The following is a 115343-nucleotide window of genomic DNA, read 5'->3' on the forward strand; positions in this document are numbered from 1 at the left end:
CCCTGGTAGAATTCGGCGATGAGCTGTGGGATGACCTCGCTGTCGGTGTCGGAACTGAAGCGGTGGCCCTGCGCCTCGAGCTTCTTGCGCAGGCAGGCGTAGTTATCGATAATGCCGTTGTGGACGACGGCGAACTGCTTTTTGTCGTCGGTGTGTGGGTGGGCATTTGCTTCGGAGGGGGCGCCGTGGGTGGCCCAGCGGGTGTGAGCGATACCACAGTGTTCCGTGGGCAGCCCCAGCTCTTTCACTCGGTCTTCCAGGGTGCGGACTTTGCCGACGGTGCGGATGACGTTGAGGCTCTTGTCGGCCAGACAGATGCCGGCGGAATCATAGCCGCGGTATTCCAAGCGTTTGAGGCCGTCGATGAGAATGGGGGTGGCCGTCTTCGGGCCGGTGTAGCCAACAATGCCGCACATAGGCTGTCTCCAGAGGGATATAGGGTTTGTCAGAAGAAAGGTTGCGTACGAGGCGAAGAGCGGTGAGGCGCGGCGGCCGCAGAGAGGTGGGACGGGGCTGAAAAGGCTTGAAAGCGAGGGCGGTGCGCAGCCGAAGGCGCAGCGGTTCGTACCGCCTCTGGCCAGTGACTGCGCTGAGAAAAGCCAGTACTATATCCAGGTCATGGACATTTGCAACGTTTTGCCGGTGATTTCCCGTTTTTTCTACTTAGACACGCGGGTGTTAGGCTCTTTTTAGGTGTTTTTATCCATGCACGGGCAACGACTGAGCGGATGCGGGCTGATGTGGGCGCAATGAGCCGGAGGGTCTGGGAATGCTGCCTGCGGGGGATTTTTTGTCATGGCGCGGGTGGCTGGGTTGGCGGTGGTGGTTTGCTGAAAGCTTGCGCATCGGCAAACGATTTTCTTTTCGGCTCTTATATTTGGGGTGGCGGTGGTGGTTTGCTGAAAGCTTGCGCATCGGCAAACGATTTTCTTTTCGGCTCTTATATTATGGTTTTACCTGCGCGGCGCCGATGGCGTCTGCGGCAAAGCGTTCACGCATGAGAAAGGTACCCAGGCAAATGGCAGATCAGATTACCATGACGAGTGCCGGTCTGAAAGTCGGCAACAACCCGGTCATTCCCTATATTGAAGGCGATGGTACCGGTCCGGACATTTGGCGGGCGACGGTGGCCGTGGTTGACGGCGCAGTGCAGAAGGCCTACGGCACTGAGCGCAAGATAGTCTGGAAGGAAGTGCTGGCGGGTGAAAAAGCCTTCAAGGCCACGGGCGAATGGCTGCCGCAGGCGACCATTGACGCCTTTAAGCAGGACCTGGTGGGCATCAAGGGGCCCCTGACGACGCCCATTGGCGGCGGCATCCGCAGCCTCAATGTCGCTATCCGTCAGGAATGCGACCTCTACGTCTGTTTGCGGCCCGTGCGCTATTTCACTGGTGTGCCATCGCCGGTCAAGCACCCCGAGTTGGTGGACATGGTGATTTTCCGGGAAAACACCGAAGACATCTATGCCGGGATTGAATTCGCTGCCGGGACAGATGAGGCGGCGGCGCTGGCCGCATTTATTCGCGAGCATTTTCCGAAGATGTACGGCAAGATCCGTTTTCCGGAGGATTGCGGGTTGGGCATCAAGCCGGTGTCGAAGGCCGGCACGCAGCGCTTGGTCGCTGCGGCGATTGACTACGCTATCCGCGAGGACCGCGATTCGGTCACGCTGGTGCACAAGGGCAACATCATGAAGTTCACCGAGGGGGCCTTCCGCGATTGGGGTTACGCCTGCGCTCACGAGCAGTACGGCGCGCAGCCCATTGACGGTGGCCCCTGGCACCTGCTGAAGAATCCGCGCACGGGCAAAGAGATCGTCATCAAGGACGTTCTGGCTGACGCTTTCCTGCAGCAGATCCTCACGCGGCCGGCTGAGTACAGCGTGATTGCGACCTTGAATCTGAATGGCGATTACATCTCGGACGCGCTGGCGGCCTGCGTTGGCGGCATTGGCATAGCGCCCGGCGGCAATATCAACTACCAGACGGGCACGGCGGTTTTCGAAGCGACCCACGGTACGGCGCCCAAGTATGCCAACAAGGACATGGTCAACCCCGGCAGTCTTATCCTTTCCGCCGAAATGATGCTGCGCTACCTCGGCTGGACGGAAGCGGCTGATGCCATCATTCGCGGCTTGGACCGCAGCATCGCCAACAAGACCGTGACCTACGATTTCGAACGGCTCATGCCTGGTGCCACCAAGGTCACCTGCTCGGAATTCGGTCGCCAGATCATCAAAAACATGTAATGACGGCGGCCGTCGCTCTGCCAGCCAGCAAGGGCTGCAGCCACCGGCCGGCCGGCGCGCTATGGAAAAACCAGAAGACAACAAAAACGAATTCGAGTGGGAACAGAACTTCCGGCAAAGCGATGACTTCGCCCGCAAGTACTTCCAACTCCTGCGGCGCTACGGCGACCTCCCTGACGGCGAAGACCTCATCACCAACAAGCTCGTCAAGATCTTCGGCGAAGAATTTGTCGACGCGATGTACAACTATGACGATTATTTTTCGGACATGGACTTGTCGCCGCTGGACAATCCCGAGCTGGATTTGAGCGATATTGAGGACGGTATCGACGGGCAGTCTGGCGATGACGCCCCCGAAACGCCGGTGGAAGATGACTTTGACAAGGATCTCGCCGGCCGGCCGGGCATGGAGAACATCGACCGTCATTGCCACGAGCTGATTGTGACGCTGACGCAGACGGCCATGGGCTGGTGCAATCTCTACTCGTGTCTGCTGACCAAGGAGCACCGGGGCAATGGCCTGCGGGTGATGTTCTTCGTCAGCCGGGCACTGGCGAATATCAGCGTCAGCCTGGAGGAAATGATCCGCTGGGAAGTCAGTGCGGCGCTGGCGCGGGCCAAGCGCTGCCTGGACAATGTCAACCAGGCCATCGGCCTGATCCATGACATGAAGGAAAACAACCCGACGATACAAGAGGTCATGTCGACCATTCAGACGCAGTTGATCAAATGCGCCGACGACCTTGGCGAGTATATCCGCGAATGCCGAGCGCTGGGCAAGGACGACATGCCCTTCTGAGCGCCGTGATTTCGGCGCGATGGCCTGTACGGCAGCAGTTCTGATGACAGCGACCAGTGACGAGCATGCGAACACACCAATCCACAGCAGAGGCCGCGTTGGCGGTCAGCGCCGACGGCGCGGTCGTACTGAGCCTTGCCGGCGAATGGCAGCTAGGGCGGCCGCGGCCGGCGGTCAGCCAGCTGGCCTGGCCGGAGGTAGCCCCGCGGCTGCGTCTGGACTGTCAGGCACTCCGCCAGTGGGACAGCAGCATCCTTCTCTACCTGCGGCCGCTATGGGAAGAATGTCAGCGTCGCGGTATTGCCATTGATCTTGACGACTTGCCGCCGGGGTTGCGGCGACTCCTGGTGCTGGCCACGGCGGTGACGGCTCCGCTGGAACGGGACGACCTGGCTGAGGACGGTTTTGTCGGCCGGGTGGGTGAGGGCAGCAGGCAGGTGCTGGTTGCGGCCTTGCAGGTCTGTACTTTTGTCGGCGAGTTGTGTGTGGCGGTGCTGAAGTTGCTGGTGGGTCGGGCGCGCATGCGACTGGGCGACCTGATCACGGAGAGTGCCAAGGCGGGCTATCAGGCCCTGTTCATCGTGTCGCTGATCGGCTATCTCATCGGCCTGATTCTGGCCTTTATCGGCGCCATTCCGCTGAAGTGGTTCGGGGCGCAGATATACACGGCGAGTTTGATTGGCATCGGCATGCTGCGCCTAATGGCGGCGGTGATGGTCGGCGTGGTGATGGCTGGGCGCACGGCGGCGTCCTTCGCGGCCGAGTTGGGCACCATGCAGACCAACGAAGAGATTGACGCCCTGCGCTGCATGGGCGTGCCACCGATGGAATTCCTCGTCCTGCCGCGGTTTCTGGCGATGACGCTGATGATGCCGTTGCTCTGTGTCTATGGCGACATTCTCAGCCTGGCCGGCGGCCTTACGGTCGGCGTGTTCTATCTGGGTTTCGGAACGGTGGAATTCTGGGAGCAGCTGGTGCTGACCACCCGCCTGGAAGATCTCTATGTGGGCGTGTTCACGAGTTGGATATTCGGGATGCTGTTGGGCATCTGTGGCTGCTACCAAGGCATGAATTGCGGGCGGGACTCCGCCGCCGTTGGCCGCGCGACTACCGCCGCCGTGGTGAGCAGCATCGTCTGCATGGTCATTGCCACCGCCCTCATTACCGTGCTGACCGTGCTGTGGAAGATATAACGGGGGAGGGCGCAAGCATGGCAGATAATACGACCAGCAACCGCAACAGCCCGCCGCCGCCTATCGAGGTCCGCGATTTGACCATGGCCTATGGCGAGCGGGTGATTGTTCGCGACATGAACTTCGTGGTGCCGGCCGGCGAGATTTTCATTGTTATGGGTGGCAGCGGCTGTGGCAAAACCACGCTTCTGCGCCATCTGATTGGCTTGATGGCGCCGGCGAAAGGCCGGGTTTTTCGCGACGGCGTCGACTTCTGGGCGCTGTCCGGCGCCGAGCAGGATCGCATGAAGCGCCGTTCGGGGATACTATTCCAAGGCGGTGCGCTGTGGAGTGCCATGACGCTGGCGGAGAACATCGCCTTGCCACTGCGTGAGTTCACTCGATATCGCGAGAAGGAGATACGCGAGATTTGCGAATTGAAGCTGTCGCTGGTCGGCCTGGCAGGTTTTGGCGATTACTACCCGGCGGCCATCAGCGGCGGCATGCGCAAGCGCGCGAGCCTGGCGCGGGCGATGGCCCTTGATCCCGAAGTGCTCTTTTTCGACGAGCCATCGGCCGGCCTGGACCCGGTCAGCGCCCGCCGTCTGGACGAGCTGATCCTCGCCTTGCGCGAAAGCCTCGGCGCGACCGTCGTGGTCATTACCCACGACCTTGCCAGTATCTTCGCCATCGGCGGCATGGCGATTTTCTTGGACAGCGGCAGCAAGAGCATCGCCGCCCGCGGCCGCCCACGGGAGCTCCTGGACCAGGGCAGCAATCCGGCGCTGATCGATTTTCTCACTCGCGGCGAGCGCCACACCAAGCTGCCCGCATTGCGTGCTGACGGCTCAAGCAAGATATGATCTAATCTAAAAATAGGTAATATGCGAAATCTTGTGATAAACACTTGTATTTGCGCCAATGTGACCAAAACTCTTCTTTTGCGAAAGGCTTTTTGACAATAGACTCCTTATCAGGTGTTTATGCATGAATTTGCCCCTACGGCGCTGAGAAAGGCTTCAGAACTACTGTGTCAAGCCTCTCTTTTCATCACAAAACTTCGCACATTAACAAACAATAAATGGTGGACACCATGGCAAAAAAAATCAGTTCGACGATGATCGGCGTCTTCGTGCTTTGCGCGTTGACGATCTTCATCTGGATACTCTTCATGCTTGGCGGCAAGAGTCTCTTTTTGCGTTCGGCGACCTACCACCTGTACTTTGACAAGTCAGTCAAGGGGTTGAATTTGGGCGCGCCGGTGATGTTCCGCGGCGTGCGCATTGGCGAGGTGACCGACATTAGGCTGCTGCCCTACAGCCGCGAAGGGGATGACCTGGTAAGCTGGCCCATCCAGGTCACCGTCGAACTGGCCACCAATACCCTCGATGTCGAGCAGGATGACGCCGTCGCGGCGGACGACTCGCCGCTCGCCCAGGCCTGGGCGAAGGCGATCCGCGCCAGTCGGGCCGAAGACCGCATGAACGAGTGGTTCCGGCGGCTCGTCAGCGACTACGGCATGCGCGCACAGCTGCAGTCACTGAGCCTGCTCACCGGGCAGCTCTACATCGAATTGAATTTCTTCGAAGATTCGGTCGTCAGCGATCAGGTATTGGCCGACCTCGACCGGCATATCCTGCCAACTCGGGTGTCGGCTTTCGAGCGTTTCTTCATGAGCTTGAGCAAGAAGGAATTCGGCGAGCAGATGGACTCCATGCAGCTGGCGCTGGCCATCGTCAGCGACTTCATCAAACGCGGCGATGCCGAGAAAGTGCTCAAAAATGTCGTGGAGATATCCGAGAACACCCGGAAGCTGACCTCGTCCATGAATCTCTTTCTGTTGCCGGCCATCGGCACGCTGTCGGGAGTGCTGGAGAAGGCTGATCGGACGATCACGGGGGTCGAAGCGCGCCTGCCGCAGCTGTTTGATGGCGCGGATGCGAGCATGACTACCTGGAATACCACGCTGTTGCGTTTGAGCGGCAAGCTTGAGGCCGTGATGGACGACACGCAGCTGCTGGTGCAGCATCTTGATCGCACGGTCACGCTGGAAGAGGGGCCGGCCGCCGAGCTGGTGACGAAGCTCAGCGGCACCCTTGATGGCCTGGATCAGGCGCTGACCGACGTTAGCGAGCTCTCGCAGACGCTGCAGCAGCGGGCCGCGCCGAACTCACCGGCCCTGCTGGATCTGCAGGGCGCTCTGCAAGAGGTCACCCGTGCCGCGCAGTCCTTGCGCTCCTTGACCGACATGCTCAAACGCCAGCCGGAAGCACTGCTGCGCGGGAAATAAGCCTGTATACAGTGGTAGATACGACCGAACAACTTCACAATCGAGGTCCAACGATGAAAATGCTGCCCCTCTTGCTGTTTGTGGCATCCGCGCTTTTCTTTGGCTGCATGCGTTCGGCGCCGACGCGTTATTACTTGCTGTCGGCAGCGAAGGAGCTCCAGCCCCTGCCGGCCACGCCAGGAACGCCGCCATCGCCCGTGGTCCTGCGGCAGCTACGCCTGCCGGAGTACCTCGACCGCTCGGAAATCGTCCGCCGCCGGCCTGTCAATGAGCTGTGCATCACCGACAATCATCTCTGGGGCGAAAAGCTCAGCGTAGCGACGGCGACGGCCCTGGAGCGCAATCTCGCCCGGCTGCTGGGTGACGAGGTACTGCTCATTGACCGCCAGCATCGTGCGTCAGGAGGCTGCCGTAGTCTCATTGTGGTTTTTCATCAGTTCGATGCCGATGCCGATGGCATATTTAACGCCGACGGCTATTGCTATCTGGAGACGCCCAATAGCCCCGAACTGTCCCAGCTGCTGCGTTTTGCCTACAGCCAGCCGCTGGCGGACGACAGCGTCGGCACCCTGGTTGGCGCCTACAACGCCGCGCTGGTCGATATTGCTGGGCAGATCGCCGTGGCGTTGATGGCAACACCGTAAGGAAGGGCAGGGTACCTGTGCGTGGCTCCCGTGGCTAATGCTGAGCTGTTCTCAACGGCAGTCTTTAGTAGCCGTTCACAAGTTACGGTTACACCTTTCAACGCCAACGCTCTTTGCTGATATGCCTCGCCACCGGCTACTATGTCACTTGCCGCGAAGCGGCAGAAGCGCTGAAAGCGTGCGCCGCCCTGGAAAAAACGCCAATTACGACAGTGTTCCTCGGCCCATTCGGCACCAGTCGGCGCAGCTGACTGGTGCCGAATGGGCAATGGGACCTCATTCTTTTTGTTTGCTTTGTCGCCCCACTTCATGGTGACTGGGTATAGCTGTAAAGGTATTTATCGAACAGCCCCTTAACGTCCTTCTGGCGGCAGTGGTGGCCGTTGAAATTCGCAGGGTACGGCGGTCTGGCAGAGGCCGCAGCCGATGGGTAGGTCCATCCAGCCATAGCGTTCGAGGCGGCCGGGGCTGATGTGCTCAATGGCGTATTTGAGGCACTTGCCTTTGTCGCGGTCAACGAAGTCCGGGCCGATGGCATGGGCCGGGCAGCGGCGGGCGCAGGCGCCGCATTTGCTGCACCAGGCGAAAGGGGCGTCGCCATACGGTCGTGGATCGGGTTCCAGCGCCAGATCGGTGACGACGCTGCCCAGTCGGTGGGCGATGCCCCGCTCGGTGATTAGGCCGGCGGAGAGCCCGAACGTGCCCATGCCGGCGACAAAGGCTACGTGCCGCTCCGACCAGTTGCTCGCCAGGCGCTTGACCGCGTCGGGATAACTCATGTGCGAATGCGGCGCCATGGCGACGCAGCCCATTTCTTCCAGATAGCGGCAGAACTGCTTGCGCATGGCCTCGTTGGCGACTTCGCCGTAGGAACGCGCCCGCGCCCAGTCGAGGCTGGGGCGCTGGCGTTCGTGGCGATTGCTTTCCCGGGCCGTGCGCGTTTTGGGCATGCACCAGCTGATCACCGTTCGCGCCGTCGCATTTGGCGCGACCTGTGTCAGTGCCTCCTGGGGCGTCCAGTGAAAGGGCCCGATGACCTCGTGGAAACGCTCGAACCACGGGTCGGCGGCCGCGGCGAAGCGCACGGTGGGTTCGTCAAAAAATTCATTGGCGCCGACGGCGTAATGCAGGCGGCAAAGTTGCAGACGGATGTCTTCCTTATTCGGTGTCATGGCAATGTCCTCCCTGATGATGGCTGGGTCGTGTGACGGGAACAGCCTAGTCTAGTCCGTCGCCGGGTATTTGCCAGAACGTCGCGAACGCTTTTCTCGAGCGGCCGGTAATCAGTCAGTGATTGATAATGGATGTCAGCCGCCGACGTCACCCCCAGATAAGCAAGTGAGTTCCATTGCGCCTTTGGCCCCAGTCAGCTTCGCCGACTGGGACCAAAGGCGCCGAGGAATACGGACCAATATGGCGCGCTACCCAGGGCGGCGCGCGCCTTCGGCGCTGCTTGCCCTGGGCTGGTATGTTTCGCGCTTTCAGCGCTTTTGCCGCTCCGCGGCCAGGGATGACGGGCGCGCTAGGTTCCGCCTTCGGCGCTGCTTGCCCTGGGCTGGTATGTTTCGCGCTTTCAGCGCTTCTGCCGCTCCACGGCCAGGGATGACGGGCGCGCTAGGTTCCGCCTTCGGCGTCGCTTGCCCTGGGCTGGTATGTTTCGCGCTTTCAGCGCTTCTGCCGCTCCGCGGCCAGGGATGACGGGCGCGCTAGGTTCCGCCTTCGGCGTCGCTTGCCCTGGGCTGGTATGTTTCGCGCTTTCAGCGCTCAAAAGCCGCCGGGACGGCGGCGCTCCCAGGAGTCCCCGGCGTCCGTCAAGCAAATTGTCCCTGGTGTTTTTCCCACCGGGGTGGTTCCTTGCCGATGTCGTCTCGCGGCCGTGGAGTGGGCGTCTCGCCCACTCCGACAAGACGGCTCATTAAACCGTCGTCGTCATCCAGGCCGACCGTACCCGACCCGTCTCCCCCGACGCACGAGCCGTGCGCACAGCGGCTGGAAGCCGCTGCTACTCTGGGCCCGCTGTGACTCCGCTGCCGCAAAGGTCGCGGAAATCAAGGTCGGATGGCTGGGCGGCGGCGGGCCGTGGGTTTCCTGCAAATTGTCCCAGCGAAGCGCCGGGGTGTACACTGACCGATTACCGTGCCGGGTAATCGGTCACCCATTGATAACAGCCGTGCCACCGCAAAGAGGTGTTTTTGTCTCACGCGAAGCCGCGAAGCCGCGATGAAGACAAAGGCAAAGAAGATGGCGGCATGTCTTGCCGCTTTGCGGCAATCCACGCCGCCGCTTCAAGCCGCAACGGACACAAGGGCGCCATCCTCACCGTGCCTATTGCCGTCGATTGCTGTCGATTGCTGTCGATTGCTGTCGATTGCTGTCGATTGCTGTCGATTGCTGTCGATTGCTGTCGATTGCTGTCGATTGCTGTCGATTGCTGTCGATTGCTGTCGATTGCCGTCGATTGCTGTCGATTGCCGTCGATTGCCAAGAAGCCCCACCGGTTCCAGGCGTGCCCTCGAACTGGCTGTTATCAATGGGTGACCGATTACCGTGCCGGCGGCTGAAAATATCGTTGGGCATACCAAATGTGCAAAATGTTCTTATATTACCCCCTGCGCGGTTGCCTGCGGGTGTTCGTGCGTTTATTCACTCTCTTGTTGAAACCAGCGGTGACGCAGACTCGATATAAGGACTGACAGGCATGATCAGCTATGATTTCACGGGGCAGACGGCGGTAGTCACAGGCGGCACTCGCGGCATTGGTGCGGCCATCAGCATGGCACTGCTCAAAGCCGGAGCGAACGTGGTGGCAGTGTATGGTGGCAATCGCGAGGCCGCCGAGGCCTTTGCGGCTCAGTCGGGCGATGCGGCCGACCGACTGCAGCTGGCTTGCTGCGATGTGGCCGACTACGCGCAAGCCGAGGCGTTTTTCGCCAATTTTGATCAGGGGCACGACCGTCTGGATATTTTGGTGAACAGCGCCGGTATTCGCCAGGACGGCGTGGTGGCCATGCTGCCAGAGGATGCCTGGCGCAAAGTCATTGACGTGAATCTGACGGGTACTTACGTGATGAGCAAGCTGGCGGTACAGCGGATGCTGCGGAACCGCTATGGGCGCATCATCGGCATTACCTCGCCCTCGGGGCGTATCGGTTTCGAGGGCCAGGCCAACTATGCGGCGTCCAAGGCGGGGCAGGTCGCTTTCATCAAGTCGTTGAGCAAGGAAGTAGCCAAACGCAAAATCACGGCCAACTGCGTGTCGCCAGGCTTTATCGATACGGACTTTATTGCCGCGTTGTCGCCGGAACAGCTGGCGGCCTACAAGGCGATGGTGCCGCAGAAGCGCTTCGGCCGTGCCGAGGAGATTGCCAACGCGGTGTTGTTTTTGGCCAGTGAGGAATCCGAGTACATCACGGGCACGGTTCTGGAGGTTGCCGGTGGACTGTGATGTCGCGGCGGCGCTGCCAGCACCGGCCGCCGCCGGTGTTTTTTTGACGCGATAGTGAGCAACGCGTGAGTAGACTGGTTGCGTAACTGGCTGGAGGGCCGATGAAGGTCCCACAAAAACAACGACGTGGTTCTGGCTGGCTGCTGCCGCTGTTGCTGGTATGTGCCCTGTTGCTGGGCCTGCGCATGATGCTGCGACTGGCAAGGGACAACGCGCACGCCGGCCGGGAAGATACACCGGAAATCAGCGCCCGGCCGCCCAGCGCGGCACCCGCGCTTGGCCGCGCCACGCTGCCGGTGGCCGGCTCCGAACGCGATTTAGCCGCTGCGTTTAGGCCAGCCGCCGGTTCTGCCAATACCTCCGGCACTGTATCGGCCAGCCGCAATGGCACCGGCCGTGGTCACCACGGGCTGTTTCAGGTCACTGAAATACGACCGGACTGCACGCTGTTCAGTTTTGTTGCCGAGGCCTATGACCTCAGCGAGGTCGAACGCAACGACGGCCGTTTTTCTCGGGTTCGCAGTGCGACGGGCTGGCCCCTGGCGCTGCGTGGCAAGCCCGAACTGCCGGTGTATCGGGTGGACTTGCTGTTGCCAGAGCTGGGCGATTACGAGCTGCAGCTGCTTGCCAGCGAGTATGTGGACATTCCCTGCCTGCCGCCCGTGCCGTCTTGCGGGATGCTGCTGCGGTCAGCTGCGCCGTTCGAGTGCGCGCCGGACCCCGCAGTGTATGGCGGCGCGGCGCCTTTTCCGGCGCAGGTCCTGACGGAAGTGCAGACCTACCGGCTGCGTGGTGCGGCGGGCTTGGCGGCGCGGGTCGCGCCTTTCCAGTATCTACCTGCTGCGGGGGTGTTGCGCGTATATACCCGCTTGGACATGGCCTTGCGCTGCGCCGGGAGCCGCGCGGAAGACTATCCCGTGCTCAGTGACGAGTCGCTATACGCACAGCTGCAGAGCGACGCGTTCATCAATGCCGGACTGCTGCGGACGGCGCCGGCGCCGGCGCCGGCGAGCGTCGGGACGATTCTAATGTTGTGTCCCGATGCGTGGACGGACGCCTTGGTGGATTTTGTGACGTGGAAGGAACGGGTGGGCTACCGGGTGTTGGTGTCAGGCTATCCGACTGACACGGGTGCGGGCGCTGCGGCGATCAAAGCCTATGTTCAGAGCGCGTACGAGAACGAGACTGTCAGTCACGTCCTGCTCTGCGGCGACGAGAAAGACCTGCCGCCGTACGAGCGGTCCACGCATGTCAGTAATCCCGAGGCGTATCCTCCCACCACGGACATTCCCTACGCGTGGGTCGATGGCGACGATGTCTACGCCGACCTGTTTTTGTCCCGATTATCTGCCACCAGCGGCGCTGAACTCGGGCGGATATTGACAAAACTCCGCCGCTACGAAGAGCAGGCGCCCCTGGTCGACGAGCATGCGGGGCGAGCACTGTTTATGGCCAGCGACGCCAGTGGTAGCGAGGGCATTTCCGAGGGAAAAAAGGACTGGGCCTTTCTGAATGAATTTCGCCAGACCTTGCTTTCTGCTGGTTGCATCAGCGCCGACAGCCCGACTCTGTACGATCCGGGGGCAAGCGCCAGCACGCTCATTACGCACCTTAACGACGGCGTGGGCCTGCTGTATTACCTCGGGCACGGGCAGAATACGTCTTTTTCGACGACGGGTTTCAGCAGCGCGCAGGCCAAGGCGCTGAGCAATGGTATGGCGCTGCCGTTTATTGTGTCGCCGGTATGTAACAATGGCAATTTTGCCTATACCAGCGACTGTCTGGCCGAGGCGTTTTTCAAGGCCACGGATGGCGGCGGCGAGCGGCACGGCGCGGCTGCGGTTATCGCCTCGACCAGCGAGACCTACTGGAATCCACCGATCTACCTGCTGCAGGAAATCACCGATCGCGCCGTTGCCGCTATGAGTGCGGAGCGGCTGCAGAGCATGGGCGCCTACAGCTGGGCAGGCATCTTTGCGGGCGTTGATTATGCGGCTGCCAGTAGCATTCCCGGTGAATTCGAAGGCGTTGACGCCCCTGCCGAATATTTTGCCAAGCAGATGCATGTCTTTGGCGACGCCTCGCAGGTGGCACGTCTGCGGCAGCTGGTGCCCATGACGGTGTCCCACGCCGTCGCGGTCGCCGCCGATGGCGCCGAGCTGCTGACCGTGTCCGTGACGGTCGCCGGTAACGCCGCGGCCCTGGCTGGCGCGGCAGTGTGCGTGCAGGCGACCGACGGTGTGCGACTGGCAGCTGGTCGGACCAATGCCGAGGGTATCGTTACCTTGCGGATAGACGGCGAGTACAATACCGTGAGCCTGTCGGTGCTGGACGCAGCCGCTCCCTTCTACCTCAGCGACATCAGCCTGGGGCCGATGCTGCTGACGCCACAGGTGCAACTCCCCAGCGGCTGGCCGGCGACAGTCGCGCTTGCGCTTAGTTCTGGCGCGGCCGAGTGGTCGCTGGCGTCGGGGGCTCTCCCGGAGGGCATTGCTCTGAATGCTGATGGTGTGCTCAGTGGTACGGCCGTTGGTCTTGGCCACTACGAGGTGCAGGTACATAGCATACCGCAGACTGCGCCCGGCCTGGCGCGTGATTTCGCGCTAAGCATTGACGTCGTGGCCCCAGAGGAGGCGCAGGGCGAGATGGTGGAGTTCTTTGTCGGACGGGACTACGACCTGCCGTTGTCACTCCCGCCGCAGTATGCGCAAGCAGCCTATCGTTGTGTGGGCGTCGCCGGCACGGCGCCGGCCGGCCTGACGTTGCTGGACGACGGGCGCTGCGTTGGTCAGCCAGCCGCAGCGGGCGTCACCGAAGCGCGCTGTTTGTACCACGCCGCCGAGCTTGGCTACCTCGCCGTTGCCTACCGACTCGTGACTTACGCCGAACCGGATGCGGATGCTGATGGCCTGCTCAGTCACCAGGAGCTACTGCAGTTTCTTTATGACTGGCATGACGCCGGCGGTCTGCCCGCCAGTCGGGACGCCGTGATCGGCCAGTGGGCCAACAACGGCGTCGAGGAGGGCGGTACCTCCCGTCGCACGGACGTGCCCGCTGTTGCGCCGGTGGACGACATACCCGTCGGGACGGCGACGCCCTGGCGCGTCGGCGTGCAATACCGCAGCGCGGAGGAGCTCCAGGCATTGTACGCGCAGGGGCTGGACATCACGTCCATCCAGAACGGCGTGGTCTGGCTGGAGTTGAGCGAGGAACAATGGCAGCAACTACAGCAGGACGACCTCGTCCTCGTCGCCAGCGAGTACCTCCCGGCACAGCGGCGCAGCGTCAACCCGCTGTACTTGAGCGACACGGCGATAAACGAGCGGCTGCTGGCCCTGGCCGCCCAGAATTGGACCATTTGCCGGCCGGACTACGTCGGGCAATCCACGCAAGGACGGGACATGCTCGCGCTGCGTATTGGCGCGCTTCAAGGCGATACCGCAGTCCCGGAGTTGCTGCTGACCGGCGCCATACATGGCGATGAGCGGCCCGGAGCCATGCTGGCTTTGGGTTTCGCCGAATATCTGCTGGCGGCCCATGCCGGCGGCGATGAACGGGTGCGCTCCCTGCTGGATAAGGTCGCCATCTGGGTCATGCCAATGGTCAACCCAGACGGCGTGGCCGCCGTGACCCGGCAAAATGCCAAGAACATCGATCTCAACCGGAATTTTCCCGACGGCATTGTGATACCTGGCCTGGGCACTTACGCGGCGGCATCGCCGCTGTATCAAGCCGGCCGGCAGCTGGAGACGCGGGCCTTGATGCGCTGGTGCGCCTCGCGGCGCTTCTCCGCGGCGTTGCATATGCACACCGGCGCACGACTGGTGTGCTATCCCTACGGCAACAACGCGGCGGGGATTGTGACGAATTACTACTCGGCTACGCCCGATGACACGCTGTTCCGGAGCTTGGCCAGGAATTACGCCACGACCAATACGGCGATGGCCAAAAGCGACGTCATCAATAGCTCCGAGTGGTACCGCTGTGATGGCGAATTCGCCGATTGGCAGTACCGTTATCTGGGCACGCTGGCCATGACCGTCGAATTGATGGGGCCGGATAAGGAAAGTACCAGTGCCGCCCACCTGGAGCGCTTGTGGCAGGAGAACCGCGAAGCGCTGCTGGGCTGGGCGGAGCAGGCCCTTGCCGGCGTCGCCGGACAGATCCGCGACCGCGCCAGCGGGCGGCCAGTGCCACATGCGCAGATACGTATCAGTGGTACGCAGGACACCTTTGGTGACTGCCAGGGGCGCTTCCACCGCACGTTGTCGCCCGGGACGTGGCAGCTGACCATATCGGCGCCGGGATATGCCGACACTGTCCACTCCGTTTCAATAGCGGCAGGTGCGACCGTGCAACTTGACGTGGCTATGGACTTGGTTGCGGGCTGTTGGCTGGAGCCGCAGTTTGGCCGCTCGCGTTACGTGCCGGCTTACGAAAACACCCTCGGCTGGCAGTTGCAGGTCAGGACGGCCGACGCTACGCCGGACGCCTGGATAGTTTCCTGCGCGCTGCCTTCCGGTTGGGCATTGGGCCTGGCCGATGACGGTACGGGCGCCGCTGCCCGGCGCTGGGACGATGTTGCCACGCGTTCGTGGCTGTTCCTGCGCGAAGATGGCCCAGAAGGTGCTCTCGCAGCTCTGTCGTTGCGCGGGGTGGATAACCCGTCCGCCGATGGCGTGCTTGGATTTTCCCTGCGCTGGCATGGTTTCGAGCAGGCGTTGCCGTCCCGCCACTGGCTCAGCGCCGAACCGAAAACGGCCGTACTAGCGCTGCGGCCCGGCTGGAATTTTCTCGGCCTGCCGTTGTATTCGCGGGTGACAGCGTCCATTCCCGAGGCGATCGGGCAGCTTTGGCGCTGGACGCCCGCTGGCTATCGCTTGAGCAGCCTTGCCGATCTGCCGGCTTTCAGTGCCGCGTGGGCCTTCGTGGTTGACAACGGTCAGGACTTGCACTGGGCACTGTCGGGTTGGCAGGCGCCGGACGGCCAGCTGGCCTATCCAGCCGGTTGGACGGCCCTTGGCAGTGACTGGTCGCGGCCCGTACCGCGGAATCCGGCCGGCGGCGCGCAGTGGGTCACGGGCTATCAGAACGATGGGGCTACTTCCATGCGTCTTGACCAGCTCCGCCCCGGCCGGGGCTGTTGGTTCTTCAGTGGCGTGCCAGGGCAGTGGAACCTGCATGAATGACGCCGTCGGGCGGGGCGCTAATCCGTAGCGAACGTGGATCGCTTTGAGGCAAAGAGGTGAAATGCCCGCTAATCGGTCAGCCATTGATAATTGAGTCATAGAGCAACAGGCGGCCCAAGGCGCGCCCCTGTCACAACCGTGGTGCGGGCTTTTAGCCCGCGCCGTCGCCAGATGTCAGCAGGCGGAGCCTGGCGCGCGCCAGGCATCCCAGGCCGCGAAGCGGCAGAAGCGCTGAAAGCGCGAAGCATACCAGCCCAGGGCAAGCGGCGCCGAAGGCGCGCGCCGCCCTGGGTAGCGCGCCATATTGGTCCGTGTTCCACAGCCTCTTTGGCTTCAGTCGGCGAAGCTGACTGGAGCCAAAGAGGCAATGGAACTCACTTGCTTACCTGGGGTTGACGTCGGCGGCATGCCGTGCGTCCATTCTCAATGGCTGATCGATTGCCGAATGTGTTTTTTCTTTGGCCCCGACACTTGCTTTTTGAATAGGGCTATGGGTATATTAGGCCCTTTGAAATCCACGGGGTGGTCATGTACCATCAGGAAGGCGTGGATGCAGTTTTTATGTCACTGCAGACAGGGGCCGCATTACGGCGAGGCTTCGTCGTGACTAGGCGTAAATGGGTGTAACTCGTAACCATAAAGGCATGATATGATGGGCACAAATCGTATCGGAGTGGCGTTTCGTTGTTTGGTCGTGGCTGCGTGTATGACAAGCTTGGCAGCGTGGGCCCAGGACGAAAGGGAAGAACTTGATGTCAACAGCTTCTTTGTCAAAGGCGAGTTGTACATCTGGAACCGCATTTCGGACGTCTTTGACGTCCTGCGCTGCGGTATCGGTGGCGGGCCGGGCATCGGCGCGGAAGTGGCGTTGACGGAATACGGCCAGCTCGGCGCCTACACCGCCAACGTCAAAGGCGTGGATTTTCCCCATTTCATCCCACCGCTGTGGCTTATCCAGTTCTACGAAAAGGAACCGATTCTCAACAAGCATGAAGGCCGCTACGCCACGGTGGCCTACGGACCGGAGCGCAAAGTGAGCAGCGAGTCCGACGACGGCGCTTATTTTCCCCGTGATCGTTGGGATTTCCGCGCGCAGTTGCATCTGGCGCTGGTTCATGTCTATGCCAGCGTCAAAGGCGCCGAAGTTGGCGATTTTGTCGCCGGCATAGTCGGCTGGGATCCCTCGGATGACGACATGAAGCTCGATCCCATCGCGGTGCGGCGGCCGGTGGATCAGCTTGGGCGTGGCCTCAGCAACGTTCTCTTTGGTGTTTTTGAAGTGCCCGCGAATATCATGCGTGTCACCGAATCAGAAGGCGACCTCCCGGGCGTAACCAAGGGCGTGGGTCTGGGGCTCTGGCGTTTCCTCTGCCGCGAGGCGGTTGGCGTCGTCGAAGTGGTCACCTTCCCCTTCGGCTGGGAGCCGATCATTGCTCCTGAATACATCTGGCAGAAGAATCAGGACTCCACTTGGCGGGTCTATCGGCCGTCTTTCCATAAGCGCTACTGAGCCGTGCTGCTGATGGTTGCTTAGTTTTTCTGAAGCCCGCGACAAGTCCTTGTTGCGGGCTTCTGTTTACCGGCAGGCGCCGGAGCCGTTCCGCCCGAACCTACGAGGAGTTGTTATGTTGGATAGCGTTGAACTCATCACTGCCTTGATGGCCTGCCGGCCCGAGAGCACCGCCATTACGCGCGTGAATCAGGCACAGGAGTTGATGCATGAGCGTCTGACCGCCGCAGGCCTGCATTGCACCATGGAGCTCGTCGGCGAACGGAAGGTGCTTTACGCCGCGACCAAGCCCGGCAAATGCCAGGATGTGCTGCTCAATGCCCATCTCGATGTGGTGCCGGCAGATGACGCCATGTTCACGCCGCGGGTGGAAGGCGGCAATCTCTACGGCCGTGGTTCCGTCGACTGCTTCGGCAACGCCGTGTGCATCGCCAAAGTGCTCTGCGCACTCAAGGGCCGCGCCAGCGTCGGTGCCATATTCACGGCCGACGAGGAGATCGGCGGCGAGACGACGGCGGCGATGGTCGCCAGGGGCTACGTGGCCCGTAAAGTCGCGCTGGTGCTGGATTCGGGGGCCTACACGCTGACCATCGCTCAGAAGGGCAATTTCGCCGTGCGTCTGCTGGCCCGGGGCCGCGCCGGCCATTCATCGCGGCCATGGGATTACGACAACGCGATTGACAAGTTGATTGACGGCTACCTGCGCATTCGGCAGGCCTGGCCGTCAGTCAGCAAGGACGACAACTGGCACAACACCATGGCGGTCTGCAAAATCCAGGGCGGCCATGCCAATAACCAGATTCCCGATATGGCCGAGATGACCATCAATTTCCGCTTTATTGCCGATGCCGATTACGACGCGATCATCGCGATGGCCCGCGAGTTGAGCGGCCTGGAGGTCGAGCCCGGGCATTGCAGTATGCCGCTGTATTCGGACGAAAAGAGCCCGGCGTTGCAGAGCCTCCTGGCCGTGATGCAGCGGGCATTTCCCGAGCGCAAGGTCGGCTTGGGCAAGATGTGCGGGGCGACGGACGCGCGGCATATGAAGGGCATGGGCGTGCCCGTGGGCGTGATCGGCGTTCGCGGCGGCGGCGCACACAGCGTGGACGAGTTTGTCGACCTGGCGAATCTTGAGCAGTACGTCGCCTTGCTGGTGGAATACATCCGCGGGCTGTAAGGAGTCGTTCATTAATTACGTTTACACTTTTCAACGCAGACGTTTTTTGCCGAAATGCCTTGCCACCGGTCACTATTTTCCTCGCCGCGAAGCGGCAGACGCGCTGAAAGCGCGAAACATACCAGCCCAGGGCAAGCACGCTGAAAGCGTGCGCCGCCCTGGGTATAACGGCGATAATGTTCGTGTTCCTCGGCCCCTTTGGCCCCAGTCGGCGAAGCTGACAGGGGCCAAAGGGGCAATGGAACTCACTTTTCTTGCTTGCACTATCGCCCCTTGGCAGGCTGCTTTCGCGAGGATGGACGCCTTCAGCGGGCGCGGGTATAGTTGTAAATGTTATTATCGAACAGCTCCTAAGTGCTGTCGGGCGATAGCAAGGAACAGGCAAAAGCAGGAGAACGGGCATGTTGCCGACAGTTGATTTTTGTGGAATGAGTCTAACGCGGATGTTGATTGGTGCGAATCCCTTTGGCGGTTTCAGCCACCAGAGTGCGGAACGCTCGGAAGGCATGAAGCGCTATCACACGCCGGAGCGCATTCTGGAGACTTGGGAGCGCGCCTGGCAGGCGGGCATCAATGCCTTTGTCACCAACAACGAAACGCCACATGTGGTGCAGTCAGTGGAGCGCTACCGGGCCGCCGGGGGGCCGATGCAGTGGCTGGCGCAGGTGTCCTTCCGCACGATCGGCAGCATGGAAAAGGCGATAGACCAGGTCGTGGCTGGGGGCTGCCGCGCACTCTACGTTCATGGTGCCTTGACTGACGCGTTGTATGAAAAGCAGGACGCGGCGACCTTACGCGCCTGGGTCAGTTACGCGCAGAGCAAGGGCCTGCCGGTCGGCGTGGCGGCGCACGCCGTCGAGGCCCACTATTGGGTGCATGAGCTCGACCTGGTGGACTTCCATGTCGTGCCCTTCTTCAACTGCGGCAGCGTCCACACGACGGGCGGCGACCGTTTCCGGCTGGAGGACGTGTTTCGGGCGACGGAGCTCATTCGCTTTTTGCCCAAGCCCTGCATCGCCTACAAGATACTCGGTGCCGGCCGGCTTGACGCGGCCATGGGCATTGAGTACGCACTCCGGCATATCAAGCCGGGCGATGTCATCAATGTCGGTATCAATCGCCAGGATCGCGACGACATGGTCGAGTTCGATGTCGCGCTGGTGGAACGGGTGCTCAAAGAGCTGCCCGCCTGAGATTGTGGACTGGCCCCGAGCAGAGTTTGCATGCTTGAATGACAATTAAAATGAGGTATGACAAATGAAAAATTGGCTGTTGTTGTTGGCGGCTGTTGGCAGCATGAGCTGGGCGGAGACTTGGCGCTTTGGCAATGAGGTGCTGGATGTAAGCGTCGATGCCGTCAGTGGGCGCTACGAGGTCGTCGACAAGCGGCTCGGCCGCCGGTGGGAGCAGGGCGGCGATCTGCCGGCACCACGCGTGCCCCTGCAGCTGGTGAAAATGACGAGCGGGGACGAGCTCGCCCAGGCGCCAAAACAGAGCATCAAGCACACGATGCTCGGCGACGCTCGGCATGTCAGTGACGCTGCCGACTGCTCGGCCGAATTCCAGCTGGGCTGGACGGCAGACACATTTTTCCTGGACATTGTCGTGCGCGATGATGTCTTCCAGCCGGCCGGAGGCAATGCCGACTGGTGGCAGGCCGACTCCGTCGAATTCTGGCTGGGCAAGGCGCAGTACGCGCTCTATCCCCAGCCGGGCGCGGCCAAGCTGGTGCGGCGGGACAAAACGGTGGTCGCCGAGGCGACGGTCGCGGCGGCGGTGGTCACCGGCGGTTATAGCGTCAAGCTGGCCGTGCCTTTGACGGCGCTGGGCATCAGCGCCGGTGGTGACAAGGCGACAACCGTGATGTTTTCCCTGGGCGTCAACGACGCCGATGACGACCAAGGACGCCAGGGCCAAATTTACTACCCAGAGGGCTGGCAGCATGGCAAGGTCGAGAGTTACCAGCCGTTGGTGTTGGTGGCGACGGCAGCAACCACTGCCGCTGGCGCGGTTGCGCCCGAGGCGAAGGACGCCTTCCAGAACGTCACGCGGTTGAGCGACGGAAATGGCATCGAGTACCTCTGGGAGCAGTTTGGCCAGCCGGCGGTGCGGGTGCGCAGCGAAGTCATCGGCGATACGCCGGAACTGCGGCTGAGCGTCACCGCCTTGGACGGGACGGCTGAGTTCAAGGGCGAGTATCCGGACATTGTCGGTTTCAAGGTCCCTGGCGAGCATGGCGGCATGGCCACGGCGGACAACAGCACCGGCCATCTTTATCCGCTACATGAAGAGCCTTTCATGCGTTCGCGTCTGAGCACGGCGAACGATCTGCCTTTCATCGGCATGGTCGACAGGGTCGCCGGCTATGGCTATGGCCTCTTTGTTGACAGCTGTGAGGACGGCATGCTGGTGATGCACAAGATGGCCGATGGCGAGGCGACCACGCGGGTACCGCAGGTCCGCTGGCTGCCGACCATGCAGACCTTCGGCAAAGACAGCCGCGTGTACTGTTTTTATTTTGTCGCCGAGGGCAGCTATGTCGCCGTGGCCAAGGCCTGGCGGGCCCGTGCCGCGGCTAAGGGCTATATCGTTACCCTGAAGGAGAAAGCCCGGCATAATCCCAATGTCTTCAAGCTCATGGGCGCAGCGGATATCTGGGGCGGCAACTACCTCGCTTTTGCGCGTAGCGCCAAGGCGCAGGGCATTGACAAGTTGCTCATCAATGGGGCATGCCCACCGGCGGATATGGCTGAGATGTCCCGCATGGGCTTCCTCCCCGGTCGCTATGACATCTACACGGACCTGTGGGAGGACAGCGAAAACATCGACCACCGCAGCGCGCCATTGCCAGAGCACGCCGTCAAGCGTGCCAATGGCGAGCCGATGACGGCCTGGGCGACCTTTGACAAATCGAAGGTATCGTTGAAACGCTGTACGGCGTTAATGCTTGACGCCGCCAAGAAGGTCGTTCCGGCCGACCTCGCCAAATATCCCTACGAAGCGCGGTTTCTGGACGTGACCACGGCGGAGGGACTCTATGAATGCTATGATCCGGAACACCCCATGACGCGTAGTGACAAGCGCCGTTACAGCGAAGGCATGTGTGCGTATTTCGGCAATTGGGGCGAGGGCAACTTGAATCTGGTTGCCGGCGGTGAGCATGGCAGGTGGTGGTGCGCCAAGAACCTCCATTATATCGAGGGCATGCAATCTGGCAGCCACTCCTACTATTCCTGGCCGGCTGGCTATCTCAAGCGCCCCAAGAACAAGGAGCATGACCCGAGCAATCCCGACAAGCCGACCACGCGTTTCAAGCTTTACGAGAAGTACGGCGTCGGGCCCTACTACCGCATACCGCTGTGGGACTTGGTCTTCCATGACTGCATCGTCACGACTTGGTACTGGGGCGACGCAACGGATTTTCTGATTGAGGCCGCGCCGGAAGTGACGCCGCGCAAGGACCTGCTTAATATCCTCTATGTGAGCATCCCGACCTTCTGGATTCGGGAGGGCACCTGGACCCACGATCGCTCGTCCTTCCTGCGCAGCTACTTCCATACCAGCAAACTGCATGAGGCCGTCGGCATGGAAGAGATGCTCTCCCATGAGTTCGTCAGTGACGACCATTGTGTGCAGAAGACGGTCTTCGGCGACGGCACCGAAATCGTGGTCAACTTCGCCGCCGATGTCCGCGAGGTCACGGTGAAAGGCCGCTCCTACGCGTTGCCGCAGGAGGGCTTTGCCGTGGATGGCCCGAATATCCGTCAGAGCATGGTCTGGCGCGACAATCACTACTGCTCGGAAGTGCAGACCGACGACTTCTATTTTGCCTGTAAGGCCGTCGATCCGCTGCCGCGTATGGACGGCACGAGCGGCGTGGTCAGCATGGTCACGGTCAAAGCCACCGGCAAGAACCTCCTGCGGGTCAGCGCCAGTGGCGCCGGCGAAGTGGTCATTCCCGAGTCCTTCCTGAAGGGCTGGTCCTGGCGCTCGACGCTGGTGTACGCGCTCAATGACGACAATCAGCGCCAGGCGCAGGTCGCGTGGGAACGCCGCGACCAGCAGCTGGTCCTCCCCGGCGCCGGCAACTACGAAGTACTCTGCGGTGCCCCAGCCAAACAGCCGGACTACCGCTTGGAACTCGTCAGCGCGACGATGAGCACCAACGGCAGCGACCTCGACTGCGTGCTGCGCCTCAGCAACAGCGGTCGCGCCGGCATGTTTGCGACGGTGACGATCGCGGCGGATTCGCCGGATGTGGCTGGGCAGCTGGCGTCCAAGTCGCTGTGGTGGCTGCGCCCTGGCAGCAGCCGCGAGCTGAGCATCGCGGTGCCGGTGGCGACTCTCGCCGGTCAGCACCTGTTTTATGCCAAGATCAGCGGTCGCAACGGCGAGGACCTGCGTCTGGCGGACAATGCGCACAGCTGGCTGCAGGACATTCCGCTTGACCAGGCGCAGTGGCCGGTGGTCAAGGCCATTGAATTGCCGGGCACGCCCCACGCCGCCGAGCTTGAGCCGGTGAGTATGGCCATCGACTTTGCCGACGCGCTGCCCGCCGACGGCAGTTTGTCCGCGGCGAGCGTGCGCGTGCTGCAGTTGCAGGCGGATGGCAGCTACCGCACGCTGCCCTTTGCACAGTTCGATCCCGGGACCAATTATGACGGCAAGGAGAATGTGCGCGGTATGCTGAGCTTCTCCTACGACGCGCCGGCGGGGGTTGCGCAGCAGTTCAAGGTCGTCGGCAAAGACGCCGCGTCGCCGATGCGCAAGGGCGGTGGGCCGGTGTATGTGCCGGGCGATGCGATGGGCAGCGGTGAGTACCGCGGCGAGACCTACACGGCGGCATTCCGCGATGGCCAGATCATGGACCTCATGCCCGGACGGCGCTATGGCGGTGGACCGGACTTCCTGACGTCGCTGCTGGTGTCGTCGGCGGCAACGGGCTGGTCAAGCGAGGAACAGGCCACGCTCAACCGCGTGGACGTGCTCCGCAATGGCCCGGCCTGCTGCGTGATCGTGGTCAATAAGACTCTGCGCAATGGTGCGACCTACACCAAGACCTACACGCTCCTGCCGGGACGCTTCTACGTCGATGCCGAACTCGATAAAACCGCCGGTGGCCTATACAGCCGCGGCTTCTACACCCTGCCGGCAAGCTACCTCGACGACAAGGGCAACCGCGTGGAAATGGACGGCAGCCACGGCGATGGCGCCGGCATCGCCGGCAAAAACAGCAAGCCGCAGTGGTTCGCCCTGCGCGGCAAAGGCTGGGCCCACAGCTGCGTGGCGGTCACCCCCTTTGACAACATCTCCTTCTGGGATGGCGGTGCGCCGAGCTACGGCCAGCTGGGCTTCAGTAGCGGCCGTATTGATGGGATGCGCTTCGCATATTTTGTGTACGGCGAGCAGTCCGACTTCGGCTTCGCCGAGCGGGACTACCAGCGCATCCTCCCCGAACGCAAGAAATAAGCGCGGACACCGTCGAGAACAGTCGAATTTTTAGGGGCGGACCTGCGTGTCCGCCCCTCTCTTTTCCGCACGCGAAGACGCGAAGGCGCGAAGAAGGCAAATACCAGAAAGAATGGCGGCCTGTCTTGCCGCTGCGCGGCAATTCACGCCGCCGGCAGGAAGACGCGAGGGCGGGGCGGTCAGGCGTGCCAGCGTCAGGCCATAAGGCCGTCGATAGCAGTCGGATCAGTCGGATCAGTCGGATCAGTCGGATGACCCGACCGATCAGCGGTCTGCTTCGTGGTCTGCGGGTCGGCGTTTCGCGTTACTTCCCGTCGGGTCCGATGGGGTTAATTTCGGCGTGGTCGAAGCGCACGAGCGTTTTCCATTCGTGGCCATCGAGGCGCATTTCCTTGACGAACCAGAGGCCGTTGGCGTGTTTTTTGGCGCCTTTGAGTTCGAGTTTTCGCCAGGGGTTGTCTTCGCCGTGGTGGTACCACCATGCTTCCATGGGGAAGCCGTGTTGGGCGCTGAACCAGACCTGCACCGTGTCTGTGCTCTTCGGGTCGGCCAGTTTCATCACCCGGCATTCGCGGAGGCGGCTGCTTTGGCGCGGCAGTTCTGCGACGAAGTCCCAGTAGATGAAGGCAAAAGTGAGGTCGGCGGGGACGACGCCGAAGGAGAAGAGCCCCGGGGCCTGTTCTTCCTTGGGCAGGTCCAGCATGGTGCTGGTCTTGTCATCCTGGCCGTGTTTTTGTTCGAAGCCGTAGACATTGACGTCGTTGAGCACGACTTGCGCGTGCATGGACTCGGGTGTGAAGGTGATGCGGACGCGGATGATGCCTTTGACGCTGGTGCTGTCGCCGGTCTTGTGGGTGATGCTGCCGGTGATTTCGCCCCAGGCGTCGGTACGTAGCGGCCGGCGGACTTCGCGGAGGAATTCCTCCGCGCTGAGGGATTCCATGGATTGCTGCTGGTCTGTCGCCGGCTGGTCGGCCAGGGTGACGTTTTGGCCGCCGGTGGCCAGAAGAATGACTGCGAGTGCGCTGGCGATGCGGTAAAAGCGTGTCATTCTTCTTCGATTCCCTGCGGGTAGTAACCCATGTCGTTGGTGAGGATCAGCTGGTCGAACATGATGCCGTCTTCGCGATTGAGCAGCGTGAAGGTGTGTTCGCCGGCACTGAGTTTATAGATGCGGTCGGCTTCGAGCCAATGCCAGGTGCGGTAGGTACCGTCGTTGCCCACGGTGATGGAGCGTTCTTCATCGTTGAGCCTGACGTTGATGGTATTGCCGCAGGAGCCGTCCCACCACACGCGCAGCCAGAGCTTGCAGTTCATGTCGCTGGGAAGAGTCACTTTGAAGACCGCACCGCCGTGCTCCATGGCGGGCTCCTGATCCGGGGGCGGCGTGCCCTTGCCGTCGAGGATGCGCAACGCGGTCTGTTTGGCGGCCTGGGAGTCAGAGACTTTTTCGAAAGGCGGCGTGAAGGTCGTGGCGTCGCCGGCATCAATCACTTTGAAGAAGATTTTTTGTTGCACGCTGGTGGCTGCGTTGCCGGCCGTCGTTGTCTGTGAGTCTGCGGCGTCATGTCGGCGCTGCTGGGCGACTGCGGAGCCGCCGCTGGGGCTGTGCATGAGCGGGTCGTCGACCTTGGGCTGGAAAGCGACGGCGCCAACGAGCACGGCCAGGAAGAGGCCAGCCAGGACCATGCGCGACAGCGGGAAGAGATTGATCAGGGACATGCCCTCTTTTTCGTTGTGATGAACCGCGCTGGCGATGGCCAGGGCCAGCACCCAACCCAGGCCGCGGGTGAGGGGGTCACTGATGAACATGCCCGGAATAAACACCATCAGCGCCATGCTGCCGCCGATGGCCAGGGTGTTCTGGCGCCGCGACATGAAGTGCCGCCGCAGGCCGGTCACGCAGGTCATCAACAGGAAGAAGAGGAAAAAGCCCGCTGCCGGGTAGCCGACCGTGCCGGCGAGGATTCCCCAGGACGCCTGGGTGTCGGTGTCGATGTCGTTGTAGCTCGGATTCGGGTAGCTGCCATAGCAGCGACCGATGCAGTCCTGATAACGCGAGGAACCCACGCCGGTCAGCGGTTTGCGCGTTGCCAGATTGATCGCGGCAAGGGCGTCGAGATGGCGGGTTTTGAGCTCGCCGGCGTAGCGGTCGTCGACCTTGGTGGGCGAGAGGGTCTGCAGGATGGTCTCGCGCTGACTCGCCGGGGCGATGGTCAGCAGCGACAGCAGCAGCGCGCCAATAGCCAGGAGGTTGAGCGTGACCACGCGGCGCTCCGTGAAGAACGCGCCGATGAGCAGTACCACGCAGGTGATGACGAGCATCTGGCCGTGGGGTATGAGATTGAGACAAATCATGGTCATGATCAGCGCGAAGAGCCAGCGGATGGCGCTGGGGCGGCGGCCCAGCCACTGGGGCTGTCCCCAGGCCAAAACGGCCGCGAAGAAGAAGCTCATGGCCATGCGGCTGCGGAAGAACGCCGTGAAGGCGCCGCCAAAGCCCCAGGGCAGGGCGATGATGTCCGCGGGCGCCAGGATGGCCCCGTAGCCGTAGTTGAGGGCCTGGGTGAGCGCCATGCCGATGTTGAGAACGATGGCGATCGTCGCCGCAAATTTGGTCATGCGCCGCAGGTATTCGAGCATGAAGCTCAGTAGCAACAGGCCGCAGAAAAGTTGCTGGACGAGCTGGGCGAGCTCAATGGCACCACCGATGCCCGGCTGACTGAAGATGTTCGGAACGATGATCAAGGCCAGGGCAAGAATGGCCCCGATGGGGTAGTACACCGACAGGCGCTTGCGCAGCAGGTGCCAGGCCATGCCGATGAAGGCCGCCGCGAAACCAACGTCAGCCAAGGCGAGCCGGCCGCCGGCGACGGGCAGTTTGACCTGGTTGAACATAAGTACCAGCGCCAGACCGCAAAGCACGCCAAGCCAGCAGGGCGTCCCCTTCTCGTTGACGCAGGTACTGCGTTTGCGGCGGAGAGGCGGCAGTTTGGCGCGCGTGTCTTCCGGAAAGGATTCGCTTGCGGGTGCCTTGCTCTCCTCGGGAGCCCGGAGTGGCGCCGGGGTATCAGCAATTAGGTCCTGCTGCTCATTGTTTTCGGGCGCGGGAGAGTCTTGTGCGGAAGCGTGGTCACTACGCCGTAGTTGTTCATGGGCGGTCTCTTTTACCGGCGCCATGTTCGTTAGGTCGTCAGCCATGGGGATAGTTATCCTATGGGGTAAATGCTCAGGGAAGGCGGCAAAAAGCGTAGATACAAGTTAGTTATTCAATGACGCCTGTCAACCACGTTTTATTTGCCTCGCGGGGGCGAATGGGGAGGCATTGGACTTGCGGGTAGGAAACTGATGGACAAGATGGACAAGATGGACAAGATGGACGTGGCCGCTGGTGTCCATCAAGTCCATCTTGTCCATCATGTCCATAGATGTGGCCCTGGATAGCGGCCATACGCGGTGTTTGGCTCAGTTCAGCGTTCTTTGATAACGCCCAGGGTCATAAGGCAGTAGCAGGTGCTCAGTTCGGGGATACTTTCCATCCAGCGGCCGCTGAGGTCGTTGCTCCAGGAGCCGTCGGCCTTCTGGCGTTTGGCGAGGGCGGCGACGAGATCCTGGCGCCACGGGTGCTTTTGGCCGTCGGCGCCGGTGAGGTCAGCATCGGCGAAGAGGGTGAGGGCCTTGCCGAAAGTGTGGTAGTAGTAGTAGAGACCGCTGTCGCCGATGCCGGGATTTTCGTCGAGGGTGTAATTTTTGCCGATCCAGGCGAAAGCGGCTTGGACGCGCGCGTCATTTTTATCGACCTTGGCGTAGATGAGGCTTTTGAGGCCGGAGTAGGTCATGCTGCCGTAGGCGCGCAGGGACTGCGGTTTGGCGTCGGTTTGCAGTGCATCGCTGGGGCAGTAGATGAAGCCGCCACGGTCGTTGTCGGGAGCGCTTTTGACCCAGGCGCTCTGATTGGTATCGGCGAGGTTTTGGCAGAGGGTGAGGAAGGAGCGGGCTTTGTCCCAGGCGAGATCGGCTTTCTTGGCGGCTTGCGGGTCGTTGTTAAAGGGCTCGCGATCGAGGTGGTCGCTGAGGTAGAGCGCTTCGAGAGCCCAGGCGGTGTTGTTGAGATCGGCGCGGTGTTTGCGGCCGTAGCCGTGGCCGGCGGCGGGGGTCTGCTGGCCGGCGGCGACATCGGCGACATCGGCGCTGCCTTCGGGGTACACGTCAGCGCTGAGGAGGTACGCGCGGGCTTTTTTGATGATGGGCAGGTCCTGGGGGCGATTGAAGCGCAAGAGGCCGATGAGGCAGATTGAGGTGTTGTAGACCGGGTAGCTGCGGCGGTCGCGGGGGTCGGAGATACTGCCGTCGGCCTGGGCGTTGCTGGCGATGAAATCCAGCGCGCGGTCGATCTTGGCCTTGACGTCGTCCTGACCGTACTGCGGCGCGTCGGCAATGCCCAGGCAGGCCAAGGCGCTGATGGCCGGGTGTTCCATCCAGGCACCGCTGGGGAGCTGTTTGCTGAGCAAGAATTCGGCACCGCGTTGCTGCAGCGCGCTGATGCGCTGGCCGAGATCGCCGGCGGCGGGCGCGGCGTCCTGGGCGATGAGGGCTGTGGCGATGAGGGCGAGGGCGAAGACGGCAAACAGACGACAGCTTTTTTTCACGACGGTTCTCCACGAGTGTTGGTGATGGACTGACAGCGCTGCCGGCCATTCGGCCGGCGATGCTGTATAGTGGTTGCTATTTCATTCAGCACGATTGATGCCAGGAAGGCGCCGGGCGGCAACGGGGCAATTCGTCGCGAGTGCTGCCCCGTGCCGGTGCGCTGCGGGCGCGTCGTGTCGCATTTACGTGCGGTCAGAGCCCGGTTGGTTCATTGATGAAGATGCATGGGACGGGCAAGGTCTGCTGCAAGCGTTCCTGTAGGGCCATGACGCCGGCGCATTCGGTGGCGTAATGGCCGGCGCTGATCACGTTGACGCCGAGTTCGCGGGCGGCATGAACGTACTGGTGCAGCATCTCGCCGGTGACGAGGGTGTCGATGCCCAGGGACGGGCAGAGTTCAATGGCGTCGGCGCCGCTGCCGGAGACCACGCCGACGCAGTGGGCGAGGCCATTGGTCGCCGGCGCGGGAAAGAGCCGGCAAGCGCAATCGGGCAGGGACTGTGCCAGCGTCGCGGCCAGGTCACTCAGCGGCGTTGGCCCAGCGAGCTGGCCGTATCGGCCGATCATGAGCTGCTTGCAGGGGTGGAAGGGGCGGATCGGCGCGAGACCGAGGATGGCCGCCAGCCGGGCATTGTTGCCGATGACGGGGTGGGCGTCCAGAGGCAGGTGGCAGGCATAGAGCGAGAGCTGGTGCGCGAAGAGCGTCTGCACCCGGCGGGCGTCCATTGCCGTCAGGTATTTCATGCCGCCGCCCCAGCTGATGCCGTGGTGGACGACCAGGAGATCGGCCCGCGCGGCCACCGCCGCGGCGATGGTCGCCTGCGCAGCATCGACGGCGAAGGCGATGCGCGACACGGACTGGCCGGCCTCGACCTGCAGGCCATTGTTGGAGTAGTCGTCGGTGGCCAGGCCGGCAAAAATGGCGTCAAGGGCGTTGCGGACGTCGCTGAGGGGGACCATAGTCGTTACCTCCTTGTGGGTGGTTTGGCGTTGCTGGGGGGAACATCATGCCTTGGTAATCGGTCAGCCATTGCTTCTGTGTGGTCCCCAGCATAAGCGAAATCCGTTTTGCGCGCGCGTCCTTATGGGATGCGCCGATGGGCGTCACTATCGTACAGCAGATATGAGTCCGTTGCGCGCGCGTCCTTATGGGATGTGCCGAGGGCGTCGCTATCGTACAGCAGATCAGAGTCCGTTGCGCGCGCGTCCTTATGGGATGTGCCGAGGGCGTCGCTATCGTACAGCAGATCAGAGTCCGTTTCGCGCGCGCGTCCTTATGGGATGGGGGCCCCCTTCGGTGGGGGGGCTGATTTCATGAACCGCAGGAAAAATAGCCAGAAAATCGCTCATTGACAAGCCAAAAAATCACCGAATGACAGCAAATTGTGGATCAGGATGATTTCAGCTGTCTTGTCCCTGTGATTTGGGAATTCTTCGTTGTGAGTTCCGGCGAACCGATCTTGTCGCTGGGATGCCCGCTTTGCCGCCGCTGTGAGTGACAATCCACCTTAGGAGTCGTCCATTGATTACGTTTACACTTTTCAACCTTAGGAGTCGTCCATTGATTACGTTTACACTTTTCAACCTTAGGAGTCGTCCATTGATTACGTTTACACTTTTCAACCTTATTCCAATCAAAAATCAAATTGACCCAATTAATCTTGGCTGCCTGGTTTTCTTGCTGTATGGTAAGTGTGGTGTCTCTTTCCACCACACAAAACATGGAGCATACAATGAGAAAACCCGGGCCTCGCGTTATCATTACAGAAACCGAATTGACAAAGGCTAAACAAATCATTGATAATTTGCCATATCGTGATGACCTTCTCGTTGCCTTCGCCGTTGTGCTGACATCTCAGGGTAAGCTTGACCAAGCGAATGTCGGTGAAGTTTTGGGGGTATCCCAATCTACCGTCAAACGAATGATCAAGAATTTCAAACAGAAAAGTTCCGCAGACGAAGAAATCAATGCCCCGGCTTGGGGTGGTGACAGGCGATCGGTTTTGACCTGGGAAGAGGAGAATGAAGTCCTCGATCAGATGACCCCTGAAGCAATTCAAGGACATGTCGTGACAGTCGGCGACATCCAAAGTGCCTTGGAAACCAAAGCTGGCCGTAAAATGAGTCAACAAACTGTCTACAATATTCTTTATCGTCACAGGTGGCATAAAGTGGTTCCAGACAAAGCGCACCCCAAAAATGACCCTGAAAAACTTGAGGAATTCAAAAAAAAACGTTTCCTGAAGCGATACACATGGCAACCATCCAGTCCAAATTGGAGGGAAAAAATCTTCGCATAATGTTCCAGGACGAGGCTCGCTTTGGAAGATTACCGGTGATTCGTGCAGCGTGGGTTCCCTCTGGCGTCCGGCCATTAGTAGTAGCAGCTATTGAACGACAATTTAAATACATATACAGCGCCATAAGCCCGTTTGATGGGGACATTGACTGGAGTGTGACGGACATGATGAATACTGAAAACATGATTTTGTTTCTACAGCAAATTAGTCGCAAGTACCCTGATGATTACTTGTTAATGGTAGTCGATGGAGCCAGTTCGCATCGTTCAAAAGAGATGGAAATCCCAGCAAACGTCCATTTGCTACAGTTGCCTCCCTATTGCCCAGAGTTGAACCCTGTTGAACACCTTTGGGATTACACTCGCGAAAAGGCCTGCGCTAATCGTTACTTTGAAAATCTGAATGATGTGGTGGAAAAAGTTGAACACGAACTGGGCAAACTGGCACAGGGAACATTGACAATGGTCAATAAAGTGTCCCAAATGTTTTGCTGGCCTTGGATGATTAGTGCAATTTGATTTTTAATTGGAATTAGGAGTCGTCCATAGATTACGTTTACACTTTTCAACGCAAACGCTCTTTACCGAAATGCCTCGCCACCGGTCAGTGTACACCCCGGCGCTTCGCTGGGACAATTTGCAGGAAACCCACGGCCCGCCGCCGCCCAGCCATCCGACCTTGATTTCCGCCGACCTTTGCGGCAGCGTGTTTCATAGGAGTATTTCCCTCGCCGCGAAGCGGCAGACGCGCTGAAAGCGCGAAACATACCAGCCCAGGGCAAGCACGCTGAAAGCGTGCGCCGCCCTGGGTATAACGGCTACCATGTTCGTGTTCCGTTGCCCCTTTGGCCCCAGTCGGCGAAGCTGACTGGGGCCAAAGGGGCAACGGAACTCACTTTTCTTGCTTGCACTATCGCACCCTTGCAGGCTGCTTTCGCGAGGGTGGACGCCTTCAGCGGGCCTGTGTATAGATGCAAATGTCATTATCGAACGGCCCCTTAGTCATGTGCCACTCGGTGGGCGGTGGGCGGTGCTGGCGATAACGGCGTATCACTTGGCTGACCGATTCATGCCTTGGGCGTTTTGTGGGGCCGTTGCTGCAGCAGCGACAGCAACATCAGGTACGAGGCGAGGAAGAGGAAGAAGCCCAGGAGAATGAAGACCTGCCGAGCCTGGCCGCAGTCCAGCAACGGCCCGAGCACCAGTGGGTTGAGGATGCAGCCCAGCGAGCCGAAGGCGATGGTGATGCCGGCAGCCGTGCCGCTGTTGGCCAGATTCCGCGATGCGGCCATACTGACAATCAGCGGCCAAGTGCCTGCAAAGGCCAGGCCAAGCACGAAAAACAGCGCGAAACTGACTTGCCACGAACTGATGAAGATCTGTGCGAGGACGCAGAGGCTGGCACAGAACAGCAGCGGCGCGATGACCAGTTCGTAGGCCTGGCGCTGCGGAATGAAGGCGCAGATGACACGGCCGATGATCACGGCGGTCCAGAAGGCGCCCAGGCCGTAGATGGCCATGTTTTCGGGCGCCTGGAGAGTGTTGCGCAGGTAGATGTTGAGGAAGGTCGCGATGCCCATCTCGCAAAAGACGTAGAGGAAGATGCAAAGTGATGGAATGGCGACGCTGGGGAGGACGTTGCGGGTGCGCGACCAGTTGCCGTGCTGCTCGCTGCCCTGGCTGCTGGGCGGCAAGGTGAATGCGCAGCTGACCAAACCGAGGAGCAGCGCGCTCAAGCCGGTGGCCGCAAAGAACCAGCGCCAGGACACGCCCAGCGGCAAGAGCCAGCCCATGACCACCGGCGTGCCGATGGCGCCGACGCAGTAGGCCGCCTGGGAGATGTTCATGGCGAATTTGCTGTGGTTGGGATGCAGGTCGGTCAGAATGGCCGAGCCGGTGGCTTCGAGGATGCCACCGCCCATGCCGAGGACGACCGCGCCGAGGTAGATCACGGGTATGCTCGGGGCGAGGGCCCAGCCGGCGCCGCCCAGCGCGGTCAGCGCGCAGCCGACAAGCAACACGGTCTTCTTGCCCAGGCGGTCCGACAGCACGCCGCCCATAAGACAGGCCAGGAAGAAGCCGCTGAATTGCACGGACGCCACGGCCGCAAAGCGCTCCGGGCTGACGCCGAAGGTCTCGCTGACCCGCATGAGTGAGGCAAAAACCACGTTGGACGTGCAGGCGAAGAGGACCATCGCGGCGAGAACGGCGTTGGTGGCCAGAGCATGGGGGTAGAGGCGCATGATAGTGCTGGGTCCTTGGGGAGGAGGAGATGGGGATGGGTGAGAAGGCGTTGCCTGCCTGGTAAAGTGGCGCCGCCAGGGTGGGGGGCGGGCCGCTCAGCGTACGGTGAGCAGCAGCGGGAAAGGCGCCTTGCGAACCAGCGCGGCCTGCAGGAGCTCCTGCAGGTCCTGAGCGAGGACTAGGCGATCCCGGCGTTTGCTGGTGCTGAAAGCCGATTCAAGAAATGACTTGCAGCCCGTGAAGATGGCGTGACTCGGCGCGTCGGCGCAATTCGGTAACTGGGCCTGGAGCTCGCCCCGCATGATCGCGAGCAACTCCAGCGCCGCACTGCAAAGCGGCCTGGCGGTGCTCAGCAGCGACAACTCGGACAGCCAGGCGCCGTCCTGCGCGGCACAGGCCGAAGCGATGTCCACCGCCACGCGCACGCGGGGGAAGATGGTCGAGAGCGGCAGCGGCCGCAACGCCGCGCTGTCCATGAACGCGCCGGTCGCCGGGCTGACCCGGGCACGCCAGGCGGCGCTGTCTGCAAGGACGGCAGCGGGCCCTTGGCTGGCCGCGTCGGCAGCTTGCGTCGGGCCGCGATGGATGACATGGATGGCCAGTTCGCAGATGAAGCGGTCGCTGACCAGGCTGAAGGCGTGCTGCCGCAAAATGTCGGCGCATTGACTGCTGATGGCCTGCAGTTGCGCGTCGGCGAGCGGGAAACTACGGCGCAGGAGCGCGCTGATGCGCTCGGGCGAGCATGGCTGCATATTCTCGCGATAATGGCTTAGCGGGTCGATGTCGCGGATGCGGCTGAATTCGCTGGCGACATCGTTGTAGCCGGCGGCGCCGAGGACGGTGCAGACCAGCTTGTCCACTGCAGTGCTAGCCATGGGGCAGTGTTGCTCGTCATTGGCGCTGCGGATGCGCTCTTCGACGGTGAGGGCGATGTGCTCGGCCAGCCAGTCTTCGGTGACACCGACGGTCCGGAAGGCCTGGCGGAGATCCCGGCGGAGCTGGTCAGCGTCGAAGGACTGCTTGCGGCCCTGGGCGTCCATGACCAGTAAATTGGTTGATGCGAGCTGTATCATGATGGTCGTCAGGGCTTGTCCGGATCAGTGGGGGCTGCGGCGGCGGCGGCGGCCGTTGCGTCGTTGTCGCTGGTCGGGCTGGTTGCCGGGGCCGGGCCAGTTGCGGTTGCGGTAGCCGGCGCTGTGGCGGTGCCGGGATTTTTGGCGGACAGTTTTTGCACTTCGTTGATGAAGGCATCGGCGTCCTGGAAGCGGCGGTATACGGAGGCGAAGCGGACGTAGGCGACTTCGTCGAGTTGCTTGAGCTTGTTCATGACCAGCTCGCCGATGTATTGGGAGTCGACTTCGCCCTGGGGATTGAGGGTAATGACGTTGATGATGTCGGCGACGGCCTGGTCGATGGCTTCTTGGCTGACGGGGCGTTTCCAGCAGGCCAGGCGGATGCCGTCCTGCAATTTTTCCGGCTTGAAGTCTTCGCGGCGGCCGTCGCGTTTGACGACGAAGATATCGGCGGGGATGACGGTTTCGTAGGTGGTGAAGCGGTGGTTGCAGCTCAGGCATTGCCGGCGGCGGCGGATGGTATCGCCCTCGCGGGAGATTCTGGTCTCAATGACCTTGTCGTCGGTATTGGCGCATTTGGGGCAGCGCATAGTGGTGACTTTCTAGTGCCCGGTTGGGGCGTCTCTGGCGATGCTGCTTAGAGGATGTCTCTCATGACGCGTTCAATGCCGCCGGCGCGGCCGTTGTCATCGATGGTGACGACGGCGCCGTTGAGGCGGATGCCTTTGTCATTGACCGTGAAACGGCTGGGCATGCCGGTGCGGAAACGCGAGATGACCGGTGCGATGTCTCGCCCGAGGACGGATTCGCGGGCGCCGACCATGCCGAGGTCGCACTGGAAGGCCGTGCCGCCCGGGAGTATCTGCTGATCGGCGGTGGGCACGTGTGTGTGGGTGCCCACGACGGCGCTGACCTTGCCGTCCAGAAAACGCGCCATGGCGATCTTTTCGCTGGTGGCTTCCGCATGGAAGTCTACGACGATGATGGGCGTTTCCTTGCGCATCTCGGGCACGATGCGTTCAGCGGCCTCGAAGGGGCAGTTGGCGCTGGCGGCCATGAAAGTCCGCCCCAGCAGACAGAGCACGCCGACCTTCTTGTCGTCAACACTGCTGAAGACGCCGTAGCCGCGCCCGGGCTGGCAATCGGCCATGTTGGCCGGTCGCAGGACATTGGGGAATTTTTTGATCTCCTCCACGAAGTCCTTCTGGTCCCAGATGTGGTCGCCGGAGGTGAACACGTCCACGCCGCTGTTGCTCAATTCGAGGAGGCACTGGCGGGTGAAGCCGCCGCCGCCGGCCATGTTCTCGCCATTGGCGACGCAGAATTGGCAGCTGTACTCACGGAGGAGCTTGGGGACGAGGAGGTTGACGGTGTTACGCCCGCCTTTGCCAACAATGTCGCCCACGAAAAGTATGCGCATGCAGGAGTCCTTTGCAGTCATGAACCGCCGTGTTGCACGCCAAAAAAGAAGGAGATGGCATAGGCGGCAACGACGGTAAAATTAAGCTTAAAATATAGTTTCCGAAGACGCTCCTGCAATTCCCGGCGGTATATTGTTTTTTTCGCGGACGAAGCGGACGTTGGTTGCGCTTTCAGTACCCAAAGTTACCGCAGACCGTTGTTGGTCGTACGGACCTTGTGTAATGTGGCGCCCTCCGGGCGCTGGTCTTTTTGTTCTTTCTGGCCCTGGGTTGCGGCGCCCTCCGGGCGCCTCACCCAGGGTTATGCATGGTGCGGCCCTCTGGGCCGAATCTGGTGGATCGGACGGATCGTCTGTCTTTTGTCGCGGACGGATCGGACGGATCGGACGGATCTTCTGTCTTTTGTCGCGGACGGATCGGACGGATCGGACGGATCGGACGGATCGTCGACTTGATCGGTCTGATCGGTCTGATCGGTCTGATCATTGCAGTTGTTTTACGAGTAAAGGGGTGTGCTATGCCGCCGGCGGCGACGAGTTATGTATGTACGATTGATGCCGCGCAGGCGGTGGCTCTGCAGGGGCTGATGGCTGATCGCGGGTGGGTGTTTGACGACATGCCCTATGCGCGCTGGCGCGGTCGCCTGGGTAAGACGACGGTGGTCGCTTATCAGTCCGGCAAACTGACGGTGCAGGGTCGCGAAACGGCCGAATTCGTGCAGTTCCTCCTGGAACCCGAAATTCTGCACGAGGCCCGTTTTGGCTATGAAACCGTTCTCGCCGAAGTGGAAAGCCCCGAGCAATTTGGGCCCCACGCCGGCATTGACGAAAGCGGTAAGGGCGATTACTTCGGACCGCTGGTGGTCGCTTGCGCCTACACCGACGAGGCCAGCGCCAAGACGCTACTGCAGGCCGGCGTCGCTGACTCGAAAACCATCAAGAGCGACAAGAAAATCGCAGTGCTGGCCGACCTCATTCGCCGTGAGTGCGCCGACCGCTTCAGCGTGGTGGCCATTGGCCCGGAGACCTACAACCGCATGTACGCGTCTTTCGGCAACCTTAACCGCCTCTTGGCCTGGGGCCATGCGCGCGCTCTGGAAAATCTGCTGGAGAAGGTGCCGGACTGCCCGCGCGCCCTCGCGGACCAGTTCGCCGCCAACGAAAACACGGTGTTGCGCGCGCTGGGCGAACGTGGCAAGCGCCTCCGCCTGGAACAGCGACCGCGCGCGGAAGCGGACGTGGCTGTTGCGGCGGCGTCAATCCTCGCTCGCGCGGAATTCGTGCGCCGGCTGGCCCAGCTGGGCGATGGCGTCGGCGTGGAATTGCCCAAGGGCGCCAGTGCGGCCGTGCTGGCGTGCGCCAAGGCCATCGCCGCCAAGGGCGGGCGGGATGCCCTGGCCAAAGTCGCAAAAATGCACTTCAAGACTACCCTCGAGGCACTGCCGCCGTTGTAAGGTCGCTCGCCGGCGCTTATTCGTCGAGTTCCTTGATGGAGGGTCGGCGGCGGTTGACTTCATCGACCTCGGCTTTGGTAGAGCGGCGGAGGCTGAGGTTGTCGAATTTATAGACGCCGAGTGGCCAGAACGCGTAGGGCTTGATCCAGATGCGTTCGGGGCGGAAGCGGGCCATGCTGGGCAGTTTGAAGCCGAGCTCGAAGTGCCGCCAGGAGTTGGGCTTGACCACGCGGCAGGTCAGCGTGTGGCGGTAGACCATGAGGTAGTCGCCCTCGCGGGATGGCCGGTGGTTCTTGTCGGGCCCGAACATTTCGCCATAGGCGGGGCCGCCCTCGTGAGGGACGTGGAAGTAGGACGACGCCTTGCCGGCCTCGTCGGCCTTCACGCTCGTGAAGCCGCGGATGAAGATCATCGGCGCGAAAAGTTCGGTGGATTTTGCCGGCGCCCAGACGTCGGCGCTGAGGACGAAATACTGGTCGTCGGGCTTGATCTCAATGGGTGCCGAGAAGGCCCAGACGCCTTCGTGGGCACCGACGGTCTCATACTGATTCTTCTTGCTGGTGTTGCCGCGGCCCTTGAACTCCTCTTCGGCAGTGAGGTACTTCTTCTTGTCCACTTGGAGGACGCTGGTATCGAAGACCAGACAGCGTCCGGGATTGCCCTCATTGCCCCAGCTGCTCATCATGCCATCGACGGCGCTCCAGCCCTTGGGCGACTTGCCGCCGCCGTCTTCGAGGTCGCCGTTGACAATGAGATTCTTGCTGGCCTTGGCCTTCTGCTGCGGCTCGCCGCGGCGCGGCGCCTTGTCACCGCGTTTCTGCTGCGCGGGCGCCGCGATGGCGGTTAAGAGGGCGGCGATGACGGCGGCGATGGCGATGATTCTGCGCATGGTGTGCCTCCCTGGCGAGCTGGCCGTGTGGCGGATCAGAATTGTTCGAGGAGGAATTCGACGTCTTCGGGGCTGAGATCGTGGATGGCGGTCGGCGCGCCGCCGAGGAGGCGGTGGAAGGTCTCGCGCTTGCTGTCCTGCAGACTGAGAATTTTTTCTTCGATGGTATGCCTAGTGACCAGTTTGATGGCGGTGACGGTGCGGTTTTGGCCGATGCGGTGGGTGCGGTCGGTGGCCTGGTCTTCCACCATCGGGTTCCACCACAGATCGTAGTGGATGACGGTGTCGGCGCCAGTGAGATTGAGGCCGACGCCGCCGGCCTTGAGGCTCAGCAGGAACACCGGGATGTCGCTGTTCTGGTTGAAATGATCCACGCGCTGCTGGCGGTCCTTGGTGTTGCCGTCCATGTACTCGTAGGGAATGCGGGCCTTCTTCAGCCAGTCGGGGAAGAGCCCGAGGACGCTGGTGAACTGGCTGAACAGCAGAATGCGGTGGCCGCTGTCAATGGCTTCGAGAATTACTTCCTTGGCCAGCTCAAATTTCACCGACGGCATGTCGTCGGGACTGCCCGAGAGGTATTCCTGCGGGAGCAGTGCCGGGTGGCAGCATGCCTGGCGCAGGCGCAGGAGCGTCGCCAGCACGTCGAAGCGGTGTTCCTGCCAGCCCTCGCGCTTGGCCAGTTCGAGGAGCTTGCGGCCGGCGAGCAGCAGATTGTCATAGAGCTGGCGTTGGTCGTTGCCCAGTTCGCAGTAGAGGATCTGTTCCAGTTTGGCGGGCAGCTCTGCGCAGACTTCGTGCTTGGTGCGCCGGAGGATGAAGGGCCGGATTTGGCTGGCGAGTTGGTCGGCCAATTCACCGCGCTGGTCGCCACCCTGCTTCTTCTCGTAGAGCTGCCGGAAATCACGGTGGGTTCCCAGGTAGCCCGGCAGCAGAAAGTCAAAGAGCGACCAGAGGTCCGATGGCGAATTTTCGACGGGCGTGCCGGTGAGCACGAGACGGTGGTCGGCCTTGAGTTCTTTGCAGGCGTGGGCGTTGGCGGTGCGTGGGTTCTTGATGTGCTGTGCTTCGTCGAGGACGACGTAGTCGAATTCCATGCTTTCGTATTCGAAGGAATCGCGGCGCAGGAGCGCGTAGGAGGTGATGATGAGGTCGTACTGGTCGAGGTCCAGGAAGACTTTAGCGCGCTCGGTGCCGCGGATGATGACGCTGCGCAGTTCTGGCGTGAAGCGTTGCGCCTCGGCGAGCCAGTTGTCCAGCAGACTGGTGGGGCAGACGACCAGCGACGGCTTGTTGCTCAGCTCCATGACCTTGCGCGACATGATGGCGGCCAGCGCCTGGATGGTCTTGCCCAGGCCCATTTCGTCAGCCAAGATGCCGTGGAAACCGCAGGATTCGAGGACGGATAGCCAGCGGATGCCCTCGCGCTGGTAGTCGCGCAGGCGCACCCGCAGCGCGGCGGGCAGGGGGCGTTCGGGCTCGGTTTCCGGGTGCTGCAGCTTGTCCCGCAGGGAATGCCAGTTGGGGCGGGGGCCGGCCCAGAAGGGCGCGACTTCGTCGGCCAGGGCCAACGCGTGGCAGCGGGCGAAGTGGAAGGCGTTGTCGTCCCGCGAACTGGCGCGTTTGCTCATGGCCCGTAGGACCTGGAAGAGCTCCAAGGACAGCTTGACGATGGCGCCGTTAGGCAGACGGATGAAATCCTCGTCGCGGTGAATGGCCTCCAGCGCGAGCTGGAAGGGAATGGGCGTCCCGTCGGCGGCCTTGAGGTTGCAGGTGGTGGAGAACCACGAATCGCCCTCGTCCACCGCCTGGATGTCCATGCGCGCTTCGGAACAGGCGGCGAGGTTGGTGCGCACCTGCGGCGTCCAGAAAATGAGCCAGTGCGACGGCAGTTTTTTGGTGGTTTCCTGCATGAATGTCCAAATGGCGTGGCTGTCCATCAAGCGGAGGCGATGCCAGCTGCTGTCGCTGTGGACGAAGCCGGCCGCGAGGATGAACGCCTGGGCCTCGTCCTCCCGCTCGCTGTCGCGGCGGACGAAGCGGTTGCCGCCAACACTGATGACGGGCTCGCCGCCGACTTCAACGCGCTTGCCGCCGTAGTCGAATTGCAGATCGCCGACGAGGCCATCGCTTTCCCAGTCGAGGGTGAGGACGGGACGGACGCGGCCGATGTCGACGCCGAGTTGGGTCGAGATCCGCGACAGGGTGATTTTGCCCGGGAACTGCCGTTGTTCGCATAGCAGGGTGAGGCAGGACAACTCGGTGGCGCTGAGCTGCAGTGGCTGGCCTTCCAGGAAGAGCCGCAGCCAGTTGTAGGGGAGGATGCCCGGGAACCACCAGTACTCGGAGTCGCGGCCGACCCAGAAGCCCGCCCGGCCGGTAATGAAGGACAGGCGGTCGGGCGGCACGGCGCCGCGCTCGGGCACGATGATCCGCGGCACCACGGTCGCGTTGTCGCCCTCGGGCGTGACATTGAAATGGATCTGCAGCGGCGCTAGATGGACCTGGACGATGCCCGCTGGCGTGCTCAGGATGTTCGACCCGCGCAGGCAGTGGAAGAGGTCCGCTAGGGCGTAGCAGTCCAGACTGAGATCGCGCAGCGAAAATTCCGCGTACTGCAGCAGAAACTGCATGACATGCTGCATCTGTGGATCAAAATCCGCCAGGGTCATGCCTGCCGATGCCTGGCCGTTTTCGATCAGCCGTTTGATGTTGCCTTGCGCGTAGGTCTTGCCATTGTACTGAATTTCGCCGCGGATGACCACGCGCTGGCTGGGAATCTCCAAATTCGGCAATTCGTCCGGACAACTCAAGACGAGCCTCGCGGCTGGCGTTGTGCTGCGCAGATAGCCGCGCAGCGCGTCCATCGTCAGCGAATTGAAGCCGCCACGCAAGGCCGCGACATCGCCATATTGCGGTGGCGTGGGTCCGGGCGCCGGCGCGCCGCCCTGCGTCGTGCCGGCGGTGCCGGCGCTTCCCGGCGTTGGCAGGGCGGCGAGCATTTCGGGATTTTCCTGGGCGACGTGGAGCAGCGCGGCGATGATGTGCGGGCAGTAGTGCCGTTGGGCGGAGCAGGTGCAACGGCAGCTCAACTGGCGGTTGCGCAGGGCTAGCGATACGCGTTCGAAGGTGCCGCGGTCGTTCGCCAGGCGGACGTCGATGTTGCGTGGCGCAAAATGGGCGTCAAGGATGCCGCCCTGCAGGAAGAGCGCCCGGCCGGACTCCCAGATGGCTGGCGTCGTCTGGGCGGCAATGTGTTTTTGCAATTCGTCACTAGGCATGGCGTATTCTGGCAATAGGGTGGAAAAGGCAATTTGTCAGTATAATCCCCGGGGGGTGTTTTACAATGGCGCACGACCGCTTGGCGCGGGGCGCGGGGGGGAAGGAATGCATCCGCAGATTCCGCAGATTAACGCAGATTATTTTTGCGGGTGGGGGGCTTGGTAGTCCGGGGGGCTGCGCGGTACCGGCGGCTCTATGGACGCTATGGACAGTATGGACGCTATGGACAAAATTCGGTGTTACTGACCGATTACTGCCGACCGTTGGCGTGGCCGTCACGCCGTTGAAATAGCGACGAGCGGGCATATACTAATAGTTTGTTTTTACCGTCCCCCGCCGGAGGAAGATGCCGCTCACAACAACAGGACAAAAGCATGCCCAGTGATGCCAAAATGCGCCAGGAAATCATTCGTCTGCTGCGCGCCGACAACGGCGGTGGCCTGCGCAAGACGACACTGCGGCAACAGCTGGGGCAAATGGACGAAACACAGTTCCGCAAGGTGACCAAGGCCATGCTCGCCGACGGCACGATGCTCGCCGGACGCGGTGGGCGCCTGGCTCTGCCAAAAGAGCCCGGGCCCCCGGCCGTCAAACGCGGCGGGCAAACGGCGGGCGCGCAGGGCGCGGCCACAAGCGGCCAGAAACGCGGCGGGCAAACGGCGGGCGCGCAGGGCGCGGCCCCAAGCGGCCAGAAACGCGGCGCGAAGTCGTCCCCTGCGCAGGGCGCGGCCCCAAGCGGTCGCCACCAACGCGGCGGATCGCCAGCCTCGGCGAAGAAGGACGAGGTGCTGGTTGCGGGCGTCATTCAGATGACCACCAAGGGCTTTGGCTTTGTCAATCAGGACGGCGACGACAACAAGGACATCTTCATCCCCGCCGGGCGCAATCAGAGTGCGTTCAGCGGCGATCGCGTGATGGTGCGCATTACGGCCAACGACGACGCGCGTGGGCCGGTTGGCGAAGTCGCCAAGGTTCTTGAGCGTGGCCACGAGGAGATTGTCGGCTGCTTCGGTGTGACGGACGACGGTTACGGGGTGCGGCCCCTGCGGCGCGAGCTGCCGGCATTCATCCCGCTGATCGCCGGCGATGGCGATGCGGCGTTGGCCAACGGCGTGCAGCCGGGCGACTGGGTGTTGGTCGAGCTGCTGCATCACGACAGCGACTCCAGCAAGGCCCAGGCGAAGCTGCTGCGCCGTCTGCAGAAGAGCGGCACGGTTTCCGGCGACCTCGTGGCTATCATGAGCGAATATGATCTGCCCAAGCCCTACACGGCGGCCTACGAAAACGCCGCGCTGGCGCAGGAGCCCCTGCCGGTTGCGCGCGAAGACTGCACCAAGCTGGCCACGGTCACCGTCGACCCCCTCGATGCGCGGGATTTTGACGACGCGCTGTCGCTGACGCCCACGGCGGAGCCCGGCGTAGTCACAGTCGGCGTCCATATCGCCGACGTGGCTTGTCTTATTCCCATGGACGAGAAGCTCGATCTGGCGGCGCGCAGCCGCGGCTTCACGGCCTATCTGCCAGGCAAGACCCTGCCCATGCTACCGAGTTCGCTGGCGACCGACCGTTGCAGTCTGCGCGAGAACGAAGACCGCCTGGCGCACACGGTGTTTATTGATATCGAGACGACGACAGGCGTGGTGCGGTCCTACCGCCGGGCGCATACGCTCATCCGCGTTCGCCAGCGCCTGGCCTACGAAGAAGTCGAACGCGTGCTGGAAAGCAAGAAGCACGACGTGAGCCTGAAGCCCGGCGTGGAGAAGCTCCTGCGCGAACTCTCGGCCTGCGCTGAGAAGATGCGCCAGAAACGCCAGGAAGAAGAGCTGTTCCTGCCTCTGGCCGTGCCGGAAATGCGCGTGATCTGCGCGGGCAAACCGCCGCGGGTGGTCGGCATCCAGAAGAGCGAAGGCAGCCCCTCGCATGAGATGATTGAGGAATTCATGCTGGCGGCCAATGTCTGCGTCGCCCACGAGATGCTCAAGCGCAAAATCCCGGGTGTCTATCGCAATCATGCCGCGCCGGAGCCCGAGATCCTCGAGGGCTTCGCCGCCCAGGCCGGCGTGATGCTGCACCGCAAGGCGCCGAAACTGCGCAAGCGCCCCGGGTTGGTCAAATTCCTCCGCGATCTGGGCGCCGGGGCATCGGCGAGCATGCTGAGCTTCTCGCTGCTGCGGATACTGCCGCGCGCGGAGTACGGCGTCGAAAGCCAGGGCCATTTTGGCCTGGGCAAGGACCTGTACTGCCATTTCACCAGCCCCATCCGGCGCTACACGGACCTGCTGGTGCATCAGCAGCTGCTGGCGCTGGACCAGGGACGGTCGCCGCGGCCGGGCACGATGCTGACCGATTACGTCGCCCGCTGCAACGCCCTGGAAGCCAATGTGGACCAGGCCTGCTACGCGCTGGCGGACCGCCTGAAGGTGCGCTATCTGCTTGACCAGCAGGAGGGCAACGCGGCGCTGCCCATCACCGGCCTGGTCAGTCGCGTGACGGCGGCGGGCCTGAATATCTATCTGCCGGATCTCGGCCTCATGGGCTTTGTGCCCGTGCGCAGCCTGGGCGCCGGCCCCTGGCAGTTCGTGGCTGAACGCTACGCGCTGGAGAACCGCCGCAGCAGCAAGCGCTACCGCTGCGGCGACGAGCTGTCGCTACGCATCAAGGACGCCGATGTCGTCCGCGGTGAACTGGAATTGGCGCCGGTCGGCCATTGAGGCGCGTCCTGGCGTCGGGTGTTAGAACATATTGCAGACAACCAAGCAAGGAGTAACAGAACGTGTTGACGTTGGTATTGTCGTTTTTGACGGGTGTGATTTTTTGGTTCTCGCTGAATGCGGCCTGGCCGGACCATCCGGTGTGGAACAGCGTGCTGGGCGTGCTGGGCTTCATCGGCGTGGCCATACTGGTCAATTTGCTGATGCGAAAACGGCTGGAAGCCATCTTCAATGATGTGCAGAAGAGCATCATGGACACGCAGGAGCGGCTGAAACGCAAGGTCACCATGCTGCAGAACAAGATGCAGGGCGGGCCGAAACTTCAGGCCATGGTGGAAAAAGAGCAGGCCGAGTCCATCCGCGAGGCCATTAAGATCCTGGACCGCGTGGACCCGCTCAAGAAATGGAACGTGCTGGCCATCAGACAGGCCAATACTCTGCGCGGGCAGCTGCTGTTCCAGATCAAGGACTTCGCGGCGGCCGATCCTTTTCTGGACAAGGCGCTGGTGCTCGATCCGCTCACTCTGGCCATGCAGATGACCCGCTGGTACAAGCGCGGCAAGATGGACGAGGTCACCAAGGCTTTCAAGAAGGGCATCAAGCGCTTCAAGGACGACAAGGCGACGCTGATTTACGCCCTCTACGCGTGGATTCTGGTGGCCGAAGGGCGCCAGGATGAGGCCGTGGTCGTGCTGGACGAGGGCAAGACCAAGACCGAAAACGAGACGCTGAAGCAGAACTGGGAACACCTGGTGAACAACCGCGTCAAGCGCTTCAGCAACGCCGGTCTCGGCGAGCAATGGTACGCGCTCTACCTGGAACAACCCAAAGCCCAACAGGTCAGAATGCAGGCGCCTTTCGGTGGTGGCCCTGGCATGGGCGGCCGGCGCTTCCGCTGAGGGCCCATAACTGGTTTGTCTGGACGGCCGGAGCCTGGGTCCGGCCGCCTTTATTTTATCCGTGGCTAAGCGAAGAATGGATCATCGGAAAGGACTGAGATGCTCAAACCGATTGTCGAAGCTCATCGCGGCTATAGCGCGCGGTATCCGGAAAACACCCTCTGCGCTTTTCGGCAGGCCATCGCCGTGGGTGCGCCGTCCATCGAACTCGATGTGCACGCCAGTGCCGACTGCGAGATCGTCGTCATGCACGACGGCACCGTCGATCGTACCAGCAACGGCAAGGGTGCCATCGCGCAAATGACGCTCGCCGAACTCAAAAAACTCGATGTCGGCGCCTGGAAAGGCCCGGAATTTGCCGGCGAACGGATACCGACTCTGGCCGAGACCCTCGCGCTCACCGACGCGAGTAATGTAGCTTTCAACGTCGAAATCAAGACCTTTGCGTCCGCCAAGGCCGTGGAGAAACTGGTCGCGCTGCTGCACGAGCATGCGCCGCGCGGCGGCAGCCACGTGGTGTCGTCCTTCGACGTCAATGCCCTCCTGCAGGTCCGCGCCGTAGACCCGGCCGTGCCGCTGTGCATACTTGGCAACGCCGATAAAATTCTCCATCAGGCCGAGGAAATGGACTTTCCGTGGATCCACAGCCATTTTGCGACGGTCAATGGCGATGTCGTCGCCGCGGCACACGCGCAGGGCCGCCGCGTCATGATCTGGACGATGGACAAACCCGCGCTCTTCCAGCACTATGTGCGCCTGGGCGTGGATAAGGTCTGCACCAACTGCGCCGCCGAAATGCTCGCGGCGCAATGACGCCGCCCACCGGGGCGGCTTACATGAGTACAACGAGGACTTCCAGAAGGGGAGGATATGACTATGGCTGATGAACAACAAGACAAATTCATTGTCCCGGAGGTCATTGACGCCAAGCCCGAGAAGGGCGACTATGGCCTGGTGCTGGTGTCGAAGGAACTACCGCAGCGCCTGCTGCTGCTTACCGAACTCAATAAGCCGATTTTTCCTGGCATGATGTTTCCGCTCGTCTTCGAAAATGGCAAGGAGGCCGATACGTTGCGCGCGGCCAACAAGGGCGAGCGCGTGGTGGGCTTTGTGTTGTCCCATGCTGACGACGACAACAAGGGCAGCGGTAGCCGCAAACGCCTGTCGCGCATCGGCACCGCCGCGCGGCTCCTGCGCTTCGAAGAAATGCCCGACGGCCATGTGCAGGCGCTCTGCCAAGGCCAGCGCCGCTTCGAACTGCTCAGCGTCCATAACAAGGACGGCATGCTCGAGGCCGAGGTGGTGTACCCGCAGGACGTCCTCGAAGAATCCGCGGATGTGAAGGCGCTGTGTCTGTCCATCATGAACACCATCCGCGAACTGATCCGGCACAACCCGCTGTTCTCCGAAGAGATGAAGATGCTGCTCAGCCGTGCGGACTGGAGCGAGCCCGGGCGCCTGGCGGACTTCTCGGTGTCCATCACGGCGTCCACTCGCGACGAGATGCAGGATGTCCTCGAATGCTTGAACGTCAAGGAGCGGCTGGAAAAAGTGCTGTTCCTCATGCGCAAGGAACTCGATCTCAATGAGCTGAAGGAGAAAATCACTCACCAGATCGAGGAGAAGATATCCAAGCAGCAGCGCGAATTCTTCCTCCGCGAGCAGCTCAAGGCCATCAAGCAGGAGCTCGGCCTGGAGAAGGACGACAAGGAAGAGGAGATGGACCGCTACCGCGAACGGCTGGAGGCCATCACGCCCCATGTCAGCCCCGAGGTGGTGAAGCGGATCCAGGAAGAGCTTGACAAGCTCAATATCCTCAGCAATCAGTCGCCGGAATACGCGGTGACGCGCACCTACTTGGACTGGCTTACCGAGCTGCCTTGGGAAGTGACCACCGAAGACAAGCTCGATGTGCCGCGCGCCAGGGATGTCCTCAACCGCGACCACTACGGCCTGGAAGACGTGAAGAAGCGCATCCTGGAATTCATCGGCGTGGCGAAGCTGAAGGGCTCCGTCGATGGGTCGATCATCTGCCTGGTGGGCCCGCCCGGCGTGGGCAAGACGTCGCTGGGGCGGAGCATCGCCGAGGCGCTCGGGCGCAAATTCTTCCGCTTCTCGCTGGGTGGCATGCGTGACGAAGCCGAGATCAAGGGCCATCGGCGGACCTACATCGGCGCGCTGCCGGGCAAGGTCATCGAGGCGATCAAGATCAGCGGCTCCAAGAATCCGGTGATCATGCTTGACGAGATCGACAAGCTTGGCGCGTCCTTCCAGGGCGACCCGGCGTCGGCCTTGCTGGAAGTGCTCGATCCCGAGCAGAACAACAGCTTCCGCGACCACTATCTGGACGTGCCCTTTGATTTGTCGAAGGTCCTTTTCGTGGCCACGGCGAACGTGCAGGAGACCATCCCGGCGCCGCTGCTGGACCGCATGGAGCTGATTAATCTCTCTGGCTACATCACCGATGAGAAGCTGAATATCGGCAAGCGTCATCTGGTGCCGAAGCTGCTCCCGCGCAATGGCCTGACCAAGAAAGACCTGTCCTTTACCGACAGTGCGCTGCGTGCCATTATCTTGGGCTACGCCCGCGAAGCCGGCGTGCGCGCCTTCGAAAAGGCCCTTGGCGGCTGCATGCGCAAGGTTGCCGCCGGTCTGGCCGAAGGCACTATCAGCGGCAAAATCAGCATCACGCCCAAGAACCTCAACGACTTCCTCGGCAAGCCGCGTTTTGAAGACGACCCGCTCATGCGCCGCAGCCGCTACGGCGTGGCCATGGGACTGGCCTGGACGGCCCTCGGCGGCGCCACGCTGTATATCGAGGCGCTCGCCGTGCCCGGCAACAGCGGTCTCAAACTCACCGGGCAGCTCGGCGATGTCATGAAGGAATCCACCCAGATCGCCTGTTCCATGGTGGACGCAAACGCCGCCGCCTTCGGCGTGGGTAGTAAGTTCTTCAAGGACCATCTGCTGCATGTGCACGTGCCGGCCGGCGCCACGCCCAAAGACGGCCCCTCGGCGGGCATTACCATGGCGTCCGCAATTATATCGCTGGCGCGCAAGCAGACACTGCCGGCGCACTGGGCCATGACCGGCGAACTCACCCTCACCGGCCGGGTCCTCCCCGTCGGCGGCATCAAGGAGAAGATGATCGCGGCCCGCCGCTCCGGCGTCAAGGACGTCATTCTCCCCAAGGCCAACGAAAAGGACTTCAGCGAAATCCCCGAACGCGTGCGCGAAGGCCTCGCCGTGCATTACGTCGAGGACTACAAGGAAGTCTTCGCACTCCTCTTCAAGAAATAACCCGATGATCGGAAACGCCATGTCTGTAGCAGACCGGAAAGTCGTCGCCCGCAATAACCGCGCCGCCGGCAGTAGTGCGTCCACTCGGGAGGACGCGCTATGAGCACCCGGAAAGTTGTCGCCCTCGATATCGGCGGGGTCTGCCTGCAGGTGCATTTCAAACGCACGCTGGACTTCTTCGGCGTCACGGCCGGCGAACTCGGTGATCTACCGGACGCTTTCCGCCCCGCATTCCACGAGTGGGAATGCGGCCGCCTCGCCGAAGAGGACTTCGTCGCTATGATCTGCCAGGTCAGCGGCCGGCAATTCAGCGTCGACGATGTGCGCCACGGCTGGAATCTGATGATCGGCGAGGACATCCCCGGCGCCGCCGACTGGGTACGCGATCTTCAGGCCGCCGGCTACCACACGGTATTCTTCTCCAATACGTCCCGTTGGCACATGGCCGAAGTGCGCCGCAAGCTGTCCTTTGCCGACATCGTCCCCGATGGTCTCTACAGCTTCGACGCCGGCTATGAAAAGCCCCACCCGGCTATCTACCAGGCCTTCGCACAGCGTTTCGGACGCCCCGTCGCCTACTTCGATGACCGCACCGATAATGTCGCCGGCGGCGTCCGCGCCGGCTGGCCGTCTTTCCAGTTCACCAGCGTCCAACAGGCGCGCAGCGCTTTCACCATCAAACGGATGAATGCGTCCACAGATTTCGCAGATTAACGCAGATTATTTTTTGAGAGTGGCCGTTTGCCAGTCCATGGTCAGCTCTCGTCTGGCGGCCGTCACCCTTAGGGCGTCCGCAACGAGTCCAAGGCGTCATGGCGTCCTCAGCGAGTCCACGGCGTCAGAGCGTCATTCCCTGGCGTCCATTGCGTCCCCGTGGTCCAATCCATGGGATCATGCCTCATGAGTCTGTGAGTCCTCGCCGCCGCCCCAGCCGCGCGCCGCCGCGAAGCGGCAGAAGCGCTGAAAGCGCGAAGCATACCAGCCCAGGGCAAGCACGCTGAAAGCGTGCGCCGCCCTGGGGACAACGGCGACTACGTTCGTGTTCCTCGGCCCCTTTGGCCCCAGTCGGCGAAGCTGACTGGGGCCAAAGGGGCAATGGAACTCACTTGCTTATCTGGGATTGACATCAGCGGCATGTCAGGCCGCCATTCTCAATGGCTGACTGGTTACCTCTACGTATCTTTGCTGGCCCATTCCCTCTTGACACCATGGCCATGGCGCAATATGTTTCACGCCATGAAACAAATCATTTCACGCCATGAAACGATTGCGAGGTAAGCATGAGCGACTCCGAATATCTGCCGAGATGGTTGCAGGGTCAGCTGGACCTGGCTTTGCGGACAATGCCGGTGGTGGTCCTTACGGGCGCGCGGCAAACTGGCAAAACGACGCTGGTCCAGCGCCTGCAACCGCTGCGGCGTTATCTGACGCTTGACGACCTGGACGTGCTGGACCAGGCCCAGCGCGCACCTGACTCGCTGCTGGTCAATCCGCCCCTGACCTTGGACGAGGCGCAACGCGCCCCCGATCTCCTGCTGGCGATTAAGAGGTACGTTGACAAGACGCGCCGGCCCGGCGATTTTCTGTTGACGGGATCGGCGCAATTTCCACTGCTGCGGGGTGTGGCTGACTCGCTGGCTGGCCGGGCCGTCTATCTTGATTTGTCGTCGTTCTGTCCTTTGGAATGGCAGGGGGGAGTGGCAGGTCTGTTCGATAGTCTGTTTGCCGTCAACCCCGATTATGCGCCATGGGACGCGCCGAAGGCGCACGATGCCTGGCGACAGTGGGTCTTGCGCGGTGGTTTCGCACCGGCGTTGCGCTGTCCCACAGACGACATGCGCGGACTCTGGTTCGGCGGTTACGTCAAAACCTATCTGGAGCGCGATCTGCGCGACTTGAGTAACATCGAGAGTCTGCCCGACTTCCAGCGACTGATGCAGATCGCGGCGCAACGCACGGGTCGTCTGCTCAATCAGGCGGAAATCGCCCGCGATGCGGGGATTGCCCACGTCACCTGCCACCGCTACCTGAACCTGCTGGAAACGGGTTGCCAGATCGAACGCGTGCAATCCTTTACCGCCAATCCCACCGTCGCCTTGGTGAAAAGTCCCAAGCTCTTCTGGCGCGACAGTGGCGTGGCCTGCTGGTTATGCGGGATATATGATCTTGCCGCCTTGGCGAAGCGCAACGATCTCGGCTTCTGGCTGGAACAAGCGGTATTTCAGACCCTCCACGCCTGGCGCGCTATTGACCCTTTCCGCCGCCGCTTGAGCTTCTGGCGAACCCGAGGGGGCGCAGAGGTGGACTTTGTCCTGGAGCAGGATCAACACGTGGTCGCCCTCGAAGTCAAAGCCAGCAGCAGAATTGGCCTGGGCGATGTCACCAGCCTGCGCCAGTTTATCGAAGCGCAAGCGCACCGGGCGGCGTCCGTCCGTGGCATCGCCTTGTACGGCGGCGATGACGTCCGCTTCTTTGGCGCCGACATCGTGGCGCTGCCCTACGGCGCACTTTTCCCCGCGCTGGTACCACCAGACGACACCAACGCCTGAAACGCGACATAATGCCGCCAAACGGGATTTTTTTATCCACAGATGCCGCAGATTACCGCAAATTTTTGGGGAGGTGATTTTTTGTGGTAATCGAAGCCCAAGACGCCAAGGCAAGTCCAACGCGACAGTGGCTCCGCAGCAAGTCAAGAGGTCAAGGCGTCCGCAGCGAGTCCAAAGAGGTCAAGGCGTCCGCAGCGAGTCCAAAGAGGTCAAGGCGTCATTCCCTGGCGTCCATCGCGTCCCCCTGGTCCAATCCATGGGATCATGCCTCATGAGTCCGTGAGTCCTCGCCCCAGCCGCCGCATGTCGCCGCGAAGCGGCAGAAGCGCCAACGGCGCGACCTAAGACAGCCCAGGGCAAGCGCCCGCAGGGCGCGCCGCCCTGGGTAAGGCCCCCACCCGAAACGGAGCCCTGTAAGGGCGGCCTCAACCCGTCCTCGCTCACTCCTCCCCATCGCGTTTTTGCCTCATGCCTGCGGGCATAGCCCGATAAGTTTTTCGGTCCAGTCGGCCAAGGGCAGCGGGCAGCTTAGAAGCCCGTCATTCTGCTGCAGGTTGTTCATGGAGTAGCGAATGCGATGCGTCGGCTGATATTTCTGAGCATATACCGAGAGGCTCTTGCCCGAAATCCGCCGTTCGGATTTCACCTCCATCGGAATAATCTCGGTCGGGAACTGCAGGATAAAATCCACTTCCGCCCGCCCGTCGCTACTCCAATAATACGGCGCGTCATTGCCCTGCGACCGCAGCGACTGCAATACCGCATTTTCGGCCAACGCGCCACGGAATTCCGTGTAGCCCGAACTCTCCCCGAGGATGATTTCTGGCGATACGCGGGCCAATCTGCGGAGGAGGCCGCAATCGCCGGCATAGACCTTGAACGCCGAGACGTCCTTGTATGCGCTTAACGGCATGCCTGGCTTGCTGATGTTGAATACCCGCTGGATCATTCCCGCTTCCTCAAGCCATAGCAGGCCATCTTCGTATTCCCTGGCACGGGCGCCGTCGCGAACGACTTTGTACAGGAACTTGCGATTTTCCTTGGCCAGTTGCGACGGCAGCGAATGCCATAACGCGTGGATGCGTGGGATTTGCCCCGCCGCCGCGTACTTGGCGAAATCCAGCTCATATAAGTCCAGGATATCCTGCAGGATTTTGTCCACTTGGCTCATGCCTTGATTCTCGATCAGTGCCATTACCGCTTCGGGCATCCCACCGCAGACCAAGTAACGCTTGTATTCCAGCGCCAGCTTGTTGAAGATGATTTCTGGCAGCGGCGTGATTCCATCAAGGTCGTTGATATAGTGCCAGGTCCGTTCATCGACGGTGTGTAGAAATTCCCTGAAGGAGACGGGGTGCATGGTCAAGACCGTCACTTTCCCGACCGGCACTTGCATTTTGTGTTGCTTGACGGCGACGCCAAGGAGTGAGCCGGCGGCGATGACGTGATACTCCGGCGCGTTCTCACAGAAGTATTTGAGGCTGTTGAGGGCTGCTTCACAAGCCTGTATCTCATCGAGCACAATCAGCGTGCGCCCCGCCTCAAGCGGCACGTCGACATAGAGCGCCAGCTCCTGCAAAAGTCGCTTGATGTCCCTCGTGCGCGAAAAGACCTGGCTGAGCTCCGGTGTTTCGTCAAAGTCAAACTTCGCCAGATAGTCGAAGTGCTCCTTGGCAAATTGCTCCATTACCCAGGTCTTGCCAATCTGACGCGCGCCCCTGAGCAGCACTGGCTTGCGAACCGACGCCGTCCGCCAGGCCGCTAAGGTCGCCATGATGTCGCGGTATATCATTGTTTTAACTCCATTACACAAGTTTTGCGCGGAATATGTGAGAATATACACATTTTCCGCACGTAATGTGTGAAATGTAGCCCCGCTCACACCAAGCGCAAATAACATCATCCTCAAAGTAACGCGGCATCGTAACCGGTCACCCATTGATAATCAGCCGTGCCGCCAATATGTGTTGTTGTCTCACGCGAAGCCGCGAAGCCGCGAATTTCCCTCACGCGAAGCCGCAAAGAAGCCAAGCTCGGGGCTGCGCCCCGAGCTTGGGCAAGTAAGAAGGAAGGTAACGTTGAGGGAGGCAGAAGCTGAGGGATGCCGTGGTAGGAGTCCAAGGCGTCATGGCGTCCGCAGCGAGTCCAAAGAGGTCAAGGCGTCATTCCTTGGCGTCCATTGCGTCCCCCTGGTCCAATCCATGGGATCATGCCTCATGAGTCTGTGAGTCCTCGCCGCCGCCGCAGCGCGCCACCGCGAAGCGGCAGCAGCGCCAACGGCGCGACCTAAGACAGCCCAGGGCAAGCGCCCGTCAGGGCGCGCCGCCCTGGGTAAGGTCCCCACCGAAACGGAGCCCTGTGAGGGCGGCCTAAAAAAACACCGCAGTGGGCGCAAACGACAAGACGGTGAAGACGTTACAATGGGTTCCATTGCCTGTTTGGCTGCAGTCAGCTGCGCCGACTGCGGCCAAAGAGGCCGAGGAACACGAACACATGTGGCGCTCTACCCAGGGCGACGCTCCGCCTTCGGCGTCGCTTGCCCTGGGCTGGTATGTTTCGCGCTTTCAGCGCTTAAATGCCAACGGGATGATAGGTTTGCCGCCAGCCGGACAAAATGCCGCGGGACCAACGGGTATCAATGACGGACCGATTAGCCGCCAATCTGTCGGGACGCATGGCTGCGCGTCCCTGGCGAGTGCGGCATACCATCGCCGCGAAGCGGCAGAAGCGCTTTCAGCGCTTAAATGCCAACGGGATGATAGGTTTGCCGCCAGTTGGAAAAAATGCCGCGGGAATAACGGCTGGCATGGCGGGCAGGAATATGGCTTCATGGCTAAAAAAATGTGTTTTGGGCGAGGAGAAAATGGTTTGTTGGGGTACCTTATGCAATCGGGTTAGGGGGCTCCCCCTCCCTATGGGGTGATAACATGATTGGAGAGACACATGAGCATTGAACGGCTGCTTGCCTGGGATAAAGAGTCCGTTAACCACATGGGCGCATTCCTCGGTGATCAAATTAGGAACTGCGACAGCATCGATATCCTGACTGGATATTTCTATGCAAATGGCCTGGAGGCGATTACTGAGGCCATCTCCGAGCATCGGGATAAGAAGCTGACGTTGCGGATTTTGGTCGGCATGGATGCGGACATAAGTACCCGTGGGCTGGTTTACGCTTTATATAGTAGAGAACATAAACAGTTCCCCACAGAGCTAATAAAGGATACCCTGCAGAAAATTGAAGCGCAGCTTACCGAGGCGGACGAGAACTACCAATTACCCTATGATGTGTCGAAGATTGAAATTTGTGTCCGAAGGACCAAAGAGAAAAATCATTCCAAGGTCTATCTGCTGGGGGGAAAATCATTTACTTGCGGCAGCAGCAATTTGACTAAGGACGGCCTGAGCAGGCGACATGAATGCAACGTCCATGTGAAGGACCAGGCGCTTACTCGCGAGGTGCAGGATAAATTCGAGGAGCTATGGGCGTCATCACTGCCCATTGACGTTTTTACCGACCAGACCGGTGATGGCGAAGGAACCGGCCCGTCCGAAGACAGCAAAGACACGACAAGGCCATGGACTGTTTTCGATGCCTACATGAAAATCATGCACGAGTACCTGAAGGGAAAGGAGCCGGAGGCAGAGCTTAGCGAGAAAATAAAGAGCATCGTCACCCAGGCGACGTATTTTGACAAAGACGGCAATGAGCAGCCGTTCACATCGTATTATTACCAGACCAAAGGGGTTGCTGATGCGTACAAGATCCTTCAGCAATATGGCGGTGTGATCATCGCGGATGTCGTCGGTTTGGGCAAAACCGTCATGGCTTCGGCGTTGGCCAGCATGCTCGACGGACCGGGTATGATTATTGCTCCAGCACATTTGCTGAAGGGTGAGGACTCCTGGGAAACTTACCTCGGGCGCAAGAATGGCAACGATACGAGCAAGCCTCTTGGATTTGCCCTCACGCCAAAAGGTTGGTCTGCCCATTCCATGGACGAAAGCAAGCTGACCGACCTTCGTGAATTTAAGGCAGCAAGGACCCTGATCATTGACGAGGCGCATAATTTCCGCAATCCGAATACTGCTCTCTATGATGGTATGTCGGCTGCGCTCAACCAATCACCGAAGAACATCATCTTTTTGTCAGCGACCCCATTTAACAACTCACCGAAAGACTTGGAGTCACTGGTGAAGCTGTTCCCTGCTGAAAGAATCCAAAGTGTCCGTGACACGCTCACCAACCACGTTGGAAAGTATGAAAAGGAACTTATAGAATGGAAAAGCCTCCGGGCAGATAAAATCGCACAGCTAAAAAAGCAGGAGACCATTTCGGACGAGATGCTAAAAGACTTAGAGAATTCTGCAGACAAGCTCCAGGCTTTGGGACGCGAAATTAAAAATGTTGTCATGCCCTTGATCATGCGACGCAATAGAATTGACCTGAAGGAGACACCAGAATTCTGGGCAGATATTGCGGGCAAGATGCCGGTAGAGATGCCCCCCGTCAATTTCAGCGTACGTCTGGATGACAGTCAGATTGATTTTTACAATGCCATTCTGCAAAAATACTTTGGGGGCGAATGCCAGTTTGCTGGAACGATATATCATCCACATGATTACACAGAGAGTAAAGGCGACAGAGACTCAGAGCGGCAGAACAATTTGCGTGATATGATTCGCCGCATTGTGGTCGCCCGCTGGGAGAGTTCCCCATACGCGTTCCAAAAAACCTTGGACAAGCTGATTCAGAATCATCGAACCGCCTTGGAGTATTTGGACAAATACGGCGTGTTGATCGGCAATGCGTCAATGATCAAGCAGCTCAAGAGAAAAAAGAATATCACTGAGGGCGAAATCGAGGAGCTGGGTGATAGCGACAGCATTGAAAGCAATACCAGTACCTTAACTTGGGAACAATTATGTGACATGCTGCAAAAGCCCGGAGTAGAGACCATCTACGTTACTGCCGGGATATCCTTAGCCCATCGCGAACAAATTGATAGACTGACTCAAACCGACAAACAGAAAAAACCAACGTTAGTTCTTAACGGCAAATTTCTAAGTGACCTTAAGGATGACGCGGCGCTTCTCGAACAAATTAGACGTGAATTTAAGCCCGCTGATTATTGTGGCGTGGAAAAAGATAAGAAACTTGCCAAAATGCTCGAGGTAGTTGCAGCGATACAAGAAAATGACGATACCTTTTCTAAGATGATCCGAGAGCAAGCTTTCCCAGAAAACCTGAAACTTGACGACACCCAGGAAACGACCAGTGCTGCGAATAATCCCCGCAAGGTCATCATTTTCACTTCCTATGCTGACACGGCTGAATACATTGCCAGTGCGCTAGATCAACAGGGGCGGTGTAGGGACAAGTATCTTTTCTTTGTCGGCTCAACCGATGCAGCCAGGAAAGCCTCACGAGAGGCGATACGTGCCGCTTTCAAGCATGACGAAATGGACGCTCTGAGCACAGACAAAATGATTCTGGTCTGTACGGATGTCCTTTCAGAGGGCGTCAATCTGAACCAGGCACGGGTCGTGATCAATTATGACCTGACTTACAATCCCGTCCGTGTTATCCAGCGTGTCGGCCGTATCAACCGCATTCGCGGTAAGGCCTTTGATAAAATATTCAAGGTTAACTTTTTCCCGACTGACAAAGGTGAGCAGGAAACTCACGTCAGAGATTATGCCGTCCATAAAATGCAGATGATTCACGAAATCATGGGCATGGATGCGCAAATGATATCGCTGGACGAAACGCCCGGAAAGACCCAGCTTGTCCATGCTGGAAGCAGCTGCGAAGCCGATAACGATGAGACAAAAATACGCACGCTTTTTGAGTATGGACTGTTGCTTGAATGTGGGGCTAATCCTCAAACAAGAAAAGAATACCAAGCTGCAATAAATCAATGGCCTGAATTCCAGGGAATAGTAAGTGCAAATCAGCAAGGGATGTACCTGTTTTTGAACAAATTTGGAATTCCGGTGCATTACATTGGTCTGTCTGACAAAGATGACAATAATCATTACAGCCCAAAAAACTGTTATCAGGCATTGCAGGAAATGCTTGGCATGGCTGATGACAAAGATATGAATCAAAAGAAACTTTTTGACACCCGGACATTATTACCCATGAAACCTTTTCTTGATTCTTACGAAGGTATATTGCAAGGGTACACTAATCAAAATATTACACGTGCTCTGACAGAGCAAGAAAAAAAGTATGGTCGTCTATTTGCGGAGAATGAGGATCAATTAGATGCCTTATTCCCAGGCAATTCCGGCATCAAAAAAAAGATTCTGGATTATTTTATCAATCACTCACCAAAATTTGTTAAGCAGATGATTAAAGATATCAAAGATGGTAATAAGCAGTCAATTCTTGACTCTCTGCCAAAAGACTTTGAAACGAAACAGGCACAAAAATATGAAATTACTTTTGTAGCCACCCTGGTTTCTCCTATCACTGCACAAGAGGTTAAATCATGAGCAACGACTTAGACATTTCAATTTACACCTCCTTTCAAGCAAAACCCAGCCAGAAAGATCGTGCATTTGCAGGATTGAACGATTTTCTCTCAGAAAAATGTCGTGATTTTTTACCATATAATGATCAACTGCAAGCATTTAACAAAGATAATAAATATGGTTTTGCATATCTCAATAAAATTGGCTGCATGCCATTGGATAGTGACAAGGCCTTTTATGTATACTATGTCCGTATAAATGGAGATTTAAACGAACGATCATGTCGACGAAATCAGTACGAATTTGCAAAGGAAATCATAGGTTTATCCAAAATTTTTCAATGGAATGCATGGATGGTAAACAAGGGCAAAGAATGGACAATCTCGAAATATGCCTTGTTTATTTTCGCGGATGAACATAACCGCTTCCGCTTCAGTTTGGTGGAAGTCCTGAATCCTAACGAGGAGGCGCCTAAACGCTATCGGCGTTACACGTTCTTTGTGGACCCGGCGCAGACTAACCGCACCTTCAAAGAGCGCATGGCCAAGCCGTGGACGTCATTCGAGGACCTCAAAGACGCATTCTCGGTGGAGAGACTGAGCAAGGAATTCTTTGACAAGTACAAGGAGATCTATCTGAAATTTGTCGCGGCGGCGAATGACGAACCGACTACGCCTGGACATTTTAAAACTGCATTCCCTGAAAATAGTGATAAGGCCATTCGCGACTATGTCAAGAAAATGATGGGGCGTTTGGTTTTTCTGCAGTTCTTACAGAAAAAGGGCTGGCTGGGAGTGAAGGAAGGCGACGCATGGGGCACTGGAGATAAACAGTATCTACTCCATCTCTTTCACTCAAAGCCTGAAAATAATCGAGGAAATTTTCTTGAAGAGGTTCTTGAAAAACTTTTTTTTGAAACCTTGAATATTGATCGTTCAGCCAGTGGCGATTTGGCAGATGATGTATTGTCTTCTGACTATGACTACGCCATCCGCATTCCGTATCTAAATGGTGGTCTTTTTGACAAGGACGAAGCAGATAAACTCACGATTAAGTTTGTCAGTGCTGCCAGGCTGTATCAGGAATTGTTTGACACATTTGAACGCTTCAACTTCACCGTCGATGAAAATGCTTCCGATGACGCAGACATTGGCGTTGACCCGGAAATGCTTGGGCATATCTTTGAAAATCTGTTGGAGGACAATAAGGACAAGGGCGCATTTTATACTCCAAAGGAAATTGTTGAGTATATGTGCCAAGAGTCCTTGATTGCCTATTTGGGTGATACACCGGCCATTCGTCAGCTCGTTCAGAATCAGGACGCTGCTGAGATTGCTGCGGTTGACAAACCCGCGTTGCTGGAAAAACTACGGAGCGTGAAGATATGCGATCCCGCCATTGGTTCGGGCGCTTTCCCAATGGGCCTGTTGAATCTTCTGCTCAATGTGCGTTCCGCGCTTGAAGACATGGAGGACACGTCTGCGGCGCGCGTCAAGGCCAAACAGGATATTATCCTCAACAACATTTACGGCGTTGATATTGAGGCCGGCGCCATAGACATCGCTCGACTGCGCTTTTGGCTGTCCATTGTCGTCGACGCCCAAGCGCCAATACCCCTGCCATACTTTGACTATAAATTCATGCAGGGAAATAGCCTGCTTGAGTCTTTTATGGGCGTCGATTTGAGCAGGATTGATCCTATTAGTGGCAATTATCGGCCCATGGAATACTCCAATGTTGCAAATCCCACTATGGTCGCGGAAGGCAGTGCCACCAAACAGCAAATATTAGACATTTACGATGAAGGAACTACTGTCTGCAGTATTGTTTTTGATATACGGCAATACTATTCTGAAGCTCATGCCGATAAACGGGAAAAACTTCGCGAAGACATTCACCAGAAGGTACTTACTTTTATTAATAAATCGGTCGACAACAAATTCGATATAACAGCAAGTAAACGAGAAGAGATTAAACGTATAGCAGCAGAGGTAAAACTGGGAAATGCACCCTTTACACTTTGGCATCTTTATTTCGCCGACGTGTTTGCAAAAGGCGGCTTTGATATCGTGATTGGGAATCCACCGTACGTATCAACAAAAGGGCGTGATCTCAACGATAATGCGAATTTAGAAGATGCGTATGGCTTTGCTGATGACCTCTATTCTCACTTCGTTTTTCTGGGCTATAATTTGTTAAACGACAATGGCATTCAGACCATGATTACCTCAGATACATATTTCACCACACTGACCAAGAAAAGGCTCCGCGAAAAAATACTGAAAAACACCCTTTTGCAACTTGTGCATTGGGGGCATGATATATTCGAAACTGCAATGGTTTCTACAGCTACTTTCATTTCGCAAAAAAAGCCCCCGGCAAAAAATGATACCCTGAAAATTATTGATGTCAAAGGAAGAAAAGCGCTGTCTGATGCTTCGGTTTTTACTTTAAAGCAAGATATTTTCAACTCCTCAATCAATGGAGCTTTTTTTGTCCCACATAAACTGAATTGCACTATTAATGACAAATTTTTAAAAAAACATGCTGCTTTGCTTGCTGAATGGTGGGATAAAATAGTAACAAGTCAAAAAACCGTTTCAAACTCGAATGATCTTGTTTCATATCGTAAAAATCTTAAAACAGGTAATTGTACTCTTTTAGGCATGGTTTCAGACGGTGGAGTGGGATTACAAACCGGCGACAACGGCCGTTTTGTCGGTGTTTTGTCAACATCAAAAATTGCAAAGCGGATACGTCTATCACGGGTAAAAAAACTGCAAGAATTTAACAAAAAATACCATGCCAGTTTTTCGCTTTCGGACTCTGAAGAAGAAATTTGGAGGCTGTTTGATGGCATTAAGAACAACTATGGCCGCAGGGCATTCGGTAAAGGGTATTTATATCGAATCGTTCCCGATCATTTAATCGCGGATGTACATTCACTAACTGAGAAGGAAAAAGAAAACGGAATTACGTCAGAGCGATCTTTTGTCCCCTATGACAAAGGCGACAAAGACGGCAATCGTTGGTACCTTGAAACGCCTTACGTTATCGACTGGAGTGAAAAAACCGTCTCCTTTTTAAAAACTAACTCTGGAAAAAAGGGCGCAGGAATGCCAGTCGTTCGAAATCCCCAATTTTTCTTCAAAGAGGGTTTTTGTTATAGCGACATAAAAACATTTTTCATACAGTGCCGTGCAAAAGGTATCTCAGTTCATGACGTTGCTAGCATGTCATTTTTTCCTGTTTGTGAAAAATTCCCCTATTATTATCTGATTACTTTAATCAATTCCCATATGACCGCGACTTTGATTTATAGCTTTCTAAATAACACGCCACATTTTCAAATTAATGATTGTCGCATGCTACCGATCATTGTCCCGTCAGAAGAACAGCTTGGTAAGTGCAAAGAACTTTTTAATTCTGCAATTGCCATCCAGAAAGATTATTTTGCCAAGCGCTTGGATAGGACAATGCGTGATGACAAATTGCGAGCCGTCCAAGATAAGGTTGACGCCTTTGTATACGGACTGTACGGCATAGAAACAACGGACTTCCTGAACCACACTAACAAGGTGTATTCGATCAAATCCGACAGCCTTGCCGCCAATCAGAATATTAGCGATAATATCGAAGATGAAGACGAAGACGAAGACCAAGTCGACGCCGCCGACGATTTCCGCAATTGAGTCCCCGCCATGTCCTTATTGATTACTCACAAGCACGGCAAGTTATTGCGTGATCAGCTCTTAGAGCTCTGCAGTCAGAGTTCCGAGATCAAGGTCTTGGTAGGCTTTTTCTATTTTTCGGGGATCAGGGCCTTGTATCAGGCCTTGACGGCCAGTCCCCAGGTCAGGTTGCGGATATTGGTTGGTACCGAGATAGAGATGGTGATGGACCGGGTGGTCGAGTGCATCTTGACCGAGCAGGACGACTTTGGCAATGAGCTGAGCTACTCCGACAATGAGCTACGCGGGCGTTATCTGGCCAGTTTGCGCAAAATGGCCAATGCGCCGGAGTTTGACAAGGAGAGTTTCCATAGCCGCCTGGGCTATTTCATTGAAATGCTGCAGGCCGATCGCCTGGTGATCCGCAAAACCCGTGGAGAAAACCGCGAAAAGCTGTTTTTGTTTGATTTGAGCGGCGATGACGGCCTTCTCAAGCAGTACTCCTGGGTGACTGGCAGCAGCAACTTCACGATGCCCGGGCTGACAACGGAGAGCGACATCGACATCCGTATCAGCGACGAGGGCGGCGAGGACGTCAACGAAGTCTTTGAGGAGCTTTGGCGCAACTCGGTGACGCTGACTGAAGACCCGCCGACCAAGCAGGCGATACTGGACATCTTTGCCAACGAGTCCATGCTGGCGGCGGTGACGCCATTTGAGGCGTATATTCTGGCCCTGCAGAGCTACCTCGATTTGCAGACCCAGGTCAATGCCCCGGAGCGCCTGTGGGCGCTGCTGGAGCGCGCGGGCTATCGCCGTTACCGCTATCAGATGGATGCCGTGCGACAGGCGCTGACCATCATCCGGGAATACCACGGCGTGTTGCTGGCGGACGTCGTCGGTCTGGGCAAGAGCGTGATTGCCAGCCTGCTGGCGCGCGGCCTCGGCAAGCGCGGCATCATCATTGCGCCGCCCGGGCTGATCGGCGAAGCCGGCAAGGCCAAGGGCGGCTGGCGGGACTACAAAAAGGAATTCCACCTCGATGGCTTTGAGATCTTCTCCTGCGGCAAGCTGGATGCGGCGCTGGAATACGTCAATACCGACGGCGACTGCGAGGTGGTGATTGTCGATGAAGCACATCGCTTCAAGAATCAGGACACCCAGGATTACGAGACTCTGAGCAACATCTGTCGCGGGCGGCTGGTCATCCTGCTCACGGCGACGCCGTTCAACAACCGCCCGGCTGATATCTTCTCGTTGCTGAAGCTGTTCATCGTCCCCAACCGCTCCATGATCACCCTGGACAACCACCTGGCCAGCCGCTTTGATACTTATGACCGGCTGTTCCGCCTGCTCAGCGATGTCCAGAAATTCCACCGTAGCAAAGACCCGGCAAAAGTCGTCAAGGCCCAAAAAGCCTACATGCAGCTCTGCAAGATATTCCTGGGCAACATGCCGGACACAGAGGGCGACTTTGACCTCGGGTTGGTACACACGTGGTCAAAGCGGATGTCGCAGGAAATCAGGCACATACTGGAGCCGGTGATCATCCGTCGGAACCGCATTGACCTGCGCAATGACCCGGACTACAAAGACGAGGTCAAGGAACTCTCCGACATGATGCCGCCCGTGGAGCAATTCTTCGAGCTGAGCCCGGAGCAGTCGGCCTTCTACGACCAGGTCATCAATGAAATATTCTGCGAGGACGGCCAGTTCAAGGGGGCGATCTACCGGCCCTTCGCCTACGAACAGAAGCCCGCACAAGAACTCGATGCGGAAGGCAACCGCGAATTGATGCTGCAGACCAACTTGTATGACTTCATGCGCCGCCTGCTTGTCCGCCGCTTTGAGAGCTCCTTCGGTGCCTTTGCTCAGAGCCTGGAGAATTTTCTGACAGTGCATAACAAAGCGCTGACGTTTATCGAGAAGAGCAACAAGTTCATTCTGGATCGCAAGCTGCTGGAACGCATTTACTCGGCGGACGAAGAGGTCATTGCCGAAGCCTTGGGCAACTACGAGACCATGCTGGAAACCCAGGTGATGCCCAAAAACAACAAAGTCTACCTGGTGAACAAATTTGCCCAGAAGGATCAGTTTCTGGCGGACATCCGTTCTGACATCGACTTGTTTGTCATGCTCATTGAGCGGGTCGGGAAATTGTCCCTGGCCACACATGATCCCAAGGCCGCCTGCCTGGCCCGTACGTTGCTGACGGTCGTCAATGGCGTCCACCACGATTTGCCGCCTGCAGACGGCGAGCCCGTGCGGAAAGTCATTGTCTTCTCCGAATACATTGATACCATTCGGCACTTGACCAAGTACCTGGCGGACAAATTGCCGGGCAGATGCATTTCTGTGCAGGGCAATGTGTCGGCGGGCCAGGCCGACGATATCGAAAAGAATTTTGACGCGGCCTACAAGGGCCGCCAAGAAAATACCTGCCAGGTCTTGCTGACGACGGACAAGATGTCAGAAGGGCATAACCTGAATCGTGCTGGGCTGGTAATCAACTACGACATTCCCTGGAATCCTACGCGCGTCATCCAGCGGGTGGGCCGCATCAACCGCATCGGCAAGAAGGTCTTCCAGAAGCTCTCTATCTTCAATTTCTTCCCGACGGAACAAGGCGCCGACATCGCCAAAAGCCGGGAAATCGCCGCGGCCAAGATGTTTATGATCCACAACTCCATCGGTGAGGACGCGCAGATCTTCGACATTGACGAAACGCCGGCCGCGTCCAGTCTTTACCAGAAGTTGCAGCAGAATCCAGAAGATAGCGAGCACGAGAGTTTTCTGACCAGCGTCAAACGGGAACTCGACCAGGTACGCCGTGAGCACCCGGAGCTGTTCGCGCGAGTTCAGCATCTACCGCCGCGCATCAAAACCGCCCGGGCGGCGGACAAGGAGTCCCTGATCCTTTTCAAACGCAAGGGACTGGGTTTATTCAGCCTGTACGTGGAGGACGAAAAGGAGCTGAAGACGACGTCCATGCCAGTGGAAGACGCCTTGAAGATGCTAAAATGCCCATTTGACGAACCACGCCTGGAGCTGGGGCCGAATTTCTGGAAGGCCTATGCCGCCGCCGGCAGCTACCAGCAGGAGTTTCTGCAAGGATCAGGCGGTGGCATGTCCATTGAGGTGCGTGCGCGCAATAACGTCATCTATGGGATGAGCAGGTGTGAGCGGGAAAACAAATTTGAGCTGCTCGCATTCCTGCAAACGCTGCTGAAGGATATTCGCCTATACGGCTCGCTGCCCGATTACACCCTGCGCAAATTGGCTACCTATGACCTGGCCAAGAAGGGCGATAAGCTGCCACAATTCCTGGAAACGGTCGCCGCACTCCGGGAAACACTCGGGGCAGACTACCTCGAAAATCTTAAAAGGCGGATATTCTACCGCAAAAGCGATATCATCATCGCCGAGGAAATGCACCCATGACTGTTGCCTGCCACAAAGCTGCTGACGCTGAGCCGAAACGGGATAGGTGGGGGAGCGCGAGGGGGAGGAAAGGGCCATCGGCCCTTTCCTCCCCCTCGCAAAACCCAACTATGCTTTTCGGATGAATTCCGTCTTTTCACCTTCTGAGGGTGACGATAGTGCAGCCGGCGCCGCCAGGGTCGGCGTTATCTTTACCGAGGCGGAAGGCGGTGACGGCGGGTTGGGTACGGAGCCAGGTGTGGATGCCATTGCGGAGGCGGCCGGTGCCGAAGCCGTGGACGACGCGGATTTGGTCGAGACGGGCCATGAGCGAGCGGTTGAGGAAGTTTTCGAGCTGATCGATGGCCTCTTCGACGCGTTGGCCGACGAGGTTGATTTCGCTGGGGGTGTTGCCGCTGACGCGTGGCTGGGTGACCTTGACGACGGGGGCGGCGGGTGGTGAGTCGGCTTCGCGGGGGCTTTCGAGGTCGGCGGTCCGCATAGTGAAGGTGACGCCATTGACATCGAGGGCGACCTTGGCGCCGTCGTCGAAGAAGCCCTCGATGACGCCGTGGGTGTGCAGTTTTTCGATCCAGACCTTTTTGCCGGGAGCGAGCTGGCGTTTGGGGAGAGGTCGGGCGGGGGGCTGTTCGCTGCTGATTTGGAGACCGCGTTGGAGGCGCTGGGCCTTGTCGCTGAGGGCTTGGCGCAAGGCGTCGGTATCGGGTGGCGGTGGCGTCTTGGCGGTGGTGGTTTGTGCTCGTTTGGCCTGTTCGCGGAGCGAGCGGACGAGATTTTCCATTTCGCGGCGGGTATTATCAACGAGCGCGCTGGCCTGTTGGTGGGCGTCGTGGAGGAGGCGTTTGCGTTCCTTGCGGAGGTCATCGAGTTCGGCTTTGAGGGCATCGCGTTTTTGCGTGAGGTCTTCCTGGGCGTCCTTGATTTTTTCGGCGTGGGAGGAGATTTTGCGCTGATCGGCCTCCATGCGTGAGAGCACATCTTCGAGACGCAGGTGGTCATGTGAGAGCATATCTTCGGCGGCTTTGAGGACGGCCGGGGGCAGACCGAGACGGCGGGCAATGAGGAGGGCGTGGCTGGCGCCGGGTCGGCCGACGTCCAAGCGGTATTCGGGTTTGAGGGTATTGACATCGAAGCGGACGGCGCCGTTGATCATGTCGGCGTGACTGTGGACGAAGTTTTTGACCAGCCCGAGGTGGGTGGTGGCGATGGTGAGGGCCTGACAGCGGGCGAGTTCGCCGAGGATGCCGCAGGCGATGGCGCCGCCTTCGACGGGGTCGGTGCCGGAGCCGAGTTCGTCGAGCAGGATCAGCGAGCGGCCCTGCTTGGCGGTATTGAGGATGCCGCTGATATTGTTGATGTGGGCGCTGAAGGTGCTCAGACTGGCCTCAATGGACTGCTCGTCGCCGATATCGGCCAGGACCTGGTCGAAGACGGTGAAAAGACTGTCCGGCCCGGCGGGCACGGGAAAGCCGCTTTGGGCCGCGAGCACCAGCAGGCCGATGGTCTTGAGAGCGACGGTCTTGCCGCCGGTGTTCGAGCCGGTGATGGCGAGGATTTTTTTGCCGCGGGGGAGCTCGAAGTCGAGCGGCACCACGCTGCTTTCGCGCTGTTCCTTGCGGAATTGCGCCAGGAGGAGCGGGTGGCGGGCGTCCTTGAGCAGCAGATAGCCGCCGAAGCTCGGCAGCACGCAGTGGTTCTGGATGGCCCAGCGCGCGACGGCGTTCGCCGCGTCGAGCTCGGCCAGAATGCGCTGGTTGAGCTGGATGGCGCTGAGTTGCTCGCGGACGCGCGCGCTGAGGGCGGCGAGAATGCGTCGGACTTCGTCGCGTTCGGCGGCGCGGGCGGCGACCAGGTCGTTGCCCCAGGGCAGGGTCGCATTGGGCTCCACGAAGAGCGTCTGGCCGCTGTTGGAGAGATCGTGGACAATGCCCGGCAGGGCGTTGCGCGCTTCGCGCTTCACCGGGATGACAAAGCGGCCATTGCGGGTGGTGACGAACTTTTCCTGGAGGGCGTCGGCCTGTTCGCTGCTTCTGACCATGGTGTCGAGGAGACGCTGGATGCGCTGTTCGAGGGCCATGGCGCGGCGGCGGAGATCGCGGAGGGTGTCGCTGGCGGCGTCGAGGACCGAGCCGTCGTGGTCGAGACTGCGGTGGAGGGCGTCGCGCAGGGGCGTGCAGGGGTCGATGCCGGCGGCGCTGCGGCGGAGATGCTCGTAGGGCAGGCATTCCTTGCGGCTGACGAAGGCGTGGACGTCGGCGCTGTTGTCGAGCAAGGAACGGCAGGCGACGAGTTCGTCGCCGCCGATGACGGCGCCCTGCGGGGCGACCTCGCGGAGAATGTCATCGAGGTCTTCACAGCGCAGGGACGGGATGTCCAGCGGCGAATTGCGCAGGGCGATCATGTCGGCGTAGAGGCCGCGGCGCCGTTGGATTTCGGTTAGGGCGGTCTGCGGGCGGGTGCGGCGGATGATGGCGGCGCCGGCGGCGCTCTGCGCTTGGTCGGAAATGAGTTGTAGCAGGCCGTCGAATTCGAGGACTGCGTAGGTGTGGTCGTTCATGTAGTTTCGCGAGGGTTGGTTTTGCGAGGGGGCGGAAAGGGGCATTGCCCCTTTCCGCCCCCTCGCGCTCCCCCACCTATCCCATTTCGGCTCAACGTGTTGCGGCTGCCGCTCCGCGGCTGCCGCAACACGTTGAGCGTCAATAGGTGAGGGCGGAGGTTGAACTTATATCCGCTATTTTGCGGCGGTCATGTTTATTTTCTTGCAAAAAGTAAGCCGGGCGAAAGTTGTCTCGACAGGCAAAAATCGCCTGGGCTTAATTGGATGCGCTCTGCCTAATATAGCCCGCGTGGGCATTGACGTCTGCCGGCAGGGGGTTACCTTGAAAGACTGACGCAGAAAAAGACCTGCCGGAGTTTGTTTTGTTGCTGGTAAAAAGTGCTAACCATTTGTGGAGAAGTGTCATGCGTATTGGTGTGATTAACAGCCTGCGGCCTGAGCGCGAAAACTGCATTTTTGACCGCGTGCGCGATATGGGACTGAAGACCTGCCAAGTGAGCAGCTGGAATTCGGCCTATCTGAGCGCGGAACTGGCGGCGAAGGTGGTGTCGCAGAGCAAGGCGAGCGGCGTCGAGCCCTGTGCATTCTGGGCTGGGTATTGTCCACCCGCGAAGTGGAATTTCACTGAGGGGCCGACGACGCTGGGGCTGGTGCCGCGCGAGTACCGCAAGCAGCGGGTGATTGATCTGAAGCGCGGCGCGGATTTTGCGCGCATGATCGGTGTGCGGGCTATTATCACGCACTGCGGGTTCATTCCGGAGAACATGACCGATCCGGAGTACCAGCCGGTGATTGACGCGATTGGCGAGGTGGCGGCGTACTGCAAGGAGCGCGGGGTGGAATTCTGGTTTGAGACTGGCCAGGAGACGCCGGTGGTGCTGCTGCGGGTGATTGAGGACGTGGGCACGGGCAATCTCGGTATCAATCTGGACCCGGCCAATCTGCTGATGTATGGCAAGGGCAGTCCCTGCGATGCGCTGGAGGTGTTCGGTAAGTACGTGCGGAATCTGCATGTGAAGGACGGGATGACGCCGACTAACGGTCGCGAGCTGGGCCGGGAGGTGCAGGTCGGGAAGGGTATGGTCAATTTCCCGCGGCTTATTCCGAGGCTGCGCGAGCTGGGATTCGATGGGGAATTCATCATCGAGCGGGAGATCCGCGAGGGCGAGGAGCAGAAGCGCGATATCCTCGAAACCGTCAGGAACCTACAGGCGTGGTGGGACGGGAAGTAATTTTTTTTATCCACAGATTACGCAGATTGACGCAGATTTTTTATTTCTCACGCGAAGGCGCGAAGGCGCGAAGAAGAAGGGATGGCGGCATGTCTTGCCGCTGCGCGGCAAGTCACGCCGCCGGGGGGATTTTTTTATCCACAGATTACGCAGATTGACGCAGATTTTTTATTTCTCACGCGAAGGCGCGAAGGCGCGAAGAAGAAGGGATGGCGGCATGTCTTGCCGCTGCGCGGCAAGTCACGCAGCCGGGGGGATTTTTTTATCCACAGATTACGCAGATTGACGCAGATTTTTTATTTCTCACGCGAAGGCGCGAAGGCGCGAAGAAGAAGGGATGGCGGCATGTCTTGCCGCTGCGCGTCAAGCCACGTCGCCGGGGGGATTTTTTTATCCACAGATTACGCAGATTGACGCAGATTTTTTATTTCTCACGCGAAGGCGCGAAGGCGCGAAGAAGAAGGGATGGCGGCATGTCTTGCCGCTGCGCGGCAAGTCACGCCGCCGGGGGGATTTTTTTATCCACAGATTACGCAGATTGACGCAGATTTTTTATTTCTCACGCGAAGGCGCGAAGGCGCGAAGAAGAAGGGATGGCGGCATGTCTTGCCGCTGCGCGGCAAGTCACGCCGCCGGGGGGATTTTTTTATCCACAGATTACGCAGATTGACGCAGATTTTTTGTTTCTCACGCGAAGGCGCGAAGGCGCGAAGAAGAAGGGATGGCGGCATGTCTTGCCGCTGCGCGGCAAGTCACGCCGCCGGGGGGATTTTTTTATCCACAGATTACGCAGATTCTCGCAGATTATTTTTTAGGATTGGTTGTTTGGTGCAGTCAGGATTTTTTATCCGCAGATTGTGGCGGCGCGAAGAAGATGGGGCAACCTGGCGGTCGCCCCTTTGTTGGCGGCATGTCTTGCCGCTGCGCGTCAAGCCAAGCCGCCGGTAAGAAGGTGGTGTTCAGGTGGCGAGTGTGGTGGGCGGGGTGGCTTTGGCGGCTTTTTTTTCGGCCAGGGTGGTCTTGAGTTCCTGCCAGGGGAAGAAATAGACCGTGTAGACGGTGGCGTAGACCAGGAATGAGTCGAGTTTGAGCGCGTGGGCGAAGGCGAAGAAGAAGATCAGGATGTGCATGCGCACGACGTTGATGTAGGGTCGCGCCATGGCGCCTTGCAGCTGGAAATGGCCCTTGTTTTTGGGCGTGTGCGGGGGCGTCGTCTTGTCAGCGTCCGCGGCGTTGTCACTGGCGGCGGTTTTGCGCAGGGCCTTGATGGCGGCGATGAGCGGCATGAAGACGTGTTGTCTTTCGGCGATGGCGGCGGGAATGAGGAAGAGGCCGTAGGGCCTGATGAGGTGGCGCCAGGCCAGGAGGAAAAGCAGCGGTGGGTTCATGAAGGCGTCGCCAAAGCCGTCCTTGGGCAGGCCCGGGATGGGGAAGAAGAGATTTAGGAAGACCGAATGGCCGGCATGGAAGCCGCCGAAATGCAGGGAGAAGAAGCCGAGGAAGAACAGCGCCGCCGCGCCGCCGGCGAGGACGGCCGCGACGCGTTGTTTGCGGGTGACGCCCGGCCGGCTGATTGCGTAGAAGCCCATGAGCGCCGGCCCGGCGATGCCCGACAGCAGGGTGAGGTAGCCCAGCACGAGACTGCCGAGCCACAGGCTCCACACGAGGTCGGCCGTCTGCCAGTTGAGGCCGTAGGCCAGGCCCAGGCCCAGCGCGAAGGCCGCGATGTCGGGGAGGACCCTGATGAAACGCGAGGTGCTGGCGGGCGTGGTCATGGCCGGGAGAGCCTTTCGTGCTTGCGGGCTGATCAAGGGGCGGTATGTGAAGGTGGCGAATGGGTAAACGAGAAGGGGTTCCATTGCCTCTTCGGCCGCTTCGCGGCAATGAAAGGCTAGCCTGCCGATGGCCCCCGGTGTTGATCGCTGGGTGATGTTGGTTGTTTGGGCGTTTGGTGAATGTGGCGCCCTCCGGGCGCTGTCCTATGTTGTTGTTACACCCCGGGTTGCGGCGCCCTCCGGGCGCCTCATCCGGGGTTATGCATGGTACGGCCCTCCGGGCCGAATTTGGGCTGGGCGGAGCGGACGGAGCGGGCGGAGCGGATTGCTGATCGGGCGGATCGGATGATCGGTTGGATCTTCGTTTTGTGAATGTGGCGCCCTCCGGGCGCAGTCCTATATTGTTGTTACACCCCGGGTTGCGGCGCCCTCCGGGCGCCTCACCCGGGGTTATGCATGGTACGGCCCTCCGGGCCGAATTTGGGCTGGGCGGATTGGCCTGAGCGGTCGGATCTTCTTTCTTCTTTTCGCGGACGGATCGGACGGATCGGACCGATCGGACCGATCAATCAGCCGGATCAGTCTGATCGGTCTGATCGGATGATCGGATGATCGGTTGGATCTTCGTTTTGTGAATGTGGCGCCCTCCGGGCGCAGTCCTATATTGTTGTTACACCCCGGGTTGCGGCGCCCTCCGGGCGCCTCACCCGGGGTTATGCATGGTACGGCCCTCCGGGCCGAATTTGGGCTGGGCGGATCGGCCTGAGCGGTCGGATCTTCTTTCTTCTTTTCGCGGACGGATCGGACGGATCGGACCGATCGGACCGATCAATCGGACGGAGCGGGCGGAGCGGATTGCTGATCGGGCGGATCGGATGATCGGTTGGATCTTCGTTTTGTGAATGTGGCGCCCTCCGGGCGCAGTCCTATATTGTTGTTACACCCCGGGTTGCGGCGCCCTCCGGGCGCCTCACCCGGGGTTATGCATGGTACGGCCCTCCGGGCCGAATTTGGGCTGGGCGGATTGGCCTGAGCGGTCGGATCGGATTACTGGTCGGTCTGATCGGTCGGATCTTCTTTCTTCTTTCTCGCGGACGGATCGGACGGATCGGACGGATCGGACCGATCAATCAGCCGGATCGGTCTGATCGGTCTGATCAGTCTGATCGGTCGGATCGTGCAGAACAATGGCCGGTATCAGCTCAGGATGCGGATAGCGAGTTGGACGCAGCCGTCGGGGGCGTCTTTGTCGACGATGACGATTTGTTTGCGGTGTGCGGGTGGCGAGCTCTTGCTATGCTGGTGTTTGGTGACGGTTTTGACGCGTTTGCAGGCGGCGACGAGTGGCACGGTGATGGTCTGGACCTCGTTGTCCGGGGCGACGCTCTGGCAGTCGAGATCGCAATCGCCGGTGGCCCAGAGTGCGGGTTCGCTGCTTTTGAGGAGCTTTTTTGACGCGTAGTCGAGGGGAATGGCGGCGATATCGCCGGCGACGCCGGGGAGGGCGTCCTCGACGATGTCTTCGCCGATGTCCAACGCGGAGCCGGCGAAGAAGCGGGCGAACTGGGCCAGGCGGTGGGCGCTGAGCGCTTCGGAGACCGTCACGCCAATGCCGAAGCGGTCTTCGATGGTTTCCTTGAAGAGCACGCGGCGGCACCACGGCCATTGGCCGGCGCTGCATTCACCTTTGGCGAGATCAATGGTCTTGACGGCTGTGCGCAACGCGATGGTCACGCGCGGCCAGATCAGATTGACGGTGAGCAGGTGGCCGCTGTTTTTGCTGGCGGCCAGGGACGGCATCTGCATGCCGACGAGGGTGATTTCGATGTCCCGACGATTTTTCGTTGCCATGTGTCCCTCTCTTCCGAGTGCGGTAATGACTCAAATGGCGTTGTGCAGGAAGTCCTCCACGAGGGCGGTGCGGTGTGTGGGGGCTTGGCGAGGGAGCGCCTGGTCGTTGCCAGGTGTCCCTCGCGTATGGGTGCAGTGGTGACTCAAATGGCGCTGTGCAGGAAGTCCTCCACGAGGGCGGTGCGGTGTGTGGCGTCATGGCGAGGGAGCGCCTGGTCGTTGCCAGGTGTCCCTCTCTTCCGGGTGCGGTTATGACTCAAATGGCGTTGTGCAGGAAGTCCTCCACGAGAGCGATGCTGTATTTGGCGTCGTGGATGGAGCATTCGGGCGTGTCGCCGGAGATGACGCAGTCGATGAAATGGCGGTCTTCGAAGAAATAGCCGTAGAAGCGGTGAAATTTGTCACTGCCGGCGAGTTCTTTGCCGTCGAGGACGACGCTGGTTTCATTGGCCTTGCCAGTGGCGGCCAGTGAGTAGCTGATGGCGCCCTGGTGGGAGAGAATCTTCGCCTGGGCGTTGATTTCGGCGCCCATGCCGAGGTCGATGAAGGCGCTGACGCCGATGCCGTGCATCTGGAACTGGTGGACGCGGCCGCCGACGCGGTAGTTGGCCTTGATGATGCCGGTGACGTCGTTGTCGAAGACGCAGATGCCGTTCCAGGCGTTATCGACCGGGCTGTCATAGCGGTTGATGACCATGGCGGCCTTTTTGGCGGTGATGCCGCCGGAGAGATAGCGCATGAGATCGACGGCGTGGATGGTGTCGGACACAAAGGAGCAGAGACTGCCCTTGTCGAAGGCGGCATCGCCGTATTTGAAGAAGCAGCCTTCGACCTGGGTGACCTTGCTTTGCTCGGCGACGAGCTGGCGGGTCTTGCGCACGACGGGTATGAAACGGCGGTTGAAGCCGACCATGAGGTGGCGCTGCTTGGCGTCGGCCAGGCGGGCGAGGGATTCAGCCTGGTAGGCGGTAATGCCCGGCGGTTTCTCGATGAAGGTGTGATAGCCGTGTTCGAGGGACAGCGTCGCCACGTGGAACATGCTGGCCGGTTCGACCAGGCAGAACACCGCGTCGATGGTCTCGTGCGCAAACATGTCGCGGATGAGCGTGTAGGTCTTGGGGACCGCGTATTTGGCGGCGAGGTCCTTCGCCCGCTCCTCGACCAAGTCACAGATGGCGACGATCTTCACATCGGGCATCTCCGCCAAGGACGGCAGATGCACGCCGCGGGCGATGCCGCCGGCACCAATGACGGCGACACGGACGGGCGCTGAAAGCGCAGGAATCTTCATCGGGACCCTCCTGTTCGTGATGGTGAACGTGACGCGGACGGAACGATGGCCGGGACGGGATCGTCTTTCTTTTTTTTCGCGGACGGATCGGACGGATCGGACGGATCGGACTGATCCGATTACTGATCGGTCTGATCGGTCTGATCGGTCCGATGATGAGTCTCGTCAGTAGTAGCCTAGGCCTTAATTTTGACGACGATTTTGCGGCTTTTGCCCTTGCCGCAGTTAGGTGCGTGGGCGTCTTCGGGGAAGAAGATGGCGAAGCAGCCGGGGCGGACGGGGAAGAATGCCATGGGCTTATCGGACCAGAAGCCGCAGTCTTTTTCCTCGTTGAAGCCGAGGTCGTGGCCGAGGCCGCTGAGGGGGGCCCAGCCCATGACTTCATCGCCGGAGACGATCATCTGCAGGTCGATGTAGCGGCGATGGGCTTCGAGCTTGGCGCCGACGATGTCCTTGCCATCGGGCTCCTGGACGAGGGCGAAGACATCGTCGCCCTGGATGTCGATGCGGCCGATGTCCAGGGTGGCCAAGGGGGATTCCAGGAGGAATTTGAAGGCCTTGGCGAAGAGTGGGTGGGCGTGTTCGTAATAGCGGGCGTTGCTGAGTGAGTCGAGAATCATGGCAGCGAGTCCTTGTAGTTGTCGATGGTGGCCTCGGAAGACGGCTTGGGCGAGCGGCGACGGCTGGTCGCGCGTTTCTTCATCAGGGTGAGGGCGTAGGGTTTTTTCTTGCTGCTGTAGAGGTCAAAGAGCTCATTGACGAGCTGAGTGCCGCCGCTGAGCAGGTAGTGGATGAAGAGGTAGTCGGCGCCGGGGCCGATGGGGTGATTAGGCGCGGCCTTGATGAGGTCCAGGCGGCCTTTGTTGTCCAGCCACAGCAATCCCCAGCCATCGCGGAGCTCCTGCGGCATGACGCAGCGCTGGGGGACGACGAGGTAGAATTGGTTGGCGGCCTGGGCTTCGGCGAGGCGTTCGATCCGTGTGCCCTGGTAGAGCATGCGGTCGAGGGCGGCGACGCGTTCGCAGAGGTGGTGGTAGTGCTGGTCGCTGCTGCGCTGGTAGTTCCAGCTGGCGAATTCGGCGAAGAGGACATTGCCTTCGCGCAGGTGTGGCTCCTTGGTGCGGATGGCGGCCTGCTGGCTTTCGATCATGGCCTGGATGGCCGTGCGTTCCTTGGCGATATCCTGCCGTTGCGAGCATTCGGGCCAGCAGTCTTCGCGGCGAGTGTGGCAGAGGAAGACGGCGCTGCGCATGGCGGGGAGGCGCATGGCGTTGCGGCGTTTGCTGACGTCGGTGCTGGGCTGTGGGCACCACATGGCGGCGATGTCCACTTTGGTGCGTGCTTTGCGGATAGGCACGTTGACAGCCACGCCAGTGGGCGCTTCGTGGAGGGCCAGCCAGGCCAAGGTGGCGCGCTGCAGCACATATTGGTCATTGCTGTTGGGGGAGTTGTCCATAGCCCGGTTGTGTCTGCGTGCTCAGTTGATATTGGCGGCTACGACCTGCATGGAGCCCATGGGGACATTGCCGAGGAACTTGACGATGATGGCGCATTTGGCGCGGAAGAGGAAGAATATGGGCCGGTCGTATTCGTTGAGGGTTTCGAAATTGCCTTGGCCCTTGGTGATGACCAGATCGGCGGCGCGCATGGTGGCCATGAACTCGTCACTGCTGTGGCGGCTGGACACGCCCGGAGTGGAGTCGCCGGTGCTCACGTAGGGCACGCCGCCCAGGCCCGACGGCGCCAGCTCGCGTGGGGTGACGTCGTTGAGAATGGGGTAGCCGCGGACACCGAGGGTGATCTTGTCGCGGTAGAGGTCCACCAGCAGACGGTCGAAGACGGCCTCGCCGCAGTTGTCGAGGACGTAGAGGATGGACTTGGCCTGGTCCATGCGGCTCTTGAGTAAGGCCATGGCCTGCTCGTCGATCGGCAGGGTGAAGGCTTCGCGGACGCGGACGCGGGCGCTCTGCAAGTCAAAATGCGCGTCGACACCGTAGTCGATGATATTGCCGGCGATAGCCAGGCGAACGGCGGCGGCGAAGGGATCCGGCTGCGCGGCGATGTCGGGTTGCAGTTGTTCGAGAAGCTCGTGGGCCAGTTCGGTCGAGCGGTCTTTTTCGTCTTCGTAAATGTCTTTGTTGCCGCTGATGCCGCGGAGGACGCGGTGCAGTTCGCGGGCAAAGTCCGGCGGGGTGTTGGTCCAGTCGAGAGCGGCGACGGCGGCGAGCATGTCGCGGGTGCAGCGCTCTTGAATCTTGGGGTCGGTGACGGTCGTTTTGACGGAGTGGACAATGTGGTTCAGAATGCAGGGAATGCAGTCGATGGTGATGTTCATGATAATGTCATTCGGGGCTGCGCAGGAGTGTCTCAGGAAAAAGGCCTTTTTAGTGTATATCCTGGCGGGGCACTTGCAACCGTGCGCGCGAGGATGTTTTGACGGTCCGTAATCGGTCAGCCATTGATACTGCGATGTGCGGGGCTTCCTACGCACCCCGGCTTTACAACCGTATCAGCACGTGGCGACGCCTTACTCCGGTGAGGCTCGATACGACAGGTCAAGTGAATGTGGCGCCCTCCGGGCGCTGTTCTTAGTTGTTGCCACACCCCGGGTTGCGGCGCCCTCCGGGCGCCTCACCCGGGGTTATGCATGGTGCGGCCCTTCGGGCCGAAAACCGCCGGGACGGCGGTGCTCCTAGGGTGGATGCCGCCGGTCCCAGGGTGGATGCCGCCGGTCCTAGGGTGGATGCCGCCGGTCCCAGGGTGGATGCCGCCGGTCCCAGGGTGGATGCCGCCGGTCCCAGGGTGGATGCCGCCGGTCCCAGGGTGGATGCCGCCGGTCCCGGGGTGGATGCCGCCGGTCCCGGGGTGGATGCCGCCGGTCCCGGGGTGAATGCTGCCGGTCCCAGGGTGGATGCCGCCGGTCCCGGGGTGGATGCCGCCGGGGCGGCGGCGGTGCTGCATTTTTGTCGTAGTTGCCTTGCCGGGGGTGGTACTGGCGTTTACATTAGCGAGTTAGTTTTGTGCTTTGATTACAGCCATTTACAGTGAGGACAAAAGACATCATGGAACTTGATTGGTCAAAACTGGGCTTTTCCTACCTCGAGACCCATTGTCACATTCGGTATATGTGGCGCGACGGCCGCTGGAATGAGGGCGAGCTGGTCAACGAGCCCTATCTGAATATTCACATTGGCGCCACGGCGTTGCATTATGGCCAAGCGGCCTTTGAAGGCCTGAAGGTTTTTCGTGGCAAAGACGGCGTGCCACGGGCATTCCGGCCGCTGGAGAATGCGCGGCGGCTGAATCGCAGCGCTCGGCGCAGCTGCATGGCGGAAGTGCCGGAGGACTTGTTCATGGACGCTGTGCGCCGGGTGGTGAAGGCCAACATGGACTTTGTGCCGCCGTATGGCACGGGCGCGTCGCTGTATGTGCGGCCGCTGCTGATTGGCACGGGCGAGCGCATTGGCGTGAATGCGGCTGACGAGTACGCGTTCATCGTTCTGGTCATTCCCGTGGGCGCTTACTACAAGGGCGGTTTGCAGCCCGTGCGGGCGCTGGTGATGGACGACTATGATCGCGCGGCGCCGCATGGCACGGGCACGGTCAAACTCGGTGGCAATTACGGTGCGAGCCTTCTGCCCCATAAGCTTGCTCACGACAAGGGTTTTCCCATTGATCTTTATCTGGATGCCGCCGAGCACAAGTACATTGACGAATTCGGCACGTCGAACTTCATCGCCATTGATGGCAAGGGCGCCTTTGTGACGCCGATGTCGACGTCGGTGTTGCCGAGCGTGACGAATGATGGCCTGCGCACGGTCGCCAAGGACCTCGGCATGGCCGTCGAAGTGCGGCCGGTGTTGTTCGAGGAAATCGCGACTTTCGCTGAGATTGGGGCGTGCGGGACGGCGGTGGTGCTCACGCCGGTGAATGAAATTGTGCGTGGTGACCGGGTGATCAAAGTCGGCCCCCGCGAGGGCTGTGGCCCGGTGCTGCAGAATTTGTATAATAACTACACGGCGATACAGTGGGGGAATGCCCCCGATCGTTATGGCTGGCTGGTTGAGATATAAGCGAGTTACGCAAGCCAGCCGGCGCCGTGGCGTCACCGGGCGACGAGCAAATAAAAGCGTCGCCGGTGGCGTTATACGACTATTACATCACCGCCTTTATGCGTGACAACATAAGGAGAGTGCCGTGTCCAGCAAAGAACTGACCAACCTATCGATATACGAAGTGCAGGCGTCGGCCCGCGGCAGCCAGTATGGCGAGGCGACCGACTGGAAGCTGGTCAAATGGATGTGCGATGGCGACACGGTGGCCTTCGAAGAAATCTTCGCGCGCTACGAGACGCGGCTGGTTGCCTACGCATCGCGCTATGTGAGTTCGCTTGACCTGGCCAAGGACGTGTGCCAGGAGGTGTTTCTGAAGTTGATCGCGCGGCCGCCGTCCAAGCTCATTTATGACAATTTGGGCCCCTGGCTTTTCCGGGTGACGCGCAATCTGGCGATTGACAAGCGCCGCCGGCGGAAGTTTGAGATTACGGGCGACGAGTCGGAGATGCCGGAAGCGCGGGACGAAGTGAATCCGCTGCAGACCCTCACCAGGCATAACGATGCGGCGGTGATTCGCGATCTGGTCAACCGCCTGCCGGATGATCTGCGTGAAGTCGTTGAGTTGCGCATTGACGGTGGTGTGTCTTTCAAGGACATTGCCGTGATTTTGGATATTCCGCAGGGCACAGCATTGTGGCGGATGCATCGCGCCGTTGAAGTGCTGAGGCAGCAGTGGAGAAACTATGAGCCGCAAGTGTGATGTTCTCAGAGAAAAAGCTATGCGCGGTGGCGAAGGCAGTCCTGCCGAAGCCGCCTGGAAGCACCATAGCCGGGAATGTCCTGACTGTCACGCGGAGATTTACGTATTGGAGACGCTGCGGCGTCAGGCCCTGAACGAGCGGATGCATTTGCCGCGCAAAGACATGGCGATGCTGGTCGATGTCGTTCGCCAGCAGTACCACCAGCCGCGCGATGATCGTCGGGGCTTTTGGCTGACCACCTGGCAGCTGTCTTGGAAGGCTGCTGCGTTGGCTGTGCTGGTGTTTTCCCTGTTGCAGGTCATTCCCGGTGAATGGGCGACCGATTTGGCGCGGGACGATGCCGCGGCCGAGCAGCTTGCCGCCGATGACGTTGTTGGCGACCAGAATAGCCTGATGGCCTCAGCCGATAGCGGCAACTACTTCGTACCGCTGTCGGCGGGTGTGTCCGAGCTTGAAATGGCGCTGTTGTCGGCGACGTCGCCCAAGGACGCGGCAACTCTGCCGGAGGTGCTGCCGGGGCAGAGCATCGACCGCGCGATCCGCCAGGCGCGGCAGGCTGTTACGCAGCAACGCACGAAGGTCATGGCGCAGATCGAACGGGATATGCGGGCCTTCCCATAATGCGGCCCGCGCGTGAAGACGACAACGCACAATGTACGCCCGGCGTGCCGCAGAGCATGCCGGGCGTTTTAGGTTTTGTATGCCGGAGACACGCGCCCTGAAGGGTGCCGTTAACGTAGCCCCGGGCGCAGCCCGGGGTAAGAGGGACAATCAAAAATATGCCATGAAAGGGCATTTCATAAAACAACTATTAGGTATTGCGGTGCCTTTTTGAGGTGCCCCTACAGGGCACTGAACGTTACGCCTTTTTACCCCGGCCTGCGGCCGGGGCTACGATGAACGCGCCCCTCTGGGGCTTCTTGGGAAAAAAGGCCACGGCGCTCAACATGGTAGGGTGCTCTGCGAAGCGATGACAATTGCCTATTCCGTTAGACTCTGATGCTTTTGAGAAATACCGATATGAAAGGCCGATGGCAATGCAGGGGATGATCAGATTATGTCGAGGATGGGCGCTTGTAGCAGCGGCAGCGCTGCTGGCGCTGGTGGACGCACAGGCGGACGCGCAGGCGGGGCCGGCAGCGGTGGACGCGCAGGCTCCGGCGGTTGCGGGTAACGCGACGGCTGCGCCGATCATGACACCGGCTCCGGTGGCGGTGGCACCTGTGGGTGACACGGCGGTGGCGAAGGCGGCGCAGTTGGTGCAGCAGGACGCGGTGGCGGCCGTGCAGCGGAAGCGTCCGGAGTTGGTTGTTGCCGAGCTGCTGTCATTTTATCGTGAGAATGCGCCGGATTTGCTTGCGGAGTGGGAGCGGCGTTGCGCGCAGCAGCCCGACAGTGCGGAGTCCTACCTGGCGTTGTTAGCCGAGCATTACGCGAGCATCGTCAAGATGAAGGACGAGGATCCGGATGAGTACGAGCGGCTGCTGTGGCAGCAGCGGCAGGAAAGCAAGGTCCGCAGTGTCAGTCGCGCCATTCAGAACTTGAGCCGGCCCGGCGAGGACGGCAGTCTTGGTGCCGAGGCTGCGCGCCTCATGCGTCTCCAGGAGGAAAAGATGCGGCTGCGGCAGCTGTTGGAGGAGGGCTTTGACAATGCCCAGCAGCGGCAGATGGTCGAAATCAATCGTTTGGAAAACGAAGTGCGGGACTTGCGCCGGCTGGTATCCGAGCGGGCCGCCAATCGCCAGCTGATACTCGAACAGCGTTTTATGGTTCTGACTGGCGAAGAGTGGCCGCAGTTGCCGGCGGAAGAACGCGAGGCCGGCCGCATGAGCGCTCCTGCGGATCGGCCGCTGCAGTGAGCCGGGACGCAGGCAGGGCTCGGCACCATGGTGCCGCTGCGGTGACGATCTCAAGCCGGTGGTGAATTGCGGGGGTGCGGTTCATCATGTAGAGTGAATGCCTGTCGCGCTGGCGCCGTTGCGGATGCTCGGTCCGCGTGGCCTGTGTACTCATTATTGCGAAACGGGATGACTATGGATATCGCTGCCTTGTGTTTACGCATGGACGCCATGAACGCGTCTGATTTGTTTCTGAGCGTCGGGCGGTTGCCGAGTGCGCGTTGCGCGGGGGCGGTGAGCGAGCTGACGGCGGCGGGCGTGCTCAGCGACCAGGACGTCGATGATTTTTTTGCGCGGCATTTATCTGCGGAGCTGCGTGAGCGATTGTCACGGGAGAAGGACCTTGATCTGGGGGTGACCTTGGGTGACGGCGGTCGTTTCCGCCTGAATCTGTCCTATCAGCGCGGCAAGCGCAGTTTTGCGATCCGGCGGATACCGTCGGGGGCCTTGGATGCTGGGGCGCTGATGATACCGGCGGTGGTGTTGAAGCTGGTTGAGGCGCAGCGTGGTTTGGTGCTGGTGACGGGGGCGACGGGCAGCGGCAAGACGACGACCATGGCCTGCATGCTGCATCATATCAATACGACCATGCGCAAGCATGTGGTGACCATTGAGGACCCCATTGAATTCTCGCACGAGGACCGGCTGGCGGTCATTTCCCAGCGCGAGATCGGCAATGACACCAAGGATTTTGCGACGGCGTTGCGCCACGTCGTCCGCCAGAATCCGGATGTAATTTTCATCGGCGAGATGCGCGACCAGGAGACGATCCAGACGGCGGTATCGGCGGCGATGACCGGCCACCTAGTGGTGGCGACCATGCATACTATGGACGTGGCGCAGACGCTGGAGCGGGTGCTGAATTACTTCCCGGAGCTCATTCGCGACCAGATGGCGTTGGACCTGTCCTACGTCCTCGGCGGTATTGTGTCGCAGCGGCTGTTGCCGCGCAAGGACGGCAGTGGGCGGGTGCCGGCTTTTGAGGTGCTGGTGCCGACGCCGCTGGTGCGGCGCATGGTCGCCAAGCGCGAGCTGGACGCGATTCCCGAGCTGATTAAGAGTGGCCGCAATGAGGGTATGATCGACTTCAATCACTCTCTGCTGGAACGTTATCAGGCCGGCTTGGTCGATCTGGAAGTCGCCGCGCTCGCCGCCAGCCATCGCGATGAATTCATGCTGCTAACCCAGGGCATGGAGACGGGCATCGACACTCTGCGCAGCTACTCCAGCGACCCCGATCACGGCCTGAGCATCAAGAAGCTCCTGCGCGACACCATCCGCTATGGCGCTTCGGACTTGATTCTGACGGCAGGCGCTTCGCCAGTGATCCGCCTGGACGGCACGCTCCGCGCTTTCGAGATGCCGGTGCTGACGCCCGCCGACACGCAGAAGCTGCTTTTCAGCGTCCTCACCCACGAACAACGTGCGGATTTTGAAAATGACCGCGAGGTAGATTTTGCGTTGAGTGTGAAGGGCGTGGCGATGAAGGCCGGCGACGTCGAGCGTGAATACCGTTTCCGCGTCAACGGCTTCTACCAGAAGGGCAGCGTGGCGGCGGCGATGCGGGTGATTCCCAATGAAATACCCTCGCCGGATGTGCTGGGGCTGCCGGCGGCGATTCTCAATCTGAGTAAGCGCATGCAGGGGCTGGTGTTGGTGACGGGGCCGACGGGGTCGGGTAAATCGACGACGCTGGCGTCGCTGATCGACCTGATTAATCGCTCGCGGCCCTGCCATATCATCACCGTTGAGGATCCGATTGAATTTGTTCACAGCCACCGCCTGGCGCTGGTGGAGCAGCGGGAAATCCACGCTGACACGCGCAGTTTCAACAATGCTCTCAAGTACGTCTTGCGGCAGGACCCCGATGTCATTCTGGTGGGTGAAATGCGCGACGCCGAAACCATCGCCACGGTGCTCACCGCCGCCGAAACGGGGCATCTGGTGTTTGCGACCCTGCATACCAACGACGTGACCCAAAGCATTGATCGCGTGGTCGATGTTTTTCCCTCCGAACGGCAGGACCAAGTGCGGGCACAGCTGGCGTCGTGCCTGGCGGCGGTGATCTCGCAACGGCTGTTGCCCCGCAAGGGCGATGCCGGCGGACGCATCGCCGCTTTCGAAGTGCTGCTGGGAACCATCGCGGTCAGAGCGATGATCCGCGACAAGAAGACCCACCAGCTGCTCGGGCTGATGGAAACGGCCTCCCGCGATGGCATGATTACCATGGAACGGGCACTCAAAAATCTCTTCGAGGCGGGGAAAATCACCCGCGAGACGCTTCTGGCCATGCAGCCCGCCGGGCAGGACTTTCTTAAGATGTGAATGGCCGCGCTGCAAGGTGGCCGCTGTTTTTTCAACGCGTAAGGATGTAGGCATCAGCGAGGAGAGCAAGACCGATGGCTTTCATGGAATGTCGTTTTCATTCGGATGTGCTGGGGCGGGCGATGGCGATGAATGTCATTGTGCCACAAAAGGCGAAGACGCAGATCGGCATGACCAGCGCGGGCAATGGCCGCAAGGACTATCCAGTGCTGTACCTGCTGCATGGCCTGAGCGATGATCATAGCATCTGGGCGCGGCGGACGTCCATTGAGCGCTACGCGGCCGCCTACGAGGTGGTCATCGTCATGCCCAATGGCGACCGCGGTTTCTACACGGACATGGTCACGGGGCACCGCTACTGGACTATGCTGTCGGAGGAGCTGCCGGGGACCGTCGCCAATCTGTTTCCGGTCAGCAGCCGACGCGAAGACACGTTTGCCGCCGGGCTGTCCATGGGCGGCTACGGCGCCCTGAAGCTGGCGCTGCGGCGGCCAGACCGCTTTGCCGCCGCCGTCGCGCTGTCGGCCGTCGCCGATGTGCGCGAGTGGGTCGAAAAAGCCAGCCAGAGCGACGAAGTGCAGTGGATTTTCGGCGGCGCCGACGAGCTTATTCCGCGCGGCAATGATCTCTTCGCGCTGGCGGACAACGCGGTGACGGCGCCCGCGCCGCCGCGCCTCATGATGGTCTGCGGCACCGAAGACCGGCTCTACCAGGGGAATATCCGCCTCAGAGATCACCTGCAGGCACTCAAATGGCCCGAGCTGCAGTACCGCGAAGAACCCGGTAACCACGAGTGGGGCTTCTGGGACAAGTGGATCAAAGAAGGACTCAAATTCCTCATGGGGTAAGTTTTTTCTATCCACAGATTTCTTTTATCCACAGATTACGCAGATTAACACAGATTATTTCTCACGCGAAGGCGCGAAGGCGCGAAGAAGACAAAGGCAAGGAAGAATGGCGTCGTGTCTTGCCGCTGCGCGGCAATTCACGCCGCCGGCTTTAAGGCGCTATTATTGCCTCACGTGTCGTCGGGGTGGTCGTTCCGTGGCCCACGGCTTGCCGTGGGCGTTTTTTTCTCACGCGAAGGCGCGAAGAGGAGATGGGCGTTTTTGTCTCACGCGAAGGCGCGGAGAAGACGAAAAAGACGCCGGTGGGCAAGCGCGGATTTGTCGGGGCGGACCTGTGTGTCCGCCCCATGGTAGTTGTGTCTGGTGGGTCTGTTGGCATCAGCGAGGAGAGCAAGACCGATGGCTTTCATGGAATGTCGTTTTCATTCGGATGTGCTGGGTCGGGCGATGGCGATGAATGTCATTGTGCCACAGCAGGCGAAGACGCAGATCGGCATGAGCAGCGCGGGCAGCGGCCGCAAGGACTATCCGGTGCTGTATCTGCTGCATGGGATGATGGGCGATTACTGCAGCTGGATGCGGCAGTCGTCCATCGAGCGCTATGCGGCCGCCTACGACGTGGTTGTGGTCATGCCCGATGGCGAGCGCGGATACTATACCGACATGGTCACGGGGTATCGCTACTGGACCATGCTGTCGGAAGAACTGCCGGAGATCGTCGCCAATCTGTTTCCGGTCAGCCGCCGTCGCGAAGACACGTATGCCGCCGGGCTGTCCATGGGTGGTTATGGTGCCTTGAAGCTGGCGCTGCGGCGGCCGGACCGCTATGCCGGCGCGGTTGCGCTGTCGGCCGTCGCCGATGTGCGGATGTGGTTCGAGCAAACTCCCGTCAGAGACGAGATGCAGAGGATTTTCGGTGGCGCCGACGAGCTCATTCCCGGTGGCAATGATCTCTTCGCGTTGGCCGAGAATGCCGTGAAGGCGCCGGCGCCGCCGCGCCTCATGATGGTCTGCGGCACGGAAGACCGGTTCTGCCAGGGCAATGCCCGTTTCAGCAAGCACCTGCAGGCGCTCAAATGGCCCGACCTGCATTACCGCGAAGAACCCGGCGGCCACGAGTGGGGATTCTGGGACAGGTGGATACAGCCAGGGCTCAAATTTCTCTTGGGCTGAACGGCGACGCCACCGGGTGTTTTTTTGTCCGCAGATGGCGCAGATTAACGCAAATTTCTTATGGCAGGATAGTTTGATGTCTTACGCGAAGGCGCGAATTTTTGGGAGCCGGACGGGAATGTGACATTTTCCCCAACCGGAGGCGAGTCCTCGTGCGAGAAGCGTCAGCAATGTTGATTGCACTGGACAGAACAAGTTCGTATGCAGTGAGTACCAGGAGCGGACAGCCCGTTGACGGGGCGGTGATCGGAAATAGGTGTGATTGAGCACATTGGGAGCGTGAATGCCGATGAAGGTACTTTTACTTGAAGACAATAGCCAATGTGCTGATTTTATTGTTCAGGGGCTGCAGCAGGCGGGTTTTCAGGTGATCCTCAGTGCGGATGGCGTGGACGGCTTGTTCAAAGCCCGCACGGAAACGTATGATGTGGCGGTTATCGACATCATGCTGCCGAAGCTTGATGGCTTGTCGGTCATTGAGGAAGTCCGGCGGGCGAAAATCAAGACTCCCATCATCGTGCTCAGCGCCCGGGATTCGGTGGAAAGCAAGGTCAAGGGGCTGGAAATCGGCGCGGACGATTATTTGTCCAAGCCCTTTTCGTTTTCCGAATTGCTGGCGCGGATATATGCCTTGCTGCGGCGGGTGGGGGGTGAGAATGAAGCGTCCGTGCTATGCCTTGAAGACCTAGAGCTAGACCTGTTCGGGCACCGGGTCACCCGTGCCGGGCAAAAATTGGATTTAACCGCATTAGAATTCAAGTTGTTGGAATATCTGCTGAGAAACAAGGGCCGGGTAGTGACCAAGACCACGATTCTGGAGCATGTCTGGGAGTACGGTTTCGATCCCCAGACCAACGTCGTTGAGGCGCAGGTCTGTCGTCTGCGGGAAAAGCTGGATAAGAATTTTGCACGCAAGCTGCTCAAGACAGTTCGGGGATTCGGGTATGTTCTGGAATAGAAAAACGGCCTGGTTTGGGACAGTTCGTGCGAAGATGTGCGGCATTAACGCCGCGCTGATCCTGGTGGCATTTTTGCTCAGCTTCACCGGCATCTACTTTTTCCAGCGCGATTATTTTTTTGGCGAAATGGAAGAGAAGCTCACCATCTTCAGCAATGAGTTCGAGTATGAATATCTGACTGGTGACGAGGAGATACCAGGGGCGGAGGTCATCCAGGCCCAGTCGGCAGACATTCCGGATTTTGCGGTTGCCGCCATCGGCCGGCATCGTCCGGGAGCGAACGTCGTTTTCGCCTGCCAGAGTCTGACTGAATCAGGAGAACAAGCCTTGACGGTCGTTACCGAGGCCAGCGGGCAGCTTTACGAGTTCATGATCACTCCCAGTCGCATCAAGGAACGCGTGCTTACAGCGAGTTTGTCGGACCGGATCGCCGGAATGAATGAGGAATTCAATGAGGAGTCCTATGGCGAGGACGCGCAGCGGGTTGTTTTTCTGCTAGTGTCAGCCGACGGGCGGATCTTGGCCCATTCCAGGCAGCAACCTGAAGAGCTGGGTTATCTGGCCGAGGCGGTTCGTGTCCAGACCAGAAAAACTTGGCTGATGCGATATCGCCGAGGAAATCACGCGGTCATGGCTCTCTACAAGCGTCTTTATGACGGCAATGTTTTGGTGATTGCCGGCAGTTTGGCGGAAGCGGAACGGAATCTGGCTTATCTGGCCAGTATTTTAGGCATCGTCATGGCTTTCATGCTGTTGGTTAGCCTTGTGGGCAGTTGGTTGTTGGCCGCCATGTTTGTCGATGGACTCAACCGGGTCAAAAAGGCTGCGGCGCACATAGCGGCCGGCGACTTTGGCCAGAGGGTGAACATGGGTGGGGAAGGCCGGGAGATCAACGAGTTGGCGGTTGTCTTCAATGACATGGTTGACAAAACCGAGAAACTGCTGCGGGATATCAAGACCGTTTCGGACGACATTGCGCATGATCTGCGGACGCCCTTGACGGCCTTGCGGGGCAGGGCCGAGCTGGCCTTGACCAGCGGCGACTGCAGCGCGTTGCCCATTCAGGTGCTTGATGGTTGTGACCATTTACTGAGCATCATCAACACCACGTTGATCATTTCCCAGGCTGAGGCGGGCATTTTGCCCGCCAGTCTCGAAGAATTGGATCTGGGGGACGTTGCACAACAGACGGTGGATATTTTTCAGCCCACGGCGGAAGCCCAAGGCATCACCTTGCACTTCACGCCCGATCACCAAGGACGTCTTATGCGGGCCAACCGGACGGCCATGCAGCGGCTGCTCGGCAATCTGGTGGACAACGCCATCAAATTCACCCCGTCTGGCGGCCGGGTGGACATCCGTATTACCGAAGAGGGCGGGAGGCTGTCACTAGTGGTGTCCGATACCGGATGCGGCATCAAGTCGCAGGATCGGGACATGATTTTCAAGCGTTTCTACCGTGGTGACAGCAGCCGATCGACCTCTGGCAACGGCCTTGGCCTGAGTCTGGTCAAGGCCATTGTCGTCGCCAGTGAGGGCACTATTGAGGTGGAGAGCACCCCGGGGGGCGGAAGCACTTTTCGGGTGGTTTTTCCCGTCGTTACGCCGTCGGCTAGTCAAAATCGGTTCCCATACGAAGGACCGTCGTCGTGCTAACGGCGTCGTGTATGGCCGAGCTTCGCGGCGCTCTTATCGGTTGTCTTCGAGGCGGCAAGCGCTGGCCAGCATTCCTGCGACCAGCCAGGCGAGCAACAGGGTGACGATGGTATGTGACAGATAATGGTTGCCGGCAAGCATTTGGTACGTGCCCATCAGAGAGCCGGCGGTCAAGGCAATCATCAGGCCGCGTTTTCGCCCTGACTGGCTCAAGGCGGCAAAGGTCAGGCCGAACAGGGCATAGCCGCCGGAGGCATGGCCGGCGGGCCAGCCTTTATAGCGCTTTTCCCCTGCATGGTGTGGAATGGACTGCCAGAGGGTGCGATAGGGAATATTGCCACCGCCATAGCGGTCAATTTTGCGTGGGTAAGCCACGCCGGTGTGTGCTTTGAGGACGGCCACTACGGAAGGAATCAGAGCCAGGCATAGCAATACATAGACGAGGCGGAGCCGGCTCCATGGGCAGGTGAAGCGGCCCCATTTTTGGCGGATGGTCAGCAGCAGCAGCGAAGCGGCAAAAAATCCCAGCAGGATTTTGGGAATCACGTAGAACGTCAGCCCCAAGGCGCTGTGCTTGTCGAATACAATCAGCCAATTGTGTGAGTCCCAGGCATACAGGTGATCCTGTACCCACAGATCAAAAGGAATGTATTCCCCAGCGGCCAGGACTAGCAGCAGGAGTCCGAGGGGGAGGATGGTACTGTGGAAGAGCGCGCCATGCCGTGGCGTCCGCCGCGGCAAAATCTCGCCAATGGCCAAGTCAGCCGCCGCAGATGACTTTTCCTGCGTTTGCATGGCGCATCCTTCACCTTTATCGTGGACTGAATTAATCATCGTCGTCATCGCCTTCGTCGTCATCGTCGTCGTCGTCATCGGCTGCCCGGCCTTTGGGGATGCATTGGGTGTCATTCTGTTCGATGATGACTGAGCGCTTTATGCCATTGCCATCGCGGGTTTTGAGATCGAAGAAAAGGACCGGCTTTGCCAGCGGTCGGAAAGCGCCCAGGCTCGGGACCGACAGAATTTCGTGCTTTTCTATTTTCACTACTTGCTGTCCGCGAGCGGAGAGCCTGGTTATTACGGCCTTGAGTGTCGTTGGAACAGCTTCTACGGCAATGGTTTCCTCGGTTTCGACGATGTTGCCATCGCCGGTGATTTCGGCTTCGATGACGCGGCCGGTCAGAGCGACTGTCACTTCGAAGATGCGGAGGTTGTGTTCGCGTTCCACTTTCACGTCTCGGATGGCGCAACCTGGATATCTGGTGTTGATCACGGCGATGGCTTGATCAGGCAGTGTGCTGGCGGTGTCTACCGCCCGGGTTGGGAGGGCCGCCGTCATGGCCAAGATGATTGCGGCCGCAAGGAACGTTTGTTTCCACTGGTGATGCATTTGTGTTCTCATGATTTGTCCTTGTTTTGGGCGCGGATGGGGAGGATGCTAACGACTTTGCCGGTATATAGTTGCTGCTCTTTGTGCGTGTATCCGCAACCTCCTTTCGGCAGTATCATTTGTGCAAGATCAAACGTGGCGACGAGATATTCACTATCAAGGAAAGGCCAGCAGTTGCAAGGACGTCCGTCCCTTAGCGAGATGAAGTTTTATCGGCTGGGTTGGCGATTCGGTTGGTTCAGAAAAAAAACATGACGCGTCGGATCAAGCCGGGCGAGGAATTCGGGCAGTGGCAGAGTCATGCCGGTATAACAGCGTGCTGCCGATGACAATCAGAGCGAGACCGGCACCAAAGATGGGCGGTTTCGCGCCCAGCACCGTACTGGCAAAAAATTCCATTCGTTCTCGTCCAGTATCGGCGGTGACGTCAATTTGTTTGACGATGATGCCCCCATCCGCTGTGAAGTCGAGCATCGCGTAGCCGAACATGCGGTTGTCGGGGTCGCGGATGACCTGGCCGCTGGAGGGCAGATGGACCAGCCGGACGCCGGCGAAGGTGCCTTCCATATATTGGTGGATGTGACCAGAGACGATCAGATCGATCTGATATCCGGCGATAATATCCCGAAAAGCGTCTGCGTCCTCAGCCGGCAGGCAATGCGAGGCTTTGGGTCGCAGGTCTACTGGCGGGATATGGCAGAGGATGACGCAGCGCCGATAACGTTCTCGTTGACTGGCGAGGGTCTGCCTGAGGAATACGCGTTGTTCTGCCGGCAGTTTTCCTGTGGCGGTGTTCAAGGCGATGAACAGGCTATCGCCATAACTCCAGTAATAGTAGTCCTGTCCGAAGAACCGGCGCCAGCTTTCCAGAGAATTGAGCGGCCCGAGATCATGGTTTCCGGGAATGGCCCAGAAGGGACACTTTATTTCTTCGTGCAACTCCGCCACCACATGACCGTATTCGGTTTCTCGGGCAAACTCCATCAGGTCACCGGTGCAAATCGCAAAATCCGCATTGTTGCCGATGGCGCGAACGACCGCTTCCATTGAGTCGACTCTGGCGCCAAAGTCACCGAAAGCAGCCAGGCGGAAACTGGTTGTTGCTGGCTGCAACTCGCGGCCGGCAGGGGGGAGAAAGGGCGGCAGATTAGTCGAGAACACGATGCCGGCGATGTAGCAGGCCAGGCATAAGCCGGTCCCCGCGATCAGCAGCGCCACGGCCGCCATGCGGCGCGGCAGCCGTGGTTTTGCGTCGCGGCCTGCGATCTTGGTTTCAGATTTGGTCATAGGTTTTCCTTCGGTTGCAGGTGTAACGCAGTCACTGGTGCAGGCATCCGGGGATGCACGTCAGGGCTAAGCCGGTCAAGGCCAAGCTGATGTCGCAGGGACGCGCTTTGGTAGAGGGCAATACAATTGGCCGGATTGGTTTTGGTTTTGGCTGCCATCTGTGTAAATGGCGTTGTCAAGGCCCATGTTTCACATGCGAGCCGACGGACCGGCTCAAGAAGAGTCAGGTTGCCTGTTTTCTGCTCAAGAAGAGCGAGGGTCTGGAAAGTGCCCAACGGCGCCCGGCCTTCTCCCTTGGGCAGATTGAGCACGTCGAGGCCGAAGAACTGGCTTTCGTAGGACCATCCCAGCAGGCTGAAGATGGTGGGTGCCACGTCGATCTGACTGCAGACGGTGTCTACGCTCCGGGGGGGGACCCGCCCCGGGGCGTAAAAGAGTAGCGGGATGTGGTATTTGTCCAAGGGCAGTTTTTGCCGTCCGGCGGTGCTGTGGCAGTGGTCGGCGACAATCACAAACAAGGTATTGGCAAACCAGTCCCTGGTAGCTGCGTCGTCGATATAAGCTCCCAGGGCGTGATCGCTGTAACGGACAGCGGAAGAACGGCGTTTTTGGGGAGAGTCAATTGCCCCTTCCGGGAAAGTGTATGGTCGATGGTTTGACGTGGTCATGATCAGCTGATGAAAGGGCCTGCCGGCGGCATGGTCGGCGTCTGCGGCGCGGAGCGCCCACTGGAACATGTCGCCGTCACAAACACCCCAGGCGGTGGCGAACGTTTGCGGCGTGGCGTTTGGCGAGGACCGGTCCAGAATGTCGTAGCCATTGGCTGAGTAGAATGCGTTCATGTCGTCGAAGCGCCCGTAGCCGCCATAGACGAAAGTGGTGGTATAGCCCCGTTCGCGGAAGAGCCTGCCGAGGGAAAACAAGTCGCCATTGTCCGGCCGCCTGAGCATAGACTGCCCGGGTGTGGGGGGAATGGAGAGAGTGATGGCTTCAAGGCCGCGCACGGTTCTGGTGCCGGTGGCGAAGCAACGGGTCAAGAGCAATCCCTGGTCGGCGAGGCGGTCGACGTTGGGGGTGAGAGCTTTTCCACCCAGGCAGCCGGTGAAACTGGCGCTGAGGCTTTCTTCGACAATGACCACGACATTCCACCGTTTTTCCGGTCCGGGGTTGGCGATATGGCGCCGGATATCCAGCGGTTCGTCGCTGATGAAGGCGGCATTTGGCTCGGTCAGGCAGTGGCGCAGGCGCGGGCCGATTTCCGCCAAGGGTATTTTGCGGTAGAATTGATTATAGTCCAATTGGTTCTGATGGTAGGCTGCAAACAGAGAGTGGATACCGTTACCGGCCAGTTCCGCATTGCAGGCGTTGCCGTTTTGGAAAATGGCGGTTTGATTGGTGAAGGTGAACGCAAGGATGACGACTGCAGCGAGGTGAACGGCGGCGGCCGACCAGCGCGCGTGCGAGCTTGTTGACGAATTCTGCCAAGGCATCAGCAAGCCGCCACGCTGAAATCCCCAGGTCAGCAAGGCGGCGGCGGAAATAACCGCGGTCAAAAGCCAGAGGATGGGGTATGATTCCCAGATATTGGTCAGGACTTCCGTGGTGTAGATCAGGTAATCAATGGCAATGAAATTGAAGCGGGCGGCGAATTCGCCCCAGAAGACACATTCAGCCAGCAGGAGAAAGAGTTGCGCCGCCAGTGCAAGGAGAATGATTCCGGACATTGCCCGGCGGTGTCCGGGGCGTGCAAACAGACGTTGTGGAATGCCAGCCAGCCAGAGCGTCAGGGGCAAGGTGACGTACACGGACACTACCAGGTCGTTAATCAGCCCGGGAAACAAGATTTCGGCCCAGCCCAATCCGGTCATGTTGGCTTCGCCTCTTGCCATAGCCATTAACACCAGGCGGGTTACGGTGAAAAAAAACAGACTGGAGACGGCCAGCATGACGCTTCCGCCCAGGCGATGTCCGGTGAGGATATGCCAAAGAAGTTGGGGGCGTCTGGGGTCGCGATGGGCTGGTTTTTCTGTCATTGGGCCGGCTGGTATAATGCCAGTGGGAATGGGCGTGGGGTCATGATCAGCGCACAGGCAACCGATGATCAGCATTTTTACGATTTTTGCACAAGGCATGGGCAATTCCTTCCTGGCAGCAGCTCTTGGCGGCATGGGCCCTTCAGTTTGCAATGAATCGGAACATATCGTGTTGGGCCTGCTGCAATTGACTGGCGTTGACCCGATAGAAATCATCCTGATCACGGCAGGTTTGATCCTGCAACGTGGTGATTTTCCGGCTGAAATAGCTTCCTTTGGTTCCCACGGGCAGCAGTATTTTGTGGGTTGAGTTGATAAAGGCGGCTGTCTCCCAGCCGCAAACGACCATGTGGGATCGGTGGTATTCCGGCGAGAAGAGATTGCCGCCCACTGAGAAGTCTTCAGGTGGATTGACAACGCCCAGCAGTGGTGCCAGGGAAGGGACGATGTCGGTATGATGGCTCATGCCGGTGTAAACCGACGGGGCGACGCCTGGGGCGCAAATGACCAGTGGAACCCGTATCTGCTCCTGGACAAACGTCGAATTATGCCCGAGAAAGCCCTTTTCGTAGAATTCCTCGCCGTGGTCGCCGGTGATTACCACGATGGTATTGTCCAGCAGTCCGGGGGTGTTTGACAGGGTTGTGAAAAGGCGGGCGAGTTGGTTGTCGATATGATGGGCCGCGTTGACATCCCGGTTGTAAAGCTGGCGGGCGTCTTTCGCCGATACGGTGGCGTAGTTGATCTTATCCAGGTAATTCGGCGTTAGCGCCTGCTCGGTGGGGAAGGTGTAGGGGGCGTGGGTGGATTCAAAAAAACCGAAGAGGAAAAAAGGTCGGTTTTGGTCACGGGAGTCTAGGAAGGCAACAGCCTGATCAACCAAGCGGATATCCCGTTCCCATGCTTTCCCGGTATCCATTTCATGCAAAGCGGCGGACGGCAGGGCGGCAAAAATCGTCCGGTCGAATTCCGGGTAGGTGAAGCGGGCGGACGTCAGGCAGAGAAATTGGTAGTTGTCATCAAGCAGCCAGTCCATCAGCAAAGGGCCGCGTTGGCTGTGAAGGAATTTATCCCAGCAATTTCCATATAGCGCGTAGAACATACTGAACATCCCGGGGCGGGTGCCGTGTCCGCCGCTGTAGTGTTCTTGAAAACGACAGCCCTTTTGGGCAAATTCCCAGGTTGCTGGCATGATTTCAGGCGCGAGGAGGTCTGCTCGCAGCGATTCACCGACCAGCCAGATGATATTTGGGTGACTGCGCTGCTGCCGGCGGTCAATGGGCAGGAGCGGATAACTGACCCGAGCGAGGTTACCGTTTTTCTGTGAAAAGCGTGGGAAGTCAGACCGTTTCGGTTCTTTCATGCCCATTTTACGCAGAAAGCGGCGCATGCGCATAGTTGGCGCGTGGGGAAACGCACTTATTGAGCACAGCACGTCTTGGTTGAGCCGGAAATCAGCGAAGCCGGTGCAAAACAAGGAGAACAGCAGCGCGGTTCCTGTCAACAGCGGGAATGCCCAACGCATCGTCTTGGCCGGCAGAAGCGCCGCCAGGCGGCGGCAGCGTGCCGATTTGATGCTGAAAAAGAACAGGCCGCAATGGCAAACCAGCAACAGGCCCAGGCCGGCGCCGGCGGCGAGCAGGGAGTTAGCTTCGAGTCCCATGGATTCGAAGCCGCCGGGGGTTGTCAGTAGATTGACGACCAGCCCGTTGAGATGATAGCCGAATTTGACGAGGATGACGGCATCGACCAAGAGGAGAAGATGCGCCAGAAAGCCCAGCAGGACGACCAGAATCCTGCCGGTCCAGATGAATAGCGGAGAAGACGTGCCCGTTTTGTAGCGGGAAGTGAGGAAGGCTGCCAGAAAAGCCGGGGTCAGGACGATGCCGGTATAGGCCAGCCAGGTGGTGGTCAGATAGATGAACCGGAAAAGTCCGGTTCCTCCGTCATTGCGTAAAGCAAACCAGCTAGTCAGAGGCAGGGTAAGCAAGTACAACCAGAGGCAGTAGGTGAAGAGGGTGGGGCGTTTTTCCCGCATAGCGTGATTTCCTTTCGCAGTAAGTAATGCAACACAACTAATCCGTTATGCCGTTTACTATCGCGAAGGGAAATCACGCTAAGGTTGCCTCATCATTACCATTCTGTAATGTTGATGGTTGGTGGAGAAAATAGTGGGCGTTTTTCCGCAGCGGTTGCGGACAAACGCCAAATCCTTTTGGCGGGCATGCGCAGCAGTTTTGTGCGTCCCGGGGGTGTTGTGTACTGGCGGCGGGCGCAATCGTCATGGCGGGTCGTTATTGAAGAATTGGCGGGCGTAGGTGAGAATGGCCTGTTCATAGGCGGCGCTGCAGTCTGGGTCGTGCCAGAGCATGTGGTCCGAGTGTGGGAAGCGAATTACTTGGTGGGGCACGCCGTGTGCCGTCAGTGCCGTGCTGAGCTTGTCGCAATGCGGTGGGCGGACGAGTTCATCGCGATTGCCGTAGGCGAGGATGGTCGGGGGGCTATCGGGGCCGATATGCGCCAGTGGCGAGATGGCGTTGATGGCGGCTTCGGCATCGGCGTGGCCGGCACGGATCATGTCCTCGGTGACGGGCTTGCCGGTGGCCATGGAGACGAACCAGGAGAGCATGCGGGTGTCGTCTCCCCAGCAATCCGGGTGGAAGTCGGCCGGGCCGGTTTGCTGGCAGACAAAGGCGATGGGCAGAGGCGCTTGCGCTCCCCGCGAGTAGGCGTAGAGCATCGCCAAGTGGCCGCCGGCGGAGACGCCGGAGATGGCGATTTGCCGGGTGGGATAGCCCAATTCGGCCGTCTTGGTTTTGATATGCGCGATGCAAGCGTCGATGTCGTCGAGCATAGTGAAAATGGTGATTCCCGGCGCGTCAGCACCGCCGAAACGGGGCATCTGGTGTTTGCGACCCTGCATACCAACGACGTGACCCAAAGCATTGATCGCGTGGTCGATGTTTTTCCCTCCGAACGGCAGGACCAAGTGCGGGCACAGCTGGCGTCGTGCCTGGCGGCGGTGATCTCGCAACGGCTGTTGCCCCGCAAGGGCGATGCCGGCGGACGCATCGCCGCTTTCGAAGTGCTGCTGGGAACCATCGCGGTCAGAGCGATGATCCGCGACAAGAAGACCCACCAGCTGCTCGGGCTGATGGAAACGGCCTCCCGCGATGGCATGATTACCATGGAACGGGCACTCAAAAATCTCTTCGAGGCGGGGAAAATCACCCGCGAGACGCTTCTGGCCATGCAGCCCGCCGGGCAGGACTTTCTTAAGATGTGAATGGCCGCGCTGCAAGGTGGCCGCTGTTTTTTCAACGCGTAAGGATGTAGGCATCAGCAAGGAGTACAGGACCGATGGCTTTTATTGAATGTCATTTTCATTCGGATGTGCTGGGGCGGGCGATGGCGATGAATGTCATTGTGCCACAAAAGGCGAAGACGCAGATCGGCATGACCAGCGCGGGCAATGGCCGCAAGGACTATCCAGTGCTGTACCTGCTGCATGGCCTGAGCGATGATCATAGCATCTGGGCGCGGCGGACGTCCATTGAGCGCTACGCGGCCGCCTACGAGGTGGTCATCGTCATGCCCAATGGCGACCGCGGTTTCTACACGGACATGGTCACGGGCCACCGTTACTGGACCATGCTGTCGGAGGAGCTGCCGGGGACCGTCGCCAATCTGTTTCCGGTCAGCAGCCGACGGGAAGACACGTTTGCCGCCGGGCTGTCCATGGGCGGCTACGGCGCCCTGAAGCTGGCGCTGCGGCGGCCAGACCGCTTTGCCGGCGCGGTTGCGCTGTCGGCCGTCGCCGATGTGCGCGAGTGGGTCGAAAAAGTCAACCAGAGCGACGAAGTGCAGTGGATTTTCGGCGGCGCCGACGAGCTTATTCCGCGCGGCAATGATCTCTTCGCGCTGGCGGACAACGCGGTGACGGCGCCCGCGCCGCCGCGCCTCATGATGGTCTGCGGCACCGAAGACCGGCTCTACCAGGGGAATATCCGCCTCAGAGATCACCTGCAGGCACTCAAATGGCCCGAGCTGCAGTACCGCGAAGAACCCGGTAACCACGAGTGGGGCTTCTGGGACAAGTGGATCAAAGAAGGACTCAAATTCCTCCTGGGCTGAGTACGCGAGGGACTTTTTTTTATCCTGTCCGGGTAAGGGCAGGGAATCCTTTCCGGCAGGAATTGTCATCGGTCGCTGCGTCTCAGGCAGATGCTTTTTGCGCAAAATGCAAATCCGATTTGGATTTTGCGCAAGGGGAGGGCTATTGTGTAGTAACCATCAGGAGACGAGTCATGATAGAAAGAAAAATTACGCCTCACTTACTGGCAATGGCACGCTATTTTCCGGTTGTGACCATCATGGGGCCCAGGCAGTCTGGGAAGACGACCTTGGCAAGGCAAATATTTCCAAATCACAGGTATGTGAATTTGGAGGACAAAACCGCGCGTGAGATCGCAACGAGTGACCCCAAGGCGTTCTTTGAACTGTACAAAGCTCCGGTTGTTGTCGACGAGGTTCAACGAGTCCCGGAATTGCTGAGTACGATTCAAGTCCTTGCCGATGAAACCCGCGAAAGAGGTCTTTTCATTTTGACTGGTTCTCATCAGCCAAAATTGCATGCGCAGATATCACAATCTCTTGCCGGACGTACCGGAATATTGCAGTTGCTCCCGCTGTCGATAGAGGAACTATCCAATGCGGGCATTTCCCTGTCGCGCGACGAATATCTCTTCAATGGCTTCATGCCTCGGTTGTATGATGAGAATATACCTCCGACAATGCTTTATCCGGCCTATTATGCAACCTATGTGGAACGTGATGTGCGTCAGCTGATCAACGTTTCGGATCAACACTCCTTTGAGAAGTTCCTGAAATTGTTGGCCGGACGCATTGGACAAGTCGTCAATCTCAGCGATCTCTCTGGCGACATTGGTATTTCAGCGACGACGTTGAGTTCATGGCTGTCCGTTTTGGAAGCAAGTTATATTGTTTTTCGCTTGCCGTGTTACTTCAACAATTTCGGCAAACGGCTCATCAAGGCTCCCAAAATTTTCTTCACAGATGTCGGCCTTGCCGCTTCTTTGCTCGGAATCGAAAAAGTGTCGCAAATTGCCCGCGATCCCCTACTTGGCGGCTTGTTCGAAAATATGGTTATTATGGAAGCACTAAAAGCACGTTACAATGCAGGAAAACAACAGCCTGAGCTTTATTATTTCCGTGTACAAGGACGGAATGAAGTCGATCTTCTTCTGAACGATAATCGCCAGTTGACTCCGGTTGAAATCAAAGCTGGAATGACTTTCGATCCATCGTTTGCCAACGACCTTAGAAAATTTCTTTCCTTTGCTAAAGATTGCGTGAATCCCACGGTTCTTTATTCTGGGGATACGACCACAACCATCCATGGTGTAAAATTTGATAGTTTCAAAAACACCTACCAACTCTTTGGCTCGTGATTGCCCCGCACAGTCCTGCAGTCGTCCCCTTTTTTCGGCGCCGAATCCCTGTCAAATCGGCAAAAAAGCCGTGCTATGGGAATTCGGCCCGCAGATGATTTTCTGGATAGGCCGGGGGACTCTTTTCTCACGCAAAGGCGCGAAGGCGAGAGACGTTTTTTTATCCGCAGATGGCGCCGATGAACGCAGATTTTTTAAGGCAGCTAGGAGGGCTTCTTTTTTCTGATTGGTCGGTCTGGTCGGCTTCTTTTATTGCGGATGGATCGGACGGATCGGACGGATCGGACGGATCGGACGGATCGGACGGATCCGACTACTGATCGGTCCGATCGGTCTGATCCGTCCGAGACAAAAGACGAAAAAGAGGAAAAAGACGCCGGTGGGCAAGCGCGGATTTGTCGGGGCGGACCTGTGTGTCCGCCCCATGGTAGTGGTGTCTGGTGGGTCTGTTGGCATCAGCGAGGAGAGCAAGACCGATGGCTTTCATGGAATGTCGTTTTCATTCGGATGTGCTGGGTCGGGCGATGGCGATGAATGTCATTGTGCCACAGCAGGCGAAGACGCAGATCGGCATGAGCAGCGCGGGCAGCGGCCGCAAGGACTATCCGGTGCTGTATCTGCTGCATGGGATGATGGGCGATTACTGCAGCTGGATGCGGCAGTCGTCCATCGAGCGCTACGCGGCCGCCTACGACGTGGTCGTGGTCATGCCCAATGGCGAGCGCGGTTTCTACACGGACATGGTCACGGGGCATCGCTACTGGACCATGCTGTCGGAGGAGCTGCCGGGGATCGTCGCCAATCTGTTTCCGGTCAGCAGCCGCCGCGAAGACACGTTTGCCGCCGGGCTGTCCATGGGCGGCTACGGCGCCCTGAAGCTGGCGCTGCGGCGGCCGGACCGCTATGCCGGCGCGGTCGCACTGTCAGCCGTCGCCGATCTGCGCGAGAGATTCGCCAACCCGCCCCCACGAGACGAAACGCGGTGGCTCTTCGGTAGTGCCGACGAGCTTATTCCGCGCGGCAATGATCTCTTCGCGCTGGCGGAGAACGCGGTGAAGGCGCCCGCGCCGCCACGCCTCATGATGGTCTGCGGCACCGAGGACCGGCTCTACCCGGGGAATGTCCGCCTCAGAGATCACCTGCAGGCGTTGAAATGGCCTGACCTGCAGTACCGTGAAGAGCCCGGGAACCACGAGTGGGGTTTCTGGGACAAGTGGATCAAAGAAGGACTCAAATTCCTCATGGGGTAAGTTTTTTCTATCCACAGATTTCTTTTATCCACAGATTACGCAGATTAACGCAGATTATTTCTCACGCGAAGGCGCGAAGGCGCGAAGAAGACAAAGGCAAGGAAGAATGGCAGCGTGTCTTGCCGCTGCGCGGCAATTCACGCCGCCGGCTTTAAGGCGCTATTATTGCCTCACGTGTCGTCGGGGTGGTCGTTCCGTGGCCCACGGCTTGCCGTGGGCGTTTTTGTCTCACGCGAAGGCGCGAAGGAGCGAAGAAGAGATGGGCTCTTTTTTCTCACGCGAAGGCGCGAAGGCGCGAAGAAGACAAAGGCAAGGAAGAATGGCAGCGTGTCTTGCCGCTGCGCGGCACGACACGACGCCGGCTATAGGCGGTCAAGGTAGCAGCGGCGCGGTTGGGCTATTGGCGTTTGCCGGGGTCTTTTTTGTCCTTAGCCCACCAGGGGGCAGCGGAATGGCTCGGGGGTGTTTGCCGGGGGCCTTTGTCGCCAGCCGTGCGTTTGTTACGGCGCTGGTCTGGGCGGTCCGAGCGGTCTGGACGGTCGGGGCGTTGTTCTGGAGTGCGTTCTGACCACTGGGCGGCGTTGCCGGCGGCGTCGAGCCGGGAGCGACCGGCGCGGCGCGGCGTCGGGGTGGCGTCGGGGCTGGGCTGACTGGCATCGGCGGGCCGCCGTTGCCAAGCGGGGCGGGCATTGCCGGTGCGTGGGGGACGGTCGCCGTAGGGGGCATTGCCGGTGCGTGGTGGGCGGTCGCCGTAGGGGGCCTGGCCGGAGCGTGGTGGACGGTCGCCGTAGGGGGCTTGGCCGGAGCGTGGGGGGCGGTCGCCGTAGGGGGCATTGCCGGTGCGTGGTGGGCGGTCGCCGGAGGCAGGTTTGTTACCGTATGCGGGTTTCCCAGTGCGTGGGGTTTTGTCGCTGAAAGGGGCTTGGCCGCTGTGGGCTGGTTTGCCTGAGCGTGGTGCCTTTCCGGCGTGGGCGGGTTTGCTTGCGTGAGGTGCTTTACCGGCGTGAGGTGCCATATCGGCTTGGGGTGTATGTGGTGCGCTGCTGGTGGCCGTGTCGTCGTCCTGTTCATCGATATCGGCTGGGCCGCGGTTGCGGGTGGGTGCGACGGTGTTCGGGCAGCGTTTTGTGATGGCCTGCATGGCGAGTTGGGCGGTAGCGAAGGCCGCGTGCAGATTGTAGCCGCCGGTGGGGCCATCGACGTCCATGACTTCGCCGGCGAAGAAGAGCCCGGGGACGCGTTTTGATTCCATGGTGGCCGGGTCGATGTCGTCCATGCTGACGCCGCCGACGGTGACGATGGCTTCTTTGAGGGGACGGACGGCGGTCAAGGCGATGGGCATGGCTTTGAGACTGGCGGCGAGATCGGTGGCGACGTCCTGTTTGCGGAGGGCGGTGTTACCACCGAGGGCCGCAGCGAGGCCGGCGGCGAGCGCTTCGTCGATGCCGAGTTGTTTGACGAGGGTTGCGAGCTGGCCATCGCAGCGGGGCGTGAGTGCGGTGATTTTGGCTGCCAGGCCGGCAGGCGACTGAGTGGGGAAGAGGTCCATGGTGATGACGCAGTCGCGGAGATTCTGGCGGGCGATGATGCGGGTGGTGTCGAAGACGGCGCTGCCGCGGAGGCAGGCGTTGCCGCAGAGGACATTGCCCTCGACGCTGGCGACGTCCTCGCCGTCGCAGCTCAGCTGCAGGCGGACGAAGGGCAGGGCGACTTCGGCGGCGCCGGCGGCGGGTGTGAGCCATGCGTCGGCGACGTCCATACCGGCCAGGCCGGCGCGGAAAGGCGTGACGCTGTGGCCGAGCTCGCCGGCGATACGCTGGCCATCGCCGACACTGCCTGTTTTGGGGTAAGAGACGCCGCCGGTGGCAATGAGGACCATGTGTGAGCGCAGGGTGACTCGGTCGCAGGTGACGACGAAGCCGCCGGCGGGATCGGCGCTGATGCTGTTGACCGGGCAGTTGAGTACCAGCGGCACGCCGGTGTCGCGCAGGCGGTCGGTGAAGCAGTGGAGGACATCGTCAGCTTTTTCCGTTTTGGGGTAGATGCGGTCGCGATTGAGGCTGGTGGGCATGCCGGCGGCGGCGAACCAGGTGCGCAGGCGCGCCGGTGGGAAAACCGTCAGGGCGTCACGCAGGAAAGCACCGACGGGGTCGCCGTAGGCCTTGGCCATATCGGCGGTTGTGCCGCCGTGGCTGATGTTGCAGCGGTTGTTGCCGCAGAGGAGGAGCTTCAGGCCGGCGCGGTGGCGGCGTTCGAGGATGACGGCGGCGATGCCGGCTTCACCGGCAACGGCGCCGGCCATCAGACCGGCAGCGCCGGCGCCGACAATGATCAGATCGGTATTCATCAAGGGTATTCCTGGGCTGGGTGGTAGGCGGTGGGGATTGGCGGGGCGTTACTTGCGGTTGTCGGGAATGAAGAGCTGTTTGGGGTCGGTGGCGAGGAACGGTGGGACATCGACGAGTTCGATGCCGATATCGCCGGCGGCGGCGAGCAGCAGTGCCCAGGGCACGCCGCAGGTGGCGTCGCCGACGTCGACGGTCAGCACATGGCTGTTTTGGACGCCGCCGAGGGTGACGATTTGGGCGTCGCCGTGATACTGGCCTTCGAACTGAGCGCGCTTGTTGCCGCTGCCGTCCATGACAACGCAGGCGTAGCTGCCATTGTGGACGCCGGTCAGCTTGACGCGGAAGGAACGGGTGCCGGTCGGCGGCAAGAAGAAATAGCGCGAGGATTGGACGCCGCCGATGCTGCTGCCGGGGGCGAGTTTGCCGACGACGTCCAGGCCGTCGCCGCGGGCGTCCCAGACCGCGCGCTGATCGTCGTCGATATCCAGCCAGAAGACGTCACCGGGCTGGCCGGTGAGGGGGAAGGCGAAGGACTTCTCGTCGTCGGTGCTACAGCGGTCGCTGGCGACGACTTGGCCCTTGGCGTCGCTGATGCGTACGGTGGCGAATTCCGCGCGTTTGGGCATGGCGCCGTGGCTGCTGCGGCGGAGGAGTACGGTGGCGCTGTTGCCGCGCAGGCGCAGGGCGAACTGCTTCTTGTCTGGTGCGCGGAAGCGGAATTCCTTGGCGTCGGTGATGTTTTTGAGCCATGCGTCGGCGAGGGTACCGCTGAGGAGCGTCGGTGCTTCGGCGGGGGCGTTTTCGGCGTACCAGCGTTGGAGAATGGCCAGGGCATTGGCGTTGAGTTGGGTGGAGGCGGCGATGCCTTTGCCGCTGCTGTCCTGGTTGCGCAGCAGCATGGCTTCGAGGCAGTCCTTGGCGGCCTGGATCATGTCACGGTTGTTGCTGAGCAGTCCGGCGTAGGCGACGACCTGTGGCAGCATGGGGCTGCTGCCGGGGGAGGGCCGCCAGAGGGGCGTGCCGTCGAGTTTGGCGGTGTATGGCCAGCCGCGGACTTCGCGGTCGTAGCTGAGCATGATCCAGCCGACGGCGGCGACGATGGACCTGGCGGCGCGTTCATCGCGGGTGACTTCGTGGTAGTCCTTGATGCCGCTGATGACGGTGCCCATGAGGAAGAGACAGTTGCCGACGGCGCCGGGCTCTTTGCCGGCGTGGTCGCTGGGGAGGACGTGGGGCCAGGCGCCGCCCTGGTCAAATTTCTGTTCGTTGTAGGCGACTGCGAAGATTTTTTTAGCGGCATCGAGGTAGAGTTGGTCGCCGGTGTGTTTGTAGAGGCTCATGGCGGCTTTGAGGGACCAGCCGGCGGAGCGTTCGTGGGTGCCGAGGGCCTTGAAGTCGGGCGTCATGGCCCAGAGGATATGTTCGCCGAGGGCGTAGGACGCCTCCATGGGTCGCGGTTCGCCGGCTAGACACCAGGCGGTGACCATGCCTTCCAGCCAGGTGTGGCCATTGCGGGCGTCGGTGTGGGCGTCATAGCGGTGCGTCCAGGTGGCGCGGACGGGGTTTTGCGACCACTGGCCCGTGTGGCCGATGGAATGCTGGTGGTTGCTGCCGATGTAGAAGGGATCGGGGTAGGCGTGGACGATGTCCACATCGGCTTGGTGCCGGGCGGCTTCCATGCCCAGGCGGTAGTAGCGGCGGTCGCCGCTGCGGAGGAACTGCAGGAATTGGCCGAGGGCGAAGTCGTATTCGTTGTTGGTCCAGTTGCGGCCGCGTTCGCCGAAGGAGTCGCCGAAATTGAAGAAGCCGTATTCGCGTTGTTGTTCACGGCGGCGCATATTGCCGTCGTAGCGCTTGGCGAACCACTCGTCCCAGAGACTCAGCTGTTTGCCTTGGGGGACGGCGATGTCGTCAAAGACCCGGCAGCTGTCGTACCATTCGGCGGGGAGGACGGCGATCAGCGGCCAGTCAGCCTCGGCGGAGAGCTCGCGGCGGGAGAGATTGCCGGTGACATCGATGAGTATTTTCTCCGTGAAGGCCATGCCCCATTTGCTGCGGTATTTCCCTTTGAGGAAGGGATAGAGCAGATAGTAGGGGAGATCCTGGCCGTAGTTCTCGGATGGCTGCGTGGGGAGCAGGCCAATGAGCAGCTCGTTGCTGCCGGCGCTGATGGCTTTCGGCCAGCGCTGCCAGAGATTCTGCACGGCGATGCCGAGGCCGCCGTGGACGCCGCTGGTGCTGACGGCGCTGTCCAGGCGCTGCGGGCTCTTGTCGTTGCCAGGCACGGCCGGGAAGGGCGCTGAGCACTGGGCGCGGCGGTCGTCGAGCTGGAAGATGGTCGCGTTGCCTTGCGGCTGCAGATCGGCGACCATGGCTTTCTGGGGGCGGCCGTCGCTGTCCTGGAAGGCCGCGGCGACGGTGTTCATGGTCGTGGCGTGGGTGGCGCTCAGGTAGAGCGAGCTGATGTCGGTGAATTCGACGTCGGTTTCGCTGTTGATATGGGTCCAGGACAGTTCGACGAGTGGCGACTGGCGTTGGCAGGTCAGGCGGGCGACGTAGCTCATCAGGCCGCGGCCCTGTCTGTCGCTGTAGCGGCCAGCCATGCGGACGACGATGCGCTCGGGGCCCTGCTCCTCGACGCGCCAGTCGTCGCAGGCGGCGCCGCTGGCTTGGAAGGGCTTGCCGGCTTCGTCGCGGAGGACGACATCGAGTTGCTTGATGCCGGCGGGCGAGCCCGTTTCGCTCATGGCCAGGCCGAAGCGCTCTTTGTTGACGACGACCTGGATCAGGCCATTGCTGATGACGGCGTTCTGCGGGGTGTTTTTGAGCAGGAGCTGCGTGGGGCGGTGGGCGCGGGCACGGACATCGCGGCCGTATTCCAGGCGCCAGAGCTGGCGTTCGTTGGCGGCGATGGCGGTGTTGAATTGCACGAGGACCCACTTGAGGCTCTGGTCGGGCCAGAGGCCCATCACGGCGAATTGCGCGGGCGCTTCGTTGCCGTCGGGCGCGAGGAGGCGCAGCTGGGCGGTCTGGAAGAGCCGGCCCTGGGGCAGTGGCAGGCCAAAACGCACGCGGGCGGCTTTGCGGGCGACGCCGGTCTCTTCGAGCAGCTCGAAGGTGACCTCGTGGCGATTGTCGCGCGCGAGGCGGGTGACGCCGCTGTCGGGGGGCAGCGACAGTTCTGGCCGGGGACGCCCGGGCTCGATAGTTTTGCTGGAGCGGACCTGGTCGGCGCGCAGGCCTTTGTTTTCCAGCGGCAGGAGCGCGATTTTGTCGTTGTAATAGCCGTAGTAGGACAGCGGTACGAGGCTGGAGCTGCGGCCGAGGGCGCGGTTTTTGTCTGGCTCACGGTCGTTGGCGGCGATGGTCGCGACCTGGTGCGGCGAGGATTTGGCGAGTTTGCCCTCGGCAGACAGTTTGTTTTCCGCCAGGAGATGCAACCCGAAGAGGTTCTTGCCGTCGACGCTGTGCAGGGGCGCTTCCAGGAGCAGCCAAAGCTCCGTGTCTTCCTGGGTGGCGGTGATGAGGGCGTTGTTCATGGTGTTGTTGTGCACGGTGGTGCCGGCGGCATTGCCGCCGAAGGTGACCATGAGATCGACGCCGGGGTGGTGCTTGTCTTTGCGGCCGGTGTCGGGATTGTTGTCCAGGTCGAGATAGACGATGAGACTGGCGCTTTGGAAGTCGGGCTTTTGCGCGAAGGTGATGTTGAAGAGCAGGCGGTTTTTGGCAACGGCAGTGGCCTGCACGCGAGTGAAATCCGGTAGGGCCCGGCCGCTGGGTGCGACCTCGGTGATGGTCTGCAGCGCCGGGACGCCGTCGGCAACGACGCCGAGCTGCTCGCAGACGGCCGTGGGAATGGCGTTCTGCGCCGGCAGGGCGGCGCAAAGGAGCAGCGTCGTCATGGCGAGGTAATGGCGGGCGAGGGGGCGGGTGAGATGGGGGGTGGCTGGGATGATGGTCGTGGACATGCGGTGCTCCTGTCATAGCGAAAAACGTCGGTTCTCGGGATGCGTGTTAATGTGACCGCTATGCGCCGAAGCACAATGAGGGCGGGCAAAGAAACTGGGAAGAAAAGCGGCCGCGATACCAGGTGATTTCTTGCAGCTTATTTATATCGGCAACTCGCCAAGACATCGATGTGCAGCAGCCAAAGGGCGTTTAGTCTTCGTGAGAAAGGCTCTCTACATGGAAGCTAATGGGCAGTGGGGATACTTGCGTCTGTACAAGCGGAGGGTAGCAGTGGTGCAGATCGCATCAGGAAGCCCAGCGCAGCAGACGTAACCAGCCGCTCCGTACTTTATCACAATAGCAAGCTTTAGTTAAAGAGGAGCGGCTGATGGAGTTGGGGATGATCGAAAGCTAACACCTTGATCATTTTGCCAGGTTGGGCCCAATTGCACTTGCCGTCACCATTCAGCTGTTTCAAGAGAGCGGGGATTGCGGGGCTTTGGAGTTCAGTATGAATGCGTTTGGCATCGGCTTCGCTCCAGCACGGGATGAAGGCATGCATGGCTTGATTTCCTTGCCACGGCTGGCTCTTCTCTTCGTGCAGAATGATGGGGGTGAATTGGTTCATTCCGTAGGCTTCCCACATGACTTTGTACGGCGCAAAGGAGTACGGGCCCACACCGAGAAGCGACCACCAGAGCCCTTTGTCGATGGCCGATCTGATCAATATGCCCTTGCGAGCTTTCAGAGCGAGCTGGACTTTGCCGAAGTAGTTTCGCAGTGCATCAATCTGGTCAATTTGATTTGGGGCAAGTGGACTAGCCGTGTCCCGGTCATAGGGTAGCAATATCCAGCGGCTTGGGATGGTGTGTCCCGGTTTCCATTGTTCTTTGGTTGCCAGGGGGAAGAGAAACTCATCAGGCAAGAAGCCGGGTTTTTTCTCGAAGATGAACAACGAATTCGCGCCGCAGGTGTTTACTCCTTGGCGTGGTTTTTGTTTTGCGGCAATTCTCACCTCAATCGGCTCCAAGGTATCGGCTTCGTCGCGGGCCAATATTCGCCATGGGTCACTATTTTGTTGAAAGGGTATCGCGCGATGTTCCCGCCAGCCGTTTGCTGCTTCCCGAAAGTAGCGCACAGGAAATTTTTGGGGTGTGTCCATATCGAAGCGTGCACAGCAATAGGCCGTCCCAATGCCGGAGAAAATTTTGGTGTTTGTGAATTCACAGATATCGTTGACGGCGAAGCAGCGATTGTTGGCGGTGTAATTTCTGAAGCCCCTGTGTGCGTCATCGCCTGAGAAGAGGGAAAGTGGCACATAGAAACATCCGAATCCGTTCTGGTTGAGGAGTTTTCCGAGGGCGATCTTTAGCACTAATGCAGCGATGTCAGTTCGTGATGAGCCGAGCAGAACCATGCGCCGGTCTGGGACCAGCCCTTCGGCGATGAAATGTGGTTTTAGTTCATCCTTGTACCAATGGGGAAGGTCTGTGAAATTGGCCCAAGGGGGGTTGCCTATGAGAATGTCGAAGCGATTGTGCGGAGTGTTTGTGATGATGTCACAGGCAAGCAACTGGGAGTCGGGGAAATCAAGGCCAAAGTCTTGGTATACTTGATGTTTGAAATCGCTGAGGTGCTTGGCGTGAAGTTCGATTAGCATTATTCGTGAGAGAAGCTTTTGGTCTATCTCCATGTTTCTGGAGCGCGCGAGTCGCAACAGGGCGAGTGCGAAGGCACCGTTTCCTGCCGTGGGGTCACAAACGGTTGCGCCGTTAAGCCAGGCGTCATAGACGCCCCACCTGTCGATAAGCCATTCTGCCCAGTACAGAGGCGTGAAGACTTCTCCAATTTCAATGGCATCCAAATGTGAAATGTGTGTATCCATTCTTTCTGAAGTCTTTTAGTGCTTCAATTCGATTGATGGCATCGCGACTTACTCTCGCATAGTGTGTCATCGCCAAGTCAACAAATAGATCATAGAAAACCGTGATGTCTCGATCCCAGGCGATTTCGTCCCAAACTTGGTTCACCGTGTAGTTGAGCCGTACCTGCCCAGTGCCGAGATTCTCAATCCGGTATGCATTTTGGGGGAGCATGATGAATGGAGCGACACGAATGTATTCGATGTCTCTTTTCGAGCTATTCACGGCTGATTGATTATGGCCGAACTCGGCAATGAGAAAGACGCCCTTGTCATTTGCTAAAAATTTCAAGAGGTTCCCGACGGCGCAGATGCCGCCATCGGAGTAACTGGTGGCGTCTAAATCCTTGGTTTTGACGTCAATTCCAACGATGCACCCGGCGTCTTGAAAGGCAAAATCAAAGATGGTTCGTCGGCCGGGACGGTCAAGGGCCTCATAGCCTAGCTCAGTGCAAATGCGTTCCCAGTTATCCGTAATCCGTTTCTCGATCATGGCGCCGAAAGCGCGCGAGTCTTCGCGTTCAGAGATTCCCGAGCGCAATTCGTCAAAGAGTTCAGCCAACTTTGTTTCCACTTGATCAGAAACGGTTTTTAAATCCATTCTTGTGTCCTTTTATAGCATAAGGGTCAAGCCGAAGCAATCAGGTGAGTTGGAAATTGGTTGGTTTGGGGCTGGTGTCGTCGTGTGAACTTGGCAGCGGTGGCATTGCGCGTTGTAATGTCAGGCGTGGTCGAAAGGCGGTATCGGGAAGCATATCAGGCAACATTTTCATGTTGGAAACATCATCAAGGTAACAGCCTACTGTACTGCTTGCTGATGGTTCGTCAAAAGGGCTACGGATATACTCTGGCAGCAGCGGCATGGTGACCCGTAAGCGATGGAGTGAAAACAAGCTACCTTCAACTAGCGTGGTAGTGAGTTGTGCTCAGAGCGTGCCGGTGATATCGAGGCCGTCGTAGGCGAGGAAGACGCCTGGTGGTAGTTTGGCTTGGTTTTCGGCGTAGGCGATATCGTGGGTGAGGTGGGTGAGGTAGGTCTTGGGGACTTGTAGGCGTTTGGCTTCGGCGATGGCCTGTTCGAAGCAGAGGTGGGTGTAGTGTGGTGTCCAGCGCAGGCCGTCGATGACCATGGCGTCGAGGCCCTGGAGGAGCGGGTAGGAGCTTTCGGGGATGGCGCTGCAGTCGGTCAGGTAGGCGACATTGCCGATGCGGTAGCCCATGGCGTGGCCATGGCCGTGGACGAGCGGAATGGGCTGGATGGGGAGGGCACCGACGCGGATGAGGTCCTGGCCGTCGAGGTCCCGCAGCTCGATGCGTGGGATGAACCAGCCGTGTTTGAAGTCGTGGTCGTTGAAGATGTAGTCGAAGTGGTTGCGGATGAAATCGGTGTCGTGCTTGCGGGCGTAGAGAGGGAGTGCCTGGCGGCAGAGGCGGGTGAAGCCGCGGAGATCGTCGATGCCATGGAGGTGATCGGCGTGGGTGTGGGTGAGAAAGACCGCATCGACGCGCATGACGTGCTGGCGGATGACTTGTTCGCGGAGATCGGGGCCGACGTCGATGAGGACGCTGGTGTCATCGGTGTGGACCCAGGCGGCGGCGCGCAGGTGGCGATCGCGTGGGTCGGTGGAGTGGCAGACGGGGCAGTCGCAGCCGATCATAGGCACGCCGTGTGAGGTGCCGGTGCCGAGGAGGGTGAGGGTGAAATCCATAGGGTGGGTGCACTTCTTGGCGATAGCGCCGCGCGTGGCGGGCCGTGGGGGCTAGGCATCAGGCGTCGATGGCGACCTTGGGGCATTGGCTGAGGAAACGGCGCGGGTTATGGAAGAAGACGCCCTCGACGGTCGCATCGTCGTAGCCGCGGCGGCGCATTTCGAAGACGGCCTGGTGGAGGGTGCCGGGGTCGGAGGGGCCCCAGTCGCCGGAGGCATCGACCAGCATGTGGTCGGTGCCGAAGCGCTCCAGGGTGTCCACGACGCGCGGTGGGGAGTTCTTGGTGACGGGGTAGATGGTCATGGACGCCCAGAAGCCGGCGTCGCGGATCATGGCGATGGTGTGTTCTTCGGCGTGGTCGAAGCAGACCTTTTCGGGCTTGATGTCATTGCGGGTTTTGAGGGCGTCGAGCATCATGGCGGTGCCTTTGCGCTTATCGTGGAGGTGCGGGGTGTGAATCCAGATAAGCTGGTCGAGTTTGACGGCCAGATCGACCTGTTCTTCGAAGATGGTCATTTCGTTGCGGGTGTTTTTGTTGGTGCCGATTTCGCCGATGCCGATGGCGTTGGGTTTGGCCAGGAATTCCGGTATGAAGGAGATGACTTCGCGGGCGAGGGCGACGTTTTCGGCCTCTTTGGGGTTCATGCAGATGTAGCAGTAGTGTTTGATGAGGTACTGCGCGGCGCGGGTGGGTTCGAAGGTGGTGATGTGGGTGAAGTAGTCGTAGAAGGCCTGCGCGGAGGGCCGATCGTAGCCCGCCCAGAAGGCCGGTTCGCAGCAGGCGACGGTGTGCATTAGTGCCATGCGCTCGTAGTCGGCCGTCGTGCGTGCGATCATGTGAATATGTGGTTCGATGACTCGCATTGTCTTCCCTAGAATAGTATATTTGGCAGTTTGCGGATGGTGCCTGGCGCCAGCGCGCGCCGGCGATGGCCGGCTTTTGGCGGTCGTGAGCTGAAAGTAACCCCCGGACGAGCCTTTTTCCAGCCTGGCGGACTGTGCGGTGCTGATTTTGGGTGGAGCGGGTTGGTGCGACCGAGCGGCGTCAAGTGCGCCTAGTGATAAAAGACCCAAGAGAGTGGAGCATAGCATGTCTGAACATACGGGCGATCAGGTCTTGGCGGTGGCGGCGAGCGCTGCGCGTTTACGGGCGGAGCTGGGCAAGGTCATAGTTGGCCAGAGCGAGGTCATTGAGCAGATCATCATCACTATGCTTGCTGGTGGTCATGCGTTGCTGACGGGCGTGCCGGGACTGGGCAAGACCCTGTTGGTCAAGAGCATTGCGCAGCTTTTCTCGCTGAGCTTCAAGCGTATCCAGTTCACGCCGGACCTGATGCCGGCTGACATTTTTGGCACGGAAGTGATGGACGAGGACAGCCACGGTGGCGGCCGGGGTTTCCGATTTATCCCCGGGCCGGTTTTTGCCAACCTGGTGTTGGCTGACGAGATCAACCGCACGCCGCCCAAGACGCAGGCGGCGCTGCTGGAGGCCATGGGCGAAGGCCATGTCACGGCGGGCGGGCAGACCCACGAATTGTCCCGGCCTTTTTTTGTGTTGGCGACGCAGAACCCCATTGAGTTGGAAGGGACCTACCCGCTGCCGGAAGCGCAGCTGGACCGTTTCCTGCTCAACATCGTCATGGACTACCTGCCGCTGGCTGACGAGGAGCGCATGGTCAAAGAGACGACCTCGCCGGATCCGGCGCAACTGGCGGCGGTGCTCAGCGGCGAGGAAGTCATCGCGCTGCAGCGGCTGGTACGGGAAGTTCCCGTGTCGGACAACGTGGTGTCCTACGCCGTGCGGCTCTGTGCGGCGACGCGGCCACGGACGGAGCACGCGGCGGAACGCGTCAACGAGATGGTGCAGTGGGGCGCGGGGTCACGCGCGTCGCAGGCGCTGATCCTGGCGGGGAAGGCCCGGGCCCTGCTGGCGGGGCGGCGGAATGTCGCTTGCGAGGACGTACGCGAGCTGGCGTTGCCGGTGTTGCGCCATCGCGTCATCACCAACTTCCGGGCGGATGCCGAGGGGCTCAGTTCCGAGCAGCTCATTCGTGATATCATAGCCGCCGTCGCCGAATAACGCGGGATCGCGGCGGCCCAATTCCTACCAAACATAATTCCGGCAGTGCGGCCGACTGCCGTGATTGCCATGCCGGCTGGCGCCGCTGATACGGCGGGCCTGCGCCGCCGGGGGGCAGACGACGGTGGCGCGGGGCGGCAGCTGGCTAATTTTCCCTCTTTTTTTTTTGCTGGACACAGCTATGAAAACATTACGTGAGCATCCCTTTGTGCGGCGTCATTTGGACGGCCCGGGCGGCATTTCGGCCTTGATGCCGATAGCCGTGCCGATGATTATATCGCAGATCTTTGATACCGTCATGACCTTTGTTGACCGGCTGTACTTGGCCTATGTCGGCAAAGAGGAGATCGCGGCTTGTATGAGCGGCGGCATCACCTCGTGGTTGTGCATGACGCTTTTTGTGGGCATCATCGGCTACTCGTCGACGATTGTGGCGCATCACTATGGTGCCAAGCGTTTTCGCGAGTGTCCGCTGGTGGTGTATCAGGGGCTGTTGCTGGCGGTGCTGTCTTATCCGCTGGTGTTGGTGGTGGCCAGTTTTGTGTCGCGGACCTTTTCGGCGGCGGGTCACGATCCGGATTTGGCGCGGTTGGAGCTGCAGTATTTCTGGTACATGGCCTTTGGTGGCATACTCGGTTTGTTGCGTGCGGCGTTGGCGTCCTTCTTTTCGGGCATTGGCAAGACCAAGGTGATCATGTGGGCGAACAGCACGGCGTTGCTGGTCAATCTGGTGGCCAATTACGTGTTGATTTACGGCAAGCTGGGCTGCCCGGCCATGGGCCTGAAAGGTGCGGCGATAGGCACGCTGATGGCGAGTGGGACGATGACCGTGGTGATATTCGTGGCTTTCCTGCGGGAGATTCGTCGCGCGCCGTATTCGGCGGTGTTGGCGGATGTCCATTACAACTGGCGCAACTTGCGGGCGCTGCTGCGATTTGGCTTGCCCAATGGCATTGAGAATTTGTTGGGCATGGGCTCGTTTGTGGCGGTGGTGAGCAGTTTCAACAGCTATGGCGCCAATGTGGCGGCGGCGACGACGATAGTGTTCAGTTGGGACCTGGTGTCGTTTTTTCCGTTGATTGGCATCCAGGTCGGGGTCTGTACGTTGGTTGGTCAGTGCATGGGGGCGAAGAACCCCGATGGTGCGGAGCAGGCGGCGTATTCGGGTTTCAAGTTGGCGCTGAGTTATTCGGGGCTGGCGCTGATCGCTTTTTGCCTGATCCCGCAGGTGCTGGTGGGAGTGTTCACGCCGGACGGCGTGCCGGGGCTGGATTACAGCGAAGTGCGGGTTTTGGCGGTGAAGATGTTGCGTCTAGCGGCGTTGTATCTGATGTTTGACGGCGTCGTGCTGGTGTCATCGGGTGCCTTGCGTGGCGCGGGTGACACCTTCTGGGTGATGGTGATAGGGACTGGTATCCACTGGCTGAATGCCATAGTCGTGATGATCGGCGTGCGCTATCTGCAATGGCCGCCGATCAATGCTTGGGTGGTGTTTGTCTTTGCCATTATGCTGGGCAGCATGATCATGTTCAAACGCTTCAAACAGGGCAAGTGGAAGACGATAACGATGTTGGAACAGCCGGAGACAGCGTAGCCTATGAGCGACTGGAACAGCAAGCGTATTCATTTTACCGGTGTCGGTGGGGTGGGCATGGCCGGCTTGGCACATATCTGCGCTGATCTGGGCTGTTGCGTCAGCGGCAGCGACGTGGCCGACTCGGCGATGCTCGCGTCTCTGCGCCAGCGCGGTCTGGCCGTGCGCGTCGGGCATGACGATGTGCTGCCTGGCCCGCCGGACAGGCTGGTCTACTCAGCGGCCGTGCCTGAGGACGATCCCGAACGGCAGGAGGCCGCCCGGCGGGGCATTGGGAGCATGCGCCGCGGCGAGTTTCTGGGCGAGCTGGCCCGGGCGTTTCCGCGGACGGTGGCGGTGGCCGGCTCCCACGGCAAGACCAGCACTACGGCTATGATCGCGCATATCTGTAGGCAGGCCGCCATGGAGCCCGGCTACCTCGTTGGCGGGCTGGTCAATGGTTGGGAGCGCGCAGCCGGCGCTGGGCGGGGTGAGCTGCTGGTGGCCGAGGTCGATGAAAGCGATGGCACGCAGGTGTTTTTTCATGCCGACATCGCCGTAATTCTCAATATCGACGACGACCACTGCTGGAGCCACGGCGGCGTTGAGGCGCTAGAACGCTGTTTTGTGGATTTTGCCCGGAAAGCGCGGCGGGTGGTGGCCTGGCGCAGCGACAGCTGCGTGCGGTTGTTGGGCGGCTTGGAGCAGGTGGAGTTTGTGGACGAAGCGTTGGCGCTGTTGGCGCCGGTGCCGCTGGCGTTGTCGGGCCGGCACAATCGGGTGAATGGCGCGGTAGCGGTGGCGGTGGCGGGGCTGCTGGGCGTGCCGGCGGCGCAGGCGCGCGCGGCGTTGCTGAGCTACCCGGGCGTGCAGCGGCGTCTAAGCGAGCGCTATCGTCGCGCGGACGGCGGGCTGGTGGTGCTGGAAGATTACGCGCATCACCCGGCGGAGCTGCGGGCGACGCTAGACGCCATTGGCGAGGCCTACCCGGGCTACCGCCGGCTGCTGCTCTTCCAACCGCATCGCTACGAGCGCGTGAAGCGCTACGCCAGCGACTTTGCGGCGATACTCGCCGAGGCCGAGCAGGCGTGGGTGATGGCGCCTTTTGCCGCCTGGCGGCATGACGAGGAGATCGCCGATCCCGAGCTGATCGTCCGGCTTGCGCGGGAGCAGTCGCCCGGCTGCGCAGTGGCATATCTGCCGAATGACCCAGCGCGGGTGGCCGGGGCCTTGTTACACGCGTTGGCGGCGCGGCCGGCAGGGGAACCGCAGTTGCTGGCGTTGATCGGCGCCGGCGACATCAGCGCGGTATGGCCGGCCCTGCGCACCGCACTGGACGCGTGACCCGGGGCCGTTGCGCGCGGCGAGAAAACTGGGTTTGGGGTTTGCTTTTCGCGCTCTCGTCGTGTATAACAATTCTTGTCGGTAAGTGGTTATCTGTCCGATTGGGTACAGCGTCAAATCAGAGAGAAACAATGTATTCAGCAACAACGAGGAGGCAGCGATGAAGGCTCAGCGAGTGTTTACCCTGATCGAACTGTTGGTGGTGATTGCCATTATCGCGATTTTAGCGGCGATGCTGTTGCCAGCATTGAGCAAGGCCCGTAACAAGGCGCGGACCATCTCTTGTGCGAGCAATTTGAAACAGATCGGGGTGGGACTGACCATGTATCCGAGCGATAACGAGGAATATATCCACATGGCCTATGGTACCTACTTTACGACGAAATGGGAGAGCGGGCCGGGCTTTCCGCTTTTGCTGCAGCCTTATGTGGGGGACGACAAGGTCTTTGTCTGCCCGACGGACAGCAACGTGCTGGTGGCAAACGGGTGGAAAATGAGCTCTTTCAAACTCAGTTACATTGCCAGCTACGGCGCGCATGCTCCTGGTGAGAGTTACGGCGCTTTGACCAGCGGCACCAAGCTATCGAACATTGAGCGGCCCTCCGAGGCCTTTTCCACGGGGCCGAATCATGACACGGCGGGGTCGACTGCCGTGCAAATGGGCTTCAACCATTCGAGCATTGAAGACCGCGTCGCGCGTTTTCGCCACGACACATCGGCCAACTGGCTTTACGTGGATGGCCACGTTGATTCGGTTAAGGGCGCCAGTCTGACGGGGGCGACGAGCACGGACGTGCGCCTGAAAAGCTGGCGCTGAACAAGGTTCTGCAATAACGCCGCGCGGTGTGCCGTGCTGCATGGTGTCCCCGGGCCTGGTGCCCGGGGTGTTTTATATACGGGGCCGGGCGGGGTGTCCGGACGAAACAGCCAAGAAGGATAACAGGAATCAGCTATGCCTCCCAATTTTGTTTTTCAGATGCAGAACATGTCGAAGTTTTACACAGACAAGCCGGTGTTGCAGAATTTCAATTTGTCTTTTTATCTCGGGGCGAAGATCGGGATTGTTGGCGAGAACGGTTCTGGTAAATCGACGTTGTTGCGGATCATGGCTGGTTTGGACACGGAGATACAGGGCACGGCGCAGATCAGCAAGGGCTGCCGGGCCTTGCTGGTGCCGCAAGAGCCGCGGCTGAATCCGGAGAAGAATGTACGCGGCAATCTCGAAGAGGCGATGGCGCCGGTGCAGGCGTTGATTGACCGCTACGATGTGGTCATGGGGCGCATGGGCGACGACTTGCCCGAGAAGGAAATGAACAAGCTCAATGACGAGTTTGATTTTCTGCAGAATGAGATCGACCGGTTGGACGGGTGGAATATGGACCATCTGCTGGATGTGGCCTCGGAGGCGCTGGTGCTGCCGCCGGACGACGCGGACGTAGCGACTTTGTCGGGCGGTGAGCGGCGCCGGGTGGCCTTGTGCAAGGCCCTGCTGGAGAAACCGGACCTGCTGCTTTTGGACGAGCCGACGAATCATCTGGATGCCGAGACTATCAGCTGGCTGGAGAAGACGCTGCGGGAATACCCGGGCACGGTGATCATCGTCACCCACGATCGCTATTTTCTGGACAACATCACCAAGTGGATATTGGAGATTGAGAACACGCGCGGCATTCCTTTCGAGGGCAACTACTCGTCGTGGCTGAAGCAGAAGCAGGAGCTGCTGCGGATTCAGGAGAAGAAAGAGAGCCTGCGGCAGCAGATTTTGGCGCACGAGCTCGAATGGATTAACAGCACGCCGGCGGGGCGCCTGAAGAAGAACCAGGCGCGCGTCAACCGCTATGAAGAACTCGCCGGGCGGGGCTTTGAGGTGCGCAAGGACGACATCAGCATCCAGATACCGCCGGGACCCCGGCTGGGCGACCGGGTGCTCAAGGTCAGCGGGCTCTGCAAGGGCTATGCCGGCCGGCCGCTGATCGACCACTGTGATTTCGAGTTGCCGCGCGGCGGCATTGTCGGCGTCATTGGCCCGAACGGCATTGGCAAGACGACGCTGTTCCGCATGATCATCGGGCAGGAACAGCCGGACGCTGGCCGCCTTGAGCTGGGTGAGACCGTGCAGCTGTCCTACGTGGACCAACACCGCGACGCGCTGGACGGCACGAAGACCGTGTTTGAGGAGATCAGCGGCGGCAACGAGGAGCTGCAGCTGGGCGATCGCCGCATCAATGCGCGGGCGTATCTGTCGCGCTTCAACTTCCGCGGGCCGCAGCAGCAAAAGCTGGTCGGGCAGCTGTCGGGCGGCGAG

80 protein-coding genes and 1 pseudogene (2 of these 81 only partly in view) are annotated in these 115343 nt (G+C 59.8%); 49 read left to right on the forward strand and 32 right to left on the reverse strand.

Annotation, left to right across the window (positions count from 1 at the left end; translation table 11 throughout):
- Positions 1 to 416, reverse strand: the 5' end (the start) of a protein-coding gene (glmS, locus tag J3R75_RS12155) for a glutamine--fructose-6-phosphate transaminase (isomerizing) (RefSeq protein WP_307261892.1). The gene continues 1411 nt to the left of window position 1, outside the view; only the first 416 of its 1827 coding nucleotides appear in the window; its start codon is at positions 414 to 416; its stop codon lies off the left edge, out of view.
- A 210-nt stretch (positions 417 to 626) separates the two neighbouring features.
- Between glmS and J3R75_RS12160 the strand changes: the two genes are divergently transcribed.
- The 7 genes from J3R75_RS12160 (at position 627) to J3R75_RS12190 (ending at position 7153) form a co-directional block, all read left to right on the forward strand.
- Positions 627 to 1001, forward strand: a complete 375-nt coding sequence (locus J3R75_RS12160) for a hypothetical protein (RefSeq protein ID WP_307261894.1) — start codon at positions 627 to 629, stop codon at positions 999 to 1001.
- A 17-nt stretch (positions 1002 to 1018) separates the two neighbouring features.
- Positions 1019 to 2248 carry an NADP-dependent isocitrate dehydrogenase gene (gene icd, locus J3R75_RS12165; protein ID WP_307261896.1) on the forward strand — a complete coding sequence of 410 codons (1230 nt, stop codon included), beginning with the start codon at positions 1019 to 1021 and terminating at the stop codon, positions 2246 to 2248.
- Between the two features lie 61 nt (positions 2249 to 2309).
- Positions 2310 to 3047: a hypothetical protein gene (locus J3R75_RS12170; protein ID WP_307261897.1), complete on the forward strand. Its 738-nt coding sequence runs from the start codon at positions 2310 to 2312 to the stop codon at positions 3045 to 3047.
- 65 nt (positions 3048 to 3112) lie between these two features.
- Positions 3113 to 4240: an MlaE family ABC transporter permease gene (locus J3R75_RS12175; RefSeq protein ID WP_307261899.1), complete on the forward strand. Its 1128-nt coding sequence runs from the start codon at positions 3113 to 3115 to the stop codon at positions 4238 to 4240.
- 17 nt (positions 4241 to 4257) lie between these two features.
- Positions 4258 to 5082, forward strand: coding sequence for an ABC transporter ATP-binding protein (locus J3R75_RS12180; protein WP_307261901.1), 825 nt, complete (start codon positions 4258 to 4260; stop codon positions 5080 to 5082).
- 230 nt (positions 5083 to 5312) lie between these two features.
- A complete protein-coding gene (locus J3R75_RS12185) occupies positions 5313 to 6509 on the forward strand; it encodes an MlaD family protein (protein ID WP_307261903.1) in 1197 nt (398 codons plus the stop codon).
- A 53-nt stretch (positions 6510 to 6562) separates the two neighbouring features.
- Entirely contained in the window at positions 6563 to 7153 is a 591-nt protein-coding gene (locus J3R75_RS12190; protein ID WP_307261905.1) for a PqiC family protein, read from the forward strand.
- Between the two features lie 353 nt (positions 7154 to 7506).
- Here J3R75_RS12190 and J3R75_RS12195 read toward each other — a convergent pair whose 3' ends face one another.
- Positions 7507 to 8325, reverse strand: a complete 819-nt coding sequence (locus tag J3R75_RS12195) for a hypothetical protein (protein WP_307261907.1) — start codon at positions 8323 to 8325, stop codon at positions 7507 to 7509.
- A gap of 1020 nt (positions 8326 to 9345) precedes the next feature.
- On the opposite strand from J3R75_RS12195, the gene J3R75_RS12200 reads away from it, so the two are divergent.
- The 7 genes from J3R75_RS12200 (at position 9346) to J3R75_RS12230 (ending at position 23943) form a co-directional block, all read left to right on the forward strand.
- The gene (locus tag J3R75_RS12200; protein ID WP_307261909.1) at positions 9346 to 9714 is read left to right on the forward strand and encodes a hypothetical protein; all 369 of its coding nucleotides are present in this window, start codon (positions 9346 to 9348) and stop codon (positions 9712 to 9714) included.
- A 137-nt stretch (positions 9715 to 9851) separates the two neighbouring features.
- Complete coding sequence (locus J3R75_RS12205) at positions 9852 to 10598, forward strand: SDR family oxidoreductase (RefSeq protein ID WP_307261910.1); 747 nt, start codon at positions 9852 to 9854, stop codon at positions 10596 to 10598.
- 101 nt (positions 10599 to 10699) lie between these two features.
- Positions 10700 to 15787: a M14 family zinc carboxypeptidase gene (locus tag J3R75_RS12210; RefSeq protein WP_307261912.1), complete on the forward strand. Its 5088-nt coding sequence runs from the start codon at positions 10700 to 10702 to the stop codon at positions 15785 to 15787.
- 706 nt (positions 15788 to 16493) lie between these two features.
- Positions 16494 to 17297, forward strand: a complete 804-nt coding sequence (locus J3R75_RS12215; RefSeq protein WP_307261913.1) for an exosortase system-associated protein, TIGR04073 family — start codon at positions 16494 to 16496, stop codon at positions 17295 to 17297.
- 115 nt (positions 17298 to 17412) lie between these two features.
- Entirely contained in the window at positions 17413 to 18474 is a 1062-nt protein-coding gene (locus tag J3R75_RS12220; RefSeq protein ID WP_307261915.1) for a M20 family metallopeptidase, read from the forward strand.
- 443 nt (positions 18475 to 18917) lie between these two features.
- Complete coding sequence (locus J3R75_RS12225) at positions 18918 to 19667, forward strand: hypothetical protein (RefSeq protein WP_307261917.1); 750 nt, start codon at positions 18918 to 18920, stop codon at positions 19665 to 19667.
- Between the two features lie 64 nt (positions 19668 to 19731).
- On the forward strand, positions 19732 to 23943 hold the full coding sequence (locus J3R75_RS12230) for a glycoside hydrolase (RefSeq protein ID WP_307261919.1): 4212 nt from the start codon (positions 19732 to 19734) through the stop codon (positions 23941 to 23943).
- Between the two features lie 304 nt (positions 23944 to 24247).
- Here the strand turns inward: J3R75_RS12230 and J3R75_RS12235 are convergent, their stop codons facing one another.
- From J3R75_RS12235 to J3R75_RS12250, 4 genes are all read right to left on the reverse strand, one after another.
- Positions 24248 to 24994: a hypothetical protein gene (locus tag J3R75_RS12235; RefSeq protein ID WP_307261921.1), complete on the reverse strand. Its 747-nt coding sequence runs from the start codon at positions 24992 to 24994 to the stop codon at positions 24248 to 24250.
- Positions 24991 to 27144, reverse strand: a complete 2154-nt coding sequence (locus J3R75_RS12240) for an O-antigen ligase family protein (RefSeq protein ID WP_307261923.1) — start codon at positions 27142 to 27144, stop codon at positions 24991 to 24993. The genes J3R75_RS12235 and J3R75_RS12240 overlap by 4 nt, the downstream gene beginning before the upstream one ends.
- Before the next feature lie 269 nt (positions 27145 to 27413).
- Positions 27414 to 28592, reverse strand: a complete 1179-nt coding sequence (locus J3R75_RS12245; RefSeq protein WP_307261925.1) for a prenyltransferase/squalene oxidase repeat-containing protein — start codon at positions 28590 to 28592, stop codon at positions 27414 to 27416.
- A gap of 193 nt (positions 28593 to 28785) precedes the next feature.
- Complete coding sequence (locus tag J3R75_RS12250; protein WP_307261927.1) at positions 28786 to 29553, reverse strand: Nif3-like dinuclear metal center hexameric protein; 768 nt, start codon at positions 29551 to 29553, stop codon at positions 28786 to 28788.
- 773 nt (positions 29554 to 30326) lie between these two features.
- Here J3R75_RS12250 and J3R75_RS12255 point away from each other — a divergent pair.
- The 3 genes from J3R75_RS12255 to J3R75_RS12265 all read left to right on the forward strand — a co-directional run bounded on the left by J3R75_RS12255 (position 30327) and on the right by J3R75_RS12265 (position 31646).
- Entirely contained in the window at positions 30327 to 30893 is a 567-nt protein-coding gene (locus tag J3R75_RS12255) for a helix-turn-helix domain-containing protein (protein WP_307261928.1), read from the forward strand.
- Positions 30848 to 31411 (forward strand): IS630 family transposase, encoded by a 564-nt coding sequence (locus J3R75_RS12260; RefSeq protein WP_307261930.1) that lies wholly within the window; start codon positions 30848 to 30850, stop codon positions 31409 to 31411. Before J3R75_RS12255 ends, J3R75_RS12260 begins: the two co-directional genes overlap by 46 nt.
- 88 nt (positions 31412 to 31499) lie before the next feature.
- Positions 31500 to 31646, forward strand: coding sequence for a hypothetical protein (locus J3R75_RS12265; RefSeq protein ID WP_307261932.1), 147 nt, complete (start codon positions 31500 to 31502; stop codon positions 31644 to 31646).
- Between the two features lie 313 nt (positions 31647 to 31959).
- Here J3R75_RS12265 and J3R75_RS12270 read toward each other — a convergent pair whose 3' ends face one another.
- From J3R75_RS12270 to J3R75_RS12285, 4 genes and pseudogenes are all read right to left on the reverse strand, one after another.
- Positions 31960 to 33135 (reverse strand): MFS transporter, encoded by a 1176-nt coding sequence (locus tag J3R75_RS12270; protein WP_307261934.1) that lies wholly within the window; start codon positions 33133 to 33135, stop codon positions 31960 to 31962.
- Positions 33136 to 33231: 96 nt separating this feature from the next.
- Entirely contained in the window at positions 33232 to 34209 is a 978-nt protein-coding gene (locus tag J3R75_RS12275) for an ATP cone domain-containing protein (RefSeq protein WP_307261936.1), read from the reverse strand.
- Between the two features lie 149 nt (positions 34210 to 34358).
- Positions 34359 to 34799 (reverse strand): annotated as a pseudogene (gene nrdR, locus J3R75_RS12280) (transcriptional regulator NrdR); the annotation flags it as partial.
- Positions 34800 to 34846: 47 nt separating this feature from the next.
- The gene (locus tag J3R75_RS12285; protein ID WP_307261938.1) at positions 34847 to 35629 is read right to left on the reverse strand and encodes a TIGR00282 family metallophosphoesterase; all 783 of its coding nucleotides are present in this window, start codon (positions 35627 to 35629) and stop codon (positions 34847 to 34849) included.
- A 518-nt stretch (positions 35630 to 36147) separates the two neighbouring features.
- Between J3R75_RS12285 and rnhC the strand changes: the two genes are divergently transcribed.
- Complete coding sequence (gene rnhC / locus J3R75_RS12290; protein WP_307261939.1) at positions 36148 to 37083, forward strand: ribonuclease HIII; 936 nt, start codon at positions 36148 to 36150, stop codon at positions 37081 to 37083.
- 16 nt (positions 37084 to 37099) lie between these two features.
- On the opposite strand, the gene J3R75_RS12295 is transcribed toward rnhC, so the two are convergent.
- Together J3R75_RS12295 and J3R75_RS12300 are read right to left on the reverse strand one after the other, a co-directional pair.
- A complete protein-coding gene (locus J3R75_RS12295; RefSeq protein WP_307261940.1) occupies positions 37100 to 37972 on the reverse strand; it encodes a hypothetical protein in 873 nt (290 codons plus the stop codon).
- 35 nt (positions 37973 to 38007) lie between these two features.
- A complete protein-coding gene (locus tag J3R75_RS12300) occupies positions 38008 to 41250 on the reverse strand; it encodes a DEAD/DEAH box helicase (protein WP_307261941.1) in 3243 nt (1080 codons plus the stop codon).
- 375 nt (positions 41251 to 41625) lie between these two features.
- Here J3R75_RS12300 and J3R75_RS12305 point away from each other — a divergent pair, with 375 nt between their 5' ends.
- The 6 genes from J3R75_RS12305 (at position 41626) to J3R75_RS12330 (ending at position 50710) form a co-directional block, all read left to right on the forward strand.
- A complete protein-coding gene (locus J3R75_RS12305) occupies positions 41626 to 43962 on the forward strand; it encodes a ribonuclease R family protein (protein WP_307261942.1) in 2337 nt (778 codons plus the stop codon).
- Between the two features lie 62 nt (positions 43963 to 44024).
- Positions 44025 to 44861 (forward strand): tetratricopeptide repeat protein, encoded by an 837-nt coding sequence (locus J3R75_RS12310; RefSeq protein ID WP_307261943.1) that lies wholly within the window; start codon positions 44025 to 44027, stop codon positions 44859 to 44861.
- A 99-nt stretch (positions 44862 to 44960) separates the two neighbouring features.
- Complete coding sequence (locus tag J3R75_RS12315) at positions 44961 to 45674, forward strand: glycerophosphodiester phosphodiesterase (protein ID WP_307261944.1); 714 nt, start codon at positions 44961 to 44963, stop codon at positions 45672 to 45674.
- A 63-nt stretch (positions 45675 to 45737) separates the two neighbouring features.
- Positions 45738 to 48161 carry an endopeptidase La gene (gene lon / locus J3R75_RS12320; protein WP_307261946.1) on the forward strand — a complete coding sequence of 808 codons (2424 nt, stop codon included), beginning with the start codon at positions 45738 to 45740 and terminating at the stop codon, positions 48159 to 48161.
- 99 nt (positions 48162 to 48260) lie between these two features.
- The gene (locus tag J3R75_RS12325) at positions 48261 to 48875 is read left to right on the forward strand and encodes an HAD family hydrolase (RefSeq protein WP_307261948.1); all 615 of its coding nucleotides are present in this window, start codon (positions 48261 to 48263) and stop codon (positions 48873 to 48875) included.
- A 566-nt stretch (positions 48876 to 49441) separates the two neighbouring features.
- Complete coding sequence (locus J3R75_RS12330; RefSeq protein ID WP_307261949.1) at positions 49442 to 50710, forward strand: ATP-binding protein; 1269 nt, start codon at positions 49442 to 49444, stop codon at positions 50708 to 50710.
- 466 nt (positions 50711 to 51176) lie between these two features.
- On the opposite strand, the gene J3R75_RS12335 is transcribed toward J3R75_RS12330, so the two are convergent.
- Positions 51177 to 52502 (reverse strand): ATP-binding protein, encoded by a 1326-nt coding sequence (locus J3R75_RS12335; protein WP_307261950.1) that lies wholly within the window; start codon positions 52500 to 52502, stop codon positions 51177 to 51179.
- A gap of 614 nt (positions 52503 to 53116) precedes the next feature.
- On the opposite strand from J3R75_RS12335, the gene J3R75_RS12340 reads away from it, so the two are divergent.
- Genes J3R75_RS12340 through J3R75_RS12355 form a run of 4 tightly spaced genes read left to right on the forward strand, consistent with a single transcriptional unit; the run spans position 53117 to position 64302 of the window.
- Entirely contained in the window at positions 53117 to 53608 is a 492-nt protein-coding gene (locus tag J3R75_RS12340) for a hypothetical protein (RefSeq protein WP_307261952.1), read from the forward strand.
- Between the two features lie 45 nt (positions 53609 to 53653).
- On the forward strand, positions 53654 to 57211 hold the full coding sequence (locus J3R75_RS12345; RefSeq protein ID WP_307261954.1) for a helicase-related protein: 3558 nt from the start codon (positions 53654 to 53656) through the stop codon (positions 57209 to 57211).
- A complete protein-coding gene (locus J3R75_RS12350) occupies positions 57208 to 60882 on the forward strand; it encodes an Eco57I restriction-modification methylase domain-containing protein (RefSeq protein WP_307261956.1) in 3675 nt (1224 codons plus the stop codon). Before J3R75_RS12345 ends, J3R75_RS12350 begins: the two co-directional genes overlap by 4 nt.
- 9 nt (positions 60883 to 60891) lie before the next feature.
- Positions 60892 to 64302: a helicase-related protein gene (locus J3R75_RS12355; protein WP_307261958.1), complete on the forward strand. Its 3411-nt coding sequence runs from the start codon at positions 60892 to 60894 to the stop codon at positions 64300 to 64302.
- Between the two features lie 136 nt (positions 64303 to 64438).
- On the opposite strand, the gene J3R75_RS12360 is transcribed toward J3R75_RS12355, so the two are convergent.
- Positions 64439 to 66859, reverse strand: coding sequence for an endonuclease MutS2 (locus tag J3R75_RS12360; protein WP_307261960.1), 2421 nt, complete (start codon positions 66857 to 66859; stop codon positions 64439 to 64441).
- A gap of 404 nt (positions 66860 to 67263) precedes the next feature.
- Here J3R75_RS12360 and J3R75_RS12365 point away from each other — a divergent pair, with 404 nt between their 5' ends.
- The 3 genes from J3R75_RS12365 (at position 67264) to J3R75_RS12375 (ending at position 69039) form a co-directional block, all read left to right on the forward strand.
- Complete coding sequence (locus J3R75_RS12365) at positions 67264 to 68091, forward strand: sugar phosphate isomerase/epimerase family protein (RefSeq protein ID WP_307261961.1); 828 nt, start codon at positions 67264 to 67266, stop codon at positions 68089 to 68091.
- An 81-nt stretch (positions 68092 to 68172) separates the two neighbouring features.
- Positions 68173 to 68505 carry a hypothetical protein gene (locus J3R75_RS12370; protein ID WP_307261962.1) on the forward strand — a complete coding sequence of 111 codons (333 nt, stop codon included), beginning with the start codon at positions 68173 to 68175 and terminating at the stop codon, positions 68503 to 68505.
- Positions 68506 to 68556: 51 nt separating this feature from the next.
- Positions 68557 to 69039, forward strand: coding sequence for a hypothetical protein (locus J3R75_RS12375; RefSeq protein WP_307261963.1), 483 nt, complete (start codon positions 68557 to 68559; stop codon positions 69037 to 69039).
- Between the two features lie 11 nt (positions 69040 to 69050).
- Here the strand turns inward: J3R75_RS12375 and J3R75_RS12380 are convergent, their stop codons facing one another.
- The 6 genes from J3R75_RS12380 to J3R75_RS12405 form a co-directional block, all read right to left on the reverse strand.
- A complete protein-coding gene (locus J3R75_RS12380; RefSeq protein ID WP_307261965.1) occupies positions 69051 to 69866 on the reverse strand; it encodes a DUF6498-containing protein in 816 nt (271 codons plus the stop codon).
- Between the two features lie 1197 nt (positions 69867 to 71063).
- A complete protein-coding gene (locus J3R75_RS12385; protein WP_307261966.1) occupies positions 71064 to 71717 on the reverse strand; it encodes a hypothetical protein in 654 nt (217 codons plus the stop codon).
- A 256-nt stretch (positions 71718 to 71973) separates the two neighbouring features.
- Positions 71974 to 73008: a Gfo/Idh/MocA family protein gene (locus J3R75_RS12390; RefSeq protein ID WP_307261969.1), complete on the reverse strand. Its 1035-nt coding sequence runs from the start codon at positions 73006 to 73008 to the stop codon at positions 71974 to 71976.
- A 176-nt stretch (positions 73009 to 73184) separates the two neighbouring features.
- Positions 73185 to 73628 (reverse strand): NanQ anomerase/TabA/YiaL family protein, encoded by a 444-nt coding sequence (locus tag J3R75_RS12395; protein ID WP_307261971.1) that lies wholly within the window; start codon positions 73626 to 73628, stop codon positions 73185 to 73187.
- The gene (locus J3R75_RS12400; protein WP_307261972.1) at positions 73625 to 74464 is read right to left on the reverse strand and encodes a hypothetical protein; all 840 of its coding nucleotides are present in this window, start codon (positions 74462 to 74464) and stop codon (positions 73625 to 73627) included. Before J3R75_RS12400 ends, J3R75_RS12395 begins: the two co-directional genes overlap by 4 nt.
- 21 nt (positions 74465 to 74485) lie before the next feature.
- Positions 74486 to 75343, reverse strand: a complete 858-nt coding sequence (locus J3R75_RS12405) for a damage-control phosphatase ARMT1 family protein (RefSeq protein ID WP_307261974.1) — start codon at positions 75341 to 75343, stop codon at positions 74486 to 74488.
- 724 nt (positions 75344 to 76067) lie between these two features.
- Between J3R75_RS12405 and J3R75_RS12410 the strand changes: the two genes are divergently transcribed.
- From J3R75_RS12410 to J3R75_RS12450, 9 genes are all read left to right on the forward strand, one after another.
- Positions 76068 to 77081, forward strand: coding sequence for a branched-chain amino acid aminotransferase (locus J3R75_RS12410; protein WP_370882398.1), 1014 nt, complete (start codon positions 76068 to 76070; stop codon positions 77079 to 77081).
- A 124-nt stretch (positions 77082 to 77205) separates the two neighbouring features.
- Positions 77206 to 77823, forward strand: a complete 618-nt coding sequence (locus J3R75_RS12415; protein ID WP_307261979.1) for an RNA polymerase sigma factor — start codon at positions 77206 to 77208, stop codon at positions 77821 to 77823.
- On the forward strand, positions 77807 to 78445 hold the full coding sequence (locus tag J3R75_RS12420) for a hypothetical protein (RefSeq protein ID WP_307261980.1): 639 nt from the start codon (positions 77807 to 77809) through the stop codon (positions 78443 to 78445). The genes J3R75_RS12415 and J3R75_RS12420 overlap by 17 nt, the downstream gene beginning before the upstream one ends.
- Before the next feature lie 425 nt (positions 78446 to 78870).
- On the forward strand, positions 78871 to 79683 hold the full coding sequence (locus J3R75_RS12425; RefSeq protein WP_307261983.1) for a hypothetical protein: 813 nt from the start codon (positions 78871 to 78873) through the stop codon (positions 79681 to 79683).
- A 201-nt stretch (positions 79684 to 79884) separates the two neighbouring features.
- Complete coding sequence (locus tag J3R75_RS12430) at positions 79885 to 82047, forward strand: type IV pilus twitching motility protein PilT (protein WP_307265530.1); 2163 nt, start codon at positions 79885 to 79887, stop codon at positions 82045 to 82047.
- 74 nt (positions 82048 to 82121) lie between these two features.
- Positions 82122 to 82895 (forward strand): alpha/beta hydrolase, encoded by a 774-nt coding sequence (locus J3R75_RS12435; protein WP_307261984.1) that lies wholly within the window; start codon positions 82122 to 82124, stop codon positions 82893 to 82895.
- A 399-nt stretch (positions 82896 to 83294) separates the two neighbouring features.
- On the forward strand, positions 83295 to 84068 hold the full coding sequence (locus J3R75_RS12440; RefSeq protein ID WP_307261985.1) for an alpha/beta hydrolase: 774 nt from the start codon (positions 83295 to 83297) through the stop codon (positions 84066 to 84068).
- A gap of 289 nt (positions 84069 to 84357) precedes the next feature.
- Entirely contained in the window at positions 84358 to 85026 is a 669-nt protein-coding gene (locus J3R75_RS12445; protein WP_370882399.1) for a response regulator transcription factor, read from the forward strand.
- The gene (locus J3R75_RS12450) at positions 85013 to 86683 is read left to right on the forward strand and encodes a sensor histidine kinase (protein ID WP_307261989.1); all 1671 of its coding nucleotides are present in this window, start codon (positions 85013 to 85015) and stop codon (positions 86681 to 86683) included. The genes J3R75_RS12445 and J3R75_RS12450 overlap by 14 nt, the downstream gene beginning before the upstream one ends.
- Before the next feature lie 33 nt (positions 86684 to 86716).
- Here J3R75_RS12450 and J3R75_RS12455 read toward each other — a convergent pair whose 3' ends face one another.
- The 6 genes from J3R75_RS12455 to J3R75_RS12480 form a co-directional block, all read right to left on the reverse strand.
- Positions 86717 to 87478: a phosphatase PAP2 family protein gene (locus J3R75_RS12455; RefSeq protein WP_307261991.1), complete on the reverse strand. Its 762-nt coding sequence runs from the start codon at positions 87476 to 87478 to the stop codon at positions 86717 to 86719.
- Between the two features lie 31 nt (positions 87479 to 87509).
- The gene (locus tag J3R75_RS12460; RefSeq protein WP_307261993.1) at positions 87510 to 88085 is read right to left on the reverse strand and encodes a hypothetical protein; all 576 of its coding nucleotides are present in this window, start codon (positions 88083 to 88085) and stop codon (positions 87510 to 87512) included.
- Positions 88086 to 88337: 252 nt separating this feature from the next.
- A complete protein-coding gene (locus tag J3R75_RS12465) occupies positions 88338 to 89360 on the reverse strand; it encodes a metallophosphoesterase family protein (RefSeq protein ID WP_307261997.1) in 1023 nt (340 codons plus the stop codon).
- A complete protein-coding gene (locus J3R75_RS12470) occupies positions 89357 to 91228 on the reverse strand; it encodes an LTA synthase family protein (RefSeq protein ID WP_307261999.1) in 1872 nt (623 codons plus the stop codon). The genes J3R75_RS12465 and J3R75_RS12470 overlap by 4 nt, the downstream gene beginning before the upstream one ends.
- Before the next feature lie 307 nt (positions 91229 to 91535).
- Entirely contained in the window at positions 91536 to 93431 is a 1896-nt protein-coding gene (locus J3R75_RS12475) for a sulfatase-like hydrolase/transferase (RefSeq protein ID WP_307262001.1), read from the reverse strand.
- A gap of 243 nt (positions 93432 to 93674) precedes the next feature.
- Positions 93675 to 94247 (reverse strand): alpha/beta hydrolase, encoded by a 573-nt coding sequence (locus J3R75_RS12480; protein ID WP_307262002.1) that lies wholly within the window; start codon positions 94245 to 94247, stop codon positions 93675 to 93677.
- On the opposite strand from J3R75_RS12480, the gene J3R75_RS12485 reads away from it, so the two are divergent.
- The 4 genes from J3R75_RS12485 (at position 94215) to J3R75_RS12500 (ending at position 98114) form a co-directional block, all read left to right on the forward strand.
- The gene (locus J3R75_RS12485) at positions 94215 to 94679 is read left to right on the forward strand and encodes an ATPase, T2SS/T4P/T4SS family (RefSeq protein WP_307262004.1); all 465 of its coding nucleotides are present in this window, start codon (positions 94215 to 94217) and stop codon (positions 94677 to 94679) included. The genes J3R75_RS12480 and J3R75_RS12485 overlap by 33 nt on opposite strands.
- A 74-nt stretch (positions 94680 to 94753) precedes the next feature.
- A complete protein-coding gene (locus J3R75_RS12490) occupies positions 94754 to 95527 on the forward strand; it encodes an alpha/beta hydrolase (RefSeq protein ID WP_307262006.1) in 774 nt (257 codons plus the stop codon).
- Between the two features lie 173 nt (positions 95528 to 95700).
- Complete coding sequence (locus J3R75_RS12495) at positions 95701 to 96864, forward strand: ATP-binding protein (RefSeq protein ID WP_307262008.1); 1164 nt, start codon at positions 95701 to 95703, stop codon at positions 96862 to 96864.
- 476 nt (positions 96865 to 97340) lie between these two features.
- Positions 97341 to 98114: an alpha/beta hydrolase gene (locus J3R75_RS12500; RefSeq protein WP_307262010.1), complete on the forward strand. Its 774-nt coding sequence runs from the start codon at positions 97341 to 97343 to the stop codon at positions 98112 to 98114.
- A 397-nt stretch (positions 98115 to 98511) separates the two neighbouring features.
- Here J3R75_RS12500 and J3R75_RS12505 read toward each other — a convergent pair whose 3' ends face one another.
- From J3R75_RS12505 to J3R75_RS12530, 6 genes are all read right to left on the reverse strand, one after another.
- Entirely contained in the window at positions 98512 to 100461 is a 1950-nt protein-coding gene (locus J3R75_RS12505) for an aminoacetone oxidase family FAD-binding enzyme (protein WP_307262012.1), read from the reverse strand.
- A 48-nt stretch (positions 100462 to 100509) separates the two neighbouring features.
- On the reverse strand, positions 100510 to 104430 hold the full coding sequence (locus J3R75_RS12510) for an RIFT barrel domain-containing protein (RefSeq protein ID WP_307262014.1): 3921 nt from the start codon (positions 104428 to 104430) through the stop codon (positions 100510 to 100512).
- Positions 104431 to 104777: 347 nt separating this feature from the next.
- Positions 104778 to 106295, reverse strand: a complete 1518-nt coding sequence (locus J3R75_RS12515) for an Eco57I restriction-modification methylase domain-containing protein (protein ID WP_307262016.1) — start codon at positions 106293 to 106295, stop codon at positions 104778 to 104780.
- Positions 106261 to 106932: a hypothetical protein gene (locus J3R75_RS12520; protein ID WP_307262018.1), complete on the reverse strand. Its 672-nt coding sequence runs from the start codon at positions 106930 to 106932 to the stop codon at positions 106261 to 106263. Before J3R75_RS12520 ends, J3R75_RS12515 begins: the two co-directional genes overlap by 35 nt.
- 325 nt (positions 106933 to 107257) lie before the next feature.
- On the reverse strand, positions 107258 to 108040 hold the full coding sequence (locus J3R75_RS12525) for an MBL fold metallo-hydrolase (protein ID WP_307262020.1): 783 nt from the start codon (positions 108038 to 108040) through the stop codon (positions 107258 to 107260).
- 58 nt (positions 108041 to 108098) lie between these two features.
- Complete coding sequence (locus J3R75_RS12530) at positions 108099 to 108878, reverse strand: TatD family hydrolase (protein WP_307262022.1); 780 nt, start codon at positions 108876 to 108878, stop codon at positions 108099 to 108101.
- Between the two features lie 253 nt (positions 108879 to 109131).
- On the opposite strand from J3R75_RS12530, the gene J3R75_RS12535 reads away from it, so the two are divergent.
- From J3R75_RS12535 to ettA, 5 genes are all read left to right on the forward strand, one after another.
- A complete protein-coding gene (locus tag J3R75_RS12535) occupies positions 109132 to 110121 on the forward strand; it encodes an AAA family ATPase (protein WP_307262023.1) in 990 nt (329 codons plus the stop codon).
- Positions 110122 to 110302: 181 nt separating this feature from the next.
- A complete protein-coding gene (locus tag J3R75_RS12540) occupies positions 110303 to 111715 on the forward strand; it encodes an MATE family efflux transporter (protein WP_307262025.1) in 1413 nt (470 codons plus the stop codon).
- Positions 111716 to 111718: 3 nt separating this feature from the next.
- On the forward strand, positions 111719 to 113038 hold the full coding sequence (locus tag J3R75_RS12545) for a UDP-N-acetylmuramate--L-alanine ligase (RefSeq protein ID WP_307262027.1): 1320 nt from the start codon (positions 111719 to 111721) through the stop codon (positions 113036 to 113038).
- Between the two features lie 160 nt (positions 113039 to 113198).
- Positions 113199 to 113855, forward strand: coding sequence for a DUF1559 family PulG-like putative transporter (locus J3R75_RS12550; protein ID WP_370882368.1), 657 nt, complete (start codon positions 113199 to 113201; stop codon positions 113853 to 113855).
- A gap of 135 nt (positions 113856 to 113990) precedes the next feature.
- On the forward strand, positions 113991 to 115343 hold the 5' portion of the coding sequence (ettA, locus tag J3R75_RS12555; RefSeq protein ID WP_307262030.1) for an energy-dependent translational throttle protein EttA. The gene runs 318 nt beyond the window's last position; 1353 of the gene's 1671 nt are visible here — the first part of the coding sequence; it begins with the start codon at positions 113991 to 113993; its stop codon lies beyond the right edge, outside the window.

Origin of the sequence: Oligosphaera ethanolica, from assembly GCF_030814695.1 — a bacterium.
Taxonomy (GTDB): Bacteria; Verrucomicrobiota; Lentisphaeria; order Oligosphaerales; family Oligosphaeraceae; genus Oligosphaera; species Oligosphaera ethanolica.

Bases quoted from the DNA above. Each gene is read 5' to 3' on its own strand.
- icd (WP_307261896.1), top strand. From the start codon at position 1,019: ATGGCAGATCAGATTACCATGACGAGTGCCGGTCTGAAAGTCGGCAAC.
- J3R75_RS12170 (WP_307261897.1), top strand. From the start codon at position 2,310: ATGGAAAAACCAGAAGACAACAAAAACGAATTCGAGTGGGAACAGAAC.
- J3R75_RS12175 (WP_307261899.1), top strand. From the start codon at position 3,113: ATGCGAACACACCAATCCACAGCAGAGGCCGCGTTGGCGGTCAGCGCC.
- J3R75_RS12180 (WP_307261901.1), top strand. From the start codon at position 4,258: ATGGCAGATAATACGACCAGCAACCGCAACAGCCCGCCGCCGCCTATC.
- J3R75_RS12185 (WP_307261903.1), top strand. From the start codon at position 5,313: ATGGCAAAAAAAATCAGTTCGACGATGATCGGCGTCTTCGTGCTTTGC.
- J3R75_RS12190 (WP_307261905.1), top strand. From the start codon at position 6,563: ATGAAAATGCTGCCCCTCTTGCTGTTTGTGGCATCCGCGCTTTTCTTT.
- J3R75_RS12195 (WP_307261907.1), bottom strand. From the start codon at position 8,325: ATGACACCGAATAAGGAAGACATCCGTCTGCAACTTTGCCGCCTGCAT.
- J3R75_RS12205 (WP_307261910.1), top strand. From the start codon at position 9,852: ATGATCAGCTATGATTTCACGGGGCAGACGGCGGTAGTCACAGGCGGC.
- J3R75_RS12210 (WP_307261912.1), top strand. From the start codon at position 10,700: ATGAAGGTCCCACAAAAACAACGACGTGGTTCTGGCTGGCTGCTGCCG.
- J3R75_RS12215 (WP_307261913.1), top strand. From the start codon at position 16,494: ATGACAAGCTTGGCAGCGTGGGCCCAGGACGAAAGGGAAGAACTTGAT.
- J3R75_RS12220 (WP_307261915.1), top strand. From the start codon at position 17,413: ATGTTGGATAGCGTTGAACTCATCACTGCCTTGATGGCCTGCCGGCCC.
- J3R75_RS12225 (WP_307261917.1), top strand. From the start codon at position 18,918: ATGTTGATTGGTGCGAATCCCTTTGGCGGTTTCAGCCACCAGAGTGCG.
- J3R75_RS12230 (WP_307261919.1), top strand. From the start codon at position 19,732: ATGAAAAATTGGCTGTTGTTGTTGGCGGCTGTTGGCAGCATGAGCTGG.
- J3R75_RS12235 (WP_307261921.1), bottom strand. From the start codon at position 24,994: ATGACACGCTTTTACCGCATCGCCAGCGCACTCGCAGTCATTCTTCTG.
- J3R75_RS12240 (WP_307261923.1), bottom strand. From the start codon at position 27,144: ATGGCTGACGACCTAACGAACATGGCGCCGGTAAAAGAGACCGCCCAT.
- J3R75_RS12250 (WP_307261927.1), bottom strand. From the start codon at position 29,553: ATGGTCCCCCTCAGCGACGTCCGCAACGCCCTTGACGCCATTTTTGCC.
- J3R75_RS12255 (WP_307261928.1), top strand. From the start codon at position 30,327: ATGAGAAAACCCGGGCCTCGCGTTATCATTACAGAAACCGAATTGACA.
- J3R75_RS12260 (WP_307261930.1), top strand. From the start codon at position 30,848: ATGGCAACCATCCAGTCCAAATTGGAGGGAAAAAATCTTCGCATAATG.
- J3R75_RS12270 (WP_307261934.1), bottom strand. From the start codon at position 33,135: ATGCGCCTCTACCCCCATGCTCTGGCCACCAACGCCGTTCTCGCCGCG.
- J3R75_RS12275 (WP_307261936.1), bottom strand. From the start codon at position 34,209: ATGATACAGCTCGCATCAACCAATTTACTGGTCATGGACGCCCAGGGC.
- J3R75_RS12285 (WP_307261938.1), bottom strand. From the start codon at position 35,629: ATGCGCATACTTTTCGTGGGCGACATTGTTGGCAAAGGCGGGCGTAAC.
- rnhC (WP_307261939.1), top strand. From the start codon at position 36,148: ATGCCGCCGGCGGCGACGAGTTATGTATGTACGATTGATGCCGCGCAG.
- J3R75_RS12295 (WP_307261940.1), bottom strand. From the start codon at position 37,972: ATGCGCAGAATCATCGCCATCGCCGCCGTCATCGCCGCCCTCTTAACC.
- J3R75_RS12300 (WP_307261941.1), bottom strand. From the start codon at position 41,250: ATGCCTAGTGACGAATTGCAAAAACACATTGCCGCCCAGACGACGCCA.
- J3R75_RS12305 (WP_307261942.1), top strand. From the start codon at position 41,626: ATGCCCAGTGATGCCAAAATGCGCCAGGAAATCATTCGTCTGCTGCGC.
- J3R75_RS12315 (WP_307261944.1), top strand. From the start codon at position 44,961: ATGCTCAAACCGATTGTCGAAGCTCATCGCGGCTATAGCGCGCGGTAT.
- lon (WP_307261946.1), top strand. From the start codon at position 45,738: ATGGCTGATGAACAACAAGACAAATTCATTGTCCCGGAGGTCATTGAC.
- J3R75_RS12325 (WP_307261948.1), top strand. From the start codon at position 48,261: ATGAGCACCCGGAAAGTTGTCGCCCTCGATATCGGCGGGGTCTGCCTG.
- J3R75_RS12330 (WP_307261949.1), top strand. From the start codon at position 49,442: ATGAGCGACTCCGAATATCTGCCGAGATGGTTGCAGGGTCAGCTGGAC.
- J3R75_RS12335 (WP_307261950.1), bottom strand. From the start codon at position 52,502: ATGATATACCGCGACATCATGGCGACCTTAGCGGCCTGGCGGACGGCG.
- J3R75_RS12345 (WP_307261954.1), top strand. From the start codon at position 53,654: ATGAGCATTGAACGGCTGCTTGCCTGGGATAAAGAGTCCGTTAACCAC.
- J3R75_RS12350 (WP_307261956.1), top strand. From the start codon at position 57,208: ATGAGCAACGACTTAGACATTTCAATTTACACCTCCTTTCAAGCAAAA.
- J3R75_RS12355 (WP_307261958.1), top strand. From the start codon at position 60,892: ATGTCCTTATTGATTACTCACAAGCACGGCAAGTTATTGCGTGATCAG.
- J3R75_RS12360 (WP_307261960.1), bottom strand. From the start codon at position 66,859: ATGAACGACCACACCTACGCAGTCCTCGAATTCGACGGCCTGCTACAA.
- J3R75_RS12365 (WP_307261961.1), top strand. From the start codon at position 67,264: ATGCGTATTGGTGTGATTAACAGCCTGCGGCCTGAGCGCGAAAACTGC.
- J3R75_RS12370 (WP_307261962.1), top strand. From the start codon at position 68,173: ATGGCGGCATGTCTTGCCGCTGCGCGGCAAGTCACGCCGCCGGGGGGA.
- J3R75_RS12375 (WP_307261963.1), top strand. From the start codon at position 68,557: ATGGCGGCATGTCTTGCCGCTGCGCGGCAAGTCACGCCGCCGGGGGGA.
- J3R75_RS12380 (WP_307261965.1), bottom strand. From the start codon at position 69,866: ATGACCACGCCCGCCAGCACCTCGCGTTTCATCAGGGTCCTCCCCGAC.
- J3R75_RS12385 (WP_307261966.1), bottom strand. From the start codon at position 71,717: ATGGCAACGAAAAATCGTCGGGACATCGAAATCACCCTCGTCGGCATG.
- J3R75_RS12390 (WP_307261969.1), bottom strand. From the start codon at position 73,008: ATGAAGATTCCTGCGCTTTCAGCGCCCGTCCGTGTCGCCGTCATTGGT.
- J3R75_RS12395 (WP_307261971.1), bottom strand. From the start codon at position 73,628: ATGATTCTCGACTCACTCAGCAACGCCCGCTATTACGAACACGCCCAC.
- J3R75_RS12400 (WP_307261972.1), bottom strand. From the start codon at position 74,464: ATGGACAACTCCCCCAACAGCAATGACCAATATGTGCTGCAGCGCGCC.
- J3R75_RS12405 (WP_307261974.1), bottom strand. From the start codon at position 75,343: ATGAACATCACCATCGACTGCATTCCCTGCATTCTGAACCACATTGTC.
- J3R75_RS12420 (WP_307261980.1), top strand. From the start codon at position 77,807: ATGAGCCGCAAGTGTGATGTTCTCAGAGAAAAAGCTATGCGCGGTGGC.
- J3R75_RS12425 (WP_307261983.1), top strand. From the start codon at position 78,871: ATGATCAGATTATGTCGAGGATGGGCGCTTGTAGCAGCGGCAGCGCTG.
- J3R75_RS12430 (WP_307265530.1), top strand. From the start codon at position 79,885: ATGGACGCCATGAACGCGTCTGATTTGTTTCTGAGCGTCGGGCGGTTG.
- J3R75_RS12435 (WP_307261984.1), top strand. From the start codon at position 82,122: ATGGCTTTCATGGAATGTCGTTTTCATTCGGATGTGCTGGGGCGGGCG.
- J3R75_RS12440 (WP_307261985.1), top strand. From the start codon at position 83,295: ATGGCTTTCATGGAATGTCGTTTTCATTCGGATGTGCTGGGTCGGGCG.
- J3R75_RS12445 (WP_370882399.1), top strand. From the start codon at position 84,358: ATGAAGGTACTTTTACTTGAAGACAATAGCCAATGTGCTGATTTTATT.
- J3R75_RS12450 (WP_307261989.1), top strand. From the start codon at position 85,013: ATGTTCTGGAATAGAAAAACGGCCTGGTTTGGGACAGTTCGTGCGAAG.
- J3R75_RS12455 (WP_307261991.1), bottom strand. From the start codon at position 87,478: ATGCAAACGCAGGAAAAGTCATCTGCGGCGGCTGACTTGGCCATTGGC.
- J3R75_RS12460 (WP_307261993.1), bottom strand. From the start codon at position 88,085: ATGAGAACACAAATGCATCACCAGTGGAAACAAACGTTCCTTGCGGCC.
- J3R75_RS12465 (WP_307261997.1), bottom strand. From the start codon at position 89,360: ATGACCAAATCTGAAACCAAGATCGCAGGCCGCGACGCAAAACCACGG.
- J3R75_RS12470 (WP_307261999.1), bottom strand. From the start codon at position 91,228: ATGACCGGATTGGGCTGGGCCGAAATCTTGTTTCCCGGGCTGATTAAC.
- J3R75_RS12475 (WP_307262001.1), bottom strand. From the start codon at position 93,431: ATGCGGGAAAAACGCCCCACCCTCTTCACCTACTGCCTCTGGTTGTAC.
- J3R75_RS12485 (WP_307262004.1), top strand. From the start codon at position 94,215: ATGCGCGATGCAAGCGTCGATGTCGTCGAGCATAGTGAAAATGGTGAT.
- J3R75_RS12480 (WP_307262002.1), bottom strand. From the start codon at position 94,247: ATGCTCGACGACATCGACGCTTGCATCGCGCATATCAAAACCAAGACG.
- J3R75_RS12490 (WP_307262006.1), top strand. From the start codon at position 94,754: ATGGCTTTTATTGAATGTCATTTTCATTCGGATGTGCTGGGGCGGGCG.
- J3R75_RS12495 (WP_307262008.1), top strand. From the start codon at position 95,701: ATGATAGAAAGAAAAATTACGCCTCACTTACTGGCAATGGCACGCTAT.
- J3R75_RS12500 (WP_307262010.1), top strand. From the start codon at position 97,341: ATGGCTTTCATGGAATGTCGTTTTCATTCGGATGTGCTGGGTCGGGCG.
- J3R75_RS12505 (WP_307262012.1), bottom strand. From the start codon at position 100,461: ATGAATACCGATCTGATCATTGTCGGCGCCGGCGCTGCCGGTCTGATG.
- J3R75_RS12510 (WP_307262014.1), bottom strand. From the start codon at position 104,430: ATGTCCACGACCATCATCCCAGCCACCCCCCATCTCACCCGCCCCCTC.
- J3R75_RS12515 (WP_307262016.1), bottom strand. From the start codon at position 106,295: ATGGATACACACATTTCACATTTGGATGCCATTGAAATTGGAGAAGTC.
- J3R75_RS12520 (WP_307262018.1), bottom strand. From the start codon at position 106,932: ATGGATTTAAAAACCGTTTCTGATCAAGTGGAAACAAAGTTGGCTGAA.
- J3R75_RS12525 (WP_307262020.1), bottom strand. From the start codon at position 108,040: ATGGATTTCACCCTCACCCTCCTCGGCACCGGCACCTCACACGGCGTG.
- J3R75_RS12530 (WP_307262022.1), bottom strand. From the start codon at position 108,878: ATGATCGCACGCACGACGGCCGACTACGAGCGCATGGCACTAATGCAC.
- J3R75_RS12535 (WP_307262023.1), top strand. From the start codon at position 109,132: ATGTCTGAACATACGGGCGATCAGGTCTTGGCGGTGGCGGCGAGCGCT.
- J3R75_RS12540 (WP_307262025.1), top strand. From the start codon at position 110,303: ATGAAAACATTACGTGAGCATCCCTTTGTGCGGCGTCATTTGGACGGC.
- J3R75_RS12545 (WP_307262027.1), top strand. From the start codon at position 111,719: ATGAGCGACTGGAACAGCAAGCGTATTCATTTTACCGGTGTCGGTGGG.
- J3R75_RS12550 (WP_370882368.1), top strand. From the start codon at position 113,199: ATGAAGGCTCAGCGAGTGTTTACCCTGATCGAACTGTTGGTGGTGATT.